Annotated in this window: 116 protein-coding genes and 1 tRNA gene (1 of these 117 running past the window's edge); 68 read left to right on the top strand and 49 right to left on the bottom strand. The window is 63.5% G+C overall.

Annotated elements, in window-relative coordinates; all coding sequences use genetic code 11:
• Positions 1 to 112: 112 nt before the first annotated feature.
• On the bottom strand, positions 113 to 1,321 hold the full coding sequence (locus tag ASD99_RS00825) for a beta-ketoacyl-[acyl-carrier-protein] synthase family protein (protein ID WP_056593042.1): 1,209 nt from the start codon (positions 1,319 to 1,321) through the stop codon (positions 113 to 115).
• 5 nt (positions 1,322 to 1,326) lie between these two features.
• On the bottom strand, positions 1,327 to 1,581 hold the full coding sequence (locus ASD99_RS00820) for an acyl carrier protein (protein ID WP_013528393.1): 255 nt from the start codon (positions 1,579 to 1,581) through the stop codon (positions 1,327 to 1,329).
• Between the two features lie 214 nt (positions 1,582 to 1,795).
• Between ASD99_RS00820 and ASD99_RS00815 the strand changes: the two genes are divergently transcribed.
• Genes ASD99_RS00815 through ASD99_RS00795 form a run of 5 tightly spaced genes read left to right on the top strand, consistent with a single transcriptional unit; the run spans position 1,796 to position 4,161 of the window.
• The gene (locus ASD99_RS00815; protein ID WP_057142435.1) at positions 1,796 to 2,629 is read left to right on the top strand and encodes an urease accessory protein UreD; all 834 of its coding nucleotides are present in this window, start codon (positions 1,796 to 1,798) and stop codon (positions 2,627 to 2,629) included.
• A gap of 28 nt (positions 2,630 to 2,657) precedes the next feature.
• Positions 2,658 to 2,960, top strand: a complete 303-nt coding sequence (locus ASD99_RS00810; protein WP_023693076.1) for an urease subunit gamma — start codon at positions 2,658 to 2,660, stop codon at positions 2,958 to 2,960.
• 10 nt (positions 2,961 to 2,970) lie between these two features.
• Positions 2,971 to 3,225, top strand: a complete 255-nt coding sequence (locus tag ASD99_RS00805) for a DUF1272 domain-containing protein (RefSeq protein ID WP_056593036.1) — start codon at positions 2,971 to 2,973, stop codon at positions 3,223 to 3,225.
• Positions 3,226 to 3,259: 34 nt separating this feature from the next.
• Positions 3,260 to 3,847 (top strand): HupE/UreJ family protein, encoded by a 588-nt coding sequence (locus ASD99_RS00800; RefSeq protein WP_057142434.1) that lies wholly within the window; start codon positions 3,260 to 3,262, stop codon positions 3,845 to 3,847.
• An 8-nt stretch (positions 3,848 to 3,855) separates the two neighbouring features.
• Positions 3,856 to 4,161, top strand: coding sequence for an urease subunit beta (locus tag ASD99_RS00795; protein ID WP_027040029.1), 306 nt, complete (start codon positions 3,856 to 3,858; stop codon positions 4,159 to 4,161).
• Between the two features lie 74 nt (positions 4,162 to 4,235).
• Here ASD99_RS00795 and ASD99_RS00790 read toward each other — a convergent pair whose 3' ends face one another.
• The gene (locus ASD99_RS00790) at positions 4,236 to 4,631 is read right to left on the bottom strand and encodes a hypothetical protein (protein ID WP_082583133.1); all 396 of its coding nucleotides are present in this window, start codon (positions 4,629 to 4,631) and stop codon (positions 4,236 to 4,238) included.
• Positions 4,632 to 4,801: 170 nt separating this feature from the next.
• On the opposite strand from ASD99_RS00790, the gene ureC reads away from it, so the two are divergent.
• The 9 genes from ureC (at position 4,802) to ASD99_RS00745 (ending at position 11,534) form a co-directional block, all read left to right on the top strand.
• The gene (gene ureC / locus ASD99_RS00785) at positions 4,802 to 6,514 is read left to right on the top strand and encodes an urease subunit alpha (protein ID WP_057142665.1); all 1,713 of its coding nucleotides are present in this window, start codon (positions 4,802 to 4,804) and stop codon (positions 6,512 to 6,514) included.
• 70 nt (positions 6,515 to 6,584) lie between these two features.
• On the top strand, positions 6,585 to 7,073 hold the full coding sequence (locus ASD99_RS00780) for a DUF29 domain-containing protein (protein ID WP_056593028.1): 489 nt from the start codon (positions 6,585 to 6,587) through the stop codon (positions 7,071 to 7,073).
• Positions 7,074 to 7,113: 40 nt separating this feature from the next.
• The gene (locus ASD99_RS00775) at positions 7,114 to 7,707 is read left to right on the top strand and encodes a hypothetical protein (RefSeq protein ID WP_057142432.1); all 594 of its coding nucleotides are present in this window, start codon (positions 7,114 to 7,116) and stop codon (positions 7,705 to 7,707) included.
• Positions 7,708 to 7,764: 57 nt separating this feature from the next.
• Positions 7,765 to 8,370, top strand: a complete 606-nt coding sequence (locus ASD99_RS00770; RefSeq protein WP_056593022.1) for a glutathione S-transferase family protein — start codon at positions 7,765 to 7,767, stop codon at positions 8,368 to 8,370.
• Positions 8,367 to 8,942, top strand: coding sequence for an urease accessory protein UreE (locus ASD99_RS00765; RefSeq protein ID WP_057142431.1), 576 nt, complete (start codon positions 8,367 to 8,369; stop codon positions 8,940 to 8,942). The genes ASD99_RS00770 and ASD99_RS00765 overlap by 4 nt, the downstream gene beginning before the upstream one ends.
• The gene (locus tag ASD99_RS00760; RefSeq protein WP_056593016.1) at positions 8,935 to 9,606 is read left to right on the top strand and encodes an urease accessory protein UreF; all 672 of its coding nucleotides are present in this window, start codon (positions 8,935 to 8,937) and stop codon (positions 9,604 to 9,606) included. The genes ASD99_RS00765 and ASD99_RS00760 overlap by 8 nt, the downstream gene beginning before the upstream one ends.
• A complete protein-coding gene (locus ASD99_RS00755; protein WP_056593014.1) occupies positions 9,603 to 10,043 on the top strand; it encodes a DUF3995 domain-containing protein in 441 nt (146 codons plus the stop codon). The genes ASD99_RS00760 and ASD99_RS00755 overlap by 4 nt, the downstream gene beginning before the upstream one ends.
• A complete protein-coding gene (gene ureG, locus ASD99_RS00750; protein ID WP_057142430.1) occupies positions 10,040 to 10,684 on the top strand; it encodes an urease accessory protein UreG in 645 nt (214 codons plus the stop codon). Before ASD99_RS00755 ends, ureG begins: the two co-directional genes overlap by 4 nt.
• An 82-nt stretch (positions 10,685 to 10,766) precedes the next feature.
• On the top strand, positions 10,767 to 11,534 hold the full coding sequence (locus ASD99_RS00745; protein WP_056593008.1) for a class II aldolase and adducin N-terminal domain-containing protein: 768 nt from the start codon (positions 10,767 to 10,769) through the stop codon (positions 11,532 to 11,534).
• 4 nt (positions 11,535 to 11,538) lie between these two features.
• Here the strand turns inward: ASD99_RS00745 and ASD99_RS00740 are convergent, their stop codons facing one another.
• Complete coding sequence (locus tag ASD99_RS00740) at positions 11,539 to 12,171, bottom strand: HAD family hydrolase (RefSeq protein ID WP_057142429.1); 633 nt, start codon at positions 12,169 to 12,171, stop codon at positions 11,539 to 11,541.
• 255 nt (positions 12,172 to 12,426) lie between these two features.
• On the opposite strand from ASD99_RS00740, the gene ASD99_RS00735 reads away from it, so the two are divergent.
• Positions 12,427 to 13,386: a sugar-binding transcriptional regulator gene (locus ASD99_RS00735; RefSeq protein WP_057142664.1), complete on the top strand. Its 960-nt coding sequence runs from the start codon at positions 12,427 to 12,429 to the stop codon at positions 13,384 to 13,386.
• A gap of 54 nt (positions 13,387 to 13,440) precedes the next feature.
• On the opposite strand, the gene ASD99_RS34480 is transcribed toward ASD99_RS00735, so the two are convergent.
• On the bottom strand, positions 13,441 to 13,626 hold the full coding sequence (locus ASD99_RS34480; protein ID WP_056592997.1) for a hypothetical protein: 186 nt from the start codon (positions 13,624 to 13,626) through the stop codon (positions 13,441 to 13,443).
• A gap of 110 nt (positions 13,627 to 13,736) precedes the next feature.
• Between ASD99_RS34480 and gcvA (ASD99_RS00725) the strand changes: the two genes are divergently transcribed.
• The 9 genes from gcvA (ASD99_RS00725) (at position 13,737) to ASD99_RS00685 (ending at position 23,753) form a co-directional block, all read left to right on the top strand.
• Entirely contained in the window at positions 13,737 to 14,642 is a 906-nt protein-coding gene (gene gcvA / locus ASD99_RS00725) for a transcriptional regulator GcvA (RefSeq protein ID WP_057142428.1), read from the top strand.
• A 227-nt stretch (positions 14,643 to 14,869) separates the two neighbouring features.
• The gene (locus ASD99_RS00720; protein ID WP_056592992.1) at positions 14,870 to 16,180 is read left to right on the top strand and encodes an ABC transporter substrate-binding protein; all 1,311 of its coding nucleotides are present in this window, start codon (positions 14,870 to 14,872) and stop codon (positions 16,178 to 16,180) included.
• A 124-nt stretch (positions 16,181 to 16,304) separates the two neighbouring features.
• The gene (locus ASD99_RS00715) at positions 16,305 to 17,177 is read left to right on the top strand and encodes a carbohydrate ABC transporter permease (protein WP_013528414.1); all 873 of its coding nucleotides are present in this window, start codon (positions 16,305 to 16,307) and stop codon (positions 17,175 to 17,177) included.
• Between the two features lie 11 nt (positions 17,178 to 17,188).
• Positions 17,189 to 18,013 carry a carbohydrate ABC transporter permease gene (locus ASD99_RS00710; protein WP_056592990.1) on the top strand — a complete coding sequence of 275 codons (825 nt, stop codon included), beginning with the start codon at positions 17,189 to 17,191 and terminating at the stop codon, positions 18,011 to 18,013.
• A gap of 50 nt (positions 18,014 to 18,063) precedes the next feature.
• On the top strand, positions 18,064 to 19,062 hold the full coding sequence (locus tag ASD99_RS00705; RefSeq protein WP_056592988.1) for an ABC transporter ATP-binding protein: 999 nt from the start codon (positions 18,064 to 18,066) through the stop codon (positions 19,060 to 19,062).
• Between the two features lie 2 nt (positions 19,063 to 19,064).
• Positions 19,065 to 19,835: an L-iditol 2-dehydrogenase gene (locus ASD99_RS00700; protein WP_056592986.1), complete on the top strand. Its 771-nt coding sequence runs from the start codon at positions 19,065 to 19,067 to the stop codon at positions 19,833 to 19,835.
• A 157-nt stretch (positions 19,836 to 19,992) separates the two neighbouring features.
• Positions 19,993 to 21,471 (top strand): mannitol dehydrogenase family protein, encoded by a 1,479-nt coding sequence (locus tag ASD99_RS00695; protein ID WP_057142427.1) that lies wholly within the window; start codon positions 19,993 to 19,995, stop codon positions 21,469 to 21,471.
• A gap of 15 nt (positions 21,472 to 21,486) precedes the next feature.
• Positions 21,487 to 22,170 (top strand): HAD family hydrolase, encoded by a 684-nt coding sequence (locus tag ASD99_RS00690; RefSeq protein ID WP_057142426.1) that lies wholly within the window; start codon positions 21,487 to 21,489, stop codon positions 22,168 to 22,170.
• A complete protein-coding gene (locus ASD99_RS00685; RefSeq protein ID WP_057142425.1) occupies positions 22,167 to 23,753 on the top strand; it encodes an FGGY-family carbohydrate kinase in 1,587 nt (528 codons plus the stop codon). Before ASD99_RS00690 ends, ASD99_RS00685 begins: the two co-directional genes overlap by 4 nt.
• Positions 23,754 to 23,755: 2 nt before the next feature.
• Here the strand turns inward: ASD99_RS00685 and ASD99_RS00680 are convergent, their stop codons facing one another.
• From ASD99_RS00680 to ASD99_RS00655, 6 genes are all read right to left on the bottom strand, one after another.
• A complete protein-coding gene (locus ASD99_RS00680) occupies positions 23,756 to 24,844 on the bottom strand; it encodes an ABC transporter ATP-binding protein (RefSeq protein ID WP_057142424.1) in 1,089 nt (362 codons plus the stop codon).
• A 6-nt stretch (positions 24,845 to 24,850) separates the two neighbouring features.
• Entirely contained in the window at positions 24,851 to 25,897 is a 1,047-nt protein-coding gene (locus ASD99_RS00675; RefSeq protein ID WP_056592972.1) for an NAD(P)-dependent alcohol dehydrogenase, read from the bottom strand.
• Between the two features lie 15 nt (positions 25,898 to 25,912).
• On the bottom strand, positions 25,913 to 26,725 hold the full coding sequence (locus ASD99_RS00670) for a carbohydrate ABC transporter permease (RefSeq protein ID WP_056592969.1): 813 nt from the start codon (positions 26,723 to 26,725) through the stop codon (positions 25,913 to 25,915).
• An 11-nt stretch (positions 26,726 to 26,736) separates the two neighbouring features.
• Positions 26,737 to 27,603: a carbohydrate ABC transporter permease gene (locus ASD99_RS00665; RefSeq protein WP_027040055.1), complete on the bottom strand. Its 867-nt coding sequence runs from the start codon at positions 27,601 to 27,603 to the stop codon at positions 26,737 to 26,739.
• Positions 27,604 to 27,761: 158 nt separating this feature from the next.
• Positions 27,762 to 29,033, bottom strand: a complete 1,272-nt coding sequence (locus ASD99_RS00660) for an ABC transporter substrate-binding protein (RefSeq protein ID WP_057142423.1) — start codon at positions 29,031 to 29,033, stop codon at positions 27,762 to 27,764.
• A 241-nt stretch (positions 29,034 to 29,274) separates the two neighbouring features.
• The gene (locus ASD99_RS00655) at positions 29,275 to 30,192 is read right to left on the bottom strand and encodes a helix-turn-helix domain-containing protein (RefSeq protein ID WP_056592963.1); all 918 of its coding nucleotides are present in this window, start codon (positions 30,190 to 30,192) and stop codon (positions 29,275 to 29,277) included.
• Between the two features lie 273 nt (positions 30,193 to 30,465).
• Here ASD99_RS00655 and ASD99_RS00650 point away from each other — a divergent pair, with 273 nt between their 5' ends.
• Positions 30,466 to 31,869 carry an MATE family efflux transporter gene (locus tag ASD99_RS00650; protein WP_057142422.1) on the top strand — a complete coding sequence of 468 codons (1,404 nt, stop codon included), beginning with the start codon at positions 30,466 to 30,468 and terminating at the stop codon, positions 31,867 to 31,869.
• Positions 31,870 to 32,057: 188 nt separating this feature from the next.
• On the top strand, positions 32,058 to 32,381 hold the full coding sequence (locus ASD99_RS34245) for a hypothetical protein (protein WP_057142421.1): 324 nt from the start codon (positions 32,058 to 32,060) through the stop codon (positions 32,379 to 32,381).
• Positions 32,382 to 32,584: 203 nt separating this feature from the next.
• On the opposite strand, the gene ASD99_RS00640 is transcribed toward ASD99_RS34245, so the two are convergent.
• From ASD99_RS00640 to speB, 4 genes are all read right to left on the bottom strand, one after another.
• The gene (locus ASD99_RS00640; protein WP_056592955.1) at positions 32,585 to 33,232 is read right to left on the bottom strand and encodes an amino acid ABC transporter permease; all 648 of its coding nucleotides are present in this window, start codon (positions 33,230 to 33,232) and stop codon (positions 32,585 to 32,587) included.
• Complete coding sequence (locus tag ASD99_RS00635; protein ID WP_057142420.1) at positions 33,229 to 33,885, bottom strand: amino acid ABC transporter permease; 657 nt, start codon at positions 33,883 to 33,885, stop codon at positions 33,229 to 33,231. Before ASD99_RS00635 ends, ASD99_RS00640 begins: the two co-directional genes overlap by 4 nt.
• Before the next feature lie 6 nt (positions 33,886 to 33,891).
• Positions 33,892 to 34,698: a transporter substrate-binding domain-containing protein gene (locus ASD99_RS00630; protein ID WP_056593437.1), complete on the bottom strand. Its 807-nt coding sequence runs from the start codon at positions 34,696 to 34,698 to the stop codon at positions 33,892 to 33,894.
• An 81-nt stretch (positions 34,699 to 34,779) separates the two neighbouring features.
• On the bottom strand, positions 34,780 to 35,841 hold the full coding sequence (speB, locus tag ASD99_RS00625) for an agmatinase (protein ID WP_056592949.1): 1,062 nt from the start codon (positions 35,839 to 35,841) through the stop codon (positions 34,780 to 34,782).
• A 263-nt stretch (positions 35,842 to 36,104) separates the two neighbouring features.
• Here speB and gcvA (ASD99_RS00620) point away from each other — a divergent pair, with 263 nt between their 5' ends.
• The 8 genes from gcvA (ASD99_RS00620) (at position 36,105) to ASD99_RS00585 (ending at position 45,068) form a co-directional block, all read left to right on the top strand.
• A complete protein-coding gene (gene gcvA / locus ASD99_RS00620) occupies positions 36,105 to 37,079 on the top strand; it encodes a transcriptional regulator GcvA (protein WP_057142663.1) in 975 nt (324 codons plus the stop codon).
• A 160-nt stretch (positions 37,080 to 37,239) separates the two neighbouring features.
• Positions 37,240 to 38,544, top strand: coding sequence for a nicotinate phosphoribosyltransferase (gene pncB, locus ASD99_RS00615; protein WP_056592946.1), 1,305 nt, complete (start codon positions 37,240 to 37,242; stop codon positions 38,542 to 38,544).
• Positions 38,545 to 38,730: 186 nt separating this feature from the next.
• Complete coding sequence (locus tag ASD99_RS00610; protein ID WP_057142419.1) at positions 38,731 to 40,170, top strand: hypothetical protein; 1,440 nt, start codon at positions 38,731 to 38,733, stop codon at positions 40,168 to 40,170.
• A 153-nt stretch (positions 40,171 to 40,323) separates the two neighbouring features.
• Positions 40,324 to 41,628: an ABC transporter substrate-binding protein gene (locus tag ASD99_RS00605; protein ID WP_057142418.1), complete on the top strand. Its 1,305-nt coding sequence runs from the start codon at positions 40,324 to 40,326 to the stop codon at positions 41,626 to 41,628.
• Between the two features lie 161 nt (positions 41,629 to 41,789).
• On the top strand, positions 41,790 to 42,671 hold the full coding sequence (locus tag ASD99_RS00600; protein WP_057142417.1) for a branched-chain amino acid ABC transporter permease: 882 nt from the start codon (positions 41,790 to 41,792) through the stop codon (positions 42,669 to 42,671).
• Positions 42,668 to 43,630, top strand: a complete 963-nt coding sequence (locus ASD99_RS00595; RefSeq protein WP_057142416.1) for a branched-chain amino acid ABC transporter permease — start codon at positions 42,668 to 42,670, stop codon at positions 43,628 to 43,630. The genes ASD99_RS00600 and ASD99_RS00595 overlap by 4 nt, the downstream gene beginning before the upstream one ends.
• Positions 43,627 to 44,352, top strand: a complete 726-nt coding sequence (locus ASD99_RS00590) for an ABC transporter ATP-binding protein (RefSeq protein WP_056593433.1) — start codon at positions 43,627 to 43,629, stop codon at positions 44,350 to 44,352. Before ASD99_RS00595 ends, ASD99_RS00590 begins: the two co-directional genes overlap by 4 nt.
• Positions 44,349 to 45,068 (top strand): ABC transporter ATP-binding protein, encoded by a 720-nt coding sequence (locus tag ASD99_RS00585; protein WP_057142415.1) that lies wholly within the window; start codon positions 44,349 to 44,351, stop codon positions 45,066 to 45,068. Before ASD99_RS00590 ends, ASD99_RS00585 begins: the two co-directional genes overlap by 4 nt.
• Here ASD99_RS00585 and ASD99_RS00580 read toward each other — a convergent pair whose 3' ends face one another.
• Positions 45,069 to 46,451 (bottom strand): sodium:proton antiporter, encoded by a 1,383-nt coding sequence (locus ASD99_RS00580; RefSeq protein WP_082525677.1) that lies wholly within the window; start codon positions 46,449 to 46,451, stop codon positions 45,069 to 45,071.
• A gap of 76 nt (positions 46,452 to 46,527) precedes the next feature.
• On the bottom strand, positions 46,528 to 47,142 hold the full coding sequence (gene pncA, locus ASD99_RS00575) for a bifunctional nicotinamidase/pyrazinamidase (RefSeq protein ID WP_057142414.1): 615 nt from the start codon (positions 47,140 to 47,142) through the stop codon (positions 46,528 to 46,530).
• Between the two features lie 264 nt (positions 47,143 to 47,406).
• Here pncA and ASD99_RS00570 point away from each other — a divergent pair, with 264 nt between their 5' ends.
• From ASD99_RS00570 to ASD99_RS00545, 6 genes are read left to right on the top strand one after another with little or no spacing between them, the layout of a single operon-like run.
• Complete coding sequence (locus ASD99_RS00570) at positions 47,407 to 48,264, top strand: FAD binding domain-containing protein (protein WP_056592926.1); 858 nt, start codon at positions 47,407 to 47,409, stop codon at positions 48,262 to 48,264.
• Positions 48,265 to 48,281: 17 nt separating this feature from the next.
• Positions 48,282 to 51,077: a molybdopterin-dependent oxidoreductase gene (locus ASD99_RS00565; protein ID WP_057142413.1), complete on the top strand. Its 2,796-nt coding sequence runs from the start codon at positions 48,282 to 48,284 to the stop codon at positions 51,075 to 51,077.
• The gene (locus tag ASD99_RS00560) at positions 51,074 to 52,615 is read left to right on the top strand and encodes a hypothetical protein (protein ID WP_057142412.1); all 1,542 of its coding nucleotides are present in this window, start codon (positions 51,074 to 51,076) and stop codon (positions 52,613 to 52,615) included. The genes ASD99_RS00565 and ASD99_RS00560 overlap by 4 nt, the downstream gene beginning before the upstream one ends.
• Positions 52,615 to 53,499 carry a UPF0280 family protein gene (locus ASD99_RS00555; protein ID WP_057142662.1) on the top strand — a complete coding sequence of 295 codons (885 nt, stop codon included), beginning with the start codon at positions 52,615 to 52,617 and terminating at the stop codon, positions 53,497 to 53,499. The genes ASD99_RS00560 and ASD99_RS00555 overlap by 1 nt, the downstream gene beginning before the upstream one ends.
• Complete coding sequence (locus tag ASD99_RS00550; protein ID WP_056592915.1) at positions 53,492 to 54,076, top strand: amino acid synthesis family protein; 585 nt, start codon at positions 53,492 to 53,494, stop codon at positions 54,074 to 54,076. Before ASD99_RS00555 ends, ASD99_RS00550 begins: the two co-directional genes overlap by 8 nt.
• Positions 54,073 to 54,534, top strand: a complete 462-nt coding sequence (locus tag ASD99_RS00545; protein ID WP_057142411.1) for a MarR family winged helix-turn-helix transcriptional regulator — start codon at positions 54,073 to 54,075, stop codon at positions 54,532 to 54,534. Before ASD99_RS00550 ends, ASD99_RS00545 begins: the two co-directional genes overlap by 4 nt.
• Positions 54,535 to 54,579: 45 nt before the next feature.
• On the opposite strand, the gene ASD99_RS00540 is transcribed toward ASD99_RS00545, so the two are convergent.
• Genes ASD99_RS00540 through ASD99_RS00530 form a run of 3 tightly spaced genes read right to left on the bottom strand, consistent with a single transcriptional unit; the run spans position 54,580 to position 58,440 of the window.
• The gene (locus ASD99_RS00540) at positions 54,580 to 55,548 is read right to left on the bottom strand and encodes a substrate-binding domain-containing protein (protein ID WP_056592910.1); all 969 of its coding nucleotides are present in this window, start codon (positions 55,546 to 55,548) and stop codon (positions 54,580 to 54,582) included.
• A complete protein-coding gene (locus ASD99_RS00535) occupies positions 55,535 to 56,860 on the bottom strand; it encodes an ABC transporter permease (RefSeq protein WP_056592906.1) in 1,326 nt (441 codons plus the stop codon). The genes ASD99_RS00540 and ASD99_RS00535 overlap by 14 nt, the downstream gene beginning before the upstream one ends.
• The gene (locus ASD99_RS00530; RefSeq protein ID WP_057142661.1) at positions 56,857 to 58,440 is read right to left on the bottom strand and encodes a sugar ABC transporter ATP-binding protein; all 1,584 of its coding nucleotides are present in this window, start codon (positions 58,438 to 58,440) and stop codon (positions 56,857 to 56,859) included. The genes ASD99_RS00535 and ASD99_RS00530 overlap by 4 nt, the downstream gene beginning before the upstream one ends.
• Before the next feature lie 220 nt (positions 58,441 to 58,660).
• Between ASD99_RS00530 and ASD99_RS00525 the strand changes: the two genes are divergently transcribed.
• Positions 58,661 to 59,680: a LacI family DNA-binding transcriptional regulator gene (locus ASD99_RS00525; protein ID WP_057142410.1), complete on the top strand. Its 1,020-nt coding sequence runs from the start codon at positions 58,661 to 58,663 to the stop codon at positions 59,678 to 59,680.
• Between the two features lie 11 nt (positions 59,681 to 59,691).
• On the opposite strand, the gene ASD99_RS00520 is transcribed toward ASD99_RS00525, so the two are convergent.
• The 4 genes from ASD99_RS00520 to ASD99_RS00505 all read right to left on the bottom strand — a co-directional run bounded on the left by ASD99_RS00520 (position 59,692) and on the right by ASD99_RS00505 (position 63,991).
• Positions 59,692 to 60,486: an inositol monophosphatase family protein gene (locus ASD99_RS00520; protein ID WP_057142409.1), complete on the bottom strand. Its 795-nt coding sequence runs from the start codon at positions 60,484 to 60,486 to the stop codon at positions 59,692 to 59,694.
• An 88-nt stretch (positions 60,487 to 60,574) separates the two neighbouring features.
• Entirely contained in the window at positions 60,575 to 61,576 is a 1,002-nt protein-coding gene (locus ASD99_RS00515; RefSeq protein ID WP_056592891.1) for an LLM class flavin-dependent oxidoreductase, read from the bottom strand.
• A 68-nt stretch (positions 61,577 to 61,644) separates the two neighbouring features.
• Complete coding sequence (locus tag ASD99_RS00510; RefSeq protein WP_057142660.1) at positions 61,645 to 62,814, bottom strand: AI-2E family transporter; 1,170 nt, start codon at positions 62,812 to 62,814, stop codon at positions 61,645 to 61,647.
• A 115-nt stretch (positions 62,815 to 62,929) separates the two neighbouring features.
• Positions 62,930 to 63,991, bottom strand: a complete 1,062-nt coding sequence (locus ASD99_RS00505; protein WP_056592888.1) for an LLM class flavin-dependent oxidoreductase — start codon at positions 63,989 to 63,991, stop codon at positions 62,930 to 62,932.
• Between the two features lie 220 nt (positions 63,992 to 64,211).
• Between ASD99_RS00505 and ASD99_RS00500 the strand changes: the two genes are divergently transcribed.
• A complete protein-coding gene (locus tag ASD99_RS00500) occupies positions 64,212 to 64,640 on the top strand; it encodes a DUF6481 family protein (protein ID WP_023761392.1) in 429 nt (142 codons plus the stop codon).
• An 80-nt stretch (positions 64,641 to 64,720) separates the two neighbouring features.
• Here ASD99_RS00500 and sugE read toward each other — a convergent pair whose 3' ends face one another.
• Positions 64,721 to 65,035 carry a quaternary ammonium compound efflux SMR transporter SugE gene (gene sugE, locus ASD99_RS00495; RefSeq protein WP_056593424.1) on the bottom strand — a complete coding sequence of 105 codons (315 nt, stop codon included), beginning with the start codon at positions 65,033 to 65,035 and terminating at the stop codon, positions 64,721 to 64,723.
• Positions 65,036 to 65,243: 208 nt separating this feature from the next.
• Positions 65,244 to 65,369 (bottom strand): hypothetical protein, encoded by a 126-nt coding sequence (locus ASD99_RS35065; RefSeq protein ID WP_082525676.1) that lies wholly within the window; start codon positions 65,367 to 65,369, stop codon positions 65,244 to 65,246.
• A 211-nt stretch (positions 65,370 to 65,580) separates the two neighbouring features.
• On the opposite strand from ASD99_RS35065, the gene ASD99_RS00490 reads away from it, so the two are divergent.
• From ASD99_RS00490 to ASD99_RS00480, 3 genes are all read left to right on the top strand, one after another.
• Positions 65,581 to 66,390 (top strand): transglutaminase-like domain-containing protein, encoded by an 810-nt coding sequence (locus ASD99_RS00490; RefSeq protein ID WP_056592885.1) that lies wholly within the window; start codon positions 65,581 to 65,583, stop codon positions 66,388 to 66,390.
• A 140-nt stretch (positions 66,391 to 66,530) separates the two neighbouring features.
• Positions 66,531 to 67,496 carry a cation diffusion facilitator family transporter gene (locus ASD99_RS00485; RefSeq protein WP_056592882.1) on the top strand — a complete coding sequence of 322 codons (966 nt, stop codon included), beginning with the start codon at positions 66,531 to 66,533 and terminating at the stop codon, positions 67,494 to 67,496.
• 66 nt (positions 67,497 to 67,562) lie between these two features.
• Complete coding sequence (locus ASD99_RS00480; protein ID WP_056592879.1) at positions 67,563 to 67,967, top strand: GFA family protein; 405 nt, start codon at positions 67,563 to 67,565, stop codon at positions 67,965 to 67,967.
• Between the two features lie 6 nt (positions 67,968 to 67,973).
• Here the strand turns inward: ASD99_RS00480 and ASD99_RS00475 are convergent, their stop codons facing one another.
• Positions 67,974 to 69,245: a DNA recombination protein RmuC gene (locus ASD99_RS00475; protein ID WP_056592875.1), complete on the bottom strand. Its 1,272-nt coding sequence runs from the start codon at positions 69,243 to 69,245 to the stop codon at positions 67,974 to 67,976.
• 103 nt (positions 69,246 to 69,348) lie between these two features.
• Here ASD99_RS00475 and def point away from each other — a divergent pair, with 103 nt between their 5' ends.
• From def to truA, 4 genes are read left to right on the top strand one after another with little or no spacing between them, the layout of a single operon-like run.
• Positions 69,349 to 69,879 (top strand): peptide deformylase, encoded by a 531-nt coding sequence (gene def / locus ASD99_RS00470; RefSeq protein WP_056592872.1) that lies wholly within the window; start codon positions 69,349 to 69,351, stop codon positions 69,877 to 69,879.
• Positions 69,880 to 69,884: 5 nt separating this feature from the next.
• A complete protein-coding gene (gene fmt, locus ASD99_RS00465; RefSeq protein WP_057142408.1) occupies positions 69,885 to 70,838 on the top strand; it encodes a methionyl-tRNA formyltransferase in 954 nt (317 codons plus the stop codon).
• Positions 70,835 to 71,341: a GNAT family N-acetyltransferase gene (locus ASD99_RS00460; protein WP_056592866.1), complete on the top strand. Its 507-nt coding sequence runs from the start codon at positions 70,835 to 70,837 to the stop codon at positions 71,339 to 71,341. Before fmt ends, ASD99_RS00460 begins: the two co-directional genes overlap by 4 nt.
• A gap of 23 nt (positions 71,342 to 71,364) precedes the next feature.
• Positions 71,365 to 72,135, top strand: a complete 771-nt coding sequence (gene truA / locus ASD99_RS00455; RefSeq protein ID WP_057142407.1) for a tRNA pseudouridine(38-40) synthase TruA — start codon at positions 71,365 to 71,367, stop codon at positions 72,133 to 72,135.
• A 48-nt stretch (positions 72,136 to 72,183) separates the two neighbouring features.
• Here truA and ASD99_RS00450 read toward each other — a convergent pair whose 3' ends face one another.
• Positions 72,184 to 72,816 carry a hypothetical protein gene (locus ASD99_RS00450; RefSeq protein WP_056592859.1) on the bottom strand — a complete coding sequence of 211 codons (633 nt, stop codon included), beginning with the start codon at positions 72,814 to 72,816 and terminating at the stop codon, positions 72,184 to 72,186.
• 5 nt (positions 72,817 to 72,821) lie between these two features.
• Positions 72,822 to 74,015 carry a succinyl-diaminopimelate desuccinylase gene (dapE, locus tag ASD99_RS00445; RefSeq protein WP_057142406.1) on the bottom strand — a complete coding sequence of 398 codons (1,194 nt, stop codon included), beginning with the start codon at positions 74,013 to 74,015 and terminating at the stop codon, positions 72,822 to 72,824.
• A gap of 128 nt (positions 74,016 to 74,143) precedes the next feature.
• Between dapE and ASD99_RS00440 the strand changes: the two genes are divergently transcribed.
• Positions 74,144 to 75,187 (top strand): 2-dehydropantoate 2-reductase, encoded by a 1,044-nt coding sequence (locus tag ASD99_RS00440; RefSeq protein ID WP_057142659.1) that lies wholly within the window; start codon positions 74,144 to 74,146, stop codon positions 75,185 to 75,187.
• Here ASD99_RS00440 and ASD99_RS00435 read toward each other — a convergent pair.
• The 4 genes from ASD99_RS00435 to dapD all read right to left on the bottom strand — a co-directional run bounded on the left by ASD99_RS00435 (position 75,087) and on the right by dapD (position 77,537).
• Positions 75,087 to 75,863, bottom strand: a complete 777-nt coding sequence (locus ASD99_RS00435) for a hypothetical protein (RefSeq protein WP_057142405.1) — start codon at positions 75,861 to 75,863, stop codon at positions 75,087 to 75,089. The two genes, ASD99_RS00440 and ASD99_RS00435, sit on opposite strands and share 101 nt — an antisense overlap.
• A 13-nt stretch (positions 75,864 to 75,876) precedes the next feature.
• Positions 75,877 to 76,254, bottom strand: coding sequence for a DUF805 domain-containing protein (locus tag ASD99_RS00430; RefSeq protein WP_056593418.1), 378 nt, complete (start codon positions 76,252 to 76,254; stop codon positions 75,877 to 75,879).
• Positions 76,247 to 76,609, bottom strand: a complete 363-nt coding sequence (locus tag ASD99_RS00425; protein ID WP_057142404.1) for a DUF805 domain-containing protein — start codon at positions 76,607 to 76,609, stop codon at positions 76,247 to 76,249. The genes ASD99_RS00430 and ASD99_RS00425 overlap by 8 nt, the downstream gene beginning before the upstream one ends.
• 73 nt (positions 76,610 to 76,682) lie before the next feature.
• On the bottom strand, positions 76,683 to 77,537 hold the full coding sequence (gene dapD, locus ASD99_RS00420) for a 2,3,4,5-tetrahydropyridine-2,6-dicarboxylate N-succinyltransferase (protein ID WP_056592846.1): 855 nt from the start codon (positions 77,535 to 77,537) through the stop codon (positions 76,683 to 76,685).
• A gap of 212 nt (positions 77,538 to 77,749) precedes the next feature.
• Between dapD and ASD99_RS00415 the strand changes: the two genes are divergently transcribed.
• Positions 77,750 to 78,595 carry an LOG family protein gene (locus ASD99_RS00415; protein WP_082525674.1) on the top strand — a complete coding sequence of 282 codons (846 nt, stop codon included), beginning with the start codon at positions 77,750 to 77,752 and terminating at the stop codon, positions 78,593 to 78,595.
• Between the two features lie 90 nt (positions 78,596 to 78,685).
• Here ASD99_RS00415 and ASD99_RS00410 read toward each other — a convergent pair whose 3' ends face one another.
• Positions 78,686 to 79,390, bottom strand: a complete 705-nt coding sequence (locus ASD99_RS00410) for a pyrimidine 5'-nucleotidase (RefSeq protein WP_056592840.1) — start codon at positions 79,388 to 79,390, stop codon at positions 78,686 to 78,688.
• Between the two features lie 161 nt (positions 79,391 to 79,551).
• Between ASD99_RS00410 and ASD99_RS00405 the strand changes: the two genes are divergently transcribed.
• The 3 genes from ASD99_RS00405 to ASD99_RS00395 all read left to right on the top strand — a co-directional run bounded on the left by ASD99_RS00405 (position 79,552) and on the right by ASD99_RS00395 (position 82,137).
• Positions 79,552 to 80,313 carry a GGDEF domain-containing protein gene (locus ASD99_RS00405; RefSeq protein ID WP_057142403.1) on the top strand — a complete coding sequence of 254 codons (762 nt, stop codon included), beginning with the start codon at positions 79,552 to 79,554 and terminating at the stop codon, positions 80,311 to 80,313.
• A gap of 193 nt (positions 80,314 to 80,506) precedes the next feature.
• Positions 80,507 to 80,701 carry a hypothetical protein gene (locus ASD99_RS00400; RefSeq protein ID WP_056592832.1) on the top strand — a complete coding sequence of 65 codons (195 nt, stop codon included), beginning with the start codon at positions 80,507 to 80,509 and terminating at the stop codon, positions 80,699 to 80,701.
• Positions 80,698 to 82,137 (top strand): GMC oxidoreductase, encoded by a 1,440-nt coding sequence (locus ASD99_RS00395; protein ID WP_057142402.1) that lies wholly within the window; start codon positions 80,698 to 80,700, stop codon positions 82,135 to 82,137. Before ASD99_RS00400 ends, ASD99_RS00395 begins: the two co-directional genes overlap by 4 nt.
• Positions 82,138 to 82,221: 84 nt before the next feature.
• Here ASD99_RS00395 and ASD99_RS34025 read toward each other — a convergent pair whose 3' ends face one another.
• Positions 82,222 to 82,389, bottom strand: coding sequence for a hypothetical protein (locus ASD99_RS34025; protein ID WP_164482266.1), 168 nt, complete (start codon positions 82,387 to 82,389; stop codon positions 82,222 to 82,224).
• Between the two features lie 30 nt (positions 82,390 to 82,419).
• On the opposite strand from ASD99_RS34025, the gene ASD99_RS00390 reads away from it, so the two are divergent.
• Positions 82,420 to 82,755: a MarR family winged helix-turn-helix transcriptional regulator gene (locus ASD99_RS00390; RefSeq protein ID WP_082583101.1), complete on the top strand. Its 336-nt coding sequence runs from the start codon at positions 82,420 to 82,422 to the stop codon at positions 82,753 to 82,755.
• Between the two features lie 58 nt (positions 82,756 to 82,813).
• On the opposite strand, the gene phhA is transcribed toward ASD99_RS00390, so the two are convergent.
• Positions 82,814 to 83,650: a phenylalanine 4-monooxygenase gene (gene phhA, locus ASD99_RS00385; RefSeq protein ID WP_057142401.1), complete on the bottom strand. Its 837-nt coding sequence runs from the start codon at positions 83,648 to 83,650 to the stop codon at positions 82,814 to 82,816.
• Between the two features lie 140 nt (positions 83,651 to 83,790).
• On the opposite strand from phhA, the gene ASD99_RS00380 reads away from it, so the two are divergent.
• Positions 83,791 to 84,267 (top strand): Lrp/AsnC family transcriptional regulator, encoded by a 477-nt coding sequence (locus ASD99_RS00380; protein WP_056592822.1) that lies wholly within the window; start codon positions 83,791 to 83,793, stop codon positions 84,265 to 84,267.
• A gap of 115 nt (positions 84,268 to 84,382) precedes the next feature.
• Positions 84,383 to 85,951 (top strand): magnesium-protoporphyrin IX monomethyl ester anaerobic oxidative cyclase, encoded by a 1,569-nt coding sequence (bchE, locus tag ASD99_RS00375; protein WP_057142400.1) that lies wholly within the window; start codon positions 84,383 to 84,385, stop codon positions 85,949 to 85,951.
• An 8-nt stretch (positions 85,952 to 85,959) separates the two neighbouring features.
• Here bchE and argB read toward each other — a convergent pair whose 3' ends face one another.
• Together argB and ASD99_RS00365 are read right to left on the bottom strand one after the other, a co-directional pair.
• On the bottom strand, positions 85,960 to 86,853 hold the full coding sequence (argB, locus tag ASD99_RS00370) for an acetylglutamate kinase (protein ID WP_013528489.1): 894 nt from the start codon (positions 86,851 to 86,853) through the stop codon (positions 85,960 to 85,962).
• Positions 86,854 to 86,959: 106 nt separating this feature from the next.
• Complete coding sequence (locus ASD99_RS00365; RefSeq protein WP_057142399.1) at positions 86,960 to 88,456, bottom strand: amidase; 1,497 nt, start codon at positions 88,454 to 88,456, stop codon at positions 86,960 to 86,962.
• A 154-nt stretch (positions 88,457 to 88,610) separates the two neighbouring features.
• On the opposite strand from ASD99_RS00365, the gene ASD99_RS00360 reads away from it, so the two are divergent.
• The 4 genes from ASD99_RS00360 to msrB all read left to right on the top strand — a co-directional run bounded on the left by ASD99_RS00360 (position 88,611) and on the right by msrB (position 91,389).
• A complete protein-coding gene (locus ASD99_RS00360; protein WP_056592812.1) occupies positions 88,611 to 89,150 on the top strand; it encodes a sigma-70 family RNA polymerase sigma factor in 540 nt (179 codons plus the stop codon).
• A complete protein-coding gene (locus tag ASD99_RS00355) occupies positions 89,147 to 89,872 on the top strand; it encodes an anti-sigma factor domain-containing protein (protein WP_082525672.1) in 726 nt (241 codons plus the stop codon). Before ASD99_RS00360 ends, ASD99_RS00355 begins: the two co-directional genes overlap by 4 nt.
• 224 nt (positions 89,873 to 90,096) lie before the next feature.
• A complete protein-coding gene (locus ASD99_RS00350; protein WP_057142398.1) occupies positions 90,097 to 90,654 on the top strand; it encodes a fasciclin domain-containing protein in 558 nt (185 codons plus the stop codon).
• 231 nt (positions 90,655 to 90,885) lie between these two features.
• Positions 90,886 to 91,389 carry a peptide-methionine (R)-S-oxide reductase MsrB gene (gene msrB, locus ASD99_RS00345; RefSeq protein ID WP_057142397.1) on the top strand — a complete coding sequence of 168 codons (504 nt, stop codon included), beginning with the start codon at positions 90,886 to 90,888 and terminating at the stop codon, positions 91,387 to 91,389.
• Between the two features lie 176 nt (positions 91,390 to 91,565).
• Here the strand turns inward: msrB and ASD99_RS00340 are convergent, their stop codons facing one another.
• Together ASD99_RS00340 and ASD99_RS00335 are read right to left on the bottom strand one after the other, a co-directional pair.
• Complete coding sequence (locus tag ASD99_RS00340; RefSeq protein WP_056592797.1) at positions 91,566 to 93,158, bottom strand: DHA2 family efflux MFS transporter permease subunit; 1,593 nt, start codon at positions 93,156 to 93,158, stop codon at positions 91,566 to 91,568.
• A gap of 22 nt (positions 93,159 to 93,180) precedes the next feature.
• On the bottom strand, positions 93,181 to 94,383 hold the full coding sequence (locus ASD99_RS00335) for an HlyD family secretion protein (RefSeq protein WP_057142396.1): 1,203 nt from the start codon (positions 94,381 to 94,383) through the stop codon (positions 93,181 to 93,183).
• A 132-nt stretch (positions 94,384 to 94,515) separates the two neighbouring features.
• Between ASD99_RS00335 and ASD99_RS00330 the strand changes: the two genes are divergently transcribed.
• On the top strand, positions 94,516 to 95,250 hold the full coding sequence (locus ASD99_RS00330; protein WP_056592791.1) for a TetR/AcrR family transcriptional regulator: 735 nt from the start codon (positions 94,516 to 94,518) through the stop codon (positions 95,248 to 95,250).
• Positions 95,251 to 95,273: 23 nt separating this feature from the next.
• Here the strand turns inward: ASD99_RS00330 and yihA are convergent, their stop codons facing one another.
• From yihA to ASD99_RS00315, 3 genes are all read right to left on the bottom strand, one after another.
• Positions 95,274 to 95,933, bottom strand: coding sequence for a ribosome biogenesis GTP-binding protein YihA/YsxC (gene yihA, locus ASD99_RS00325; protein ID WP_056592788.1), 660 nt, complete (start codon positions 95,931 to 95,933; stop codon positions 95,274 to 95,276).
• Entirely contained in the window at positions 95,930 to 96,556 is a 627-nt protein-coding gene (locus ASD99_RS00320; protein WP_057142395.1) for a CatB-related O-acetyltransferase, read from the bottom strand. The genes yihA and ASD99_RS00320 overlap by 4 nt, the downstream gene beginning before the upstream one ends.
• Before the next feature lie 142 nt (positions 96,557 to 96,698).
• Positions 96,699 to 97,013: a hypothetical protein gene (locus ASD99_RS00315; protein WP_057142657.1), complete on the bottom strand. Its 315-nt coding sequence runs from the start codon at positions 97,011 to 97,013 to the stop codon at positions 96,699 to 96,701.
• A 179-nt stretch (positions 97,014 to 97,192) separates the two neighbouring features.
• On the opposite strand from ASD99_RS00315, the gene ASD99_RS00310 reads away from it, so the two are divergent.
• The 3 genes from ASD99_RS00310 to ASD99_RS00300 are packed head-to-tail and all read left to right on the top strand — an operon-like array spanning position 97,193 to position 100,480.
• Positions 97,193 to 97,657, top strand: a complete 465-nt coding sequence (locus ASD99_RS00310) for a MarR family winged helix-turn-helix transcriptional regulator (protein WP_057142394.1) — start codon at positions 97,193 to 97,195, stop codon at positions 97,655 to 97,657.
• Positions 97,650 to 98,942 carry an HlyD family secretion protein gene (locus ASD99_RS00305; protein WP_082583099.1) on the top strand — a complete coding sequence of 431 codons (1,293 nt, stop codon included), beginning with the start codon at positions 97,650 to 97,652 and terminating at the stop codon, positions 98,940 to 98,942. Before ASD99_RS00310 ends, ASD99_RS00305 begins: the two co-directional genes overlap by 8 nt.
• Positions 98,939 to 100,480 (top strand): DHA2 family efflux MFS transporter permease subunit, encoded by a 1,542-nt coding sequence (locus tag ASD99_RS00300; protein ID WP_057142393.1) that lies wholly within the window; start codon positions 98,939 to 98,941, stop codon positions 100,478 to 100,480. Before ASD99_RS00305 ends, ASD99_RS00300 begins: the two co-directional genes overlap by 4 nt.
• Before the next feature lie 207 nt (positions 100,481 to 100,687).
• On the opposite strand, the gene ASD99_RS00295 is transcribed toward ASD99_RS00300, so the two are convergent.
• The 4 genes from ASD99_RS00295 to rpmH all read right to left on the bottom strand — a co-directional run bounded on the left by ASD99_RS00295 (position 100,688) and on the right by rpmH (position 103,762).
• Complete coding sequence (locus ASD99_RS00295) at positions 100,688 to 101,248, bottom strand: fasciclin domain-containing protein (protein WP_056592780.1); 561 nt, start codon at positions 101,246 to 101,248, stop codon at positions 100,688 to 100,690.
• A 180-nt stretch (positions 101,249 to 101,428) separates the two neighbouring features.
• The gene (gene yidC, locus ASD99_RS00290; protein ID WP_056592777.1) at positions 101,429 to 103,243 is read right to left on the bottom strand and encodes a membrane protein insertase YidC; all 1,815 of its coding nucleotides are present in this window, start codon (positions 103,241 to 103,243) and stop codon (positions 101,429 to 101,431) included.
• Positions 103,244 to 103,257: 14 nt separating this feature from the next.
• Complete coding sequence (gene rnpA / locus ASD99_RS00285) at positions 103,258 to 103,611, bottom strand: ribonuclease P protein component (RefSeq protein WP_056592775.1); 354 nt, start codon at positions 103,609 to 103,611, stop codon at positions 103,258 to 103,260.
• Between the two features lie 16 nt (positions 103,612 to 103,627).
• On the bottom strand, positions 103,628 to 103,762 hold the full coding sequence (gene rpmH, locus ASD99_RS31650; protein WP_008833937.1) for a 50S ribosomal protein L34: 135 nt from the start codon (positions 103,760 to 103,762) through the stop codon (positions 103,628 to 103,630).
• Between the two features lie 278 nt (positions 103,763 to 104,040).
• Between rpmH and ASD99_RS00280 the strand changes: the two genes are divergently transcribed.
• Both ASD99_RS00280 and ASD99_RS00275 read left to right on the top strand, forming a co-directional pair.
• On the top strand, positions 104,041 to 105,531 hold the full coding sequence (locus ASD99_RS00280; RefSeq protein WP_057142655.1) for an ATP-binding protein: 1,491 nt from the start codon (positions 104,041 to 104,043) through the stop codon (positions 105,529 to 105,531).
• Between the two features lie 278 nt (positions 105,532 to 105,809).
• Positions 105,810 to 105,886 (top strand) — tRNA-Arg (locus tag ASD99_RS00275).
• A gap of 322 nt (positions 105,887 to 106,208) precedes the next feature.
• Here the strand turns inward: ASD99_RS00275 and ASD99_RS34475 are convergent.
• Positions 106,209 to 106,919, bottom strand: a complete 711-nt coding sequence (locus tag ASD99_RS34475) for a tetratricopeptide repeat protein (RefSeq protein WP_244497566.1) — start codon at positions 106,917 to 106,919, stop codon at positions 106,209 to 106,211.
• A complete protein-coding gene (locus ASD99_RS34470) occupies positions 106,916 to 107,953 on the bottom strand; it encodes an adenylate/guanylate cyclase domain-containing protein (RefSeq protein ID WP_244497565.1) in 1,038 nt (345 codons plus the stop codon). The genes ASD99_RS34475 and ASD99_RS34470 overlap by 4 nt, the downstream gene beginning before the upstream one ends.
• Positions 107,954 to 108,573: 620 nt before the next feature.
• Here ASD99_RS34470 and ASD99_RS00265 point away from each other — a divergent pair.
• A protein-coding gene (locus tag ASD99_RS00265; RefSeq protein ID WP_244497563.1) for an SDR family NAD(P)-dependent oxidoreductase crosses the window boundary here: on the top strand, positions 108,574 to 109,240 show its 5' portion. The gene runs 98 nt beyond the window's last position; 667 of the gene's 765 nt are visible here — the first part of the coding sequence; its start codon is at positions 108,574 to 108,576; its stop codon lies beyond the right edge, outside the window.

Genomic DNA, 109,240 nt, shown 5'->3' with positions numbered 1-109,240 from the left:
CGGCCAATCCTGATCAATATGGCGGCGACGGTTTCGCCATGCACGGACAAGTCATGGCGCGGGACGATCAGGATCGCCCGGGGCAGGTGTGACCGCCCGGGCAGGTCCGGAATCAGACGGCCTTGAAAGCCAGCACCGCATTGGTGCCGCCGAACGCGAAGCCGTTGCTGATTGCGGCGCGCACCTTGCGCTCGCGCGCCACATTCGGCGTGACGTCGAGGTCGCAATCGGGATCGGCCTCGCGAAAATTGGCCGTCGGCGGCACGATGCCTTCGCGGATCGCCATCACGCAGGCGATCATCTCCAGTGCACCCGATGCGCCGAGGCAATGGGCATGCATCGACTTGGTCGACGACACGGAAAGCTTGTAGGCATGATCGCCGAAGACGCGCTTGATCGCCGCCGTCTCGATCTGGTCGTTGGCCCTGGTGCCGGTGCCGTGGGCATTGAGATAGTCGACATCCTCGGGATTGAACCCGGCGTCTGCCAGGCAGGCGCGCATGGCGGCCGTTGGTCCGTCGATGGTCGGCGCGACGATGTCGGACGCGTCGGCGGAGAGGCCGGCGCCGGCAATTTCGGCAAGTATGGTGGCGCCGCGCGCCATGGCGTGCTCGTAGCTTTCCAGAACCGCCATGCCGGCGCCCTCGCCGAGCGACAGGCCCTGGCGATCGGCCGAAAATGGCCTGCAGGTGTCGGGTGCCAGCACCCGCAAGGCTTCCCAGCCCTTCAGGATACCCCAGACCAATGGCGCATCGGTGCCGCCGGCGACCATGACATCGGCACGGCCGAGCCTGATCTGGTCGACGGCCGAGGTGAGGGCGTGGTTGGACGAGGAACATGCCGAGGTGACGCCGAAGACCGGGCCGCGCAGGCCGAGATTCATGCTGACGTGACCGGAGGCCGCGCTTGGCATCACCTTTGGCACGGTGAAGATGCCGGCGCGATTCTTGCCCTCGATGAGGATAGCCCGATAGTTTTCTTCGATCGCCTCCCAGCCGCAGACGCCGACACCGACGACAGTGCCCATCCGATAGGTGGTGGCCTCGTTCGAAACCAGGCCGGACTGCTGCATGGCTTCCCTGGCTGCGATCGTCGCCAACAGGCTGAAGCGGTCCATCGACACGGTCTGCTTACGGTCGATGCCGTGATCGGGAAGCGTCTTGATTTCGCAGCCGACCTTGATCTTCAGGTCATGCAGCTGCGGGCTTGTGATCTGGCCGATGGCCGAGCGGCCGGCGCGCATCTCGTTCCAGATCGCTGGTGCGCTGGTGCCGAGCCCGCAAATGCCGCCCATGCCGGTGATGACGACGCGCTGCCGCATTCAGGTCAGGCTTTTTTCGCGATCAGCGCGCGGACAGCTTCGACCATATCGCCGACATTCTTCAGATTGCTCCAGGCGTCGACCGTGTTCATCTCGATCTCGATGCCATACTCTTCCTCAAGATCGAAGATGATCTCCGTCAGCTCGAGCGAATGGATGCCAAGCGAGGTCAATTCGGTGGTGGTGGTGATTTCTTCGCCGCCCGGCTCGGCATGAGCCTTGATCTTCGCGATGATATCCGTTGCCAGCTGGTCGGCCATTCGGTTTCTTCCCCACTATGTCGCGTTTCCCGACGCCAACTGAGCAGCGCCCTTTTTCTCCCGGTATCAAGCCGCCGTCGTCGTCTTATACCCCCGCCAAGCGCTGCATGACCGTACCAAGGTGGTTCCCTCTATAGAAACCGAACCGTTGTCAAGCAACAAGCTATATCGAACTCTGTGTCGACAAAGCCGCCAGAGTGCTTAACGTGCAAGCATGGATACGGTCGAACATGGCGGGATTTCGACGCAGCGCGTTGCGGGCGTGGCGCGGCTTTCCTGTGCTCTCAGTGAGGGTCGCACGCGCCTGCGGCGCCTCTATCAGGACGGTGCCGCCAAGATCAGGATGCCGGCTGTCTCGGCCGATCCGCTCGAGGCGGTGCTGATCAACACCGCCGGCGGGATGACCGGTGGCGACCGTATCGCCTGGGACGTGGATGTCGGCGCGGCTGCTTCGGCGTCGATCACGACCCAGGCCTGCGAGAAGATCTACCGGGCGGCATCCGACCGTGCCGAAGTGCGGGTCAATCTGTCGGTCGGTGAAAACGGCCGCATCGCCTGGCTGCCGCAGGAAACCATCGTCTTCGATCGGGCGGCCTTTGCCCGTACACTCGACATCGAGCTTGCCGCCGGCGCCGAGGCGCTGGTGCTGGAAGCCGCCGTCTTCGGCCGCCTAGCGATGGGCGAGCGTGCCACGCAGGGGCATTTCCACGACCGCTGGCGTGTCCGCCAGGATGGCTCCCTCATTCATGCCGAGGATTTCCGCATCGGACCCGATATCGCCGCCACGCTCGACCGCCCGGCGATTGCCGGTGGCGCGATCGCGATGGCGACGCTGCTGCTGGTGTCGCCGCGGGCCGAGGCCCTGCTCGATCCGGTCCTGGGGATCGTCGGCGACCACGGCAGCGCCAGCGCCTGGAGCGTGAAGAAATCTGGCAAGCTTCTTGCGAGGCTCTACGCCGGGGACGGCTACCGGCTGCGCCAGCGGCTGGTTCCACTCGTCGAATTGCTCAACGGAAGGGCGGGGTTGCCTAAATTATGGTCACTGTAGGCCTGTCTCTACCAGCTTGGGAAAACGCATGAACCTGACGCCGAGGGAAAAGGACAAGCTGCTGATCGCCATGGCGGCGATCGTGGCGCGCAAGCGGCTCGAACGCGGCGTCAAGCTCAATCATCCGGAAGCGATCGCGCTGATCACCGACTTCGTCGTCGAGGGTGCCCGCGACGGCCGCCCGGTCGCCGAACTGATGGAGGCCGGCGCCCATGTCGTGACCCGCGCGCAAGTGATGGAAGGCATCGCCGAGATGATCCACGACGTGCAGGTCGAGGCGACATTTCCCGACGGCACCAAGCTGGTGACCGTGCACGAACCCATCCGGTGAGGAGAGAAAAATGCTTGAACTGCGCCCCAACTGCGAATGCTGCGACAAGGACCTGCCGCCGGAGGCGATGGATGCGTTGATCTGCACCTTCGAGTGCACCTTTTGCGCCAACTGCGTGGAACAGCTGTTGGGCGGCGTCTGCCCCAATTGCGGCGGCAATTTTTCAGCGCGGCCGATCCGCCCGGCGGCGATGCTGAAGAAATATCCGGCTTCGACCAGGCGCGTTCTCAAGGCCGAGGGCTGCGGCCCGCGCAAGGCTGCGTGAATACCAGGACCGAACCAAACGAAAGGCAAAAAGAATGATCCTTGCCAAACGCCTATGCCTGTCGGCGATGCTCCTGCTGGCCGCTTCCATACCGGCCTATGCCCATGTCGGCATCGGTACGACCTCCTCCTTCACGGCCGGCTTCATGCACCCGTTCTCCGGCCTCGATCACATGACGGTGATGATCGCGGTCGGGCTGTGGTCGGCGCTCAAGGGCGGCAAGGCGATTCTTGCCTGGCCGGCGGCCTTTGTCGGCGTCATGCTGGTCGGCGGTGTGCTCGGCATGCTGCATATGCCGCTGCCCTTCGTCGAACCGGGCATACTGGCATCGGTCGTTGCGCTCGGGCTGCTGGTGGCATTGGCGGTCGATCTGCCGGTCTCGGCCGGCGTCGCCATCATCGGCCTGTTCGCGCTGTTCCACGGCCATGCCCATGGCACCGAGGTGCCGGAGAATGCCGGTGGGCTTGAATACATGGCCGGCTTTGCCATCGCCACCGCGCTGCTGCATGCCACCGGCATCGCCGCCGGGCTCGGTCTTGGCATCCGGTTCCGTGGCCTGGCCCGCGCCGCGGGTGCGGCTTGCGCGGCGGTCGGTGTCGGCCTCGTCTCCGGCGTTCTGTGAGGGTGACGATGATCCCCGGTGAAATCATCACGGTGGGCGGCGACATCGAGCTGAACAAGGGCCTGCCGACTGTCACCCTGAAAGTGGCCAACAGCGGCGACCGGCCGATCCAGGTCGGCAGCCACTACCATTTCTTCGAGACCAATGAGGGGCTGAAATTCGACCGCGAGCGTGCCAGAGGCATGCGCCTCGACATTGCCGCCGGCACAGCCATGCGCTTCGAGCCTGGGCAAGAGCGCGACGTCACGCTGGTGCCGCTCGGGGGCAAGCGCGAGGTCTACGGATTTCAGCAGAAGGTGATGGGCAAGCTGTGAGATCGACGGCGTCGAGCGCTCTCAGCCCTTTGATGCGGCAGGCTGACCGGATGCCGGCCCGCCGCATTCAATTGTCAGCTCGCCTTCTTGGTGATCAGGGTCAGCGCGCCATTGGGCTCCATGCTGGCGGCGACGACTTGCGCCGAACTGAGCCCCTTGGCCTCCAGTGCCGACTTCACCTTCGGCGTGGCGTCGATCGAGCTGCGCAGTTTCTTCAAACCGTCATCGCCACGCTGGGCGATCACCTGGTTGACCTGCATCTGGGTTTCCTTTGGCAGCTCGGTGATGTCGACGATGCTGACGCTCTGGATCGTCGGCACGGCCGGCTGAGCCCCAGGGGCGGGGGCGGTTGCGCCCGGGGTAGGCGCGGCCGGCGCCGGAGCGGGCTGTTGCGCGGATTGCTGCTGGGCACTGGCGGCGCCCGCCAGCATGAGCGTGGCAGCGGCGGCAATGAATATCGTTTTGCGCATGGATTTTCCTTCCATCGATTTGGCAAACGGTCGTTTTGGGGTGACCTCCTAACCTCAACCGCCAAATCGGATCAGAAGGTGTCGCCCAGCGGGTCATTGCGTGACCATTGGATGGCGGCAGTGTGGAACCCGGTTTCTTCGACCAAGCCGCATTTCGGGAGCAATCGCTGATGGCCAGAATTACCCGCGCCGCCTATGCGCAGATGTATGGCCCGACGGTCGGGGACAGAGTGCGGCTGGCCGACACCGAGCTGTTCATCGAGGTTGAGAAGGATCTTACCATCCTTGGCGAAGAGGTGAAATTCGGCGGCGGCAAGGTGATCCGCGACGGCATGGGCCAGAGCCAGGTTTCCCGGGCGCAAGGCGCCGTCGACACCGTCATCACCAACGCGCTGGTGGTCGACGCCAGCGCAGGCATCTTCAAGGCCGATATAGGCCTCAGGGACGGCCGCATCGCGGCAATAGGCAAGGCCGGCAATCCGGACACGCAGGACGGCGTCACCATCATCATCGGCCCCGGCACCGAGATCATCGCCGGCGAAGGCAAGATCCTGACCGCCGGCGGCTTCGACGCGCATATCCATTTCATCTGCCCGCAGCAGATCGAGGAAGCGCTGATGAGCGGCATCACCACCATGCTCGGCGGCGGGACCGGCCCGGCGCATGGCACGCTGGCGACCACCTGCACGCCCGGGCCGTGGCACATGGCGCGCATGATCCAGTCCTTCGACGCGTTCCCGATGAACATCGGCCTGTCGGGCAAGGGCAATGCGTCGCTGCCCGCGGCGCTCGAGGAAATGGTGCTGGGCGGCGCCTGTTCGCTGAAGCTGCACGAGGACTGGGGCACGACGCCGGCGGCGATCGACTGCTGCCTGTCGGTCGCCGACGACTACGACGTGCAGGTGATGATCCACACCGACACGCTGAATGAATCCGGCTTCGTCGAGAACACGGTGACGGCGATCAAGGGCCGCACCATCCACGCCTTCCACACCGAAGGCGCCGGCGGCGGCCACGCGCCCGACATCATCAAGGTCTGCGGCCTGCCCAACGTCATACCGTCCTCGACCAATCCGACAAGGCCCTACACGGTCAACACGCTGGCCGAGCATCTCGACATGCTAATGGTCTGCCATCATTTGTCGCCGTCGATCCCCGAGGACATCGCCTTTGCCGAAAGCCGCATCCGCAAGGAGACCATCGCGGCGGAAGACATCCTGCACGATATCGGGGCCTTCTCGATCATCTCGTCGGACAGCCAGGCCATGGGCCGTGTCGGCGAAGTCGCGATCCGCACTTGGCAGACCGCCGACAAGATGAAACGCCAGCGCGGCTCGCTGCCGCAGGAAACCGGCAACAACGACAATTTCCGCGTCCGCCGCTACATCGCCAAATACACGATCAACCCGGCCATTGCGCATGGCCTGTCGAAGGATATCGGCTCGATCGCGGTCGGCAAACGCGCCGACCTGGTGTTGTGGAATCCGGGATTCTTCGGCGTCAAGCCGGACATGGTGCTGATCGGCGGCATGATTGCCGCCGCCCCGATGGGCGACCCCAACGCCTCGATCCCGACGCCGCAGCCAATGCACTACCGGCCGATGTTCGGCGCCTATGGCAAGGCCAGGACCAACTCATCGGTGACCTTTGTTTCGAAAGCCGCGCTCGAATCCGGCCTGCACGGCAGGCTTGGTGTCGACAAGCAGTTCGTCGCCGTCGAAAACACCCGCGGCGGCATCGGCAAGCACTCGATGGTGCTCAACGACGCCACACCGCATGTCGAGGTCGATCCCGAGACCTACGAGGTGCGCGCCGATGGAGAACTTTTGACCTGCGAGCCGGCGACGGTGCTGCCGATGGCGCAGCGGTATTTTCTGTTTTGACCTTTGCAATCCTAAAGCGCATCGCACGAAGCCGTTTGAACGCGACGCGGTTTGGGGCAATATACATCTCATGAACAGGATCGATCGCCTCAGGGCTCTTACGCCCTATGAAACGGACTTTGCGCAGTGGAGCGCCGAACAGGCAGCGCTGTTGCGCGACGGGCGCCTTTCCGAGCTTGATCGGGAGAACGTAGCCGAGGAGATCGAAAGCTTGGGGAGGAGCGACAGGCGGGAGATCCGCAGCCGGATGGAGGTGTTGATTGCACATCTCCTGAAATGGGAATTCCAGCCGGGCCACAGATGCCACAGCTGGCAGGCGTCAATCTCCGAACAGCGCGTTTGGATCGGAAATATCATCAAGGACAGCCCGAGCCTCCGCCGTTACCCCGCGCAGATTTTCGACGAGGCATACGGACACGCTTTGCCGACAGCGGTAAGGGAAACGGGCTTGAGGAAAGCCCATTTCCCGGACGAACCTCCCTTCACAGTCAAGCAGGTGCTGGATGGTCGATTTTGGCCAGGCGGTCCGCTCTCAATGGATGACTTCTTGCGGGATTAGCCACTTATTCGTTTATAGCGTTCCGAGTTAAAGCCGAGATATGGCCACCGAAATCGCCTCCGCCCACGACATCTTCCCGCATATCCGCATCGTCATGGGCATGGTGATCGGGCTTGGTGTCGCCCGCCCGCTGTCGGGGGTGGCGCGCATCGTCCAGCATCCCGGCCAGTACAAGATCTATACCGTGCATCTGGCCTGGGTTGTCTCGGTGCTCCTGATGCTGGTGCATTTCTGGTGGTGGGAGTTCGGCCTCTACGCCATCGAGACCTGGACCTTCGGCAAGTACCTGTTCATCATCTTCTACGCGATCACATTGTTCCTGCTTTGCGCGCTTTTGTTTCCCGATTCGATGCTGGACTACACCAGCTACGAGGATTTCTTCTATTCGCGTCGCGCCTGGTTCTTCGGCCTGCTGGCGGCGACCTACCTGCTCGATGTGCTCGACACGCTGTTGAAAGGGCCGGAGCATTTCGCCCGCTTCGGCAACGAGTATCTGTTCCGCACGCCGGTCTTCGTCGCGCTCTGTATCGTCGCGATCCTGGTGCGCGACCGCCGCTTCCACATCGCCTTTGTGGCGGCTGCGCTCATCTATCAGATATCGTTCATCCTGCGGCTCTTCGACACGATCGTCTGAGCGGCATTGGGTGGACCGCTGGCATGGTCTAGGTTTCTGAGAAAGCAGGGTTCAACAATGTACAAGGCCGTCGGATCGCGTGGGTCCCGGGTCAGCCGCGTTCTCTGGATGCTCGAGGAACTTGGGCAGCCCTATGAATTCGTCGAGGTCAAATTGCGTTCGCCCGAAGCCTACGCGTTGAACCCGTCGGGCAAGGTGCCGATCCTGATCGACGGCGACCTCACGGTAACGGATTCGGCGGCGATCTGCGTCTATCTGGCCGACAAGCACGCGGACAAGGGAATGGGTGCAAATCCGGGCCTTGCCGGCCGTGCCGAGATGGATTCCTGGATGCATTTTGCGCAGAGCGAGTTTGAGGCGCCGCTGTGGAACAAGCTGCGCCACCGCTTCCTGCTGCCGAAGGACGTGCGGGTCGATGTCGGTCCTGCGGCGACCTATGACTTCGTCTCTGAGCTTAAGGCGCTGGACAGCCGGCTTGGCGACAAGCCGTTTGCGCTGGGCGAGCGATTTTCGGCAGTCGACGTGCTGTTGGGCGACATGGGCAACTGGGCCCGCGCCGGAAAATTCCCGATCGAGTCCGAGCGCGTCAACGCCTATTTCGACCGTGTGCTGGCGCGGCCCGCCCGTGCACGGGCGCAGGCTAACGGAGGATCCATGAAATGAAGCTCAACCTCAACACCGACTTCACCAAATTCCCGCGCGCCATCTCGGTGCTGACCGCTGGCAATGCCGGATCCACCCTGCCATCCGGTCGTGCCATTCTCGCCCATGACGAGCGGCATCTGCGCCGCCGGGCCATCGAACTTGCCGACGGCAGCAAGGTGCTGGTCGACCTGCCCGAGCCCGTCGCCTTGAACGACGGCGACCGGCTGGTGCTGGAGGATGGCGGCCATATCGAGATCATCGCGGCGCCCGAAGATGTCTATGACATCCGCGCCCGCGACGGTGTGCATCTGGCCGAACTCGCTTGGCACATCGGCAACCGTCATCTCGCCGCAAGCATCGAAGCCGGGCGCATCCTCATCCTGCGCGACCATGTCATCAAGGCGATGCTGCAGGGGCTCGGCGCCACGGTGACCGACGTTTCCGAGCCATTCAAGCCGGTGCGCGGCGCTTATTCCGGCGGACACGATCATGGCCATGCGCATGCCCATGGCCACGCCGAGGCGCACTCGCACGCGCATAGCGAATCGCATTCGCACAGTCATGCTGGCCACCACCACGACCATGACTGACCAGCCCTCGAACATCGCTCTGCTGCGGCTGATGGCGTGGTTGTCGCCGGCCTTTCCGGTCGGCGGCTTTTCCTACAGCCACGGTCTCGAGCGCGCGGTGCATGACGGGCTGATTGCCGATGCCGAGAGCCTCGCCGGCTGGCTGGAAACGCTGGTCGAGATGGGCTCGGGCTGGAACGATGCCGTGCTGTTCGCAGAAAGCTGGCGCCGGGCCCGCGGCACCGGTGATCTCGATGACATAGCCGCACTCGCCGAGGCGCTGGCCGGCTCGCGCGAACGCCACACCGAGACCATGCTGCAAGGTGCTGCCTTCCTGAAGGCGGCGGCGGCCTGGCCCAACCCTGCGCTGGAGCGCTTGCCGGCCGAATGCCCCTATTGCGTCGCCGTCGGCGCTATTGCCGGTGGCAATGCAATTGCACTTCAGGATGCGCTGTCCGCCTTCCTGCAAACCTTTTTCTCCAACCTCGTCCAGGCGGCGATCCGGCTTGGCATTGTCGGTCAGAGCAAAGCCATAGCTCTGTTAGCCGGCTTCGAGCCGTTGGCCCTGGCGACCGCAACCCGTGCCGCGCGTTCGACATTGGATGATCTCGGCGGCTGCGCCTTCGTTTCCGATGTCATGGCGATGAAGCACGAAACCCAGTATTCGCGATTGTTCCGCTCATGATCCTTCTCGCCTTCTCGCTTTCGACCGTTCTGCTGCTGATCACCGCGCTGCATGTCTATTGGGGCCTTGGCGGCATCTGGCCGGGCAAGGATGCGGCCTCCTGTGCACACGCCGTCGTCGGCTTTCGCGGCGTCGACGAGATGCCGACGCCGTTCGCCAGTTTCGCCGTTGCCGCGTGCCTGTGCCTGGCGACGCTGTGGCCGCTGGCGCTCATAGGCGTCTTTGCCTCGCCCTTCCCAAAGGAAGGCCTCGCCGCTACCTCGCTGCTCATCGGGCTGGTGTTCCTTGGACGCGGCATAGCCGGTTTCACGCCATGGTGGCGGCGGTTGGCGCCGGAACAGCCTTTCGCGCGGCTCGACCTGCGCTACTATTCGCCGCTGTGCCTGTTGATCGGGCTCGGCTTTGCCATCCTCGCCATCACGGAGTTTCCGACATGACACAGACAAATGGCCCGCTGCGCGTCGGCGTTGGCGGCCCGGTCGGCTCCGGCAAGACGACGCTGACCGAAAAGCTGTGCAAGGCGCTGCGCGACGAATTCTCGATCGCCGTCGTCACCAACGACATCTACACCAAGGAAGACGCCATGATGCTGGCCCGGCTGCAGGCGCTGCCGGAGGATCGCATCATGGGTGTCGAGACTGGCGGTTGCCCGCACACCGCCATTCGCGAGGATGCGTCGATCAATTTGCAGGCGATCGCCGAGATGAACCGGAAATTCCCGGATCTCGACATCGTCTTTATCGAATCTGGTGGCGACAACCTCGCCGCCACCTTCTCGCCCGATCTCGCCGACCTGACGCTCTATGTCATCTCGGTTTGCCAGGGCGAAGAAATCCCGCGCAAGGGCGGGCCGGCGATCACCCGCTCCGATTTCCTGGTGATCAACAAGAGCGATCTCGCTCCTTACGTGAACGTCAACCTCGACGTCATGGAGAGCGACGCCGGCCGCATGCGCGGCAAGCGGCCGTTCGGCTTCACCGACCTATCGCGCGGCAAGGGGCTGCAGGAGGTGATCGATTTCATTATCGAGCATGGTGGGCTCAGGGCCGGCGCTGCTGCCGCCAGCACGGCAGCGTGAGATAGCCATCCCTGCACCAACCAAAACTGGTTGCGGGCATGGGCTGGTCACGGCATTCTTGCCGAAACCGGAGGATTTTAGGATGAGCGTCGCCCGCCTGCAAAAGGAAACGCTGACCAACCTGCCCTTCTATGAGGAGCGCGTCGATCTCGCTTGTGCCTTTCGCTGGACGGCGCGGCTCAACATGCACGAGGCGGTGGCCAATCATTTCTCGCTGGCCGTCAACGACGACGGCACGCAGTTCCTGATGAATCCCAACCAGGTGCATTTCTCGCGCATCAAGGCGAGCGACCTCTTGATGATCGATGCCAATGATCCGGATACGCTCTCCGGTCCGGACGCGCCCGATCCGACGGCGTGGGGGCTGCACGGCGCCATCCATCGCAATGTCCGCCACGCGCGCTGCGTCATGCATGTCCATTCGATCCACGCCACGGTGCTGGCGTCGCTCGCCGACTCTCGCCTGCCGCCGATCGACCAGAATTCGGCGATGTTCTTCAACCGCCATGTCGTCGACGCGCATTATGGCGGGCTGGCCTTCGAGGAGGAGGGGGAGCGCTGCTCGCAGCTTCTCGTCGATCCCAAGGTCAAGGTGATGGTGATGGGCAATCACGGCGTGCTGGTCATCGGCGATACGGTCGCCGACGCCTTCAACCGCATGTTCTATTTCGAGCGTGCCGCCGAAACCTACATCAAGGCGCTGTGGACCGGCCGCCCGCTGCGCACGCTCTCCGACGTGATCGCCGAGAAGGCGGCAAGCGAGATGGACGACTATCCCGGCCAGGCCGAACGCCATCTCAGCGAATTGAAGGCGATCCTCGACGAGCAGGAACCGGTCTATCGGAATTGATTGCCTACAGGTCCAGTTCTGCCCGAAGCTCATCGGCACTGTTGATGACGACAGCGCCGGGCGGTCCTTCCATCGGCCTTTCCGGCCAGAAGATCGTCTTCATTCCCGCCGCCAGCCCAGCCATGGCGCCGGGCCAACTGTCGTCGACGGCAACGGCGTGCGCGGGCTCGACGTCGGCCAGATAGGCGGCACGCAGGAACGGTTCGGGATGCGGCTTGCCTTCGCGCACGTCGTTACGGCTGATCGTCTTCATGCCGGGATAGGTCAGCCCGACCATGCGCAGGTTGGCGTCGACGATCATCCGGTCCGAATTCGAGACCACGGCCTGCGCCACGCCCCTTTCGCGTAGCTCGTTGAAGACCTCGATCGCGCCGGGGCGCGGCTTCAAACTCTCGACCAGCGGCAGATAGTGCTCGTATTTGCGCACGATCCAGTCGTCGAACGGCAGATCCAGGCCGAACTCGTCGCGCATCATCTCGTAGACCGGCCAGGCGGCAACGCCCAGCACGCGCTCATGCAGATCATCAGGCGGTACGAGGCCGACATTGCGCATCGCGGCCACCAGGGCTGCCTCGTGCAGCGGTTCGCTGTCGACCAGCGTGCCGTCCATATCCCAGAAAACCGCTTTCGGTGTCATGCAGCGCTCCTTTTTGCGATCCCTTAAAGGGTTTGCGCCGGCAGATAAACCTTCGGGACCGAAGAACCTGCCGCCTGTCGGGACTGCAACCGCGCTTCTTTACCTGACACCGACATCGTGGAAGAAGGAAATTTGGCCCGCTTGCGTCGGCGGATGCAAGCAATTGCCCTGGAGATTGACAATTGCGCAGCGGGCCGTTCCCTGCGAAAGTGGGCGTGGGCCGCTCTCATGACCGGCGGTCTCGGGAGGCAAGACGTGAGTACCCGGCAGGATGGTGGCAGCAACAGGCTGGACGACGCGGCGCGCGCCGGCTGGCTTTATTATGTTGCCGGCAACACACAGGACCAGATTGCCGCCACGCTCGGCATCTCGCGGCAGACGGCGCAGCGGCTGGTGTCGCTGGCCGTGTCCGAGGGTCTGATCAAGGTTCGCGTCGACCATCCGATCGCCAATTGCCTTGATCTGGCGGCGCGGCTGAGATCGCGCTTCGCGCTCGACCTGGTCGAGGTGGTGCCGAGCGATCCGAATTCGTCTTCCACGACTATCGGCATCGCCGAGGCGGCTGCCACCGAGATCGAGCGGCGGCTGCGGTCACCGACCCCTATCGTCATGGCGATCGGCACCGGGCGCACGCTGAAGGCGGCGATCGAGCAATTGCCGCCGATGGAATGTCCGCAACACAAGGTGGTGTCGTTGACCGGCAACATCTCGCCGGACGGCTCGGCCGCCTTCTACAACGTCATCTTCACCATGGCCGACAGGGTGAAGGCGCGGTCCTTCCCGATGCCGCTGCCGGTCATCGCCTCTTCGCCGGAGGAGCGCGAGATGCTGCTCAGCCAACCGATGATCCAGCCGACGCTGGCGCTTGCCGCGGAGGCCGACGTCACCTTCATCGGCATCGGCGATCTCGGCCCCAAGGCGCCGCTCTACGAGGACGGCTTCATTTCGGAAAGCGAGTTGAAGGCGCTGCAGAAGGCCGGCGGCATCGCCGAGATCGTCGGCTGGGTGTTCGACCGCGAAGGCCGCATGATCGAGGGCATCACCAACGACCGGGTGTCGTCGGCTTCGCTGCCGTCGCGCGAAAAATCGCTGGTCATCGCATTGGCGATGGGCGAACGAAAACTGCCGGGCATCCTGGCGGCGGCCAACCGGCGGCTGATCAACGGCCTCATCACCGATGAGCGGACCGCCGCCGCCCTGCTGGCCAGCATTTGATCTGGAACTCGTGGATTTGCGATAAGCTCAACCAGGCTGATAAAACCAGCCGGGCTATCTGTGCCGCCCGAAAGGGTCGTTGCCATCGAGGAAACCGAGGTCGCGCTGCAAATGTGGCGACAGGTCCCTGATGTCGAGAGGTGCCTTCTTTTTTATCGCGAACCAGCCAAATCCGTCCGTGAGCCACGAAATCCAGCGATGATCCGGGGTTGGAGTGCATTTTTGGTGCGCCATGGTCATGATCGTCAACCTCCGCTATCCTGAACCCGAATGACGGGTTGATCGGGAATGTCGGTGTTGCCGGCCGCCTTTGCCAATCGAACCTCGATCATGACCCATAAGGAGGCCTTATGCCGGACCTCAGCTCGCGACAGGTTTCGCAACTCCCGCCGCTGCAGGCGATCAGGGTGTTCGACGCGGTGGCGCGGCACCTTTCCTTCACCAAGGCCGCCAGCGAACTCGCCATGACGCAGGCGGCGGTCAGCTATCAGATCAAGGTGCTGGAGGAACGCGTCGGCGCGCCGCTGTTCCTGCGCCGACCGCGGCAGATCGTGTTGACCGAGGCCGGGCAGCGCCTGGCGCCCGCTGTCGGCGAGGCCTTTGCCATTCTCGGCCAGGCCTATGCCGCGGCGCGTGGCGGGGCCGACGGGTTGCTGTGCGTCACCACCGTGCTGACCTTTGCGTCGAACTGGCTGGCGCACCGGCTGGGATCGTTCCAGATCGCGCATCCCGCACTTGCCGTCCGGCTCGAGACGTCAAGCCGCCTGACGGACTTTGCCCGCGAGGATACCGATATCGCCATCCGCTCGGGCGGCGGCAAATGGCCGGGCCTGGAAGCGCACAAGCTGCTCGATGCCGATTTCACGCCGATGCTGAGCCCAAAGCTCGCGGCAAGCATCGGCGGCGTCAACGAGCCGGCCGACCTCTTGCGGCTGCCGATCCTCGATCCTGGCGACATCTGGTGGACGGAATGGTTCTCGGCTGCCGGAGTGCATTCGCACGATCTTGCCAAACGACCCGGCAGCAGCATGGGCGCCCAGGCCTATGAGGCCAATGCGGCAATCGCCGGTCACGGCGTCGCGATCCTGACCAGGGCCCTGTTCAAGGCGGAACTCGCCGACGGCCGTCTGATCCAACCTTTCGATCTGGTCGGCGATGACGGCCACGCCTATTGGCTGGTCTATCCCCAGGCGCGCCGCAACGTGCCGAAGATCCGCGCCTTCCGCGACTGGCTGCTGGCCGAGATCGCCTGCTGACGGCAAGCCGTCCGGCACCGCACCAAGTCCCGCAAACCCTTCCGCTATCGTCACCCGATGTCCCGGCGACGGGCGAGGCTCACGCTGGCAATTTCCACACGTTCCCGGTCCGAGGCGTCACCGAGTGCTGCGCTGCAGCATCGAATCCGGCTTGACATAATTCACGCCAAGTGAGTAATTGCCCAAAGCCAAGGCAAATGCTCATCTTGGTTCAAGGGAGGAATTTGATGAAACTTCGCACGCTCACCCTGGGTCTGTTGTCGGCCAGCGCTCTTGCGTTCGCCGCACACGCCGAATCCATCACCATCGCCACCGTCAACAATGGCGACATGGTCCGCATGCAAAAGCTGACGGAAGACTTCACCAAGGCGAACCCCGACATCCAGCTCAACTGGGTTACGCTTGAAGAGAACGTGCTGCGCGAACGCGTCACCACCGACATCGCCACCAAGGGTGGCCAGTATGACGTGATGACCATCGGCACCTATGAAGTTCCGATCTGGGCCAAACAGAGCTGGCTCCTGCCGCTCGACAAGCTCGGCGACGACTACGATGCCAAGGACATCATCCCGGCCATCGCCGGCGGCCTTTCGGTCGATGGCAAGCTCTATGCCGCGCCCTTCTACGGCGAAAGCTCGTTCGTCATGTACCGCAAGGACCTGATGGACAAGGCCGGGCTGAAGATGCCCGATGCGCCGACCTGGGACTTCATCAAGCAGGCCGCCGACAAGATGACCGACCGCGCCAATGGCGTGAACGGTGTGTGCCTGCGCGGCAAGGCCGGCTGGGGCGAGAACATGGCCTTCCTGACCGCCATGTCGAACTCCTTCGGCGCTCGCTGGTTCGACGAGAACTGGAAGCCGCAGTTCGATCAGCCGGAATGGAAGAACACGCTGCAGTTCTATGTCGACCTGATGAAGGCCGACGGCCCCGAGGGCGCGTCCTCCAACGGTTTCAACGAAAACCTGGCGCTGTTCCAGCAGGGGAAATGCGGCATGTGGATCGACGCCACCGTCGCCGCGTCCTTCGTTTCGGATCCGAAGAACTCGACCGTCGCCGACAAGGTCGGCTATGCCTTGGCGCCCGACAATGGCCTTGGCAAGCGCGGCAACTGGCTGTGGGCATGGTCACTGGCCATTCCCGCCGGCACGCTGAAGGCTGATGCCGCCGAGAAGTTCGTCGCCTGGGCGACCAGCAAGCACTATGCCGAACTCGTCGCATCGAAGGAAGGCTGGGCCAACGTTCCTCCGGGCACGCGCACTTCGCTCTATGCCAATCCCGAGTACCAGAAGGCGGCTCCGTTCGCCAAGATGACGCTGGACTCCATCAATGCAGCCGACCCGACGCATCCGACCGTCAAGCCGGTGCCCTATGTCGGCGTCCAGTTTGTCGCCATCCCTGAGTTCCAGGGCCTTGGCACCACCGTCGGCCAGCTCTTCTCGGCGGCACTTGCCGGCCAGTCGAGCGTCGACGATGCCCTGAAGCAGGCCCAGGACGCTGCCACCGCGGCAATGACCGAAGGCGGATACATCAAGTAAGGCTCCTCCCGGCGCCGAATGCCGGTCGCCTCCTTGACCGGCAACGGCCGCCCGAGTTCCCAGTTCGGGCGGCCGCCTTTAACGCCTTTTGAAAATTCAGTCTGACCAGTGAAGGGTGACCGTCATGGCTACTCAGCAGACCCGTTCGCTTGCCCGTTTCATGATGGCGCCATCCGTGGTGCTGCTGTTCGTCTGGATGATTGTACCGCTGGTCATCACCATCTGGTTCTCCTTCCAGCAGTACAATCCGCTCAATCCGATCCGCGACGGCTTCGTCGGCTTCTCGAACTACGCGCTGTTCTATTCCAACCCGGCCTTCCTGCAATCGATCCTCAACACGCTCACCCTGGTGGTCAGCGTGCTTCTGATCACGGTGATCGGCGGCATCCTTCTGGCGCTTCTGATCGACCAGCCGATGTGGGGACAAGGCATAGTCCGCATCCTCGTCATTTCGCCGTTCTTCGTCATGCCGCCGGTGGCCGCATTGGTCTGGAAGAACATGATCATGCACCCGCAATATGGAGTGTTCGCCGATATAGCGCGCTTCTTCGGGGCCCAGCCGATCGACTGGTTCGGGCAGCATCCGATGCTGGCGATCATCATCATCGTCGCCTGGCAATGGCTGCCCTTCGCCACACTGATCCTGTTGACCGCGCTGCAGTCGCTCGACGGCGAGCAGAAGGAAGCCGCCGAAATGGACGGCGCCGGCTTCATCAGCCGCTTCATCTATCTGACGCTGCCGCACATGTCGCGCGCCATCACGGTCGTCATCCTGATCCAGACGATCTTCCTTTTGTCGGTCTATGCCGAGATCCTCGTCACCACCAATGGCGGCCCGGGATACGCCTCCACCAACCTGCCCTTCCTCGTCTACCAGAAGGCGTTGCTGGAGTTCAAAATCGGCCAGGCATCCGCTGGCGGTGTGATCGCCGTCATTCTCGCCAACATCGTTGCCTTCTTCGCCATGCGCGCCGTCGGCAAGAACCTGGACAAGTAAGGGAGGATACGATGGCACGCTCAGTCACCACCCGGCACAAGACGATCGCGACAGTTGCCGCCTGGATCGTCGCCCTGCTGATCTTCTTCCCGATCCTCTATACGATCATCACCTCGTTCAAGTCGGAGCAGGAAGCCATCCAGGGTTTCAGCATCATCCCGTCGGGGACGTTTGAGAGCTATTCCGAGGTCCAGGCGCAGAGCGGCTACTTCAAGTTCTTCTTCAACTCGGTGCTGCTCTCGGTCGGCTCGACCATCCTGGCCCTGCTCGTCGCCATACCGGCGGCATGGTCGATGGCCTTCTCGCCGACCAAGCGAACCAAGGACATATTGATGTGGATGCTGTCCACCAAGATGATGCCGGCGGTCGCCGTGCTGTTCCCCATCTACCTGATCTTCCGCGACACAGGACTGCTCGACAGCCGCATCGGCCTGATGATCATGCTGATGCTGATCAACCTGCCGATCGTGGTGTGGATGCTCTACACCTACTTCCGCGAAATCCCGGGCGAGATCCTGGAAGCGGCGCGCATGGACGGCGCATCGCTGTGGAACGAGATCGTCTATGTGCTGACGCCGATGGCGGTGCCGGGCATCGCCTCGACGATGCTGCTCAACATCATCCTGGCCTGGAACGAGGCGTTCTGGACGATCCGGCTGACGACCACGGAAGCAGCACCCTTGACCGCCTTCATCAGCTCGTTCTCCAGCCCGCAAGGCCTGTTCTGGGCCAAGCTTTCGGCTGCCTCGACACTGGCCATCGCGCCGATCCTGATCATGGGCTGGTTCAGCCAGAAGCAGCTGGTGCGTGGCCTGACATTCGGTGCGGTGAAGTAACGGAATTTGCCCGAAGCAATCGGCGAAAAGAACCCCTCGGGGAGGAAACCATGGGAAACATCACGCTCAAGAACGTCTCCAAATCCTTCGGAGCGACGTCCATCATCCCCGGTCTCGACCTGGTGATCGAGAATGGCGAGTTCGTCGTCTTCGTCGGGCCGTCGGGTTGCGGCAAGTCAACGCTGCTGCGGCTGATCGCCGGCCTCGAGGACACCAGCGGCGGTTCCATCAACATCGACGGCCGCGACGTCACCGGCGAGGCACCGGCCAAGCGCAAGCTGGCCATGGTGTTCCAGTCCTACGCGCTCTATCCGCATATGACGGTGGCCAAGAACATCGGCTTCCCGCTGAAGATGGCCGGCGAAGACAAGGCGACCATCGACAGGAAGGTGGGAGACGCAGCGCGCGTGCTCAACCTGACCAACTATCTCGAACGCCGGCCCGGCCAGCTTTCCGGCGGCCAGCGCCAGCGCGTTGCCATCGGCCGTGCCATTGTGCGCCAGCCGACCGCCTTCCTGTTCGATGAACCGCTATCCAACCTCGACGCAGCACTTCGCGGCACGATGAGGCTGGAGATCAGCGAGCTGCATCATCAGCTCAAGACGACCATGATCTATGTCACCCACGATCAGGTCGAAGCCATGACCATGGCCGACAAGATCGTCGTGCTGAACGCCGGCAACATCGAGCAGGTCGGCTCGCCGATGGAACTCTACAAGACGCCGAAGAACCTGTTCGTCGCCGGCTTCATCGGCTCGCCGAAGATGAACCTGATCGAAGGCGCGCCGGCTGCCAAATACAGCGCCAAGACGATCGGCATCCGCCCCGAGCATCTCGAAATCTCGACCACGGCGGGCGAATGGAAAGCCACCGTCGGCGTCGCCGAACACCTCGGCTCCGACACCTTCCTGCATGTCCAGGCCGATGGCGTCGGTCCGTTGACGGTGCGCGCTGACGGCGAACTCGCGGTCCATCATGGCGACACCATCTATCTGACGCCCGACAAGGCCAAGCTGCATCGCTTCGGTGCCGACGGAAAGGCAATCTGAGCATGCGACTGGCTGGCAAATCCGCGCTGATCACGGGTTCGGCCCGAGGCATCGGCAGAGCTTTCGCCGAGGCTTATGCCGGAGAAGGCGCCACCGTCGCCATCGCCGACATCAATCTCGAGGCGGCGCAGAAGACGGCCGCCGAGATCGGTGGCAAGGCCTATGCGGTCAAGCTCGACGTCACCGACCTCGCCTCGATCGAGGCAGCGGTGAAAGCGGTGGAGACGAAGACCGGTGGCCTCGATATCCTGATCAACAACGCCGCTCTGTTCGATCTGGCACCGATCGTCGAGATCACCAAGGCAAGCTACGACAAATTGTTTTCCGTCAATGTCGCCGGCACGCTGTTCATGCTGCAGGCGGCGGCCCGCTCAATGATCGCGCGCGGCAAGGGCGGCAGGATCATCAACATGGCGAGCCAGGCCGGTCGGCGCGGCGAGCCACTGGTTGGTGTCTATTGCGCCACCAAGGCCGCCGTCATCTCGCTGACCCAGTCGGCGGGGCTCGATCTGATCAAGCATCGCATCAACGTCAACGGTATCGCGCCCGGAGTCGTCGACAGCGACATGTGGGATCAAGTCGACGCGCTGTTCGCCAAATATGAGAACCGACCGAAGGGCGAGAAGAAGCGACTGGTTGGCGAGGCGGTGCCCTATGGCCGTATGGGCAAGCCGGAGGATCTCGCCGGCATGGCGGTTTTTCTCGCCAGCAGCGACGCCGAATACATCGTCGCCCAGACCTACAATGTCGATGGCGGCCAGTGGATGAGTTGAGGGCGGGGAACGGCCTCTGCTCCTCGTCCCTCCGCGGGGAGCAGAGGTCGACATCAGAGGCCTTATCGACCTCAAGAAGTGCCACCCCTTAGCCTCTCCGCGCAAAGACGGGGAGAGGGCGTAACGAAGGCCGAAGCCCGGCCAAAGGGTAAAACAGATGACCGTGAAACTCTCGTCCTCAAACCTCTCCAGGCTACCCACTGAGGTCGCAGGTCCGAAGTATGACCGCTCGACGCTCAAGGCCGGGATCGTGCATTTCGGAGTCGGCAATTTCCATCGCTCGCACCAGGCCGTCTATCTCGACGATTTGTTCAATGCGGGCATCGGCCACGACTGGGCGCTGGTGGGCGCCGGCGTGTTCGAGGGTGAGACGATCGGCCGCGCCAAGCTGGAAGAGCAGGACTGGCTGACCACCGTGGTCGAGCAGGACAGCGGCCATATGAGCGCCCGCGTGACCGGCGCCATGATTGACTTCCTGATGCCGGGCGACGCGGCCGGCATCATCGAACGGCTTGCCGACCCGGCGATCAAGATCGTTTCGTTGACCATCACCGAAGGCGGTTATTTCATCGACCCGGCCTCCGGCGTGTTCAATCCGACCCATCCCGACATCGTCGCCGACGCCCAACCGGGCGCCACACCGAAGACCGTGTTCGGCATCATCCTTGCCGGGCTCGTGCGCCGTCGTGACGAGGGCACCGTGCCGTTCACGGTGATGTCGTGCGACAACATCCCTCACAATGGCCATGTCACCTCCGACGGCGTCATTGGGCTGGCGCGTCTGATCGACGAGGATCTGGCAAACTGGGTCAGCGAGCATGTCGCCTTTCCGAACGGCATGGTCGACCGCATCACGCCGGCCACCACCGACCGCGAACGCGGCATCCTGGCCAAGGATTTTGGCCTCGAGGACAATTGGCCGGTGTTCTGCGAGCCGTTCCGGCAATGGGTGCTGGAAGACCATTTCACCGATGGCCGTCCGCCACTGGAAAAGGTCGGGGTGCAGTTCGTCAAGGACGTTGCCCCCTACGAACTGATGAAGATCCGTATCCTCAATGGCGGCCATGCAGCAATCGCCTATCCGGCCGGCCTGATGGACATCCATTTCGTCCACGAGGCGATGCAGGAGCCGTTGGTGAGCGGCTTTCTGGCCAAGCTCGAACAAGACGAGATCATTCCGACTGTGCCGCCGGTGCCGGACACGGTTCTGGAAGACTATTACCAGCTCATCGAGAGCCGCTTTTCCAACCCTAAGATCGGCGACACGGTGCGCCGGCTCTGCCTCGACGGTTCCAACCGCCAGCCGAAGTTCATCATTCCGACCATCGCCGATCGCCTGAAAGCCGGAAAGGGCGTCGCCGGCCTGGCGCTGGAATCGGCGCTCTGGTGCCGCTACTGCTTCGGCACGACGGACAGCGGCGCCGTCATCGAGCCCAACGACCCGAGCTGGGACCGGTTGCAGGTAACGGCAGAAGCGGCAAAGGATGCGCCGGCCGCCTGGCTTGCCATGGAGGACATCTATGGCGATGTCGGCCGAGCGACGGCGTTCGTCGAGGCCTTCGCCCATACGCTCGACGTGCTGTGGACGAACGGCACGCGCGCCACGCTGACGCGCTACCTCGCCGGCAAGCTCTGAGAGCCATTCTCCGCCATGACGCCTGAACTGGTCATCTTCGACTGCGATGGCGTGCTGGTCGACAGCGAGGCAATCTCCGTCTCGGCGCTGCTCGGCATGATCATGCTGGCCGGCGGCAGCGTCAGTGAGGACGCCGCCTACGAGCATTTCCTCGGCAAGAGCATGAAAAGCGTGCGCGAGATCCTCGGCCGCGACTTCGGGCTTGATATCACCGACAGCCATCTGACCGACATGCGGGTCGAGCTGATGCGCAGGTTTCGCGAAGAGCTGAAGCCAATCCCAGGCGTCAAGGAGATGCTGCCAAGGCTTGGGCTGCCGTTCTGCGTCGCGTCCTCGGGCACGCTCGACCGCATCCGTTATGCGCTCGAGGTCACCGGATTGCTTGGGCTAATGGAGCCGCATCTGTTCAGCGCCGCCATGGTGCCGCGCGGCAAGCCGGCGCCCGATCTGTTCCTGCATGCCGCCGCCAGCATGCGAGCCCATCCGCGCAAATGCCTCGTCGTCGAGGACAGCCCGGCCGGCATCACGGCTGCGCGAGCCGCGGGCATGCGCGTGCTAGCCTTCACCGGCGGCTCGCATGCCGGCAACCCGACCTTGAAAGCGCGGCTTGCGTCGAGTGAACCGGACTTTATATTCGCCGACATGCTGCAATTGCCTGATCTGATTGCAAGCCTGGGAGCGAGAGTTAGAGCATCTTGACGAAACAGTTCGTTTGCGCGGTCGATGTCGGCACCGGGAGCGCTCGCGCGGGCATTCTCGACACCAGTGGCACCTTGCTCGGTCGCGCCGAGCGGCCGATCGTCATGAACCAGCCGAAGCCCGATCACGCCGAGCATGATTCGCGCGATATCTGGTCGGCTGTCTGCGCCGCCGTGCGCACTGCCCGCGAAAAGGCCGGCGTCGCAGCCGAGGATGTCGTCGGCATCTCCTTCGACGCCACCTGTTCGCTGGTGGTGCGCGACCGGCAAGGCGGCCAGCTCAGTATCTCGGTCACCGGCGACAGGCGCTGGGACACCATCGTCTGGCTCGACCATCGCGCCATTACCGAGGCTGATGAATGCACGGCAAGCGGCCACGCCGTGCTGAATTACATCGGCGGCGTCATGTCACCGGAAATGGTCACGCCGAAGCTCATGTGGTTGAAGCGCAACCTGCCCAAGATCTGGAATGAAGCCGGCTATCTATTTGACCTTACCGATTTCCTGACCTGGCAAGCGACAGGCTCGCTGGCTCGTTCGCAATGCACGCTGACCGCCAAATGGACCTATCTGGCGCATGAAGAGACCGGCTGGCGGCGTGACTTCTTCGATCTCGTCGGCCTCGACGATCTTTTCGCGCATGGCAATCTCCCCGAGAGGGCCAGCCCGGTTGGCGCCGATATCGGCCGCCTGACAGCGCAAGCGGCGATCGAGCTTGGGCTGAGCGAAAAATGCCGCGTCGGCGCCGGCGTTATCGATGCCTATGCCGGCGCGCTTGGCGTTCTCGGCGGCTTTGCCGGCGACGAGAAGGATATCGGCCGCCACCTGGCGCTGATCGCCGGCACGTCGAGCTGCGTCATGGCGATGTCGCCCGATCCGCAGCCTTTCGCGGGCGTCTGGGGCCCTTATTACGGCGCGGCGCTGCCGAAGCTATGGCTGTCGGAAGGCGGCCAGTCGGCAACCGGCGCCCTGCTCGACCACATCATCCGCTGGCACGGCGCCGGAGGCGAGCCGGATGCCGCCATGCATGCGAGGATCGCCAGGCGTGTCGCCGAACTGCGCGCTATCGAGGGTGAGAATCTTGCCGCAAGGCTGCATGTGCTGCCGGATTTCCACGGCAACCGTTCGCCGCTCGCCGATCCGCATGCCGTCGGCGTCGTCAGCGGGCTGACGCTGGACTCCTCCTTCGACAGCCTGTGCAAGCTCTATTGGCGCACCGCCGTCGGCATCGCCCTCGGCGTGCGCCATGTGCTGGAGGCGCTGAACGAGAATGGCTACCTGATCGACACGCTGCATGTCACCGGCGGCCACACCAAGAACCCGCTGTTGATGGAGCTCTACGCCGACGCCACCGGCTGCACGGTGATCGAGCCGCTGGCCGACGAGGCGGTGCTGCTCGGCACCGGCATGATTGCCGCCACCGCGGCCGGGCTGTTTCCCGACCTCAATGCAGCCTGCCTTGCCATGCAGCAAGGCGGCAGGACGCGCGCGTCGAACCCGAAGTCGACAGGGCGTTTCGACCGCGATTACAAGATCTTCCTCGAGATGCACCGCCAGCGACAGATGCTGGACGCGATAAAGTAGAGCTACTGCCTCAGCAAGGATACGCCCGACTTGGCATCGAACAGATGAAGGCTTTGTTCGTCGACCGCATAGCGGACATGGCTGTTGACGGCGGGGCATTCGCGCGTTGGCACCAGCGCGCTGATCTCCTTGCCGCCGGAACCGAAGATCACCAGCGCATCGTTGCCATGAAACTCGATGAGATCGGCCGTGCCCTCCAGAACGCTCTGGCCAGCATCGGTGCCAGCGGTCTTCAGATCCGGAGGCCTGATGCCAAGCACCGCCCGATCGACGTGTTGAAGATTGAAGCGCGAGCCGTCGATCGAAAAGACCGCGCCGGCGCTCGTCAGGGTCCAGCGGCTTTCCTTGCGCCCGACGGCCACGTCGATGAAATTCATGTTCGGCGTCCCGATGAACCCGGCGACGAACAGATTGCCCGGCCGCTCGTAGATTTCCGCCGGTGAGCCGATCTGCTCGATCCTGCCGTCGCGCAGCAGCACTATGCGATCGGCAAGCGTCATCGCCTCCAACTGGTCGTGAGTGACATAGACGGTGGTGGTCTTCAACGACTGGTGCAGCCGGGCGATCTCGATACGCATGTGATTGCGCAGCTTGGCATCCAGATTGGACAGCGGCTCGTCGAACAGGAACACCTTCGGCGTCTTGATCATGGCGCGGGCAATAGCCACGCGCTGCTGCTGGCCGCCGGACAGTTCCGCCGGCTTGCGGCCGAGATAGGGATCGAGCCCCAGCGTCTTCGAAACCGCCTCGACGCGTTTTTGTATCTCGGCCTTCGCCACCTTCTGCCGCTTCAGGCCGAAGGCAATGTTGTCGAAGATCGTCATATGCGGGTAGAGCGCGTAGTTCTGGAACACCATGGCAATGCCGCGGTCGCCCGGATCGAGGTCATTCACGACCTTGCCACCGATCGAGACCTCACCGCCGCTGATGTCTTCCAGCCCCGCCAGCATGCGCAACAAGGTCGACTTGCCGCACCCGGAAGGACCGAGAAAGACGACGAATTCATGTTCCTCGATGGCGAGGTTCAGGTCGCGGATGACGGTCGTGGCGCCATACGATTTTTCGACATTGGAGCAGGTAATCGCGGACATGATCAGTCAGCCCTTCTCGCTCGAAATCAGGATCTGCAGCTTGACATCTTCCGGCTTGCCCGAGGCCGCCCGCTCAAACGCCTTGATGCTGTCGTTGAAGGGATAGGTGCCGGTGATCAGCGGATTGAGGTCAACCTTGCCTGACGCGATCAGTTGCAGTGCGCGGTCGAAGATGTTGGCGTAGCGGAACACCGTCTCGATGCGCACTTCCTTCGATATGGCCGCCGGCACGTTGAGCGCCACCGGTTCGACCGGCAAGCCAACGAGGACCACCGCACCGCCGGGGCGTACGACATCGAACAGGTTGGCGAATGCCTTCGGGCTGCCGCTGGCCTCGAAGACGATATCGGCCCCCCAATTGTCGGTCGCCTCCGCCACCGCATCGACCAGCGACTGCTCGCCGATGTTGACCGGGACGATGCCCGGATAGCGCGCCGCAATTTCGAGCTTCGGCGCGGAGAAATCGGAGATCAGCACCTTCGAACAGCCGCCGGCAAGGGCTGCCAGCGCGATCATGATGCCGATCGGGCCGCAGCCGACGACGACCGCCACGTCGCCCGGAACGATGCGTGCGCGGGCCGCCGCCTGCATGCCGATGGCAAACGGTTCGACCATCGCCCCTTCGGCAAAGGAGACGTTGTCCGGCAGCCGGTAGGTGAACGCCGCCGGATGCACGGCTTGCGGCGCAAGAATGCCATGAACCGGCGGCGTCGCCCAGAAGCTCACGTCGGGGTCGACATTGTAGATGCCGAGTTTTGTTGCCCGCGACGACAGGTTCGGCACGCCCGGCTCCATGCAGACGCGATCCCCGACCTTCAGCGTCCTGACATTGGCGCCAATTTCGACGATCGTTCCGGACGCTTCGTGGCCAAGCACCATCGGCGCGCGCACGACGTAACTGCCGATGGCGCCATGGGTGTAATAGTGCACGTCGCTGCCGCAGACACCGACCGTGTGGATGGCGATCCTGACGTCGTCCGGCCCGACGTCGAGCGGCAACGCAATCTCGCGCAGGGCCAGCTCGCCCTTTTTCTCAAGAACCAAAGCCCGCATCGTGTCGTCCTCACCTCAAGTCTTTTTCTGCCGGAAAACGGAATTCAGGAAACCGCTGAGCACGCCGAGAAACAAAAGGGGTGGCAGCGACAAAAGCACGACCGAGGCGTTCAGGATGCCCCACGGCACGTTCATGCCTTGCTGGGACAGTTCCGAGGCGACGATCGGCAAGGTCTTGGCGTTGGAGCTGGACAGCATCAGCGCGATCAGGAACTCGTTCCAGACCAGCACGAAACTGAAGGCGACCGCACCGATCAGCGAGCGAGCGGCGACCGGCAGTGCGATCCGCCAGAACACCGAATAGGCGCCATAGCCATCGACGAAGGCGGCTTCCTCGACCTCCTTCGGCACGGCCTGGAAGGCGGGTATGGCCAGCCACATGATCACCGAGATGGTGAGCAGCGAATAGGTGACGATCAGCGCGGTGAGCGTGTCATAGAGCCCGAGCTGCAGCCAGATCACCATCAGCGGGATGGCCACCGCCACCGGCGGCAGGAAGCGCAGCGAGAGCACGAAGAACTGGATGTCGCCGGCCCAGCGGTTGGGATAGCGCGCCACCGCATAAGCGGCAGGCAGGCCAAGAACCACGCCGATCAGCACCGCGACGCCACAGGCGATCACCGAGTTGTAGAGGCCGGTCATGACGCTGTCACGGCCGATGATGTAGCTGATGTTGGCCAGCGTCGGCGTGAACACCACACGCGGAACGCGGGTGATGATGTCGACATTGTTCTTCAGCGAATTGAGCGCCGTCCACAGCAGCGGAAACACGGCCATGAAGCCGGCAAATGCCAGCACGGTCTTGCCGATCAGGCGGCCCAGTCTCATGCGATATGGTCTCATGCCTGCACCCGCTTCCACAGCATGGTGAAGGTGATGACGGTGGCGATCATCATCAGCACGGCCATCGCCGAGGCATAGGACACCTTGCCGGACTCGATGAAGCCTTGCGAGAACGCGTACATGTCGAGCGTTTCGGTCGCCACGCCCGGTCCGCCGCGGGTCATCACATAGATCAGGTCAAAGGAGCGCAGCGACTCGATCATCTTGACGAACATCAGGCTGATGAGCGGCGCCTTCAGCATCGGCAAGGTGACGTAGGCATGGATCTGCCAGCGCCTGGCGTGATCGAGCCGCGCTGCCTCGATCGGCTGCGGCGGCAAGGTCTCCAGCAGCTTCAACACGATGACGGCGAAGAACAGCCCCCATTGCCAGACATCGACAGACGCGACAGCAAACAATGCCGTCGCCGGCTTGGACAGCGGGTCGAAGATCAGCCCGCCGGTCAGCAGCCGATAGGGGTAGGTGGCGATGCCGTAGAGCGGATGGTAGGCGAACTTCCAGACAAAGGCCGCCGAGACGCGCGGCAGCAGAACCGGGATGATGAACAGCAGGCAGTAGATGTTGCGCAGGCGCGGCGACGCGACTTCGAACATCAACACGCCCAGTCCGATCGCCACGGCCATCGTCGCGACGACGGTGACGACCTCCCACTTCACCGACACCCAGACGGCATTGAGAAAGCGACGGTCGAAGAACAGGTCGACGAAATTCGAGAACCAGACATAGGAATAGGCAGTCGAGGAGAGCTCGCGGTTCTGCAGGGCGATGACGATCGCATAGAGCGTCGGCACCATCGACAGGATCAAGAGAATGACAAGCGTCGGCACGACGAAGGTGACCGGCAAGGATGAGCGTCGGGGCATCTGTCTATCCCTGGCTGCGTCTCGAGCGATTGAACATGGCTGGGCCTTTTGCGCGATGTCTGGCTCAAACAGCGGTGGTGAGAAAGGGAGGCCTGCGGCGTACAAGCCCCGGCATTCGCCCGAATGCCGCGGACCGCGCGCCGCAGGCGGAGGATGGCTTATTTCTTCATCAGCTCGTTGGCATACGCTTCAAGCTCGGTGAGGCCGCCCTTGATGTCGGTGCGGGTGCCGGTGACCAGTTCCTCGAGGATGATCCCCCAGCGGTCGCCAAGATCCGGCCAGCGCGGATCCTGCCAGAAATTGACCGCCGTGACCTTGCCTGTCTCGGCCAGCGCCTGACCGAGATCGGCGCCGTAGATGTCGGCAAATTCCTTGCTGGACAGGATGCTGGTGCGGTTCAGCTCGCCGAACTGGTGGGCGTCGAGCCGGCGCTTCTCGTTTTCCTTCGATGTCGCCCAGGCGATGAACAGGCCGGCGCATTTCTTCGAGGCATCGTCGGCATTGGCCTTTGCCGCGATGGCGAGGCCATGGCCGTAGCCACCACCGGTGAGCGGCGCCGGCGGCGGCAGGAAGCCGATCTTGCCGACCACCTGCGAGGTCTTCGGATCGACCGCCATGCCCGACAGCGGCGTCGATTCAACGAGGATGGCGACCTGGCCCGACAGGAACGCACCGGTCGATTCATCCCAGCTGCCGGTCTGCGTGCCAGGTGCCGAATCCTTGAACAGCTTCAGATAGGTTTCGGTCGCCTTGACTGCGGCGTCCGAGTTGAAGGCTGGCTTGTCGCCATCGAACCATTGGCCGCCATAGGCCTTGAAGAACGGCATCCAGCGCCAGACATTGGCGCCAGAACCGCGTGCGCCGCGCAGCGCGATGCCATATATGCCCTTGTCCGGATTGGTCAGCTTCGGCACGTCGGCGATCAGTTCGTCCAGTGTCTTCGGCGGCTGGATACCGGCCGCCTCCAGAATATCCTTGCGGTAGACCATCAGGTCGCCGCCGCCGGTCAGCGGCGCGAACCAGACCTTGCCGTCATAGGTGGCGACCTTCTGGCGGCCCGGGTCGAAATCGGCGTAGTCGTAGTCCGCCGGATAGTAGTCGGTGAGCGGCACGATCCATTTCGACGATGCAAACAGCGCCACGTTGGCTTCGTCGACATAGTAGACGTTGTAGTTGCCGACGGTGGACGCATCGGCGCGCGATTTCGCCCGGCGGTCATTCTCATTGAGATAATCGATCTGAAAGCTGGCGCCGCTCAACTTCTGGAACTCGTCCTTGGAGTCCTCCAGAAGCGTCAGGCCGTCGCGTGGCTGCGCCAGCACCTTGACCGGCGCCGAGCAGACCGGCGCCTGCGCCAAAGCGATGGTGGAAACGGTAGTGGAAAGCATAAAAGATGCGCCAAGGCAGGCAGCAAGCCGAACTGGTTTCATGATCTTTTCTCCTCCAGGAACATTTCGCAGAAAGCGGAAGTCCTCGGGTTGCGCGATCCTCACCATCGCCCGAGTGACATGCCACCCATCGCCAAGATGCGGTGTTGCAGCGGGTCACGCTAGAAGCCCCGTTGCAGCAGACCTGTACTTTTATGCATTGTGCAGCGCAAAAGCCGGCACTCGAATACAGCGCCTGTCACGTGAGTATCGATCACGCTTGAAACGGTGGTTTAGGACACGCTTATGCGCGCAATGTCAGCCGCTGCCGCGACAGCCGTCGATAGGACGATGGCGTCATCCGATGCTTGCGCATGAACGCTCGGTTGAAGTTCGAGATGTTCATGTAGCCGACCTGGAAACAGATGTCGGTGATCGGAATATCGGTGTCCGCCAGCAGCTTGCAGGCCTGCCAGAGCCTGAGCTTGGCAAGGTGGTCGCTGAAGCTGTTGCCGGTGTTCTTCTGGAAGAACCGCGAAAACGTGCTCTCCGTCATTCCGGCCAGTTCCGCCACTTCCGGCAGCTTCAGGTCCTCGGCGAAATGCTGGAACAGATAGGTCAGCGTGCGCTGGATGATGTCCAGCGAGGCGGCATCGAGAACCGGCGAGAAATCCGGGGACGACAACAATTCATATTCGTCGGTCCTGGCGAGAAGATCGACGAGGTTCAGGAACAGACAGAACCTGCTTAGCCCGCTAACCTCGCCCATCCGCTCCATCAGCTCGGCGCCTTCCCGTGCGGTCTGGCCGTGAAAGACCATCCCGCGCAGCGAGCGTTCGAGGAACGGTTCCAGTTCGCGCAATTCCGGCAACAGGCCCGCCGACCCCCGCAGCCGCTGCGCATCGAACTGCAGGACAATGTCGCGGCCTTCGATCAGCTCTCCCGGCTGCACCGCGGTCACCCAATCATGCGGCAGCCCGCCACCGACGATGGTCAGGTAGCCCGGTCCGAACTCGCCGATGTGATCGCCGACCAGAACCACGCCGGAGGATTTCCGCAGCAAATGGATCTCGTATTCCGGATGGAAGTTCCAGACATTGCGTTCCCAGGGGTAGTCGTCGAGCCGCCACAGGAAACTGTCGCTCGCTTCCGTGACGATGTGCTCGAAGGACGGCGCTGTCCGTGGGATCGCGGCTGGATTCTTCCTGCGCTTGAACTGCATCCTGCCTCCTGGAGAATCCGGGATCTGTCGTCGCACCTCGTCGTCCATGCAATCCGTAGCAGCCCATCGCCCGCATGTGAAATGGACCTCAGCGACGAGTATTGGTGGTCCGAGTGTTCCGGCTGGCTCAATCCGTTCCCGCCCGTCCTCTCTTGCCTTCATGTCGCGTTTCGTACAAAAGCTGGCGCAAACGCCGCGAAGCTGAAGGTTTTGCCGTTTGACATGCGGCTTCCGGCTCTTTGCCGACGTGCCGTACCTGGAAAGAGCGGAACAATGTCTGCGATCGAAGCCGGCGCTCGCGCGCCGGAAAATCTTTGGCGTCAGGAAATCAGGGCGACACTGGCGCTCGCCTGGCCGATGGTGCTGACCAACCTCGGCCAGACCGCGATGACAGCCACCGACGTCATGATGATGGGCCGTCTGGGGTCCGATACGCTGGCCAGCGGCGCGCTTGGCGCCAACCTCTATTTCATGCCGTTGATCTTCGGCCTCGGCCTGATGCTGGCGACATCGCCGATGATCGCCACCGAGCTCGGCCGCCGCCGCTATTCGGTGCGCGACCTGCGCCGCACCGTTCGCCAGGGCCTGTGGCTGTCGATCCTGATCTCGATCCCGATCTGGCTCGTGCTTTGGCACGGTGAGGCCATTCTGCTGGCCATGGGTCAGGATCCGGTGCTGGCCCATCAGGCCGGCATCTATCTGCGCTGGCTCGAATGGGCGGTGCTGCCCTTCTACGGCTATATCGTGCTGCGCTCGTTCATCTCGGCGCTGGAACGGCCGGGCTGGGCGCTGGTCATCGTCTTCGTCGCCGTCGCCTGCAACGTCTTCTTCAACTGGGTGTTCATGTTCGGCAATCTCGGCGTCGCCCCGATGGGCATTGCCGGGTCGGGCCTTGCCACCTCGCTGTCCAGCACACTGATGTTCGTCGGCATGGCCGTCGTGGTGATGCTGGAGAAGAAGTTCCGTCGCTACCGTCTGTTCGGGCGCTTCTGGCGCGCCGACTGGCCGCGCTTCAGGGGCCTGTTGCGGCTCGGCCTGCCGATTGCCGGCCTCCTCGCCTTCGAGGTCACGATCTTCAATGCGGCGGCCCTCCTGATGGGCCTGATCGACGCGGATTCGCTGGCCGCGCACGCGATCGCCATCCAGATCGCCTCGATCAGTTTCATGGTGCCGCTCGGCCTCAACCAGTCGGTGACGGTACGCGTCGGCCTTGCGCATGGTGCAGGCAATCCGCAAGGCGTTTCGCGCGCCGGCTGGACCGCCTTTGTCATCGGCGTCTCGTTCATGGGGCTGATGGGACTGGTGATGATCCTGTGGCCGCATCCGCTGATCAGCGCCTTCATCGACATGAGCAATCCGGCCAATGCCAGGGTGATCGCGCTTGCCGTGTCGTTCCTGGCCTTCGCCGCGCTGTTCCAGGTGTTCGACGGCGCGCAGGCGGTGGCCGCCGGCATGCTGCGCGGCCTGCACGACACCAAGGTGCCGATGATCTACGCCGCGATCGGCTATTGGGGCGTCGGCCTGCCGCTCGGCGTGCTGCTCGCCTTCCATTTCGGCCTGCATGGCGTCGGCATCTGGATCGGCCTGTCGTCGGGGCTGGCCGTGGTGGCGGCCTTGCTTCTGGCGCGCTGGCTGCGGCGGGATCGGTTGGCGCCGCCGTATGTGTTTGGGCATTGAAGGCAAAGCGGCCGCCGAAATCGGCGGCCGTTATGTCCCAACATTGTGACTGATTAGGCGGCGCCTGCAGACACGTTGGCTAAGCGCCGTAGGCCGACGCTTAGCACAGAGGCAATGAACGTCTCACAATAGGGCCGAGAGCGGAACTATGTTCCCTTCACGATTCTCGGTTTAGCCGGCCGGCGGGATTGGGCCTCGCTCTCGAGCGCCAAGGCCAACCGCTTCTCGTCTTCGATGGCGCGATCGACTGCCTCAATTTCCTCTTGGAGTGCCTTCAGCTCGGCTCCGTAGCTGGAGCCATCGCTTTCCCCGATCTGAAAGCCACTTGCCCGCATTGCGTCGCGAGTATGATGCACGTTCCGGACTCCTTCGCGTCGAGTCGCGACCAGGATTTCCCTAAACTCTCCAAGACGTTCAACGTGATTGCGAGTCATTGCGTGTTCTCCTATTTCGTCGTCATCGTCGCCGACGGCGATCCAGAACGGCTAAAACTTACGGCGCAGACTGCTTAAGTGATTACAGGAGATACTCTCGACAAAGCGTGAGTGCGGAAGCTCAAATTTGAACGTTTTGCAATAACGTCGAGCGCTCGGCAGGCGGAAATTGGCTTGGGAGCCGACCGATCACCGACGTCATCAAACCACCAAAGGGAGCGCTAACCGCAGGGACGGCTTGCCGTCACCGTCGATGTTCGGCAACACACCATGCCTTCGCCTCAGCGCACCGCCGCCCGCTTCTCCAGCCTCCGCGCATATTGCGTCAGCGGAAAACACATGACGAAGAAGATCAGCGCCACCAGCCCATAGACCTTGAACGGTTCGAAGGTCGCGTTGTTGATGGCGTTGGAGGTCCGCACCAGCTCTTCGAAGCCGATGATCGAGGTCAGCGCGGTCGACTTGATCAGTTGCACCAGGAAGCCGACGGTCGGCGCGCGGGTGATCGAAAAGGCCTGCGGCAGGATGATCAGCCGCAGTTCCTGCAGATAGTGCAGGCCGAGGCTGGCGCCGGCGTCCCATTGGCCCAATGGCAGCGCCGCGACGCCGGAGCGCCAGATTTCGGCGAGATAGGCGCTGGCGAAGAAGGTGAGGCCGAGCGCCGCCGCCGTCCACGGCTCGATGCGCAGGCCGAGCATCGGCAGGCCGAAGAACATCAGGAACAGCTGCATCAACAGCGGCGTCCCCTGGAACAGGGCGATATAGCCGGAGGCGACGCGCCGGCTCCATTTGTTTTTGGCGATCCTGAAGAACAACACGATCAGGCCGACGATGCCGCCGCCGATGAAGGCGGCCAGCGACAAAAGCACCGTCCAGCGGGCGGCGAGCAGAAGGTTGCGTACGATGTCCCAGAAGGTGAATTCGATCATGACACGCCAGCCCCCAGGACGCGGCGTCCGCCTGACACCAGCAGCCGGCGCAGCGCCATCGACAGGACGAGATAGACCATCGTCACGACAAAATAGGTCTCGAAGGAGCGGAAGGTGCGCGCCTGCAGCATGTCGGCCTCGTAAGTCAGCTCACGCACCGCGATCTGCGACACCACGGCGGACTCCAGCATCATGATGACGATCTGGCTGGTCAGCGCCGGAAAGATCACCTTGAGCGCCTGCGGCAGCACGATCTTGACGAACACCTGGCGTGGCCTCAGGCCCAGCGCCAGCGCTGCTTCCGTCTGTCCGCCGGGCACGGCGTCAAGCCCGGCGCCGACGATCTCGATGGTGTAGGCCGCCATGTTGAGCGTCATCGCCAGCATGGCGGCCAGCACCGGATCGAGCCTGATGCCGAGGCTGGGCAGCCCGAAGAAGATGAAGAACAGCTGCACCAGGAACGGCGTATTGCGGATGATTTCGACATACCAGGCGATTGCCCGCTTGAGGAGCACCGGGCCGTTTCGGCGTCCGGCGGCACCCAGGATGCTAAGGAACGTTCCCGCGAGCGTGGTCACGGCGATCAACAGGATCGTCGTGAGTGCTCCGCGCGCGATGTCGCCCAAGGCACCTGGAAGCCAGGCAAAGGCCACGGAAACTCAATCCTTGAGGTTGTCGGGGTTGAGCGGGGTCTTCAGCCAGGCCTTGGAGCTTTCGTCGAGCTTGCCGTCGGCCAGCATCTTGGCGACGGCATCGTTGACCGCCTTCTTGAGGGCGTCCTCATTCTTGTTGAGGCCGATATGCGAGGGCGAGGTCAGCAGCTGGAATTTCTGCTCCGGCTTCAGCGCGTCCTGCTTGGCCAACACCTGGGCGCCGACATCGTTGCCGACGACCATCAGCTGGGTCTGGCCGGAGATAAAGGCCTGGATCACCGAATTGTAGTTGTCGAAGCGCTTGATGTCGGCCGACGCGGGTGCCGCCTCGGTAAGCGAGGTGTCTTCGAGCGTGCCGCGGTTAACGGCGATCGACTTGTCGGCAAGGTCTTCCTTGCCCTTGACCGCCATCGCGGCCGGACCGATCACGGCGATGTAGTAAGGCGCGTAGGCGGCAGCGAAGTCGATGACCTGCTCACGTTCCTTCGAATAGCCGACGCTCATCAGGATATCGACGCGGTGGTCGTTGAGGTACGGGATGCGGTTCTGGCCGGTGACGGCGACGGGATTGAGCTTTACCTTGAGCGTGTCGGCAATGTATTGCGCGACGTCCATGTCGTAGCCCTTGAGGCTCATGTCGGCGCTGGCCGAGGAGAAGGGCGGGAAATCGGCGAAGACGCCGACATTGATGGCGCCGGCCTTGGTGATGTCCGCCAGCGCATCAGCGCTGGCGGCCTGGATCGCGAGGCCGAAACCGGCAGTGCCAAGCATCAGCACGGCAGCCATGGATGTAAATGTCTTGCGGATTGTCATTGTCATTCCCCTGTCTGGAAGCATTGTTTGTTTGATACGGCCGCCGGCTCCAGCGCGGCGGCCGCCTTCGCTTTCTGAACGTCAGGCTCCCTTGCCTGTTATCGCCGGGCTGAACACCATCAGGCTCAGTATCTCGAACAGCACCTGTGCGGCGGCATGCGCCGTGTTGGTGGTGGCGTCATATTGCGGCGCCACCTCGACGACGTCGCCGCCGACGATGTTGAGGCCCTTCAGGCCACGCAGCAGTTCGAGCACTTCGCGCGTCGTCAGCCCGCCGACTTCCGGCGTGCCGGTGCCGGGCGCGAAGGCCGGATCGACGCTGTCGATGTCGAAAGAGACATAGGTCGGGCCGTCGCCGACAATCTTGCGCGCCTTCTCGATGATGGCAGGAATGCCGAGGCCGGTGACCTCTTCGGCATGCACCACGGTCATGCCGGACTCGTAGGTGAATTCCCACAGATATTCGGCCGAGCCGCGGATGCCGATCTGGATCGTACGCGTCGGATCGAGCACGCCGTCGAGCACCGCGTTGCGGAATGGTCCGCCATGGTGGAACTTGGTCATGTCGAACAGGCCACTGGTGTCGCAATGGGCGTCGATGTGGATCAGCCCGACCGGCGCCTTCTTGCCGACGGCCTTCAGGATCGGATGGCTGATCGAATGGTCGCCGCCGATCGAAAGCGGGATGACGCCGGCATCGACGATCTGGTTGGTGCGGCGCTCGATGTCCTCATGGCTGATCTCCAGCCGGTAGCGGCTGCGGAACGGCGTGTCACCGATGTCGGCGACCCTGAGTTCATGCGTCGGCGCGCATTCCAGCACGTGATTGTAGGGACCGATGCGCTCGATGGCGCGCAGTGCCCTTGGCCCGAAGCGCGAGCCCGGCCGGTTGGTGACGCCTAGATCCATCGGTACGCCGATCATCGCCACCTGCAAATCGCCGAAATCCGGATTGTCGGCCGATATTTCGCGGTAGGGTGCGGCGAGGAAGGTCGGGATGCCGGAATAGGGCGCGAGCCGCGTGCCGGTCTTGGAGAAAATCTTGTCGGCGACCTTGCGGAACTTCGGGTCGAACATTTCGCCGCCATGGCTTTCACCATATTTGCGACGCAACGCATCGAGCTTGCCGCGATCGTAACCCATGCCGGTTCTCCCTGCTTGACTGGAGCAGTCCGGTCTTCGGCGACGCTTGGCTCGATCGTTTCGAACCCTGCCGTGGTTGCAACGGCTGCCTGTTGACCTGACGTCTTGATGCTGTTCCCGGGGCAAAGTGTCTGGCAGCGGCATTGAAAAATCAATTGATATTGTTAGGGTGTTTTCTGTGAGAAAATCTCACAATCAACTCTAGCACGATCTCATCCGAAAACCGGCCTCCACTTTTCGGGATCGTGCTTCAATGGATGCTCATGACCAACCGCCTGCCGCCCCTCAATCCGCTGCGCGCCTTCGAGGCAACGGCCCGCCATGGCTCGCTGACCAAAGCGGCGAGTGAACTGAATGTCACGCACGGCGCCATCAGCCACCAGATCAAGGCGCTCGAGCAGTCGCTCGGCGTCAAGCTGTTCGAGCGGGTCGGCCAGCGGGTCAAACTGACACCGCACGGCGCCGAGCTGCTGCCGGCGGTATCGACCGCCTTCGACGGCATCGCCGCCGCCACACAGCGCATGACAAGGCCGGCGAGCAGCGGCACACTTTCAGTCTCCTGCGTGCCGGCACTACTGTTGCTGTGGATGACACCACGGCTCGGCAGTTTCATGGCGCAATATCCGGATATCAGGCTGACGCTTGTCCCCTCCAACGATCCCAAGGATCTGCGGGCGCCGCATATCGACGTCTGCGTGCATTATGGCGACGGCAGCTGGGCCGATTGCTGGATGCGCAAATGGTCGGGCCTCGAACTGTTTCCCGTGGTCAGCCCGACATTGATCAACAACCGCCCGATCCGCAGCGTCAGGGACCTTGCCGACCATGTCTTCCTGCATGGCGACGACGGCCGCGAATGGCACACCTGGCTGGCGGCCGCCGATGCGCTGGACCTTGAGCGGGGCCGCCGCCATCACCTTGGCGATGCGCGCATGGCGACCGAGGCCGCGGTGCATGGCCATGGCGTGGCGCTGGGCGACTCGGTGACGGCAAGCGCGCTGCTGGCCAGGGGCATGCTGGTCGCGCCGTTCAGCCTGTCGGTGCCGGCGGTCGACGATTTCTATGTCGTCTGCCGCAACGAGATGAGAGCGACGCCGATCGTGCAGGTGTTCGTCGACTGGCTGTTTGCCGAGAAGGCCGGGGATGACGGCCGCGCCGACGCCCCGGTGGCGGGCCGCATCGTCAGCCGCCGCAAGCGTCCGGCGCTCAGGGTCATCGGCGCCAAAACCGGGAGCTGACACCAGCCTGCGGCTCGCGGCGACCGTCAGTGGTCTTTCGGCCCCATGCACGGTTTTCTTTTTGTCGGGCCAGCCTCAAACCAGGCAGCGCTTTGGCCAATTCGATGCTATGAGGCCTGTCGCGGTTGTGGATCGTAGGCAGCGAAGGCGGTGTTGAGACATGGCTAAGACCGATATTGCGCGGCGGGTCTACAACCACACCTGGAAGCTCGATCCGATCGTGCGCAGCCTGCTCGATACGGATTTCTACAAGCTTTTGATGCTGCAGATGATCTGGGGCATGTATCCCAAGGTCGACACCACCTTCTCGCTCATCAACCGTACAACTTCGGTGCGCCTTGCCAACGAGATCGATGAGGGCGAACTGCGCGAGCAGCTCGACCATGCTCGTACCCTGCGCTTCTCCAAGAAGGAGATGATCTGGCTCGGCGGTAACAATTTCTACGGCCGCAAGCAGATCTTCGAGCCGGAGTTCCTCGCCTGGCTGGAGAATTTCAGGCTGCCCGAATACGAGCTGTCGAAGCGCGACGGCCAGTACGAGCTGACCTTCAGCGGGCCGTGGATGTACACCACGCTGTGGGAGATCCCGGCGCTGGCGATCATCAATGAGCTGCGTTCACGCGCGGCCATGCGGGCGTTCGGGCCTTTCGCGCTCGATGTGCTCTATGCCCGCGCCAAGGCCAAGATGTGGGCCAAGACCGAGCGGCTGAAGGCTCTGCCCGGCATCCGCATCTCGGACTTCGGCACGCGCCGGCGCCATTCCTTCCTGTGGCAGCGCTGGTGCGTCGAGGCGCTGAAGGAAGGTATCGGCGAGGCGTTCACCGGCACCTCCAACGTGCTTCTGGCTATGGACAACGACCTCGAAGCGCTCGGCACCAATGCACACGAATTGCCGATGGTGTTCGCCGCGCTTGCCAATTCGGAAAAAGAGCTGAAACAGTCGCCCTACAAGGTGCTGCAGGACTGGCAGCGCTACTATGGCGGCAATCTGCTTATCGTGCTGCCCGACGCCTTCGGCACCGCCTCGTTCCTGCGCGACGCGCCGGACTGGGTGGCCGACTGGACGGGCTTTCGTCCCGACAGCGCGCCGCCAATCGAAGGCGGCGAAAAAATCCTGTCCTGGTGGCGCGACAAGGGCAAGGATCCCAAGCAGAAATTGCTGATCTTCTCGGACGGGCTCGAGGTCGAAACGATCGAAGAGACCTATCGCCACTTCAAGGGCAAGGTGCGCATGTCGTTCGGCTGGGGCACCAATCTGACCAATGATTTCGAAGGCTGCGCGCCGACGGAAACCAACAGCCTCGACGCCATATCGTTGGTCTGCAAGGTCACCGAAGCCAATGGAAGGCCGGCCGTGAAGCTCTCCGACAATCCGGCCAAGGCAACCGGCGACGAGAACGAGATCGAGCGGTATATCAGGATTTTCGGGGAGAAGGATCGCGTGGAGCAACTGGTCAAGGTGTGAGGGATGGCCACGCCAGCCAAGATGGCAATCTTGGATAGGATGAGTTCCTTCGCGCCCCCCTCTGTCCTGCCGGACATCTCCCCCACTTGGGAGGAGATTGGATGTCATCTCCGCTTTCGCCAATTTTCGACATCGCAAGAAAAGCGCCGATCTAGCGAACTGCCAATCTCCCCACCTGTGGGGGAGATGTCTGGCAGGACAGAGGGGGGCGCGGTCGAGTGCCGTCATCTATCGTCAGCTTTGTTGCTTACGGCCGCATCGCTCATATTGCCCACTCCCGCCTTCGCCCACGCCTCCGATCGCGGCCACGTCCTGCTCCTGCCGACCGGCTACTATCTGGTCGGCGGCGCCTTTGCCGTTGCCGTCAGCTTCCTCGTCCTGGCGCTGCTGCCGGCGGAGTCTCTCGATCGTTTCTGGCGCAAGCGCCTGCCGCTCTTCGCTTTTGGCGACGTATTCCGCACCATCCTCAGCCTGACATCCTTTGCCGGCTTTGCATTCCTCATCATCGCCGGCTTGTTCGGCAGCCGCGACCCACTTTCCAACCCACTGCCTTTGGTGATCTGGACCCTGCTATGGGCCGGCGTCACGCTGCTGCAAGGTGTCTTCGGCGATCTCTGGTCATGGCTGAACCCCTGGATTGGCCCTTGGCGTCTCGTCTCGCGCCTGTGGGGCGCAAACAACGAAGGGGCATGGCGTCTGCCTCGATGGCTCGGCTGCTGGCCGGCTGTCATCTTGTTCTTCGCCTTCGCCTGGTTCGAACTCATCGATCCGGCGCCCGACGATCCGGCGCGGCTGGCCTTGGCCGCCGGCCTCTACTGGCTGTTCAGCTTTCTTGCCATGCTGGCGTTCGGTTATCGAAACTGGAGCCGCAGCGGCGAATTCCTGACGGTCTTCTTCTCGATGGTGGCGCGTTTCGCAATCGTGGAACGGAACGAACATGACCGGCTTGCGCTTTGCTGGCCGGGCGCCAAACTGCTGGCCGCAGAGCCGCTGCCCACCAGCGGCATCGCCTTCCTGCTGCTGGCCCTCTCGTCGGTCTCGTTCGACGGTCTGTCGAAAACCTTCTTCTGGCTCGGCCTGTTCGGCATCAATCCGCTCGAATTTCCCGGTCGCACCGCGGTGGTCGGCAGCGGCACTTTCGGGCTCGTGCTGACATTCGTGCTGCTGGCGGCGGTGTTCCTGCTTGCCGTCTGGCTCGGCCAGTGTCTCGCAAGGAGCGATCACACCCTCGGCCAGGCCGCAGGCCTGCTGGTGTGGTCGATCGTGCCGATCGCGCTCGCCTATCATGTCGCGCATTATCTGACGGCGCTGCTCGTCGACGGCCAGTATGCACTTGCGGCACTTTCCGATCCGTTCGCGCTGGGCTGGAACCTGTTCGGCACCGCCGACATGCAGATCGAGGCCGGCATCGTTGCCGGGGCGGACTCGGCGTGGTGGCTGTGGAATGTCCAGGCTGGCGCCATCATCCTTGGCCATGTGCTCGCCGTCCTCGTCGCCCACGGCTTCGCCTGGCGCCTGCACCCGCAGCCCTCTCGCGCGGCACTCAGCCAGTTCCCGCTTACCCTGCTGATGATCGCCTACACCGTCTTCGGCCTCTGGTTGCTTGCCACGCCGACCGCCGGATGAGAAAACGGCGGCCGCGATATCGTGGGGGAAGCTCGCTTGCCATACCAAGGCTTTGGTGATTTAGTTTGTACACATGCAATTTTTGCATCCCTCTGAGCGAGGATGCCGAAGCCGCCTTATCGTTGGTCAAGACTGAAAAACAGGGGAACGAACATGGCTGACAAGAACGGATTTTTTGACCTCTCCAAGACTACCCTCACCCGCCGCACGACGCTGAAGGGTCTGGCCGCGGGCGCCGGGCTCGCCGTTGCCCCCGGCTTCGTCCGCTATTCCCAGGCGCAGAGTTCGGCGCCGATCAAGATCGGCTTCCAGTCGCACCGCACCGGCATCGGCGCCGCCTATGGCCGCTGGTACGAGAAGACCACCGCTGCCGCGGTCAAGGCGATCAACGCCGCCGGCGGCATCAATGGCCGCCAGGTCGAGGTGATCATCGAGGATGACGGCACCGATCCCGGCCGCGGCGCCGAGGTGGTCGGCAAGTTCGCCACCCAGCACAAGACCGACATTGTCTTCGGCACGCTGTTCTCGCATGTCGTCATCGGCTCGGCGCCCGCCGCCGGCGAAAACAAGATGCCCTATTTCGTCGTCAGCGAAGGCCACCACGTCGCCTCGACCAAACTGAACCGTTATGTCTTCCAGCCCGGCATCACCGACGTGAAGAGCCAGATCCAGTCGATGGCGCCTTGGATCGCGGCCAATGCCGGCAAGAAGGTGACGCAGATCTTCCCGGATTTCGCCTTCGGCTACGACCATCGCGACTACCTGCCGCCGGCATTGAAGGCGCAAGGCGCCGAGGTCATCGCGCAGATCGCCATCCCGCCGACGGAATCGTCCTTCACCAAGTATTTCCCGCAGATCCCGGCCGAGACCGAGGTGATCTACCACGTCATGGTCGGCCCGGCCGTGCTGACCTTCGTCAAGGAGCTCGGCGAGTTCTACGGCTCCAACCGGCCGCAACTGTTCGGCTTCATCGATTCGCTCGAGGCCACCGACATCAACAGCCCCGGCCTCGAATTCCTCGACGGCAGCCATTTCTGGGAAGGCTCGCCGCGTTATGCGCAGGCCGATGATTCCGAGGCGCAGAAAGCCTATCGCGCCGCCGTTGGCATCGACGACAATGGCGCCGCCGTCGGCGACCCCAAGGACGTCTCCACCGCCGCCCACATGTTCGGCTGCTGGGAGACGCTTTATGTCGTCAAGAAGGCGATGGAGGATGCCGGCTACAAGGGACCGGAAGACCGCGCCAAGCTGGTCGAGGCGACCGAGGCGCTGACCGAATTCGCCGAAGGTCCGGAGCATCCGCAGGGACCGAAAACCTTCAACGGCAAGATCCACCAGTGTTTTGGCATCCAGAACATCTCCAAGGTCGAAGGCGGCAAGCTGAAGGTCGTGCACAAGACCAAGATCGAGGACGGGCTTTACGAGGCCGAAGGAGATTATACGACGCAAGCGCTGTGAGGCGCCTTACCCTCCCCCTTGTGGGGAGGGTCGGCGAATAGGCTTCGCATTTTTGCGAAGCCTATGAGACGGGGTGGGGGTCGCGACGGCCCATGCCCCACCCCCCACCCGACCGCTTCGCGGTCACCCTCCCCACGAGGGGGAGGGTAAGGGCGCCCTGAATGCACTTCGGACCCCACCTCCTCCTCGCTGCCCTCGAAGGCCTCGTCACCTCGGCGGTGCTGGCGCTGACGGCGCTTGGGCTGTCGCTGGTGTTCGGCGTCATGCGGGTGGTCAATGTCGCTCATGGCGAGTTCTTCATGCTGGGCGCCGTGCTCGCCTGGGCGATCACAACAGCCATCGGCGGCCATCCGGCGCTCGGCTTCCTGGCGGCGCTGGTGATTGCGCCGCTGATCGTCGGCGCCATTGCGCTGGTCGCCGAAAGGCTGGTGCTGCGCCGGCTCAACTACAATCCGGAAGCCACCATCGTCGCCACCATCGGCATGCTCTACATCATCCAGCAGCTGGCGCTGACCTTTTACGGTCCGGAGGCACGGCCCGTCGAGCCGCCGTTCAGCTACCGCATCCTTTTGCCGTGGTTCGGTTACTCCGGCTACAAATTGTCTGTTATCGCCGCTTCGGCGCTGCTGCTGCTTGCGACATGGCTGGTGCTGACGCGCACCAGGATCGGCCTCACCATGCGTGCCACGCAGTATGACAGCGAGACGGCACAAGCCTTCGGCATCCCCGTCGGCCGAGTCTATGGCGGCGTCTTCGCGCTTGGCGCCATGCTGGCGGCCATTGCCGCGGTGCTGATCGTGCCGATCAGCCAGGCGCATTATTTGATGGGGCAGGATCCGCTGCTGCTCTCCTTCATCGTCGTCATCATCGGCGGCCTCGGCTCGCTGCGCGGCACGGTCGTCGCCGCCGTGCTGATCGGCCTCTCCGATGGCATCATCTCGATGTTCTTCTCGCCGACTTTGGCCAAGATCATCGCCACGCTGCTCGTCGCCATGGTGCTGGTGTTTCGGCCGCAAGGCCTGTTCGGGACGGCATCGCGATGAGCGAAGCTTCGCCGGCAAAGGCCTATGCACTGCATCTCGGCGTCATCGCCCTGCTCTTCGTGCTGAGCTTCCTGCTGCCGGAGTATTATCATGGCCTGCTCGCCCGCATCATGGTGCTGGCGGTGTTCGCCATGGGCTACAACATGCTGTTCGGCTATGTCGGCCTGCTCAGCCTCGGCCATGCGATGTTCTTTGCCGCCGGACTCTACGGCGCCGGCCTTGCCGTCATCCAGTTCGACTGGAGCGTGCCGCTGGCCTTCCTCGGCGGAATTGCCTGCGGCGCTGTGCTGGCGATGGTGATCGGCCTGCTGGCGCTGCGCACCACGGGCGTCGCTTTCATGATTGTCACCATGATGTTCGCCCAGGTATTCTACCTCCTCATCCTCTATTTCGCGACATGGACCGGCGGCGACCAGGGCATGGTCGTGCCGCAGCCGGCGCGGGTGCTCAGCCTCGGCGCGACGTCGCTTGAGCTCACCAATCCGACCGTGCGCTACATGACAGCGCTGGGGCTATTTTCGATCGTGTTGCTCGTCACGCTGGCTATCGTGCGCTCCAGATATGGCCGCGTGCTGGTCGCCATCCGCGAGAACGAGGAGCGGACGAAAATGCTCGGCTACGACACCTTCTCCAACAAACTCGCCGCCGTCGTGATCTCCGGCACCATCTGCGCTGCTTCGGGCGCTGCCTATGCGCTGCTGTTCGGCTATGTCGGATCGAGCTTCGCTTCGGTACAGTATTCGATCCTGCCGCTGCTGTGGGTGCTGCTCGGGGGTGCCGCCACAACGCTTGGGCCGCTGATCGGCACGCTGTTCATGTACTATGTCATCGACGTCACCAGCGGCTACACCTCCGCCTATCTGCTGATTGTCGGCATCGCGCTGATCCTTCTGGTGCTGTTTTTCCCCAAGGGCATTCTGGGCAGCATCAGGCAGCGCTGGCTCGAGTGGCTGCCGTGATGCCGCTTTTGACCACCAAGGGCCTGTCGCGCAGCTTTGGCGGTCTGCGCGCCGTCGACGACGTCAATTTCGCGCTGATGCCGGGCGAGATTCGCGCCGTCATCGGACCCAACGGGGCCGGGAAGACTACCTTCGTCAGCCTGGTCAGCGGCCGCATCGCACCATCTTCCGGCATGATCGTCTTCGACGGCACCGACATCACCGGCCAGCCGGCCTATATCCGGGTTCGCCAGGGCATCGCCTACACGTTCCAGATCACCAGCGTCTTTGCCAATCTCTCCGCCTACGACAATGTCGCGCTGCCGGTGCAGCGGACTTTGAGCGATGGCCGTTCGAAGGGCGCGGTGCGGGCCGGGGTGATGGCGACGCTCGAACGCACGGGCCTGGCCGATCGCGCCCACATGCCGGCCGGGCAATTGTCCTACGGCCATCAGCGCCTGCTGGAAGTGGCGATGGGCCTGGCGCTGAAGCCGCGCCTGCTGATCCTCGACGAACCGACGCAAGGGCTGGCCGACTCTGAGATCGACAATTTCATCACCCTGGTGCGCGAGATCGCCAAAAACGCCACCGTGCTTTTGATCGAGCACAACATGCCTGTTGTCATGCATCTGGCCGACCGCATCACCGTTTTCAATGCCGGCAAGATTCTCGCCGAAGGCACGCCCGAAGCGATCCGCGAGAACGCGGCGGTGCAGGAAGCCTATCTGGGGACCGCCCCATGACGAAGACGAAGTCCGAAGCGCTGGCAATCTCGGGGCTCGACTGCTTCTATGGCGAGGTCCAGGTGCTCTATGGCCTCGATCTGGTGCTGAACAAGGGCGAGGTGCTGTGCTTTTTCGGCCGCAATGGCGCCGGCAAGACGACGACGCTGAAGGCCATCATGGGGCTGGTTCCCTCAAGCGCCGGCTCGATCAGGCTCGATGGCAAGGAATTGACAGGACTGCCGGCGCATGAGGTGCCCAAGGCCGGCGTCGCCTATGTGCCGCAAGGCAGGCGGCTGTTCGCCGAGATGACGGTGGCCGAAAACATCGAGATCGGCCTGATGGCGCGCGGCAAGGGCAAGGCGACGCGCGAAAGCGTGCTCGACCTCTTTCCGCTGCTGCGCCAGCGGCTAAGGCAACGCTCCGGCACGCTGTCCGGCGGCGAACAGCAGATGCTGGCGATGGCGCGCGCGCTGTGCCTCGAGCCGCAGGTGCTGCTGCTCGACGAGCCGACCGAAGGGCTGATGCCGTCGATGATCGCCAAGATTCGCGAGACGGTGTCGAAGCTGCGAGACATGGGCGTTTCGACCATCCTGGTCGAGCAGCGTGTCGATGCGGTGCTTTCGGTCGCCGACCGCGTTGCCTTCATCGAAAACGGCCGCAATCGCGAGACGGTCGATGTCGAGGAATTGCGCGCCGACCCGTCGGCGGTTCGCCGTTATGTCGGCGTGGGCTGATCAGCCGAAGAACAGAAAGCCCGCGATCAGGAATGTCGGGACCAGCACCAGGCCCGACCATGCCATATAGCCGAAAAAGCCCGGCATCTTCACGCCGCGATGTCGGGCGATGGCGTAGACCATGAAGTTCGGCGCATTGCCGATATAGGTGTTGGCGCCCATGAACACCGCGCCGGCCGAGATCGCCGCCAGCGTCGAGGCAAATTCCGTCATCAGATGCCGTGGGTCGCCGCCGGCAAGTTCGAAGAACACCAGATAGGTCGGCGCATTGTCGAGGAAGGATGACAGCGCCCCTGTCAGCCAGAAATAGGCGAGATCGTTGGGCGCGCCCGAGGGCGAACTGACAAGCGACACCAGTGGCGCCAGTGCCCCCTCATGGCTTGCCCTTAGGATGGCGATGACCGGCACGATGCAGATGAAGATGCCGGCAAACAATTTCGCCACCTCCGATATCGGACCCCAGTTGAAGCCGTTGGCTTCCCGGTGGCTCTTGTAGGAGAGCGGAAGCGACAGCAGGGCCAGCGCCAGGATGATGGCATCGCGCACCAGATTCTGCAGTTCGAGACTGACGCCGAACACGGAAAAGCTCACGCCCGGCCTCCAGGCCGCCGACAGCAGGATGGCGCCGATCACGCCCACTAGCAGCGGAAGGTTGGCCAGGCCGCGCAAGCGCACCTTCGTATCCGGTGTCGGATCCTTGATTTTCGGCGCTCCGGCCTCGCGCTGGTGCAGGGCGATGTCGATGCCTAGGAAGACGGCCAGCACGACGACGCCGACGAACAGCGTCTCGCGCCAGAGGTTGGCGAAGGTCCAGAAGAAGTCGACGCCGCGCAGGAAGCCGACGAACAGTGGCGGGTCGCCGAGCGGCGTCAGCGAGCCCCCGATGTTGGAAACCAGGAAGATGAAGAAGATGACGACATGGGCATTGAACGGCCTGTTATCGTTGGCGCGCAGGATCGGCCGGATCAGGATCATCGAGGCGCCGGTCGTGCCGATCACCGAGGCCAGCAGCGCGCCGACCAGCAACAGCCCGGCATTGACCAGCGGCGTACCGTGGATGTTGCCGGCAATGAGAATGCCGCCCGAAATGGTGAACAGCGCAAACAGCAGAATGATGAAGGACATGTATTCGGTGAGCAGCGCATGCAGCACCGCCTCGGTCGCCGAGGGGACACCGAAGGCTAATGCCAGCGGCACGATCACCAGCGCCGCCCAAAGGGCCGTGATCTTGCCGTAGTGGTGCTCCCAGACATGATGGAAGAGCAGGGGACCGGTAGCGATCGACAAAAGCAACCCGGCAAAGGGCAGCGCCCACCACAGCGACATCGAAGCGCCGGGCAGGCCGTGTTCCTCCGCAGCCAGTGCCAGTGTTGGAAACAGCATCGCAACGGCGATTGCAGAGCCCGCGATTACACCCGCTGCAGTCGGCAAAAAGCCCCTCTTGCGCCCCACTGTCCGGTCAGTCCGACAAATGGTCTTCGAGCGTCACGCCGGCGTCGCGCATGCGCTGCAGCATGGCCCCGAGCGAACCGTTGAGATCGATGCCGCGGCATGCATCGAGCCGTACGGTGGTTTTGAAACCCTGGCTGACGGCATCCAGCGCCGAAAAGCCAACGCAGAAATCGGTCGCCAGGCCGACCAGGGTCAGCGTGTCGATGCCGCGCTCCCGGAGATAGCCGGCAAGGCCGGTCTGCGTCGTGCGGTCGTTCTCGAAGAAGGCCGAGTAGCTGTCGATATCAGGCCTAAATCCCTTGCGGATAACGAGCTCGGCCTTGGTCCAGGCGAGGCCGGAGTGGAAATCCGAGCCCAGGCTGCCCTGGATGCAATGGTCCGGCCACAGCGTCTGCTGGCCATAGGGCATCTCGATCATCGTATAAGGCTGCGCACCCGGATGGCTGGAGGCAAAGCTGGAATGACCGGCCGGATGCCAGTCCTGCGTCAGCACGACATGGTCGGTTCGCCGGATCAGATCGTTGACCAGCGGCACGATCTCGTCGCCGCCGGCAACCGCCAGCGCGCCGCCCGGACAAAAGTCGTTCTGCAGGTCGATGACAACAAGCGCTTCGTCGGCCATGGGGCTTCCTTGTGGGTTGTCTTGGGAGCTTGCTCCAGTGAAAAAATGCCGCTGTCGCGACCGGAGGCAGAAACTTGACCAGATGGCCGGCTGCGTCAACCTCTGGGACATAACAAATGCGTGCCGATCAAGCCGTCGCAAACTCCGGCTTTGACAATTCCTGCTGGCTTGATATCATTTGCATACGAATGAATTTTCCCGGCTGCCCGGCAGAGTCTTTCGAAACACCGGTTTCTGGAAGACCTCATTTCTGGAAGGCAAAGCGTGATCCGTTACGCGAAACCCACCTCGGTCGACGAAGCGCTCGCTTTGCTTGGCGAGGGCGCTTGGCGCATCCTTGCCGGCGGCACCGATTTCTATCCGGCGCAAGGCAGCAAACCCTTCCGAGACAATGTTCTCGACATCAACGGCCTGGCGGCGCTGCGCGGCATTGCGGAGACGGACGACCACTTCGTCATCGGTGCGCGCACGACTTGGACCGACATTATCCGCCATCCCTTGCCGCCAGCCTTCGACGCACTGAAACAGGCGGCGCGTGAGGTTGGCTCGGCGCAGATCCAGAACGTCGCCTCGGTCGCCGGCAATCTCTGCAACGCGTCGCCTGCCGCCGACGGCGTGCCGGGCCTGCTCATCCTCGATGCCGAGGTCGAGCTGCGTTCAGCGAGGGCGACCCGGCATCTGCCCTTGCAGGACTTCATTCTCGGCAACCGCCGCACGGCTCTGCTGCCCGGTGAGATGGTCACGGCCATCCGCGTGCCGAGAGCCATCGGCACGTCGGCTTTCGTCAAGCTTGGCGCGCGGCGCTATCTCGTCATTTCCATTGCCATGGTGGCGGCACGTCTGGTCGTGAAGAACGACATCGTTGTGGAGGCAGCGGTCGCCGCCGGATCCTGCTCGGTTGTGGCCAAGCGGCTTGTTGGCGTCGAGACTGCTCTGCGTGGGTTGGCTGCGGACGGCGGACTCGCCGGTGCGGCCCTGGCGGCGCCGATGGAAGAGCTATCGCCGATCGCCGATGTGCGCGGCAGCGCCGAGTATAGGCTCGATGCGGTGCGCGAGATCGTTGCCCGTGCCGTGCTTGCGGCTGGGTGGCGGACGACTGGCGGCGAGGTGGCGGCGGCATGAGCCAAGTTCAGCCTGATATGCGTAAAGCCCTGCCCGATCTCGGCAACGTCCAGCCTGGCTTCGGCGCTGCGCGCGCCCACATCGCCTTTGAGGTCAATGGCACCGCCATTTCGGTCAATGTGCCTCCGCTGCGCCGGCTCTCCCTGGTGCTGCGCGACGAATTGGGGCTGACCGGCACCAAGGTCGGCTGCGATGCCGGTGACTGCGGCGCCTGCACGGTGCTGGTCGACGGCGATCCCGTTTGCGCCTGCCTGATGTCGGCGGCTTCCGCCGCTGGTACCTCGGTGACGACAGTCGAAGGCCTCGCCAATGGTCGGCTGTCGGCGCTGCAGGCCTCGTTCCTCGACCATGGCGCGGCGCAATGCGGCATCTGCACGCCGGCGCTGCTGGTCGCCGCAACCGCGCTACTCGACAAGCAGCCCAGTCCGACCGAGACCGAAGTGCAGGATGCGCTGGGCGGCATTCTGTGCCGCTGCACCGGCTACCGGAAGATCATCGCGGCGGTGATGGATGCCTCCCTGCAGGCGGCAAGCCTCGATTTCCGCTTGCCTCAGTCCGGCCATGCGATCGGCTCCTCACCCGTCAGGCTCGACGGCGTGCCGAAGGTCACCGGCGGTGAAAAATTCGGTGGCGATTCCTTCCCGGCCGATGCGCTGGCCGTGCTGGTGGTCCGCTCGCCGCACTATCACGCCAGCTTCGCCTTCGGCGACCTCGACGGATGGGCGAAGGCGCATCCCGGTATCGCCGGTGTCTTCACGGCCGCCGACATTCCAGGGAAAAACTGTTTCGGCGTCATCGGCCCGTTCGCCGACCAGCCGGCGCTGGCCGAAGGGTTTGCGCGCCTACGCGGCGAGGCGGTGGCGCTGGTCGCCGGCGAGCGTGAGGCGATCCTCGATCTCGATCTGTCGGACTTTCCGGTTCTCTGGACCGAATTGCCGCATGTGCTCCAGCCTTGCGAAGCGCAAGCCGATGGTGTGGCGCTGATCCATCAGAACCGCCTCTCGAACTTGCTGACTTCCGGCTTCGTCGAACACGGAGACCCGGAAGCGGCTCTTGCCAGTGCCGCGTTTACCGTCTCCGGCGCCATCGACACCTCCTATGTCGAGCACGCCTATATCGAACCGGAAGCCGGCTATGCTTATCTGGACGGCGACACGCTGGTGGTCGTCGCCTGCACCCAGGCGCCCTACATGGACCGCGACGAGACGGCGAAGGTGCTCGGCCTTGCCGTCGAGAAGGTGCGCATCGTGCCGACCGCGACCGGCGGCGGCTTTGGCTCGAAACTCGACGTTTCGCTGCAGCCGCTGATCGGCCTTGTGGCGCTGAAGACGGGGCGGCCGGCGGCACTCGCCTACACCCGCACCGAATCGATGACTTCGACCACCAAGCGCCATCCAGCCGTGATGCGAGCGACCATCTGCGCCGATGCCGATGGCCTTGTCACCGGCATGATCTTCTCAGGCGATTTCAACACCGGCGCCTATGCCAGCTGGGGGCCGACGGTCGCCAACCGCGTGCCGGTGCATGCCTCCGGCCCCTATGCGACGCCGAACTACCGTGCCGAGGGCCGCGCCATCCACACAAATGGGCCGATCTCAGGCGCTTTCCGCGGCTTCGGCGTGCCGCAGGCGACGATCATGCAGGAGACGCTCTATGACGAGCTGGCCGGCAAGCTCGGCATGGACCGGCTCGATTTTCGCTTGAAGAACTGCCTTCGTAACGGTTCCGAAACGGTTACCGGGCAGCTTCTGGACTCCGGCGTCGGCATAGCCGAGTGCCTCGAATCGCTGCGGCCGTACTGGGCGCGCGCGACGGCTGATACGGAGTGTTTCAACAGTGCCAATCGGGATAGAAAGCGCGGCGTTGGCGTCGCGTCGTGCTGGTATGGCTGCGGCAACACCTCGCTTCCCAACCCGTCGACAATCCGGCTCGGCATCGCGGCTGACGGCACGGTCATCCTGCACCAGGGCGCCGTCGATATCGGCCAGGGTTCGAACACGGTCATCACCCAGATCTGCGCCGACGCGCTCGGCCTGCCGCTAGAAAGATTCCGGCTGAAGAGCGCCGATACGGCCATCACTCCTGACGCCGGCAAGACATCAGCCTCGCGCCAGACCTTCGTCACCGGCAAGGCGGCCGAGAAGGCCGGCCGCGCCTTGCGCGAAAAGATCCTGCGCTTTGCCAATGTTTCCGAAAACGCAACCCTGCAACTCGACGGCCCGGCTATCGTCATCCGCGAAGGCGAAGCCACCCGCCGCATCGACCTCGCGACATTGGACGTGGATGCCGAAGGCTTCGTCTTCCGCGCCGAGGAGACCTACGATCCGCCGACGCTGCCGCTCGATGCCAAGGGACAGGGCAAACCCTACGCCGTCTACGGCTATGGCGCGCAGATCGCCGAACTGGAGGTCGACCTCAAGCTCGGCACCGTGAAGCTGATCAAGATCACTGCGGCGCACGATGTCGGCAAGGCGATCAACCCGCTACTGGTCGAAGGCCAGATCGAAGGCGGCATCGCGCAAGGCATCGGCATGGCGCTGATGGAGGAGTACATCCCCGGCCGCACCGAGAATTTGCACGACTATCTCATCCCGACCATTGGCGACGTGCCGCCGATCGAAACCATCCTGATAGAGGTTTCGGACCCGGAAGGACCCTTTGGTGCCAAGGGTTTGGGAGAGCATGTGCTGATCCCGACGGCGCCGGCGATCCTCAATGCCATCCGCCATGCCACCGGCGTCCTGGTCACCAAGGTTCCGGCGACGCCGACGCGTATCCGCGCCGCCATTCGCGAAAAGGAGGCACGCCGATGAGCGAGCTTGCCGAGCGCTTCGAGACGCATGATCCCGGCGAGAAGCAGGTGGCGGAGAAGATCCGCTGCGATGCCTGTCCGGTGATGTGCTACATCGCCGATGGCCGCACCGGTGCCTGCGACCGCTACGGCAATGTCGGCGGCAGGATCGTGCGGATGGACCCGCTGACCATCCTCGACCATGCGGCGGAGACCGGCGCGGCTATCGTGCCGTTCATCGCCGAGGGCGAGGCGTGGGACGGCGAACTGGTCAACACCGGCCGCCGTTTTGTCACCGCCATCGGCGCCGGCACCACCTATCCCGACTACAAACCGGCCCCCTTCATCGTCAGCCAGGAAGTCGAAGGCGTCGATCTCGTCACTGTCGTCACCGAGGGCATCTTCTCCTACTGTGGCGTCAAGGTGAAGATCGACACCGACCGGCATCTCGGTCCCGAGACGGCAATAGTCCGCGCAGCGGGCGAAGCGATCGGCCATGTCACGACGGGCGAATATGGCTCGCAGATGCTGTCGCTGGGCGGTGTGCATCATCTGACCGGCGGCTCCAAGGCCGAAGGCCGCGCGACCTGCGACGCGCTGCTCAATCTGTGCAACCGCAAGCCGGTGGAACTGGCTATCGACGGCGGCGCCACCCTAATAGTCGAAGCCGGCAAACCGCCTGTCATCGACGGCAAGCAGGAACACCGCATGCGTGTCGGCTGCGGTTCGGCCACCATCGGCATGTTCGCCACGCAATGGCGCGGCTTGGTCGACGAGGTGGTGGTGGTCGACGACCACATCACCGGTGTCGTCTCCGAGCATCAGGCTGGGAAGGTACTCGGCTGGCAGGATACCGGGATAAAAATCATCGGCCGCCGCTCGACGCCGGGCCGCTATTTCAAGGTCTCTGAACCCGGGCTGGGCTGGGGCGGCACCAGCATTTCCGACCCGCTGTCGATCCTCGGCGAATGGAACGCCAAGAAGGGCGCGCGGCCGGGCCTGTCGTTGCTGATGGTTTCGACCACCGGCGAGCAGTTCGCCTATTACGAGCTCGACGACGAGTTGAAGCCGGTCCAAAAACCGTTTCCCGAGCGGCTGCAAAAGTCGGTCGGGCTGATCGAGGACAATTGCGAGCCGGCGCTCTGCACCGTGCTGTTCATCGGCGGTGCCGGCGGTTCACTGCGCGCCGGCGTCACCGAAAACCCGGTCAACCTCACGCGATCGGTGCAGGGCCTGACCACCTATGTCACGGTCGGCGGCGCGCCGGTCTATGTCTGGCCGGGCGGCGGCATCACGCTGATGGTCGATGTCACCAGGGTGCCGGAGGGCGCCTTCGGCTATGTGCCGACCCCCGCACTGGTGGCGCCGATCGAATTCACGCTCCGCCGCGACGACTATATCAGGCTCGGGGGCTACGAGGCAGAGATCCGCAGCGTCGAGGATATCGTTGCCAAGGGTGGCGAATATTTCAATCCGCGCCGCGGCACCGGTGCCGCAGCCAGCAATCCATGGCCACCACTGGCGCAACTGCGCCGCGCTGCGTCGAACGAGACCGGATGATGGACGGCCCGCAAACGCATTGGCTGCAGGACGGCAAGCGGCTGCATCTCAACCACGGGCCGATCGACCTGATCGTCGAGGCCTTTGGCGAGGCGGATGAGTGTCGTGCTGCCTACACTCAAGCCGTCGCGCGCTTTCAGACGATCCTGATCGAGTTGGTCGAGGAGCTCCCCGAATTGCGACTCCCGGCGTTTTTCCTGGCGCCGCGCACCTTTGACGGCCCGACGGCGCGCCGCATGGAAGCAGCCGTCATGCCCCTGGCGGAATGTTTCATAACACCGATGGCCGCAGTCGCGGGATCGGTAGCCGACGAAATGCTCGCCGCGTTGCTTGCCGGTCGCAAGCTCGAGCGCGCCTATGTCAACAATGGCGGCGACTGCGCAATTCATATCGGAAAGGGCCGGTCGATGGGCTTGGCGATTGCCGGCACCGGCAACCACATGGCGGACCGGATCACGATCCGCGCGGAAGATGGCGTTCGCGGCGTCGCCACCAGCGGTTGGCGCGGCCGCTCCTTTTCACTTGGCATTGCCGACGCCGTCACCGTGCTCGCGCGGACTGGCGCCGAGGCCGATGCGGCGGCGACGCTCATTGCCAACGCGGTAGACCTGCCCGGCAATCCGGCCATCAAGCGCATTCCCGCACACGAACTGTCGCCCGACAGCGATCTCGGCGCGCGCTTGGTGACACATGGCGTCGGCACGCTTGCACTTGGCGAAGTGGCGCGGGCGCTGGACAATGGTCTTGCCGTCGCCGAAGATTTTCGCCGGCGCGGCCTGATTGCCGGATCGGCGCTGTTTCTTGGCGGTGAGATCCGCATCAGTGGCTCGGTTGCGCTTGCTGCGCCCAACAAAAGTCCCGGGAAGGAAGTTGCCCATGCCTGAGTTTCCAATCCGCAAGATCGCGGTGCTGACCGAAGAGATCTTTCACGAAGGCGGGCCGCTGGCCAAGATGCCGCGCCGCCGCGCCGCCGCCATGGCGCTGGTCAAGAACCCGTTCGCCGGGCGTTATGTCGAGGACTTGCAGAGCGCCATGGACGATCTGAAGCCGCTGGGCCTGTTGCTCGCCGACCGGCTGATTGCGGCCCTCGGCGGCGACGTCAAGCAGATCGACGGCTACGGCAAGGGCGCCATCGTCGGCACAGCGGGTGAGCTGGAGCACGGTGCGCTCTGGCATGTGCCCGGCGGCTACGCCATGCGCGAACGGCTCGGCGACGCCAAGGCGATCGTGCCGTCGGCGAAGAAGGTCGGCGCTTTCGGTTCAAAACTCGACGTGCCGCTCGGCCACATCAACGCCGCCTATGTGCGCAGCCATTTCGACGCCATGGAAGTCGGCATCAGCGATGGCCCACGCCCCGACGAAATCCTGTTCTGCCTCGCCATGACCTGCGGTCCGCGCGTGCACGACCGCATGGGCGGCCTGGCCGCTGGGGATATCAAGGCCTGGGACGGGCTGCGGTGAGCGCCGAGGACAATCTGCTGAAGCTGGTCGAGGCCGAAGAGCCTGACGACCAGGATTACCTCTTGCAGGAGCAGGTCGGCTTCATCCTGCGCAAGGCGCATCAGCGCCATGTCTCGATCTTTGCCGCGCGTATCGGTGATCTGACGCCGCCGCAATTCGCGGCGCTGGCCAAGCTGCGCGATGTCGGCGAGACCTCGCAGAACCAGCTCGGCACGCTGATCGCCATGGACGCGGCGACGGTGAAGGGCGTCATCGACCGGCTGAAGGCGCGCGGCCTAGTCGAGCTTTCCAAGCACGAGGTCGACAAAAGGCGGCTGCTGGTCAATCTGACCGCGGCAGGCCGCGACGCCATCGAGCGCCTGATCCCGCTGGCGCGCGAGATCACCCAGGAAACGCTGGCGCCGCTCTCGGCCAAGGAGATCGCCACCTTCATGAAATTGCTGGCGAAGCTGGCGTAGGTCGATCTGCCGGGCGCTAAAAAGCACCCGGCAGGACGTTTTGGCTCAGAGGCCGTTGTCCTTCAGCACCTGGGCGGCGTTTTCCTTGGTGATCTTCTCGGTCGGCAGAGTGATGGTCTTTTCGACCTTCTCACCGTTGAGGAACTTGATCGCCTGGCGCAAGCCTTCGGCGCCGGGGGTAACATAGGTGAAGGTCGCCGTCAGCTCGCCCTTGTTGACCATCTGCACGCCTTCATTGGGCAGGCCGTCGATGCCGATGAACTTGATGTCCTTCTCGCGGCCGACGTCCTTGGCGGCAAGATAGGCGCCATAGGCCATCGGGTCGTTGTGGCCGTAGACGAGATCGATCTTCTCGTTGCTCTTGAGCGCGTTGGCCATCAGATTATAGGCCTGATCCTGCTTCCAGTCGCCTGACTGCTGATCGAGCAGATATTTGATGCCCGGCTCCTTGTCGGTGAACTCGTGGAAACCGTCATGACGGTCATGCGCCGGCTGGGTGCCCATGCCTCCCCAGATCTCGACGACGTTGCCCGCCGCCTTGCCCTTGCCGCCCAGCAGCTCGACGGCATATTCGCCGGCCGCGCGGCCGATCAGCGCGTTGTCGCCGCCGACGAACTGCGTGTAGTCCTTGGTGTCGACATTGCGGTCGAGCACGAAGACCGGGATCTTGGCATCGATCGCCTGCTGCACGACGCCGGTCAGGCCGGCGGATTCCTTCGGCGACACCAGCAGCGCGTCGACCTCCTGACGGATCAGGTTCTCGACATCGGCGACCTGCTTTTCGGTCTTGTCCTCACCGTCGGTGATGATCAGCTCGACCTCGGGATGCTTGGCGGCTTCGGCCAGGATGTCCTTGTTGAACTGCGCGCGCCAGGGCTCGATGGTCGTCACCTGCGAGAAGCCGATCTTCCACTTCTTGTCCTGGGCGAAGGCATTGCCGGTGGTCGTGAGCGCGGTGGTGGTCAGCAGGGCCGCGGTCATGGCGGCAAGCTTCAGCATGTCACGTCGTTTCATTTTTGTTTCCTCCGAGATTGAGAGACGGGGTCTCTTGCGACGGCCGCTTTGCCGCGGCCGTTTCCTTGTGCGCCGCTTGCCCGCCGGGCAGGCGCAGATAGGCCAGGAGATCACCGGCATTGCGCTCCTGCACGAGCACGGTGCCGATGATGATCATCCCCTTCAGCACCAGCTGAAGGTTCGAATTGATGTTGTGGAGCTGCAGGATGTTGGAGAGCAGGCCGAAGATCAGCACGCCGCAGAACGTGCCGGTGAGGCTGCCGCGCCCGCCCATCAGGCTGGTGCCGCCGATGACGACGGCGGCAATGGCGTCGAGCTCCAAGCCGGCGCCGGCATCCGGCTTGCCTTGCCGGTACTGCGCGACATAGAGCACAGCGGCGATGCCGGCGAGCAACCCGGAGATGGCATAGGTGGCGATCTTGACGCGGCCGGCGGCGATACCCGAAAGCCGCGCCGCCTCCTCATTGCCGCCGATGGCGTAGACATAGCGGCCGAACGGCGTGAAGCGCAGCACCGCGCCGTAGATCACAATCGCACCGAGGAAGAACAGCCCCGGCATCGGGATGACGCCGAACACCAGCGAGCGCAGGATCTCGAAATCGGCGGTGGCGTTCGAGCCGGTATAGACCGGCAGCACCGCATTGTTCTGGCCGGCGGTCAGCCGGGCGATGCCGAGCGCCGTCACCATCATCGCCAGGGTGACGATGAAGGGCTGCAACCGCCCGGCAACGATGATGAAGCCGTTGAGCGCACCAAACAGCAAGCCGACGCACGGCGCCACCAAAAGCACGCCGAGCACGCCGAATTTCGACCCGATCTGCGGCAGCAGGTACCACAGGGACAGACAGCACAGGACCACGCCGACGACGGCGGGCGTAACCAGGCCGCGAATGCCGTCAAGCCTGATCTCGCGGACGAGATCGGCGCCGGCACGGGATTTTGCGAGGTTCTGGAAGATGAAGCGGGTGACGACGAAGCCGAGGCAAAGCGCCACCAGTGCGACGGTCGGCACGCCCAGCACGACGCCCGGCGTCACGCCGGGAACCGTCAGCAGCATGGCGCAGACCACCGAGCAGATGGCCATCAGCGAGCCGACGGAGAGATCGATGCCCCCGGTGATGATCACCGCCGTCATGCCGGTGGCGATCAGCCCGGTGGTCGACACCTGGCGCAGCACGTCGAGCAGATTGCCGTAGGAGAGGAAGATGTTGTTGCCCTTCGAACTCATCGGCGAGCCCAGCACGCCGATGAGGAAGATGGCGATCAGGCCCCAATAAAGCTTGGTCCGGGACAGGAGCTTCAGGGCAGTCATGCGGCTGGTCTCGATATGGTCCGGCGCGGGGCGGCGAGACGCATGATGGCCTCCTCGCTGGCCGCGTCGCGGGAAAGAATGCCTGTCTGGCGGCCATCGGCCATCACCAGGATGCGGTCGGAGAGATGCAGCAGCTCCGGCAGTTCCGAGCTGATGACGGCAATAGCGAGACCATCTCGCGCCAGCTTGAAGATCAGGTCGTAGATCTCGCGCTTGGCGCCGACATCGATGCCGCGTGTCGGCTCGTCCAGCAACAGAACCCTCGGCCTGGTCGCCAGCCACTTGCCGATGACGACCTTCTGCTGGTTGCCGCCCGACAGCGTGCCCGCGGGCTGGTCGATGTCCTGGCAGCGGATGCCGAGCGCCTTGACCGCCTGCCGCGCCAATCCCTGCTCGCCGGCCAGCGAACGGAACCCGAAGCGCGCCAGCGATCCGACCAGCGGCAGCGCGACATTGTCCGTGATCGACGCCTGCAGATGCAGGCCTTGCGTCTTGCGATCCTCGGTGACCAGCGCAATGCCGAGCCGCCTTGCATCGCGAGGCGAACGGATATCCACCGGCCGGCCGTCGACCTGGATTTCGCCACCGGTGCGGCCATCGCTCGAGCCGAAGATCGCTTCCAGGATCTCGGTGCGGCCCGAACCCAGAAGCCCGCCAATACCGAGGATTTCTCCGGCGGCAAGATCGAAGCCGACGCCGTCGATCACCATGCGCCAGCCATGGGCATCGGGCTTCGACAGGGACAGGTTTTCGACCGAAAGCGCGATCTTGCCGCCGGAGTGGCGATCTTCCTGGGAGGAAGCGAGCAGGTTTCGTCCGACCATCGCCGAAATGATCGCGTCTTCGTCGAGCCTGGCCATCGGCTCGGTCAGCACATGGCGCCCGTCGCGAAACACGGTGACGCGGCCGGCCAGATGCATGACCTCGTCGATGCGGTGCGAGATGTAGACGATGGCGACGCCGCTCTCGGCAAGCTGGCGGATGATGCGGAACAGCCGCTGGCATTCGGCCGGCGATAGCGCCGAGGTCGGCTCATCCATGATCAGGATGCGTGCCGACATCGACAGCGCCTTGGCGATCTCGACCAGTTGCTGTTCGCCGACACGGAGGGCGCCGACGCGGGCTTGCGGATCGAGTTCGATGCCGAGCCGCTGCAACAAGGCAGCCGCCGCGCGGCTGCTCGCCTTGCGGTCGACGATCAGCCCGGCGATGAGCTTCTCGCGGCCGAGGAAGATGTTGTCGGCAACGCTGAGTTCGGGCACCAGGTTGAGCTCCTGGTGGATGATGGCGATGCCGGCATCCTCGGCGTCGCGCACGCCGGCGAAGCTGACGGGGCGGCCATCGACACAGACCGTACCTTCATAGCCGGTGTAGACGCCGGAGAGGATCTTCATCAGCGTCGACTTGCCGGCGCCGTTCTCGCCCATCAAGGCATGAACCTCGCCGCGTCGCAGCTTGAAGCCGACATCGACCAGGGCGGCGATGCCGCCGAAGCTCTTGGAGATACGCTGGGCGCTCAGAACGGTGTCCGACCGATCCGCCGCATCGTGCTCCGGGGAAAGGGAACTCGCGTGTTCCATGACAATGGCGGCCTCCCTTCCGTCGTCGTCAATTTCCCGCAAACGCTAATCTAAACGTTTCGATCGTGTCAAGCCGATATCCAGTGACGGAAGTTTGACGCATTTCGATTCTTGCTAAAAAAGGCGGCATTCCGTAGGTATTGGCAGCAATGGGTGACGAAACGTTTCGAAAATGACAGCGTCAGGGCGAAAAAAACAGCGCAGATCCACCGCACCCACAATGCTTCACGTGGCTGAGGCGGCGCGTGTCTCGGTCGCCACCGTGTCGGCGTTGATCAACGGCACGGCGACGGTCAGCCCGGAACTCAGCCAGCGCATCGAACAGGCGATCCGCGATATCGGCTACAAGCGCAATGCGATCGCCCGCAGCCTTAAGATGGGCACGACCCGCACCATCGGGCTGACCGTGCCGCACATCACCAACCCGTTCTTCACCGACGTCGTCTCGGTCATCCAGCAGGCCTTCGACCGGGCCGGCTATGCCGTCATGCTGTGCTGCACGGACGAGGACCTGAACACCCAGGACGACCAGATCAGGCTGCTGCTCGACCGTATGGTCGACGGACTGATCGTGGCGCGCGTCGGCGACGGCGCGATCCTCAAGGGGATCGTCGACGACGCCAATGTGCCGGTCGTGCTGCTCGACCGCATCTGCGAGGGCGTCGACACAGATGCCGTGGTCCTCGACAACCAGCGCGCGGTGTTCGACGCCATCACCTATCTAATCAACCTTGGCCATCGACGCATCGGTTACATCACCGGCACGTCGGACATTTCGCCGATGCATGACCGCATGGCGGGATACCGCGAGGCGCTTCACGTTGCCGGCCTGCCGATCGCGGAGGAGCTGATCCGCTTCGGAAATTTCCACGAGATCGACGGCTATACCGCCACCATGCAGATGCTTTCCTCGCACGATCGGCCGAGCGCGATATTTTCCGCCAACAACCCTATGGTGATCGGCACCATGAAGGCGATCCGCGATATCGGCCTGTCCTGCCCGGAAGACATTTCGGTTGCCTGCTTCGACGACTTTCCATGGTCCGATGTGTTCCAGCCGCAACTGACCACGGTGGCCCAGCCTGTGCAGGCGATCGGCGAACAGGCGGCCAATCTGCTTCTCGACCGTCTCGCCGGCAACAGGGACGCGCCGCCGCGCAAACTGGTGCTCAAGGGCCGGCTGATGATCCGCAATTCATGCCGCCCGCTCGGGGCGATGGCGCAGAGCGTGAGCGCCTGACGCGTCGTATCTCAGAGCTTGAACGCTTCCGAACAAAGCGCGTGCAGTTTCGGGAAGATGCCCTTGCCGCCCGTGATGACCAGGGTTCCGTCCTGCAGCACCGACTTCGGATCTGGTTTCACCACCGTGCCGCCGGCTTCCTCGACCAGAAGCATGCCAGCCAGGCAATCCCAGGCGTTCATGTGCTCTTCGACATAGCCAAGCAGCCGGCCGGCGGCGACATAGGCGAGCATCAGCGCGCCGGACGCATTGCGGAAGAAGACGCCGCCATCGGCCAACAGCTTGCGGATCAGCACGGCGACATTCTCGGTGTCGGCGCGGTTCGAAAATCCGGTCCCGATAGAACCTTCCTCGATGCTGGTGGCCGCACTGGTCCTGATCGGCCGGCCGTTGACGAAGGCGCCGCCGCCTAGCCTGCCGTGAAACGTCTCGCCGGTCGACGGCTCATGGATGACGCCAACCACGGCCTCCCCGTCCCAGGCGCAGGCGATCACCACGCACCAGGCCGGAATGCCCCGCACGAAATTGGCGGTGCCGTCGATAGGGTCGATGACCCAGACATAGCCTGTCGAGCCGACAACAGACGCGTGTTCCTCGCCGACGATGCCGTCTTGCGGATAGTCAGCGGCGATTGCCGCGCGTATGAACAGCTCGACCTCGCGGTCACCGTCCGAGACCAGGTCCTGATGACCCTTACTCTCGATGGTCAGGTTTTCCAGATCGCGAAAATATCTCAGGCCGAGGTCGCCTGCCCGACGCGCCAGATCGATGGCAAATTGCATGCGGGCGTCATGGTCATTGTTCACGGCGGTACTCGATCTAGCGGAAGGGTGGCCTGCCTTTAGCAGAGGCGGACCCCACCTTCCAAGCCAGGAGTATTTCGCACCGGGACTGTCAGGCCGCTTGCGACAATGATTTATGGGCCTCGGCGAGGATCTCGAACGACCGCACCCGCGCCGCATGATCGAACATCTGCGCGGTGACCATCAGCTCGTCGGCACCGGTACGGCGCACGAAGGCATCGATGCCTTGCCGGACCGTTTCCGGGGAGCCGACGACGGCGCAGGACAATGCCTGGCCGAGCATGGTCTTGGCCATCGGATCGAGATCGCGGTCATAGTTCTCGACAGGCGGCGGCAGCCGGCCGGCCCGGCCGGTGCGCAGATTGACGAAAGCCTGCTGCAACGAGGTGAACAACAAACGTGCCTCGGCATCGGTTGGCGCGGCAAAGACGTTGAGGCCGAGCATGACATGCGGCTTGTCGAGCTGTTCCGACGGCTGGAAGCGCGAGCGGTAGACGTCCAGCGCGTGATCCAGCTCCGCCGGCGCGAAATGCGAGGCGAAGGCGTAGGGCAGGCCGAGCATGGCGGCGAGCTGCGCGCCGTAGAGGCTGGAGCCGAGGATCCAGACTGGCACGTTCTGGCCTTCGCCGGGTACGGCGCGAATGCGCTGGCCTTCCTCGGCCGGCTGGAAATAGCCCATCAGCTCGACGACATCCTGCGGGAAATTGTCGACGCCTGCCTCAAGGTTGCGACGCAAGGCGCGGGCCGTGCCCATGTCGGTGCCGGGCGCCCGGCCGATGCCGAGATCGATGCGGCCCGGATGCAAGGCGGCCAGCGTGCCGAACTGCTCGGCAATGACCAGCGGCGCATGGTTGGGCAGCATGATGCCGCCGGCACCGACACGAATGGTCTTCGTGCCGCCGGCAACATGGGCAATGACGACCGCGGTTGCCGCACTGGCGATCCCCGGCATGTTGTGATGCTCGGCCAGCCAGAAGCGCTTGTAGCCCAGCCGCTCGGCATGGCGGGCAAGATCGAGTGAGTTGGCCAGCGACTGCGAGGCATTGCTGCCTTCGATGATCGGCGACAGGTCGAGAACGGAAAGTTCGGTCATGAGGGGTATCCTGTGTCAGGATCGCATGTAGGACGCGCCCGGCGACGCCGCAAATTCAAAAATATTGATCAGCCTTTCGCGGGTTCGGTGTCGGCGCTGTCGTCCTCCTCGACGACGGTCGTCTGCTGCGCGGCGAGAAAATTGCCGACGTGGCTCAGCCCATCGAAGTGATCGCAGAACACCTTGATGACAACCAGCAGAGGCACCGCCATCAGCGCGCCGACGAAGCCCCACAGCCATGACCAGAAGGCGATGGCGATGAAGATCGCCACGGCGTTGATCTCGAGGCGCCTACCGACCACCATCGGTGTGACGAACTGGCCTTCGACGATGTCGCACAACAGCACGAAGGCCGGCGCCAAGAGCGCGTAGGAGATTGTGTCGAAGCTGATCAGCGCCATGACCGCGACAAGCACGATGGTCAACAGCGCCCCGACATAGGGCAGGAAATTGAGCAGGGCGGCAGCGACGCCCCAGACCATCGGGTTGGGCATGCCGAGTGCCCACAGGCCGAGGCCAATGACGGCGCCGAGACCGGCATTGATGATGGTGACGGTGAGCAGATAGTGCGAGATTTCGCGTTCCACGTCATAGACGACGCGCAGCGCCCGCTTCTTATCGCTGAGACGGGCGAAGGACTGGATGATCTTTTCATAGAACATCGTGCCGGACGCGAGCAGGAATAGCGACAACACGAAGATGATGGTGAGGCTTGTTCCCCCCGACAGGATGTTGCTGGCCGCCGCCGACATCATGCCGGACTGCGCCACCGCCACCTTCTGGATGCCCGGCTCCTGCGACGTCTGGGTCAGCTGCTCGACCTGGTGCGAGATCTGCATGATCTTCTCGAAAGGTCGCCGCAATTGCGCCAGCCGTTCAGTGAGCTGCTGGCCGATCGACGAGGTGTTGTTGATGAGCTCGATGATCGGGCCGCTGAGCAGGTAGCCGGCGCTGGCAAGGATGCAGATCGACAACAGCACGAGAAGGGTCGCCGAAATCACTTCGGGGATGCCGTGCTTGCGCAGCAGCCGAACGATGGGCGTCAGCGTCAGAGCCAGCAGGAAAGCCAGGATGACCGGCATGAAGAAAGCGCGGGCAAAGTAGAGCGCGTAGATGGCCATGAACAGGAAGATGCCGATGAGCAGTGAACGCATCAGATGCGTGTCGGCGCGAGCCGCGACGCGCGCGTCTTCAACCTCGGCAACGTCTGCGCCCAAAGCGGCGGGGTCGGCCTTCATCATGGTCCCTCAACGGCGCACCGCAATTGGTGCAATCCGTCGACCGAAAACGCTGGCGTGGCTTCAAGGTTCCGTTAGCTGGCAAGGCCCCGCGCCCGCAGGCCTTGCCGTTGGCTCAGGCGACGGACGCTGCCAGCGCCGGCGCGGCCTTGGCCGTTTCCTTGCGCACGATCGGCGCCACCCTGGTGCCGTAGAGTTCGATCGCCTTCATGATCTTGGCATGCGGCATGATGCCGATCGCCATCTGCAGCAGGAAGCGGTCATTGCCGAAGATCTTGTGCTGGGCGACGATCTTCTCGGCCACCAGCTCGGGACTGCCGACGAACAAGGCGCCATTGGAGCCACACGATTGATCGAAATGCGCCCGCGATGTCGGACCCCAGCCGCGCTCGCGGCCGATGCGGTTCATCACTTCCGCCTGCGGGCCGTAGAAATCGTCGGCCGCCTGCTCGGTCGTCTCGGCGACGAAGCCGTGCACGTTGATGCTGGTGGCGAGATCAGCCGGATCGTTGCCGGCGCGCTGGGCGGCCTCACGATAGAGATCGAACAGCGGCGCGAAGCGCGCCGGCTCGCCGCCGATGATGGCGAGCGCCAGCGGCAGGCCGAGCGCGCCCGCGCGGGCGGCGGATTGCGGCGTACCACCTATGGCGATCCAGACCGGTAGCCTGTCCTGGAAGGGCCGGGGATACACGCCGCGATCGTTGATCGGCGCACGCAGATTGCCGGACCAGGTGACCTTCACGCTATCGCGGATGGCAAGCAGCAGATCGAGCTTTTCGGCGAACAGCTCGTCATAGTCCTCGAGGTTGTAGCCGAACAGCGGAAAGGATTCGATGAACGAGCCACGCCCGGCCATGATCTCGGCACGGCCGCCCGACAGAAGGTCGAGCGTGGCAAATTGCTGGAACACACGCACCGGGTCGTCGGAGGACAGAACGGTGACCGCGCTGGTCAGCTTGATGCGCTTCGAGCGCTCGGCGGCCGCAGCCAGGGCCACGACCGGTGCCGAGGCGGCATAATCGGGCCGGTGGTGCTCGCCAAGGCCGAAGACGTCAAGGCCGACCTGGTCGGCCAGTTCGATCTCCTCGATCAGGTTGCGCAGCCGCTCATGCGGGCCGATGGCGCCGGGGCCCGGCTGCGGGCTGACGTCGGCGAAGGTGTAGAGACCGAGTTCCATTTGATGTCATCCTGGTGTTGGGTTTTGCGGCTAGAGGTAGCCATCCGCCAGCCGCGCCGCCAGAGGGGCGGACGGTGAACAGTGCATGTCGGTTTTCGCCGAAAAGGCGTCTCCCGGCTGCAACAGCCAACAATTTCATGGCTGCCATGCCGTTTTGGCGCTTGAACTCTCGATTTTCGCGCGTATGTAAGCGTCGCGAATTGACTTCAGGGAAGTGGACTTGGCTATCTATAGGGAAAAAGACGTTTTCGAGCGGCGCAACGCCGCAAACGAGGCAAAGAAGGCGCTCCTCGAGCGCTTCAAGGCAAAGCCGGCGGCGGATGATCCCGCAGTGCTGGCGCGGCAGGCCGAACGCAAGGCGATCCTCGCGGCTCGCGAAATCCGCGAGGCCGAAAAGGCCCGGCTGAAGCAGGAAAAGCTGGCACGCGAAGCGGTTGAGAAGGCCGAGCGCGAGGCGGCAGCCGAGGCGGCACGTATCGCCGCCGAGGAAGCTGCACAGGCTGAGGCCAAGATTCGGGAATCCGAAGAGAACGAGCGCATCGCCCGTTTTCTGGCCGACGAAGCCGAACGCAAGGCCAAGCGCGATGCGCGTTATGCAGCGCGCAAGCAGCGCACCGGCAGGACGCCTCCGGGCTTCTCCGCCCGCTAGCCTCCAGGCTACGAAGCAATCTGCTTCGAGAATCAGGGTCGCCTCACAGCGGCCCTGAACGTGTTTGCCCGCCGCTATGCTCAGGCGGCGAACTTCAGCCCCATGATGCCGCAGACGATGAGCGCGATGCAGGCCAGCCTGATCGCGGTGGCTGGCTCGCCGAGCAGCCAGATGCCGAGCAGTGCCGTCCCGACGGTACCGATGCCGGTCCACACCGCATAGGCGGTGCCGACCGGCAGCGCCTTCAGCGCCAGGCCAAGCAGAGCAAGGCTGACGACCATCGAGGCAACGGTCAGCACGGTCGGCACCAGCTTCGAGAAGCCATCGGTGTATTTGAGGCCGATTGCCCAGCCGATCTCGAACAGGCCGGCAAAAAAGAGAAGAATCCACGACATCGACAACGCTCCATCAGAGCACCGGACCGAAAAGTGATTTTCGGAGTCCGACGATCAATCAAACAATGGCGGGTCGTCCCGTCCGGATTTTTGGGGAGGCGCGAGATCGTCCCCGCCACGCCAACATAGGAATTTCGGGCGCTCGATCAACAGCGACCGGCAACACCGTTGCCGGTCGCTGTTCTATTCCGAAGCGGATGGACCGGACTTACTTGTCCTTGAGCTTCATCGCCTTGACCGGCGGGGCCTTCAGGGCCGGAGCCGGGACCGGCTTCTTGGCATCCTTCTTCGGCTTGCGGGCTTCCTTGCCTGCCTTCATCGCACCTTTAGCCATGATTCGTTCCTCCTAATGTGGGAAGCGAAGTGAAACAAGAGAACCGCCCGACTGCAAGGGGTTAGCGACTGCTGCCGCCGTCAGCGGCTCGCTTTCAACCGGTTTCTAATTTGCTCGTAAACCATGGCGGTCCGTGCCATGGTTGTCTTCGCACTGCGGCATCAACCCGTGCCTTCGCCGGGTGATCGTCAGGCAGGCCGTCAGGACGACAATGCGAATCCACATCGGCTGCGAGATGAGCTTCGACTTTCCTCAGGAAACGCCGCTCATCGCGATGCTGAATGTGCACTATTCGCGTGCCTCCGATCTCGAGCGGCCGGATTTCCTGACCTCCAACCCGCCGGTGCCGATCGAAAGCTATCGCGACAGTTTCGGCAACTGGTGCAACCGGTTCGTCGCGCCGCCCGGGCGTTTCACCTTCGGCACTGATGCAGTGATCCGCGATCCCGGCACCTTCGAGATGGGCGACCTGATGGCCTGGCAGCACGAGGTGCGTGACCTGCCGGCGGACACGCTGCTGTTCCTGCTGCCCAGTCGTTTCTGCGAGAGCGATCTTCTGGCCAGCGAAGCGTGGCGGCTATTTGGGCATACGCCGCTCGGAATTCCACGCGTGCAGGCGGTCTGCGACTTCGTCCACAACCATATCGTCTTCAATTACGGCAATGCGCGGCCGACGCGCACTGCGGCGGAAGCCTATCGCGAACAGAGCGGTGTTTGCCGCGACTACGCGCATCTCGCAGTCACCTTCTGCCGGGCACTCAACATCCCGACGCGCTACTGCACCGGCTACATCAGCGACATCGGCATGCCGAAGCCGTGGGCGAGCATGGATTTCTGCGCCTGGATGGAGGTCTATCTCGGCGGCCGCTGGCATGTCTTCGACCCGCGCAACAACGCGCCGCGCATCGGCCGCATCCTGATCGCCTCCGGCCGCGACGCCGCCGACGTGCCGCTGACCCATATTTTCGGGCCGGGCACGCTCGCCGGCTTCAAGGTGTGGACTGAAGAGATCGTCGAATAGTCGCCGTCTCCTGCCCGCCGGTCTTTGGCCGGCGACCTCTTTGGCAGCCGCCGTCTTGAACGATCGGGCTACTCGCGCGTTGTTTGTGGAGCTTCGGCGGTCTGGTCGTTAGACTGGGTGCCTCGAACGGGGACTATACGATGGCCGGGCATGGCGGCTCAAAGAAAGTCATCTACGCCGCACTCGCCGGCAATCTCGCCATCGCGCTGACCAAGTTCGGCGCCGCCTTCTTCACCGGCAGTTCGGCAATGCTGTCGGAAGGCGTGCACTCGCTGGTCGATACCGGCAATGGCGGCCTTCTGCTCTACGGCATGCACCGCGCCGCCCGCCCGGCAGACCGCACGCATCCGCTCGGGCACGCCCGCGAGCTGTATTTCTGGAGTTTCATCGTCGCACTCCTCGTCTTCGCGCTTGGGGCGGGCGTGTCGTTCTACGAAGGCGTGGTCCATATCATGGCGCCGGAGCCGGTCGCCAACGCTGAGGTGACCTACATCGTTCTGGGTCTTTCCTTCCTGTTCGAAGGCAGTTCGTGGTGGGTGGCGCTGAAGGCGTTTCGCCAGCAGAAGGGCAAGGAGGGCTGGCTGCAAGCCGTGCAATCGAGCAAGGATCCGAGCGTCTACACCGTACTGTTCGAGGACAGTGCGGCCCTGCTCGGCCTGATCGTCGCTTTCGCCGGCATACTGGCGGCGGAGCTGCTGGAGATACCCGAGCTCGACGGCGCCGCCTCGATCGGCATTGGGCTGATCCTTGGCGCAACGGCGATCTTCCTGGCACGCGAAAGCAAGGGCCTGCTGATCGGCGAGCCGGCATCGCTCGAGGTGCAGAGACAGGTCCTGGCGATCGCCCAGCAGGATCCGGCGGTGCAGCGGGCGAACGGCGTCCTGACCGTCCATATGGGGCCGACAGAGATCGTCGCCGGCCTGAGCATCGAGTTCGAGGATCGTCTGACGGCGCCCGAGATCGAAGCCTGCGTCGAGCGCCTGGAGGCTAAGTTGAAAAAGGAGATGCCGCAGATCACGCGGCTGTTCGTCAAGCCGCAGACATCAGGCACCTGGGAGAAGCGGCGCAAGCTGATCGACACCGCATCCGATCCGGCTCTGGACTAGCGCTGCGCCATTGTCTCACAGTCTTGCCCCGCTAAGATTGATTAAAGAGCCTTTGGAGGAGCGAAGATGAAAATCGACGGCGGCTGCCATTGTGGCGCCATCACCTACGAGGCGGAGGTCGATCCCGAAAAGACGAATGTCTGCCACTGCACGGATTGCCAGCAACTGACCGGTACGGCTTTTCGCGTGACGGTTCCGGCGCCCGAGGATCATTACCGGATCACCAAGGGCACGCCGAAGGTCTATATCAAGACAGGATCCACTGGCGCCAAGCGCGCCCAGGCCTTTTGCGCCGAGTGCGGTTCGCACCTTTACGCCACGTCGGTCGGAGATGGTCCCAAGGTCTATGGAATTCGAGCGGGTACCGCGCGGCAACGCGAGGATTTGATCCCGACACAACAGAAATGGCACCGCTCGGCGCTGCACTGGCTGCCTGAATTTCAGGGCATGACCACCGTAGAGGAGCAGTAGCGCGGCTCAATCATCGCCTTCGACGACCCTCAGCCTGAGCTGTCCGGTTTTCGAATCGGCAACGCGCGGGCCGGGCTCGACCTGCGCCGCCGGAGCCCGCGACGCTGCGTCCGCGGCGGCGTCGCCGTCGGGCTGCGCGCCGAACTCCAGTGCCTCGATCTTCTGGCCGCGCTTGGTGACCTTCGAGGTCGAGACCAGGATGTCATCGATGTCCTTGGCCGACTGGCCGAAATGGACCTGCAGTTTGCGCACCCGCTCGTCGACACGCGCAACGTCCTCCATCAGCCGGATGACCTCGCCCTGGATCAGATGCGCCTGTTCGCGCATGCGGGCGTCCTTGAGGATCGCCTGGATGACCTGGATCGACAGCATCAGCAGCGATGGCGAGACGATGACGACGCGGGCGCGATGCGCCTTGTGGACGATCGCCTCGAAATTCTCGTGGATCTCGGCGAACACTGATTCCGACGGCACGAACATGAAGGCGGTGTCCTGCGTCTCGCCCTGGATCAGGTATTTTTCCGAGATATCGCGGACATGGATCTCGATGTCGCGGCGGAAGGCCTGCGAGGCGACCTTCTGCAGATCGGCGCCATCGGCGGCGCGAATGGCGTTCCAGGCTTCCAGCGGGAATTTTGCGTCGATAGCAAGTGACGGCGCTCCGTTCGGCATCTTCACCAGGCAATCGGGCCGGCTGCCGTTCGACAACGTCGCCTGAAATTCATAGGCGCCGTGCGGCAGGCCGTCGGCAACAATCGCCTCCATGCGCGACTGGCCGAAGGCGCCGCGCGTCTGCTTGTTGGAGAGGATCGCCTGCAGCTGCACGACTTGGCCGGCGAGCGACTGGATGTTGCCCTGTGCGACATCGATGATCGCCAGCCGCTCCTGCAATTTGGCCAGGCTCTCATGCGTCGATTTCGTCTGCTCGGTCATGGTCTGGCCGAGACGACCGGTCATGGCGTCGAGGCGCTGGCCGATCGACTGCGTCAGCTCGGCCTGCCGCGCCCCGAACACCTCGGCGATGGCACCCATGCGGCCCTGCATCTCGGCCTGCGATTGCAAAATGCCGGCCATCCGTGCCTCGGCGTCGCGGGCATGATCGGCGGCTTCCGCGGCCGCCACAGCGCGCGCCTTGGCCGACCGCCACAGCGCGATCACGAGCGCCACGAACAGGCCAAGAAACAGCAAAGCGCCGAAGGCCAGCGCATGGCCGAGCGTGATCGTGGTGGCGCCAAGCCGGGCGACGGGCTCCGAAAGGATAGTGCTCAGATCATTCATGTGGACAGCATAGACGATTCGCCCTGATAGCACAGATCAAAACGTGAACGAGCCTCAAGCCCAACGGTTGACGCTTTTCGCTGGAGGTCTTAGGTGGAACGCCATGCCGATCAAGCCGCTCATCATCCTTCCCGACCCCATCCTGCGCCAGGTTTCCAATCCGGTGGAGCGTGTCGACGCGCCCCTGCGCAAATTAGCCGACGACATGCTGGCGACGATGTATGACGCACCAGGCATCGGGCTGGCGGCAATCCAGGTCGGCGAGCCGCTGCGCATGCTGGTGATCGATCTGGCCAAGGAAGACGAGACGCCGGCGCCGCAGGTCTTCATCAACCCGGAAATCCTGGAGAGCGCCGATGCGCGCTCCGTCTATGAGGAAGGCTGCCTGTCGATCCCGGACTATTACGCCGAGGTCGAACGCCCGGCCTCCGTGCGGGTCAAGTATCTCGACCGCGACGGCAAGTTGCTGGAACTGGAGGCCGAGGGCCTGATGGCGACCTGCCTGCAGCATGAGATCGACCACCTCAATGGTGTCTTGTTCATCGACCACATCTCGAAACTGAAGCGCGACATGGTGGTGAAGAAATTCAAGAAGCTCGCCAGGGACAAGGCGCCGGGCAAGCTGGCGGGATAGGGGACATGCCCCTTCGCGTCATCTTCATGGGCACGCCGAAGTTTTCGGTGCCGACGTTGCGCGCGATTGCCGAGGCCGGACACGACATCGCCGCCGTCTATACGCAGCCGCCGCGCGCCGCCGGACGGCGCGGGCTGGAGCTGACACCGTCACCGGTGCAGCTCGAGGCGGAGCGGTTGGGCATCGAAACGCGGACCCCGGTATCGCTCAAAGGCAAGGCGGAGCAGGCCGCGTTCCGTGGCCTGCAGGCTGATGTCGCCGTGGTCGTCGCCTATGGCCTGCTGCTGCCGAAGGCGGTTCTGGAGGCAACCCGGCTTGGCTGCATCAACGGCCATGCATCGCTTCTGCCGCGCTGGCGTGGTGCCGCGCCCATCCAGCGCGCCATCATGGCCGGTGACCTGGAAAGCGGCATGATGGTGATGCGCATGGAAGAGGGTCTGGACACCGGTCCGGTCGGACTGGTTGAAAAATGCGCCATCGAACCCGATATGACAGCCGGCGATCTGCATGATCGGTTGATGAGTGTCGGTGCGACCCTGATGGTGGAAGCGCTGGCGGGACTGGAAAGGAACACCCTGACATTTGCCGACCAGGCGGTGGAAGGGGTGACCTACGCCAAAAAAATCGATAAATCCGAGACGCGCGTGGACTGGACTCGCTCGGCGAGCGAGGTTCACAATACCATTCGTGGCCTGTCGCCCTTTCCCGGCGCTTGGTCCGAGATAGGAATTGGCGGCCGCCCGGAGCGGCTGAAACTGCTTCGCTCGACGCTATCGCAAGGCCTGTCGCCTTCGGAAGATTTGGGCGAGTCGGGAGGAATTCTCGATGACCGGCTGACGGTCGCTTGTGGAGTAGGCGCGATCAGACTGGTCGAAGTTCAACGGGCGGGCGGAAGGCCCGCTGCCGCGTCGGAATTCCTGCGCGGGGCCAAGATCGAAAAAGGAATGAAATTCTCATGAGCATGATGTCGATACGCGCGGCGACGCCGCGGGATCGCGAGGCCATTCGCCTCGTCGAGGAACACGCTTTCGGCCAGCAGGCGGAGGCCGGGCTGGTCGACGCGCTGGTGACCGGTGGCGACGCCGTTGCCGAACTGGTGGCGGAAGAAGACGGCCAGGTGGTCGGCCACATCCTGTTTTCGCGGCTGTTCGTCCAGAATGGCGGCAAGAATTTTGCGGCCGTGGCGCTCGCGCCGCTGGCGGTGGAGCCTTCGTTCCATGGCAGCGGCATTGGCGGGGCGCTGATCCGCGAGGCGCATATCCGCCTCAGGGATGGTGGCGAAACGCTGGCCGTGGTGCTGGGCGACCCCACCTATTACGGGCGTTTCGGCTATAGCCACGCGCGTGCCGAGAACTTCGAAAGCGAGTACCAGGGCGAGGCGCTACAGGCGCTGGCCTGGGGCGACGCACCTGAGGCAGGCAGGCTGGTCTACGCCTCCGCCTTCACCGCTCTCGCCGCCTAGGCGAGAGCGTATAGCCGCCCGGCATGCCGCGTTTTCGCCTCGACATCGAATATGACGGCAGCCTGTTTGCCGGCTGGCAGCACCAGGCGGATCAGCCTTCGGTGCAGCAGGCGATCGAGCAAGCGATCAAAAAATTCTGCGGCGAAGAGGTCAGGTTGCGAGCCGCCGGCCGCACCGATGCCGGCGTGCATGCAACCGCCCAGGTGGCGCATGTCGACCTCGCCAAGGCGTGGCCAGGCGACAAGGTGCGCGATGCCATCAATGCCCATCTGCAGGCGGCCGGCGCACGCATCGCCATCCTGAAAGCGACGGTCGTCTCGGACGGTTTCGACGCTCGCTTCTCGGCCACCGGCCGCCACTATCTCTACCGCATCCTCAACCGCCGCGCGCCGGCCGCGCTCGACAAGGGAAAGGTGTGGTGGGTGCCGAAGCGGCTCGACACCGGCGCCATGCATGAAGCGGCGAAGGTCCTGCTCGGACGACATGACTTCACCACCTTCCGCTCGACCCAGTGCCAGGCCAACAGCCCGATCAGGACGCTGGAGCGGCTCGATGTGATGAGGCAAGGTGACCTGATCGAGGTAAGGGCCTCTGCGCGCTCCTTCCTGCACAATCAGGTGCGTTCGATGGTCGGCTCGCTCAAGCGCGTCGGCGACGGCGGCTGGACCGAAGCCGACCTGAAAGCGGCGCTCGAGGCGCACGACCGCGCCGCCTGCGGCCAGGTGGCGCCGCCAGACGGGCTGTTTCTCGTTGGCGTCGACTATTCGAGCGTCGATTATCCTGAGGTCGACTAACCTGGATAGAGGCCCGAAGGCTCTATCCAGGATAGAGGCCGGAAGGCTCTACCCGGAGACGAACCCGGAAAGGCTCTGAGCCCCGACATCATCCGGCACGGTAATGCCGAGCAGCGTCTGCAGGCCGAACAGCACCAACAGCGACGCGATGAACATGCCGACGAAAACGGCGGTGCCGACGGCTGCGCCCTTGCCGATGGTGGCGTTGGTCATGCGCCAGGTCAGCACCATCGACAGGGCAAACAACAACAGCGACACAAGGCTTGAAACCTGGCTCGCGGACGACAGGAAAAGCCGGATCAGCGCCGAAGGCAGCATCAGCCAGGCAGTGATGGCCGAAGCCCAGTTGCTGGCGACGACGTAGTGGACGAAGCGGCCGCCGATGCCGGCGCGCGGCGCGATCAAAGCGAGCGCAATCAGCGGCAGCACCCAGGAGCCGATATCGACCGTCGCCAGGCGCACCAGCATGCTGAAGCGACCCACGAAGGCATCGGGATCGCCGATCTCGTTGGCGATGCCGACCCATCCGACGATCAGCGCCGGTGCTGCAACGACAATGGCGAAAAAGGAATTCCAGAAGCCGTCGGCCGACAGGTCGAGCAGGCGCAATCCATCGGCCTTGCCGAGCATCAATCGCCAGGCGCCCGTCAGCGAAGCTTGGGTTTCGTCCGCCGAAAGCATGCTGCTCAGCCCTGTCCGAACCAGTCTTCGATGAAGCGCTGGTAGATTTGCGTCAGCGTTTCGAGATCGGCAATGGCGACGCGCTCGTCGACCATGTGCATCGTCTTGCCGACCAGCCCGAACTCGACCACCGGGCAATAGTCCTTGATGAAACGCGCGTCGGAGGTGCCTCCGGAGGTCGACAGGGTCGGCTCCTTGCCGACCGCCGACTTGATCGAGCCGCGGAGCGTTTCGATCAGTCTGTCGTCGCGAGTCAGGAAGACATGGCTTGGCCGGTCGCGCCAGATGAGTTCATAGTCGACCGGCGTCTTCTTGCCCTGCCGGTACTTCTTGCGCCTGGCCGCCTGGTCGAGCCGGTTGTGGATCTCGGCCTGCAGGGTCTCATCAGTCCAGGTGTCGTTGAAGCGGATGTTGAAGGTCGCGGTCGCCTTGGCCGGAATGACATTGGTGGCCGGGTTGCCGACATCGATGGAGGTGATCTCCAGGTTGGTCGGCTGGAAATCCCTGGTTCCCTTGTCGAAGACGGGATGCAGCAAGGCGTCGACCAGGCTCATCAGCCCGCGCACCGGATTGTCGGCAAGCTGCGGGTAGGCGACGTGGCCCTGACGGCCATTGACGGTGACGACGCCGGACATCGAGCCGCGGCGGCCGATCTTGATCATATCGCCGAGCGCGTCCGGGTTGGTCGGCTCGCCGACGATAGAGGCATCCCATTTCTCGCCCCTGGAAGCCGCCCATTCGAGCAGCTTGACCGTGCCGTTGACGGCCGGACCTTCCTCGTCGCCGGTGATCAGCAGCGAGACCGACCCTTTCGGACCACCATTCTGCTCGACATGGCGCGCCACGGCGGCGATGAAACAGGCGATGCCGCCCTTCATGTCGACCGCGCCACGGCCAAACATCTCGCCATTGGCGATCTCGGCGGCGAAGGGCGGATGCGTCCAGGCGGCTTCGTCGCCGACCGGCACCACGTCGGTGTGACCGGCGAACATCAGATGCGGGCCGTTGCCGGAACGCCTTGCATAGAGGTTTTCGATGTCGGGCGTGCCGTCTTCGGAAAACACCGGCCGATCGACCAGGAAGCCGAGCGGTTTCAGCATCGTCTCCAGTACGCTCAGCGCACCGCCCTCGGTGGGCGTCACCGAAGCACAACGGATAAGGGCGGCAAGGTTTTCGGCGGGATCGGTCGGCAGCGTCATGGAAAAAGCGATAGTCGAAAGCGCAGGGCCTGTCACGGCCAGACATAGGGACCAGCCCCATGGCTGGCGATACCGCCGACATTATGGTTTTCATGTCGTATAGTTGCGGGCCGGATGCGGGCGACAGGATGGCAAACGAGGACAGAAGGATCGTCATTGCCGGCGCCGGCAGCATCGGCTGCTATGCCGGCGGCTGCTTGGCGCTCGCCGGGCGCGAGGTGATTCTCCTGGCCCGGCCGCGTATCGAGGCGGCGTTGCGGCAGGGTGGGTTGCGGGTCGGAGACCTCGAAGGCCGCGATCGCCCGATCAAGCCGGAGTCGCTTGTCGTCACCACCGATCCGGCCGCCGCCCTGCCGCAGGCGGATGTGATCCTGGTCACGGTCAAGAGCGGCGCGACGCAGGACATGGCAGCCCTCATCAAGGCCCATGCCCGCCCCGATGCTGTGGTGGTCAGCCTGCAGAACGGCGTCGACAATGCCGACAGGCTGCGCGCCGGACTTGCTGGGCGCACGGTGCTGGCCGGCATGGTGCCGTTCAACGTAGTGCAGTCGCCGGATGGCGAACTGCCGCTGCGCGTGCACCGCGCCAGCGACGGCACGGTGATGGTCGAGGATGGCGACGCCGGCCTGGTCAACCTGCTCGGCGTCGAAGGGTTTGCGGTCGAAGCCCATGGCGAGATGATGGCCGTGCTGTGGGGCAAGCTGCTGATGAATTTGAACAACGCGCTGGTGGCGCTGTCGGACCTGCCGCTGGCGACCGAATTGGCCAACCGTGGCTGGCGGCTGATCCTGGCCGGTCAGATCGACGAGGCGCTCCAGGCGATGAAGGCTTCCGGCATCGTGCCGGCGCGGATCGCCGGCCTTCGCCCGGCGCTGCTGCCGAGAGTGCTCAGGCTGCCGGACTGGCTGTTCAAACTGCTGGCGCGGCGCATGCTGGCGATCGACCCGCAGGCACGCTCATCGATGTGGGACGATTTGCAGCGCGGCCGGCCGACGGAGATCGATGACTTGCAAGGCGCCATCCTGCGGCTGGCGGAAAAGGCCGGCACGCCGGCGCCGATGGTCCAGCGGATCACCGCCTTGGTGCGCGCGGCGGAGGCGGAGCGGCTTGGCTCGCCGGGCCTGGCGCCGGAGCAGATTGCCGCGCCGCCGGCCGGCCGTCGATCAACGTGATCTTCTGCCAGATTTTCCGCGACAGGTTGGACGCCAGGTTTTCGATGTCGTTGACGCCGTCGATGACCACGTCGTCATTGACCGACTGCGCGAACAGCGCCGCGATCTTGCCGGTGATCGACAGCATTTCGGAGCAATAGTCGAGGTAGCGCGCTAGGTCGGCGGCATTGGTGATGCGGGCCGGCGAGTGCGCCGTCGGTTTGAAGCTCGCCGAAAGGGCCGCCGGATCCTTGGTCAGCTGGTGCATGTCGATGACATGGATCAGCGAGCGCAGGCCGTGCAACTGGCGAAACACCCTTTTGCGCTTGATGCGCTCCTCGGTGCGGATCAGAGCAAGTAAGCCCAACACAGCGAGTATGACGGTGTTGATCGAAGCTTCTATGCCTTGCACCGACTGCAGGGCATCGTGGGTTCCCGAAATGCGGTCGATCGGCAAGATGGTACCGACGAACAGGAACACCAACACACCAGCGACGAAGGCGGCGACAATGAGCCCCCGCAGCCACCAGATCGGTGCTTCGAGCGTCTTGGCCGCCTTGGCCAGATCGCGCGACAGCGAGACCAGTTCGGCGGCGACTCCACGCAATCCCGCTTCGGGGAAACGATCGGCGATCCGCTCTTCCAGCCGCTCGGCGGTTTCGACGATCAGTTTCGGATCAAGCGTGCGGTAGCGCATGTCCGATCAGCCCTCAGGATTGTGCCGGCTCATTGGTACGCCGGCCATAGCGGTTGGGTCCAGGCTGCCCTGGAAACAGGCACAACACAAGGAAGGCGACGATCGAGACCACCGGCACGAACAGGATCAGCGCGGCAATGCCCGGTTTGTCCAAGTCGTGCAGCCGCTTCACCGCCAGTGCGATATTCGACCACAGCGAGGCGATGAAGGCGACAAAGAAGATGAACGACCACATGTTGCTCTCGGCCGAGCCTTCCGGTACCAGCGTGAAGCGGTAGAGCGGAAAAGCCTGGATAATGGCGACGAGCAACCCGCCAAGAAAATAGGCCGCGCGACTGACGCGGCCCGAGGTTTTGAAGAAAAGCCAGGTGAGATCTGATCTGTCAGGCAAGCGGGTCCGGTCCATATTGATTGGCGCCCCTGGCGCCTTCGAGAATGCCGCATTCCACCAGAAACCAGATCGGGCCGATGAAAGGCACCAGCATGATCAGGCTCCACCAGCCCGACTTGCCGCGATCATGCCAGCGCTTGGCATAGACTGCGAGTGCGAAATAGATCGAGGCGAGAGCGACGAGAATGCCGATGATGCCGATCTGGGCGCCGCTGGCAGTGGTGATGCGTGTGCCGAGGATCGCATCGAGAATAAAGCCAACGATGCCAATGACGACGAAAACTCCGATCGCGGCCCAGAACTTGCCACGGTTGATGCGACCATCAAAGCTTGTGAGTAGATATTTCCAGTCCATGTCACCCCCTCCATATTGAACCAGCGCGACCGATTGTCGCGCCGGCGGAAGGTGCGCTCGCTTTGCGGAAAGATCAATCGCGCAGCAATTCGTTGATCGAGGTCTTGGACCGGGTCCTGGCGTCGACGCGCTTGACGATGACGGCGCAGTAGAGGCTCGGGCCAGGCTCGTTGTTCGGAAAAGGCTTGCCCGGCAGCGAACCGGCGACGACGACGGAGTTCGGCGGCACTTCGCCATAAAAGATTTCGCCGGTGGCGCGGTCGACGATCTTGGTCGACTGGCCGATGAAGACGCCCATGCCAAGCACCGAGCCTTCGCGCACGATGCAGCCCTCGACGACCTCCGAGCGCGCGCCGATGAAGCAATTGTCCTCAATGATGGTGGGACCGGCCTGCATCGGCTCCAGCACACCGCCGATGCCGACGCCGCCGGACAGATGGACGTTCTTGCCGATCTGGGCGCAGGAGCCGACCGAGGCCCAGGTGTCGACCATGGTGCCACTATCGACATAGGCGCCGACATTGACGAAGGACGGCATCAGCACGGCGCCCGGCGCGACATAGGCCGACCGGCGCACGATCGACGACGGCACGGCGCGGAAGCCCGCCTTCTCGAAGTCGACGGCGCTCCAGCCGTCGAACTTCGACGGCACCTTGTCCCACCACACGGCCTGGCCGGGGCCGCCCTTGATGATCTCCATCGGATTGAGACGGAAGGATAGCAGCACGGCCTTCTTGAGCCACTGGTTGACATGCCACTTGCCGTCGGCCTGCCGCTCGGCGACACGGGCGGCGCCGCGATCGAGCAGGTCGAGCGCCGACTGGATGGCGTCACGCGTTTCGCCACGCGTTGCCGTCGAAATCGCGTCGCGTTCCTCGAAGGCCTTCTCAATGGTCTTTTCGAGGCTCGCCAGATCGGGCTTCGACATGAATTCGCTCCATTACCAAGCTGTTAAGGGGCTGCGCCTTAACCTGTTTTGAAAGTCGCGCGGACCCCTGGCGGGCTTTGCATGTAGCAGGTTCTTGTCGCAAAACCGCCGGACACTTTTGCGGAACCTGCTTATGTTAAGGCTCAATGGGGGTCAATCGCGGCTGCGCCATGGGACGGCGCAAGTGAAGAATTTGGACGGGTAAGGCAATTATGACTCCTATGGAAAAGGCGGGGTGGACCCCGCTGCCGCATTCGGACGAGGATCTGGAGCGGTCGAAGAGCGTGCCGGACACGCCGCAGACGCGTGCCGAAACATACCGGCTCGCCTGGAACGATCCCGACTTCATGACGCGGCGCGAATTGCGCGCGGTCAGGTTGCAGCTCGAACTCTTGAAGCCCGAGATGATCCTGGCCGAACGCGGCATCCGTTCGACGGTGATCCTGTTCGGCGGCGCACGCCTGCCGGAACCCGGCGGCGAGGCCTGGGCGGCCAAGAACGAGACGCAGAAGAAGAACCTCGAGGAAAACAGCAAATACTATGAGGAGGCGCGCAAATTCGCCCGCCTCTGCTCGCGGCAGTCGGCGGCTTCATACTACCGCGAATATGTCGTGGTGACCGGCGGTGGACCCGGTGTGATGGAAGCGGGAAACCGCGGCGCCGACGATGTCGGCGCGCCGTCGATCGGCCTCAACATCGTCCTGCCGCATGAGCAGGCGCCGAACATCTATGTGACGCCGGAGCTGTGCTTCAACTTCCATTATTTCGCCATCCGCAAGATGCATTTCGTCATGCGCGCCAAGGCCGTGGCGGTGTTTCCAGGCGGCTTCGGCACGATGGACGAGTTCTTCGAGACGCTGACCCTGATCCAGACCGGACGCATGGAGCGCGTGCCGGTGATCCTGTTCGGCAAATCCTTCTGGAAACGGGCGATCGATCTCGACTTCCTTGCCGAACAAGGCACGATCAGCCCCGGCGACCAGAACATCATCGACTTCGTCGACACCGCCGACGAGGCCTGGGGGATCATCAGCCGGTTTTACAAGTTGGGGGAGTAGGGAATAGGCAGTAAGGAACGATCTGGAAGGCGGAGACCGCAGGCGCCTTATTCTCCTACTGCCTACTGCCTACTGCCTACTGCCCATTCCCTACTGCCTTGCGACTATCGCCGTCAGAAAGCCGGCCAGATCGTCGGTGACGAAATCGACGTCATCCTCGTTGGCCGGGTCGCGCTCCCATATCTCGGAAAAGGTCGGCTCGAAATTGCGTGGCACGACAAGCACCGTGGTCATGCCGAGCGACTTCGGCACCGAAAGATTGCGGGCAAGGTCTTCGAACATCACCGCATTGTGGCCGGTGACGGCGTGGAGCTCGGCGAACTTCTCGTAGGTCTGGCGCGCCGGTTTGGGATTGAGCCCGGCCGCGACGATATCGAAGATGTCGTCGAAATGGTCGAGAATGCCGAGCTGCCGCGCAGTGCGTTCGGCGTGCCTGCGGTCGCCGTTGGTGAAGATGAACTTGCGGCCCGGAAGCTGGCGGATGGCGGAGCCGAGAACGGGATCGGGCACCAGCCATGAATAATCGATGTCATGCACCTTCTCGAGGAAATCGTCGGGGTCGATGCCGTGGCGCGTCATCAGCCCGTTGAGCGTCGTGCCATATTCGCGGTAGAGTTCCTTCTGCAGCTTGCGCGCTTCGTCGCGCGGCAGCGCCAGCAGTTCGCCGACATAGGCGGTCATCTTGACGTCGATCTGCGAGAACAGATTCGTATGGTGCGGATAGAGCGTGTTGTCGAGATCGAACACCCAGTCTGTGACATGGGCGAAGCGCGCGGGATCGGGGAGCGTGGTCATGCGCTCCTTATGGCATGAAACAAGCGTCCTGAAAGGGACTTTATCCACAACTTCTGCTCGTTGAGGTTGCACAAATCGCCTCACGATTCAAATTTTACGCATCCGGGAAAGGTGGCCTTCAGGGCTTGCTGGCACAGAGACAAATCCTGTGGGAGCAAGCGATGAACAGCATAATCTTGAAATCCGCCGCCATTGCTTTCGCCTCCGTCGCAGCTTCTCTCCTGCTGACGCTGATCATCGTTCCGGCGATGGGATTTCCGGTCAACCGTACGATCTGGCTGACCTCCACGCTCTGTCCGCTGGTGCTGGCATGGGTCGCCAGCGCAAGCACGTTCTGGCAAAGCGACAGGCTGAAAAATGCGCATCGCGAGCTTGCCCGGGCCCATGCCCAGCTCGCCGCCGCGCATCGCCGCCTGGCGGAAAAGGCGAGCCGCGACGACATGACCGGCATGCTCAACCGGGAAAGCTTCTTTGCCGCGCTCGACGGTTCGCGCCGCAAGTCCGATCGTGGCGCGCTGCTGATCATCGACGCCGACCATTTCAAGAAGATCAACGATAATTTTGGCCACCTGACCGGTGATGACGCGCTGCTTTTGATCGCCAGCGCGATCCAGCGCGGCGTGCGCGGCGGCGATGTGCTGGGCCGCATCGGCGGCGAGGAGTTCGGCGCCTTCCTGATCGGCGCCACCGAGCAGGAGGCCAAGCGGGTCGCCGAGCGCATTCGCCGCGAAGTCGAGCTGATCCGCTTCCGGCCCGTCGACGAGCGGACCATTCCGCTCACGGTCAGCATCGGCGGCACGGTCTGTGGCGACGATGTCAGCGTATCGGACCTGATGCGCGCCGCCGACCGGCGCCTCTACCAGGCCAAGCATCAGGGCAGAAACCTGACGATCCTCGATACGGACATCTCCGCGGCGGCGTGATCCGATCGCCACAACCAGCTCGTTAAGGAAATTCTAACGCTGTTTGCACTCGGTTGCACCGTTTAGCCGGGTATTCACCGCTTTGCGGCCAGACTTGGCACGATACTGGCTTCTGCGGCGATGCATGTGTCGTTCCGGGAACTGCCGTTCCAGGAATGCCACGCATTGTCGAAGCCCTCAACTGAGAGACCTCATGAGTTTCTTCATAAAAAAAATGTCACGCCGCGCGATCGTGCAGGCGCTGATCGCACTGCCTGCTTTGTCGCTGTTCCGCAAGCTGCCTGATGCCGATGCTTCCTATGCCTCCCATCCCGATCAATCCCGGGCCGACCCGAACGAGATCGTCGAGGTCAATGGCTGGATTCTGAAGCGGAGTGACCTGGCATGATCTTCGACAGCTACGAGGCGTATCGCGCAGCGAGCTTCACCCCAAAGGTCTGCATCCTCGGCTCCGGCCCGGCCGGCACCACCATTGCCCGCAAGCTTGGCGCCGCCGGCATTCCGGTCGTGGTGCTGGAGGCCGGCTCGCGTGAGTTCAGCGACGAGTCGCAGGATTTCTACCGTGGCACCACGGTCGGCGATTTCTATTTCGACCTCGACATCACCCGGCTGCGGTTCATGGGCGGCAGTTCCAACCACTGGGCCGGCTGGTGCCGCGTGCTCGACAAAGAGGATTTCGAGCCGAAGGCCTGGGTGCCCGATACGGGCTGGCCGATCCGCCGCACCGACATCGAGCCCTATCTGCCGGAAGTGCGCGATATTCTCGACCTTCCGGCCTTCCGGCCGGACATGCCGATCTCGGACGACATTCGCTGGGTGCAGCTGATCAAGAGCCCGGCTGTGCGCTTCGCCGAGAAATTCGGCGACGAACTCGACAAAGCCAGAAACATCGCGGTCGTGCTCAACACATGCGTCACTGAACTCGCCGGCGACGGCAAACGCGTGACGGGCGCCAGACTGTGGTCGAACGGGCAGGATGCCGGCTCCATCAGCGCGGACTATTTCATCGTCTGCACCGGCGGGCTGGAGAATTCGCGGCTGCTTCTGTGGTCGAACCAGCGCTCGAACGGCGGCGTCGTGCCGAATGCGACCGCGCTTGGCCGCTACTGGATGGAGCATCCGACCTTCGAGGGCGGCAATGCCATCCTAGCCGACTACAACGCGTTCGAGGTCGACGCCGTCAACGAGGCCTTCTTCTCGCCGACGCTTGCCGCGATGGAGCGACTGCGGATCATGAATTTCGGCATCCGGCTGATCGAGACGCCGTATCCCGGTGTCAAGAGCCTCATCGCCGATCTCGCCTGCACGGCGCCCGACATAGCCGAATGGATGTCCTCCAAGCTCAGTCAGAGACTGCGCTGCGCCGCCCAGCTCTACGTCGCCTGGGAACAGGCGCCGCTGGCCTCCAACCAGATCGAGCTGTCGAAGACCGATGTCGACCATACCGGCGTGCCGCGCATCGAGCTGCACTGGAAGAAGTCGGAGCGGGAACGCCGCACCCTGCTCGAAGGGCTCAGACTGTTCGGCACGACGCTGATCGAGAAGAATCTCGGCCGGGTTCGCATTGCCGACTGGATCAGCAATGGTCAGGACTATCCGACCAACGACGAGACGGCGGGCCACCACCATATGGGCGGCACGCGCATGGGTACCGACATCGGCAAGAGCGTGGTCGACGCCAACTGCAAGGTGCACGGCATGGACAATCTCTATGTCGGCGGCTCCTCGGTGTTCTGCACATCGGGCCAATGCAACCCGACGACGACGATCACCGCACTGTCCTGCCGGCTGGGCGATCATTTGAGCAAGGTGATCACCGTCTGACGGTCACACGGCAACGTCCTGAATTTCGAGGGCATGCCGACAATGCCGGCGCCTGTGACGGCGCCGGCAGATACGCGGCATGGCCTAAAAGCCGTAGACCGCGATGCGTACGAAGACGGCGGCTGCGGCCAGCCACACGAGTTGAATGCCGAGGCCGATGGGGGAGCCCCAGCCATACCATTCCATTGCCAGCTTGGCGTATTTGAACTCCTCTTCGTGCGAGAGGGGCGCGCGCTGTTGAATCAAACTCATTTTTCACTTCTTGTCGGCGGCCGGCTCTCCATGGCGGCCCGCAATCGGCCGGTCGCCGCCGCGACCGGGCTGACACCGGCCGCGGTGACCGCGCTGATCGATCGGCTGGAGGCGCGCGGCCTGCTGACGCGCACGCGCAGTCTCGAGGACAGGCGCAAGGTGGTCATAGAGGCGACCGAGGCCACGCGGGAGCTGTCGGCGCGCTACTACGGCGCCATCGCGCGAGAAGGTGAAACAGTGATCGCCAGCTTCGGCGATGCGGAGCTCGCCACCATATCGCGCTTCGTCAACGCCGCACTCGGCCTGCAGCGCGACCAGCTGGCGCGGCTGAAGGCCGAGGGGTCCGACACTCCAAACGGGCGATAGGAGTGCCGATGGCTCCCGCCCCATCGAGGCGGGAGTTCGCGACACGCTTTGCGGAAGGCTAGACCGTCGCCGGGTCGAGCGCCGGCTGGCCCTTGCGGCGGGCGACGATCGCTTCGAAGTCGGCGGTCTGGAAGGCATCGCGCAAGACGTCGAACGACGGCAGCACGAAATAGGCGCGCTGGAACTTGTCGATCTCGTAGCCGGTCCGCATCACCGTTTCCAGGTCGAAAGGCACGTGGTGGGCGTCCTTGCTGTCGATCGCGAACTGCAGTTCGGTAAACGACGACATCAGGCCGGCGCCAAAGGCCTTCAGCGGCTGGCCGGCCTCCTGCATCAGGCCATATTCGGCCGTGTACCAGTAGAGCCGGGTGATCATCTCGTCGCCGCCCAGCGCAATGATGTCGCCGGCTTTGCGGCCATACATCTGCATGAAATCGGCGAACACCGGCTGCGACAGCACCGGCACATGACCAAAGAAATCGTGGAACATGTCGGGCTCGACGATGTAGTCGAGCTCCTGCCGGGTCCGCAGCCAGTTGGTGACCGGGAAGCGGCGGTTGGCGAGATGGTCGAAGAACGGGGCAGCGGGAATGAGACCCGGCACGGCGACGATCTCCCAGCCGGTCAGTTTGCGCAGCTTGGCGCTGACCTCCTCGAAATCGGGGATGCGGTCGAGCAGGCCAAGTTTTTCGACACCGTCGAGATAGGAGTGGTGGGCGAGCTTGCGCGTCAGCTTGGTCTGGCGGTCGCACAGCGTGCGCCACACTGCCTGCTCCTCGGCGCTGTAATCGTCACCCTGCGCCACGGTGAAATCGGAACGGCAGACCGAGTAGTCGCCGCGGAACCCTTGCGCCGCGCAGTCGCGGGCATATTCGGCAACGCTCATCGTCGTCATGGTTTTTCTCCTCGCAAATCATGAATGGCGAATGGTGCCGGAAGGCTAACCGGATTTGCCGAGGCAAATTGGCTTTGATGATGGCTCGGATGCAGGAATCGGGATAATATTCACTCAGAAAGTATCTCCAAGGAGTGAAAATGCCTCAATTCGATGATTTCGAGATCAAGATGCTCGATGTCCTGCAGCGCGACGGGCGTAAGCCGGTGTCCGAACTGGCGCAAGAGATCGGCCTGTCGACGACGCCGTGCGCGCGGCGCTTCGAAGCGCTGCAGGAGGCCGGCATCATCAAGGGTTTTGCCGCTGTGATCAGCCGCCGCGCGGTCGGGCTGATGGTCGAGGTGTTCATTCAGGTCCGCCTTGTCAGCCACAGCGACGGTTCGCCCGAAAGCTTCATCGCCGCAGTGCAGCGCATGGACGAGGTGTCCTCGTGCTGGACGATGACCGGCGACCATGATTTCCTGCTGCATGTCATGGTGCCGTCGGTCGACGAACTCAACAACTTCGTCATGCACCGGCTGATGCGGCTCGACGGCGTGCGCGACGTCCACACCCAGCTCGTGCTGCAGAACATCAAGGGACCGGGCCACGTGCCGCTCGCTCACCTCAGGCGGTGACGATGCCTGCCTTCGCACTCCTTGGCGAAAAGCTGCACGCAAACTGCTGAAACGGGCCAAGCGCGTGTCCACATCGCCGGCCAGCTTGCGCGGACCAACTGCCCAGAGGTCCGCCATGAAAATCGTCCTGATCAATCCGCCGCATACGGCCATCGGTAGCCGCGTGCCCGACGATCACCTGCCGCCGCTTGGCCTGCTGGCGCTGGGCGGCCCGCTGATCGATGCCGGCCATGAGGTCCGGCTTGTCGACGCCGAATTCGGGCCGATGTCGCTCGACAAGGTGGCGTGCAACGCGCTCGCCGATCGCCCCGACTTCATCCTGATCGGCCATTCCGGCTCGACCTCGGCGCATCCGACCGCCTTGCTGATCGCCAAGATGATCAAGGAGCGCGAGCCGGCAACCATCATCATCTATGGCGGCGTCTTTCCGACCTATCACTGGCGCGACATCCTGGCCGCTACCGATGCCTTCGACTTCATCGTGCGTGGCGAGGGCGAAGCGACCGTCGTGGCGCTGGTAGAGGCGCTGGAGATGCACCAGCCGCCGACGAGCGTGGCCGGCATTGCCTATCGCGACGATCTGCGCCGGCCCTTCGCCACGCAGCCGGCGATGACCATAGCCGATCTCGACGTCTACCGCGTCGGCTGGGAGCTGATCGACCATGATAGGTACAGCTACTGGGGCGGCAAGCGGGCCGTGGTCATGCAGTTTTCGCGCGGCTGCCCGCATCTGTGCAACTATTGCGGCCAGCGCGGCTTCTGGACCCGCTGGCGGCATCGCGATCCCGTGAAATTCGCGCAAGAAATCGCCTGGCTGCACCGCGAACACGGCGTCGAGCTGATCAATCTAGCCGACGAGAATCCGACGGTTTCGAAGAAAGCCTGGCGCGCCTTTCTCGACACCCTGATCGCCGAGAATGTGGCGGTGCTGATCGTCGGCTCGACCCGCGCCGACGACATCGTGCGCGATGCCGACATCCTGCATCTCTACCGCAAGGCCGGTGTCATCCGCTGGCTGCTCGGCATGGAAAACACCGACGAGCAGACGCTTCATTTGATCCGCAAGGGCGGCAGCACCTCATCCGACCGCGAGGCGATAAGGCTGCTGCGCCTGCACGGCATCCTATCGATGGCGACCTGGGTGGCCGGCTTCGAGGACGAAGGCTTTCGCGACCTCTGGCGCGGCTTTCGACAGCTGATCGCTTACGATCCGGACCAGATCCAGGCGCTCTACGTGACACCGCATCGCTGGACGCCGTTCTTCCGCATCGCGCGGGATCGCAAGGTGATCCAGCGGGATGCCCGCCTTTGGGACTACAAGCACCAGGTGCTGCAGATGACGCGGCTGAAGCCGTGGATGCTGTTCTTCGGCGTCAAGCTGATCGAACTGGCGGTGCAAACGCGGCCGAAGGCGCTGGCCCGTATCCTGTTCCACAAGGATCCCGAGCAACGCCATTCGATGCGTTGGTACACGCAGATGGGCCGCCGCGTCTGGTTCCGCGAGGTATGGGGATTTCTGGCCCGCGACATCAGGGCGAAAGACGGCCCGACGCTTGCCGAATTCTGGGGGACGCCGCAGGACGCCGAGGAGGAATCGATGACGGTTTCACGCCCGGCCAGAAAGCCGGCCATCCCCACCATCGGCAATCCTGCAGATCCCGGAGCGAAAAAGTTAGCCGGCTGACAAGCCGCTCAGGGCACGATCAGCGTGCCGGCGCCGTGTTCGGTGAACAGTTCCAGCAGCACCGCATGCGGCGTCTTGCCGTTGAGGATGACGACGCCTTCGACGCCGCGCTCGATCGCTTCGATGCAGGTCTCGACCTTGGGGATCATGCCGCCCGAGACTGTCCCGTCCTTGATCAGCGCCTTGGCCTCGGCCACCGTCAGTTCGTCGATCAGCTTCTTGTTCTTGTCAAGGACGCCCGGCACATCGGTGAGGAACAGCAGGCGTGTCGCCTGGCAAGCGCCGGCAATGGCGCCGGCGAAGGTGTCGGCGTTGATGTTGTAGGTGTGGCCGTCGCGGCCGGGCGCCACCGGCGCCAGCACCGGGATCATTTCGGAGCGTGCCAGAAGGTCGAGCAAGGTGCGGTCGACCTCGACCGGCTCGCCGACGAAGCCGAGATCGAGCACGCGTTCGATGTTGGAGTCCGGATCGATCATGGTCTTGCGGGCCTTTTCGGCGAACACCATGTTGCCGTCCTTGCCGCACAGGCCGATCGCCCATTCGCCCTCGGCGTTGATCAGCGCCACGATCTCCTTGTTGATCGAACCGGCCAGCACCATTTCGACGATCTCGACCGTTTTCTGGTCGGTGACGCGCAGGCCGCCCTCGAACTTGGATTCGATGCCCATCTTGGCCAGCATGGCGCCGATCTGCGGACCGCCGCCATGGACGACGATCGGGTTGACGCCGGATTGCTTCAGGAGCGCGATATCGCGCGCGAACGCCTTGCCGAGCTCGATATCGCCCATGGCGTGGCCGCCATATTTCACCACGACCGTCTTGTGTTCGTAGCGCTGCATGTAGGGCAGCGCCCGCGACAGCAGGGCGGCCTGCATTTCGGCGGTGGCGGTTATTTCCGTCATCGGCTTGTTTCCCTGAAGATCGGTAAGGACGGCGGCGTCTTAGCGGGAATTGGCGCCGCCCGCAAATGGCTTTGCTGTCATATTCGAGCGCCACACGACCTCGTCATCATGACGGCACCATCAGTGGCGCCCTGCGGACCAGCCAACCCGAGATCTTCTCCAACTGCGCGGCAAGCGACAGCAGCGTCTCCTCGTCGCCCGGACGGCCCGCTGCCTGGATGCCGATCGGCAGGCCGGCGTCGGTGACATGAACCGGCAGCGCGATCGACGGCTGGCCGCTGACATTCTGGATCGCCGGCCAATGGGTAAACCAGAGGCTCTTGTCCATCAACTGGCCGAAGAATGGCTTCAGCTTCAGCAAGGGCGTCAGATGAAGCTTGTCGAGCAGGTTCTCGATGAGCTCGTCGGCGCCTTTCGGATCCATGCCGCCGCAGGCGAGCGGCGGGTGGGCAATGATTGGCATCAGCACGGCGTCATACTGCGCGGTCTCCGCGATCAGCTGCCGCGAGGCGGCATGCAGCCGCTGCAGGTCGGCATAGGTCTCGCCGGCCGACACAATTTCGCCGAAGCGGGCGAGCACGCGCGTCGCCCGCTCGATGTCGCCCGTAACGGAACGGCCGACACGCAGCGCTTGCGCACGCATCGTGCCGGCGACGGCAGAGGCGACCGTCCTGCAGAAGTCGGCGAAGAAATCGCGCCCGATAAAGGGCAGATCGATCTCCTCGACGGTATGGCCGCCTTCGCGGGCAAGCGCCACCGCCGTGTCGAGCGCTTTGAGCGTCTCATCCGAGATCGGCAGGCCGAGCGGCGATTTGTGATACACGGCCAGCCTGAGCTTGCCGGGATCACGCGCGGCGGCAGCCGCGAACGTGCCTTTCGGCGGTGGCGCGCCATAGGGCGACAAAAGGTCGGGACCGTGGGTGAGGTCGAGCAGCAGCGCACAATCGCGCACCGAACGGGTGAGCGCATGGTCGACCACCATGCCGTACCAGCTTTCGCTCACCAGGGGCGTCAGCGGTGTGCGGCCGCGCGACGTCTTCAGGCCGACAAGGCCTGTGCAGGCGGCGGGCACGCGGATCGAGCCGCCGCCATCCGAGGCATGCGCCACCGGCACGACGCCGGCGGCGACCAGTGCCGCCGCACCACCCGACGAGCCGCCGCTGGTGTGGCCGGTGTTCCAGGGATTGCGGGTGATGCCGAAGGCCCTGGATTCGGTCATCAGCCGCAGCCCGTGTTCCGGCGACGTCGAGGTGACGATCGGAATGAGCCCGGCGGCGAGAAAGCGGTCGGTGAGTACAGAATTGACATCGGCCAGCCATGCCGGAATGCGGCTGCCGCCATGCGTCGGCACGCCCTTGATGGCGATGCCGAGATCCTTGATGGCGAAGGGAACGCCGGCCAGCGGCAGCGAGCGGTCGACGGTCTTCGCCCGGGCTCGGGCGGCATCATAGAGCGGCTCGGCCGTGGCGTTGATGTCGGGACGGGTGGCATCGGCACGCGCGATCGCGGCTTCGGTCAGCTCGACGGCTGAAATGTCGCCCTTGCGGAGCAGGTCGGCGAGGCCGGTTGCGTCTTCTTCCCAAAGGATTCGTTCAACCGACATGCGTTCCCCCGTCACTGTAGGTAAGCAAGCTAGCCAGTGGCGATTTCATTGGCAATCGACGGACCGATCCGGGGCTGGCGGCACGCAAAACCTGGGCGTGCACAAGACTATTTCCGTCGTTGCAAATACATTGCAATCGCCTAATTTGCCTGAGATGACGCCGCAGGACATCACCAAGCTGATCGTCCGGACTTCGATGAAGGATCGGGCTGCGTTCGATCTGCTCTACCGGCAGACCAGCGCGAAACTTTTTGGCGTCTGTCTTCGTGTATTGAACGACCGGGGAGATGCTGAAGAAGCGCTACAGGAAGTCTTCGTCAAGATATGGATGAAGGCGGATCGTTTTGCCGTCTCCGATCTGAGCCCGATCTCCTGGCTGGTGGCGATAGCGCGCAATCATGCGATCGATCGCATACGAGCGCGACGCAAGCCTGCCGCCGATATCGATGCCGCGCTCGACGTGGCCGATCCAGCGCCGGGACCTGAAGCGATGGTGGTGGCGGGCGACGAGTCCGAACGCATCCATCATTGTCTCGATGAGTTGGAAAAGGACCGGGCGGCGGCCGTTCGGGGCGCCTATCTCAAGGGTGAAAGCTATGCCGAACTGGCGGAGCGCCACGGCGTGCCGTTGAACACGATGCGTACCTGGCTGCGCCGCAGCCTGTTGAAACTCAGAGAATGTCTGGAAAGATGACGCTGGCAGAAGACACAGGCCCGGAACGTGGAGGCGACGACCTGCTCGCCGCCGAATACGTTCTCGGCGTGCTGGATGCCGACGAACGCCAGATCGCCTCCCGCCGCATCGACGGCGAGACGGATTTCGCCCGCTTGGTGGACGGCTGGGAGGTCAATTTTTCGGCGCTGGCCGCCGCCTATCCGGAAATCGAGCCGCCGGCTTCGGTCAAGCCTGCGATCGATCGCCGCCTGTTCGCGTCCGCCGCTTCCGTGGCGACTCCCGCTGAATCGCGCGGCCTATGGTCCAGCCTGGCCTTCTGGCGTGGCCTTGCCGCGGCGGCGGTTGCAGCACTGGCGATCTACATCGCCGTGCCCATTCTCAACCCACCGGTCGAGCAGCCGCAGCCGCGCCTCGTCGCTTCGCTGGCCGCCGAGGGCAGCGATGTCAAATATCTCGCCGTCTATGATGCCTCGCATCACGAGGTCGGCCTGTCGCATGTCTCCGGCGAGCGTGCCGCCGGCAAGGACTTCGAACTGTGGATGATCGAGGGCAAGAACCCGCCGGTCTCGATGGGCGTCATTCCGGCAGGTGCTACGGTGCATATCGTAGTCTCGCCCGCGGCCCAGCAGAAGCTTGCCCAAGGCGCGGTGCTTGCTGTCAGCCTCGAGCCCTCGGGCGGTTCGCCGACCGGCCAGCCGACCGGACCGGTGGTCGCAGCGGGCGATCTGAAAAGCATCTGAGCGGCTTCGCGCGCCTGCAACTTCAAAATAGCCTATCCCAAGTCTATCCTTCGCTGAGCATGCCAATAGACAGCATGTTAGCCGGCAAGCGGTTGCGCTGGAAAATCTCTGCGGCACGCCTGATAAAATAAAAAATCAAAATATTTCTGAAACTTCCGGATTTTTGTTCCGTATCTCCTCGCGTCCCCGAAGATGGGAAGAGAAAAACCCGAGGAGTTTGCATCATGCGTAGATATGTCACCCTTTTGCTCGCCGGCACGATCGCCGTTTCCGCCCTTGCCACCGCCGCCTATGCCGAAAACCCGATGGTTGGCGGCGCCGCCATGTACGCCAACAAGAACATCGTCGAAAACGCCGTGAACTCGAAGGACCACACGACGCTGGTCGCCGCCGTGAAGGCTGCCGGCCTCGTCGAAACGCTGCAGGGCGCCGGCCCGTTCACCGTGTTCGCACCGACCAATGACGCCTTCGCGGCACTTCCGGCCGGCACGGTCGAGACGCTGCTCAAGCCCGAGAACAAGGACAAGCTCACCAAGATCCTGACCTGCCATGTCATCGGCGCCAAGGCGATGGGGGCGGACGTGGCCGCGATGGCCAAGGCTGATGGCGGCACCCACAAGGTCAAGACCGTTGGCGGCTGCGAGCTGTCGCTCAAGGCCGACGGCGGCAAGGTCACCGTCACCGACGAGAACGGCAATGTCGCCAATGTGACGATTGCCGATGTCGAGCAGTCCAACGGCGTCATCCACGTCATCGACAAGGTTCTTTTGCCCAAGATGTAACTTCTTTTGCCCAAGATGTAACAGGGGGCTTGCTGCCGGCGAACTTGCAGCAAGGACCCTCCGTCGATTGCATGGTCTCGCTCCCGTGATCCGCAATTGACCCGCGCACTCCGCATCGTCCACGTTCAGATGTGGGACGGCGCGGAGTGTTCGTTCGAGGACCACCGTCACCGGCTTTTGATTTCCGTGCGGCGGTATAGTTGGGCTAAGAGACAACAGGAGGAATTGGTCATGAATCGTCGCGACTTTCTTTTGAGCGGCGTCGCCGCCATCGGCGTTGTCGGCGCCGCGGCAACAGTGCTGCGCATGAGCAACCCGCAGGCCGCGCAGGCCGCCGAGAAATTCGAGGTCACCAAGACCGACGCCGAGTGGAAAGCCATCCTGTCGCCGGCTGCCTTCGACGTGCTGCGCAAGGAAGGCACCGAATATCCCGGCACCAGCGCGCTGCTCAACGAACACCGCAAGGGCATCTTTGCCTGTGCCGGCTGCGAGCTGCCGGTCTACCCGTCGGAGACGAAGTTCGAGTCCGGCACCGGCTGGCCGAGCTTCTGGCAGGAGATCGCCAATGGCATCGGCAAGACCGTGGACCGGTCGCTCGGCATGACCCGCACCGAGGTGCATTGCCGCCGTTGCGGCGGCCATCTCGGCCATGTCTTCGACGACGGCCCGGCGCCGACCGGCCTGCGCCACTGCATCAACGGCGTCGCGCTGACCTTCAAGCCCGCCACGGCCTGACAAACTCCAAACCGGATACAAGAAACTCCGGGCTTGCGGCCCGGAGTTTTTTGCGCGGTCAGAGCTTTTCGGGCGTGGACTGGAGGAGCTTCCCGAAACCGCTGCCCACGTATCTTTGTTTTGTCGCAATTCCTGACGGAAAACCGCTTCACACTTTTCCTGGAATTGCTCTGGTGTCAGTGCCCGCCACCGCCACCACCGGCCGCGGCCGGCTTGCGGATCAGCATGGTGAACAGGCCAAGCGTCGCAAACAGTACCGTCAGCATGAAGAACACGTCCATGAAGGACAGCAACGCCGCCTGCTGCTGGACCATGCCCGACAGCTTGGAGATCGCCGCACTTGTCGCGTCCAGGCCGGGGGTCTGCTCGAAATTGAGCGTCATGTTCCGCAGCTTGGTCTGCGCGGCTTCACTGCCCCATTGCACATGCTCGGAGAGCCTTGCGTAGTGGAAGGCATTGCGGTCGATCAGCACCGTGTTGATCAGGGCAAGGCCGACGGCACCGCCAAGGTTGCGGGTGAGGTTGAACAGGCCCGACGCATTCTTGAGCCGCTCGGGTGGCAAGGTGCCGAGCGCGATGTTGTTGATCGGCACCATGCACAGCATCATCGAACAGCCACGCAGGATCTGCGGGATGAGCAGCTCATAAAAATCCCAGTCGGCGGTCAGATGCGTCATCCACCACGTTCCGGTGGCGAAGCCGAAGAAGCCGACCATCATCATCAGGCGCGGGTCCATCTTGTTCGACAGGACGCCCGAGATCGGGGCAGTGAAGAACATCGCCAGGCCGCTGACGAACAGCGCCTCGCCGATCATCATCGAATCGTAGCCGCGGATGCGCCCGAGGAACACCGGGTAGAGATAGGTCAGGCCGTAGAGGCCGATGCCTATGACGAAGGAAAACAGCGAACCGAAGGCGAAGTTGATGTTGGTGAACGCCTTCAGGTCGACGATCGGCTCCTCGGCGGTGAACACACGCCAGAAGAACAGCACCCCGCCGATGGTCATGACAATGGCGCAGATGAACACGCCCTGGTCCTGCAGCCAGTCATTGTTAGGGCCTTCCTCGAGCACATATTCCATGCAGCCAAGGAAGGCTGCCATGCCGGCGAGGCCCCACCAGTCGAACTTGCTGAACAGCTTGAGGTTGGGCTTGTCGAAGTCGATCAGCGTCCAGGCCGCCGTCGTCACCAGGATGCCGGGCACGACATTGACCAGGAACAGCCAATGCCAGGACATGGCATGGCTGATATAGCCGCCGACGGTCGGGCCGATGGTCGGCGCCAGAGTCGCCACCAGGCCGATCATCGGCGACACGACGGCGCGGCGCGACGGTGGGAAGATGGTGAAGGCGGCAGCAAAGACGCTCGGGATCATGCCGCCGCCGATGAAGCCCTGGACGGCGCGGTAGACGATCATCTGGTCGATGTTGGTGGCGGTCGCCGCCAGCGCACTGGCCGCGGTGAAGCCTGCCGCCGAGATCGTGAACAGCACGCGTGTCGACAGCATCCGGCTGAGGAAACCCGACAGCGGGATCATCACCACTTCGGCGATCAGATAGGCGGTCTGAACCCACGGGATCTCGTCGGAGCTGGCGCTCAGGCCGGCCTGGATCTCGGCCAGCGAGGCGGAGACGATCTGGATGTCCAGGATGGCCATGAACATGCCGAACACCATCGCCAGGAAGGCGATGACGCGCCGCGTCGAAATGGTGTCAGGCACAGCCGGCCTGGCCGGCGGCGCTCCTGCTGTCAGGGTTGCGGTTGCCATAGCATTGCTCCCCGGCGGCCGCTCAGTTCGACGCGGCCGCTGATGCCGACCCGGATGGGGCGGTGCGGCTGTCGACGGCGACGACGACGCTCAGGCCGGCGCGCAGCTTGCCGCTCTTCAGCACATCGGCGGGAACGTCGATGCGGACCGGAACGCGCTGCACCACCTTGGTGAAGTTGCCGGTGGCGTTTTCGGGCGGCAGCAGCGAGAACACGGCACCGGAAGCCGGCGCCAGCGACGAGACGGTTCCCTCGAAGTCCCGGCCGTCGGTCGCATCGACCGAGATCTTGACCTTCTCGCCGGGAACCAGCCGGGCCAGCTGCGTCTCCTTGAAGTTGGCGACGATGTAGAGCTTGTCCATCGGCACGATGACGGCGAGCTTCTGGCCGGGGCTGACGAGATCGCCCTGCTCGACGGAACGGTTGCCGACGACGCCGTCATAAGGCGCCTTGAGCACGGTGAAGGAAAGATCCCGCAGGGCCTTGTCCCGGCTAAGCTGCAAGGACGCCAGCGTGCTTGCCGATTCGGCGCGCTGCGCCTGCAGCACGCCGATATTGGCCTGCGCCGCGGCGATCTGCGCATCGGCACCGACAAGCGCGGCGTTGGCCTGCTGCACCGCCGTCTGGGCGTCGTCCAGCTGGGCCTGCGTGCCAACATGCGTCTTGAGCAGCTGCGAGGCGCGCGCCGCGACCTTGCCCGCATTGTCGGCCGCGGCCTGGTCGGCGACCTTCTGCGCCTGTGCCTGCTGCAGCGCGGCGCGTGCCGCTTCGGTCTGGGCGTCGATACGGTCGAGCGTCTTGCTCAAGGTGGCGATCTGCGCCTCGGCCTGGGCGACGGCTATTCTGTAGTCGCCGTCATCGACGACGAGCAGCGGGTCACCAGCCTTGACCGACTGGTTCTCGCTCACCTTGACCTGATCCACATAGCCGGAAATCTTGGGCGAGATGAACGCCATGTCGGCCTGGACATAGGCGTCGTCCGTCGAGATCATGAAGCGGCCCGTGGTCCAGTAATCGTAACCGTACCAGGCGCCGGCACTCAGCAAGGCAACGCCGATGATCGGCAGCAGAAAGAAGCGCACCGAGCGCTTCTTCTTGACCGGAGCCTCTGTCGGCGGCGATGATACGGCGGGCTGGACAGGCACTCCCGGTGCTTCCGTCGCTGGCGCAACCTTGGCGTTGGGAAAAGGACGGACTTCGGCTGTGGTCGGCGCGTTCGAGGACATGACATCTCTCTAAAATTATAATATGATACTGAACCGTTCGGTTCGATCCGGGCGTTGACATAGCGCGTGAAGAGGACCATATCAAGGGCAATCGAACCGGTTGGTTCGAATTATTTTCGAGGTGTGACTTTCATGACCGAGACACCGCCCAGCGTCGAAACAGACCCGTGTGGCGACTTGCTGGACAGCTTGCGCCGTGGCCGCCCGGCGGCCGGGCAGGATCCGGTCAAGCGCAGCCAGATCATCGATGGCGCCCGTCGTGTCTTTATCGACAAGGGGTTCGAAGCCGCCTCGATGAATGACATCACCCGTGAGGCCGGTGTCTCCAAGGGCACGATCTATGTCTATTTCGCCAACAAGGAAGAGCTGTTCGAAGCGCTGATCGAGGAAGAGCGCGGCACGATCTTCAAGAACATGTATGACGTGCTGGACAACGCCGACGACCTGCGCGAGACGCTGGTGAAGTTCGGCAAGGTGCTGGCCCTCAAGATCACGTCGGCCAGGGTGATCCAGGCGCAGCGCACGGTGATCGGCGCGTCCGACCGGATACCCGACATGGGCGCAAGGTTTTACGAACGCGGTCCCAAGCGTGGTCACGACAAGGTCGCGGCGTTTCTCGATGCCGCCATCAAGCGCGACCTGCTGCGGATCGACGATGTCGATCTCGCCGCCTATCAGCTCACCGAGCTGTGCCTGGCAGGCCTGTTCCGCCAGTGCATCTTCGCCTACCGCACCAAAGCCCCGACCCAGGACGAGATCGACCACATCGTCAGGTCAGGCGTCTCGATGTTCATGAAAGCCTACGGCACCGAAAGGCTTGCGGAGGAAGAAGGCCATCAGACGATTGCTATCGAAGCCAAGCCCTAGGCCACGCCCTAAGGTGGAGATGCTTAGCCGCCATTGGCGGCAAGCACGATCGCAGCCTGCAATTCCTGGAGGCCCTCGGCCTTTTCCGAAGACGTCGCCAGAACGAATGGGAAAGCCGCCGGCCGCTTCTTGATCTTTGCCAGGGTCTCCTCGATCAGCCGCGGCACGCCGGCAGCCTTGATCTTGTCGGTCTTGGTCAGCACGATCTGGTAGGACACCGCCGCCTTGTCGAGCAGCGACAGCACTTCTTCGTCCTTGGCCTTGATGCCATGGCGGGCGTCAATCAGCACATAAACCCGCTTCAGTGTGACGCGGCCCTTGAGATAGTCGAAGACCAGCTTGGTCCACTCGTCGACCTTCTCCTTCGGCGCGGTGGCGTAGCCGTAGCCAGGCATGTCGACCAGCGCCAAGGGCGGCAGGTCGGCGCCCTCACCCGAAAATCCGTCCGGCACGAAATAGTTGAGCTCTTGCGTGCGCCCCGGCGTGTTGGAGGTGCGCGCCAGCCCCTTCTGGTTGACCAGCGCGTTGATCAGCGACGACTTGCCGACATTCGAGCGGCCGGCAAAGGCGATTTCCGGCGGTCCTTCCGGCGGCAGGAACTTCATGGCCGGCACGCCGCGGATGAAGATCCACCCGCGCGTAAACAGTTCGGTGCCGATTATGCTGCTGTTCAGAGCGTTCAAGCTGCTGCCTCCAGAAGAGAAATATTGGCACCCCGGATAGCATCGAGGTTGCGGCTGACCTTGTCCACGGGCCAGTTCCACCACGCCACCGCCAGCAGCCGCCTGACCGTCCGGTCGTCGAAACGCATCCTTACCACCTTGGCCGCGTTGCCGGCGACGATCGCATAGGGCGGCACGTCGTGCGTCACCAGTGATTTCGCACCGACGATGGCGCCATGGCCGATCGTCACGCCGGGCATGATCACCGCCTCCATGCCGATCCAGACGTCGTTGCCGACGATTGTGTCGCCTCGAACCTCCTTCGACCACGTCGCCGGGTCAAAACCCTTTTCCCAGCCATGACCGAAAATATTGAACGGATAGGTCGAAAAGCCGGACATTGCGTGGTTGGCACCGTTCATGATGAAGCGCGCGCCCTCGGCGATGGCGCAGAACCTGCCGATGATGAGCTTGTCGCCATGGTGCAGGACGCATTTTTCGGCGAATTTGTCCGGCCCGTCGGGATCGTCATAGTAGGTGAAGTCGCCGATCTCGATGTTCGGCGCGCTCACCAGTCCCTTGAGGAAGCCGACGCGGGTGTGCATCGGGATCGGGTGCTTGATGCTGGGGTTGGGTCCGTCCATATCGAGGTCCGTTAAAGAATTGGGGTCCGTCAAGGAAATGGCCGCCAGGCGCATCCGAAACCCGCATGCGCCTGTTCAAAATAGCGTGATCCGCCCTATAGCACCAATCGGCAGACGAGCGAGCTTTCCTTGGCGGCTTTAATCATTTACCGCCGCGGCAGATCACGATCGGGTCTGACAGCGCACGGTCGAAACCGCTGCCCTGATAGACCGTGACATTCGAGGCGCCGGGCGGCAACATGAAGGTGCCTTCGACGATTTTCTGGTCGCCGGCGGGCGTGTGCAGAGCCCAGCTATAGGTGCAAAACTGAGGCGGTGCCTGGGGTTCGACGTGGCTGCAGTTCAACTGCGCGCCACTCAGCATGGCGGCGCCGCCGCAGCTGACGGCCTCCTTTGCGAGCGCAATGCCAGGCCATCCCGCGAGGGCCGCCACGGTCGCGATCTTCAGCCTATTCATCGTCATATCCTCGCCCGGCAACGCCTGTTACAGGGCCTTTCTTTGTTGCGTCGCAGTCCATGCGGCATTTTTTCCAGGCGGGCTTAGTCCGTCTTGCGTACCGCGTCCAGCGGGATTATGTGCATGATGATAATAAGCATGCTCACTAAAAGTCGCGCCGAAAAACCCCAGTACCTCCCATGCCGTCGTCACCCAACATCAGCTTCGTGCTGCACGATGTCGCGCGCCTGCTTCGAAAGCGGTTCGAGCAGCGGTCGCGGGCGTCGGGGCTGACCCGCGCCCAGTGGCAGGCGCTGGCCTATCTGTCCCTGCATGAAGGCATCCACCAGAACAAGCTCGCCGATCTGATCGAGATCATGCCGATCACGCTCGCCCGGCTGCTCGACAAGATGGAAGCCCGCGGTTTCATCGAGCGCCGGCCCAATCCTGCCGATCGCAGAGCATGGCTGCTTTACCTGACGCCGGAAGCCCATCCGCTGCTCGAAATCATGCGCAGCAATGGCCAGAAGACGCGTGGCGAGGCCTTTGCCGGACTTTCCGCGGATGCCCAACTGCATCTGCTGCAAACCCTGTCCCTCATCAAATCCAATCTGCTCGAGGCTTGCACCCAGCCTGCCGTCGACCGGGAGAGAATGCATGGCTGAATCAAACTCACCCAAGAAGCCTGTCGAAGAAGACGGGCCTTCCGCCAACCGGACGAGCGACCAGATCATCCGGCTGGACAGCGAACGCGAACAAAGGCGAGCCAACACCGTCATCGGCGATGACGAGCTGGATGCACTGGTCGCCCTGGAGCCGGCGGCACTCGAGGCTCCGTCCAAAGAGCCGCGGCAAGCCACGGTCGCTGTAGCGCCGCCGGCGCCGGCAAAGCCGAAGCGCAGCCTGACGCGGCCGATCCTGTTTGCCCTGCTTCCGGTCGCGCTGGTCGTCGGCGGCTATTACTACGTCATCGGCGGCCAGGTCATGACGACAGACAATGCATACATCCAGGCGCAGTCGCTCGGCGTCTCCACCGATGTCTCCGGCACAGTGTCTGAGATCGACGTGCACGAGAACGAGGCGGTGAAGAAGGATCAGGTGCTTTTCCGGTTGCGGCCGGCCTCTTTCGAAACCGCTCTCGCCGCCGCCCAGGCCCAACTCGGGACGGTGCGCAACCAGGTGCTGACCTTGCTGGCGAGCTACCGGCAGTCGCAAGCGCTGATCGAGCAGGCGCAGGCCGATATTCCCTATTACGAGGCCGCTTTCCAGCGCCAGCAGGATCTGCTCAAGACCTCGACCTCCTCCAAGGCGACCTTCGACAGCGCCCAGCACGATCTCGTTGCCGCCCGCCAGAAAGTGTCCGTTGCCGAGGCGCAGGCGCAGGCGACGCTTGCCCAGCTTGGCGGCGACGCCAGCCAGCCCGTGGAGAAGAACCCGTTCTACCTTCAGGCCCAGTCGGCGGTCGACGACGCCCAGCGCAATCTTGCCGATTCCGTCGTCAAGGCGCCGTTCGACGGCATCGTCACCAATGTCGACGCGCTTCAGGTCGGCAAGTACCTGCCGGCTTCGCAGCCGGCGTTCAGCCTGGTCTCGGCGACCGACCTGTGGATCGCGGCGGAGCCGAAGGAAACGGAACTGACCTATGTGCGGCCGGGACAGACGGCGACGATCAGCGTCGACGCCTACCCGGGTGCCGTCTGGCACGGGACGGTCGCCTCGATCAGCCCGGCGTCGTCGTCGAGCTTCTCGCTGCTTCCCGCGCAGAACACCACCGGCAACTGGGTCAAGGTTGTCCAGCGCATTCCGCTGCGTGTGACGGTCGATGATCTCCAGGGCAAGCCGCCACTGCGCGGCGGAATGAGCGCCGTGGTCGGCATCGATACCGGCCATGCGCGCGGCCTGCCCGACTTCGTCACCGATCTCATCAACCGGTTCGGGCAAGAGTCATGACCGGCGCGTCCGCGACAGGTGGCGTGGTCGCCAATCGCGGCGCCATCACCGCCTGCGTGATCCTGGCGGTGATCATGCAGGCGCTGGACACGACCATCGCCAATGTGGCGCTTCCTTATATCCAGGGCAGCGTTTCGGCGAGCGCCGACCAGATCAACTGGGTGCTGACGTCCTATATCGTCGCGGCGGCCGTCATGACGCCGCCTTCGGGCTATCTTGCCAATCGTTTCGGCCGCAAGCGCATCCTGCTGATCTCCATCACCGGCTTCGTTGTCGCGTCGGTGCTGTGCGGCTTCGCTCAGTCGCTGCCGCAGATCGTCGGCTTCCGCCTGCTGCAAGGCCTGTTCGGCGCCGCCCTGGTGCCGCTGGCGCAGAGCATCCTGCTCGACATCTACAGCGTCGAAGAGCGCGGCTCGGCGATGGCGCTGTTCGGCGTTTCGGTGATGGTCGGGCCGGTGCTCGGGCCGGTCATCGGCGGCTGGCTGACCGAGAATGTCAGCTGGCGCTGGGTGTTCTACATCAACGTCCCGATCGGCGCGCTGGCTTTCGCCGGCGTGTCGATGTTCGTCCAGGAAACCAGGACGGACCTCAAGGCGAGGCTGGACTGGCTGGGCTTTGGCATGCTCAGCGTCACCATCGCATCGCTGCAGATGTTCCTCGATCGTGGCGAGCAGCTCAACTGGTTCTCGTCGTCCGAGATCATCGTCGAGGCGCTGATCTGCGCGTCGGCCTTCTACATCTTCCTCGTCCACACCTTCACCGCCCGCAACACGTTCGTGAATCCGAGGCTCTTCCTCGACCTAAACTTCGCCGTCGGGATGATCTTCATCTTCATCATCGGCATCACCTATCTGGCTTCGCTGGCCCTGATGACGCCCTATCTGCAAACGCTGATGGGCTATCCGGTGGTGACGGCCGGCATCGTCATGGGGCCGCGCGGTCTCGGCACCATGGCGTGCATGTTCCTGGTCGGCAGGCTGATCGGCAAGGTGGACACGCGTTGGCTGCTGTTGACCGGCCTGCTGGTCACGGCCTGGGCGATGTACGACATGACCGGCTGGACCCCTGATGTCTCGCAATGGACGATCATCAGCACCGGCTTCATCCAGGGCGCGGGGCTCGGCTTCCTGTTCGTTCCGCTGACCACCATCACCTTCGCCACGCTCGCGCCGGAGCGGCGCGCGGAAGGCACCGGCCTGTACAACCTGTCACGAAATATCGGCTCAAGCGTCGGCATCTCGGTGGTCACCGCGCTGTTGACGCAGAACGTGCAGATCAACCACGCCAACATCGCCACCTATGTGACGCCCTACAACCAGGCATTCGGCAATCCGGCGATCTTCCAGGCGATGAACCCCTACAGCGCCGCCGGCCGCGCCGCGCTCGACGGCGTGGTGACGCTGCAGGCCACGATCATCAGCTATATGAACGACTTCAAGCTGATGATGATCCTGTCGCTTGCCGCCATTCCGCTGGTCCTCTTGCTGCGCAAGCCGGCGACACCGGCCAAGATCGACCACAGCGCCGTCATGGAATGACGCGGCGCAAACCGGCCGGCCGATACGCCAGGGTAAGACACAGCCTGCCTGGTCAAGCGTAAATCAAAAAGAACCGGGGTCCTGTGAGGGACTACAGGACCCCGGCCGGTACGGCTTCCCCAGAAACATGGCACCTCGTCATGGGGCGGGGAGGCAGGTCCGAGAAAGCCCCAGCGGACCTGCCTTGATCCCCTTCGCCGGAAGCCGTTACTTCGGCAACAGCACCTTGTTGACGACATGGATGACGCCGTTCGACTGGTTGACGTCGGCGATCGTCACTTTGGCTTCGCCGCCTGACTCGTCCATGATGTAGAGCTTGCCGTTCTTGACTTCGGCGGTCAGCGTGTCGCCGGAAACGGTCTTCATCTCATATTTGCCGCCCATCGCCTTGGCCTTTTTCATCATATCGGCGCCGGAGATCTTGCCGGCCACGACATGCGCGGTCAGCACCTTGGTGAGCTGGCCCTTGTTCTCCGGCTTCAGCAGCGTGTCGACAGTGCCCTTGGGCAGGGCCGCAAACGCCTTGTTCGTCGGCGCAAAGACCGTAAATGGGCCCGCGCCCTGCAGCGTATCGACCAGGCCGGCGGCCTTGACCGCGGCGACCAGCGTGGTGTGGTCCTTCGAGTTGACGGCGTTCTCGACGATGTTCTTGGTGGTGTACATCGGCGCGCCGCCGACATTCGGGTTCTTGGCATAGGCGGGAGCGGCAATCGCCACGCTGGCGACAAGAGCGGAAATGGCGATGGTCCTGAATGACGGCAAGCGCATGTGTTCGTCCTCCGGGTGAGGGCTGATCGGAATTGATAGCCTTTGGAAACGCACACGCAGTCACGCCGCTCGCGGGGCGTTAGTTTCGCTGGTCACGGGAACGTGATGTCGGCTCCATTCAAGAAAAAAGCCCCGCGCGAAGCGGGGCTCTTTTGAATGCTGGAGAAAGCTCGGCGTCTTCTATTCCGCCGGTGACGGTTTCTTTCGGAACAGTGCGACCAGATTGTCCCACAGCTCGATCTTGGCGCCCTGGCGCTTCATGATCACGCCTTGCTGGAGGATCGACAGCGTGTTGTTCCAGGCCCAGTAGATAACCAAGCCGGCCGGGAAACCCGCCATCATGAAGGTGAAGATGACAGGCATCCAGGTGAAGATCGCGGCCTGCGTCGGATCCGGCGGCGTCGGGTTCATGCGCATCTGCAGGAACATGGTGACGCCCATGATCAGCGGCCAGACACCGATCATCAGCATGTGCGGCAAGGTGACCGGAACGAGGCCGAACAGATTGAAGATCGACGTCGGATCGGGTGCCGCCAGATCCTGGATCCAGCCGAAGAACGGCGCATGCCGCATCTCGATGGTGATGTAGAGCACCTTGTAGAGCGAGAAGAAGACCGGGATCTGCAGCGCCACCGGCCAGCAGCCGGCAAGCGGATTGATCTTCTCGGTCTTGTACAGCTCCATCATCGCCTGCTGCTGCTTCATCTTGTCGTCCGCGTATTTCTCGCGAATCTCGAGCATTTTCGGCTGCACCTTCTTCATGTTCGCCATCGACGCGTAGGACTTGTTGGCGAGCGGGAAGAAGATGGCCTTGACGATGACGGTGGTGGCGAGGATCGCCAGGCCGAAATTGCCGAAGAATTTGTAGAGCGTGTCGATCAGCCAGAACATCGGCTTGGTGATGAAGTGGAACCAGCCCCAGTCGATCAACAGGTCGAAGCGCTTGATGTGGCGGTCTTCCGCATAGGCGTTGATCTTGCCGACCTCCTTGGCGCCGGCGAAGATTTCGCTCTCCACCGTCGCCGACTGACCGGCAGCGACGGTGATCGGGTCGGTCAGGAAGTCGGACTGGTAGCGAGGGCGGCCGTCCTCGAAATAAGCGTAGCGCGGCTGGAACGGCTGCTTCTCGGTCGGCACCAGCGTCACCGCCCAGTATTTGTCGGTGATGCCAAGCCAGCCGTCGGTCGACTTGCCCGGCGTGAACTGCTTGTCCTTCTCGATGGACGCGTATTTGTGTTCCTGCAGGCCTTCGGTGCCGGTGAAGCCGATCAGGCCCTCATGCAGCACATAGGTGCTGGCAACGGCCGGCTTGTCGAAACGGGTGACGCGGCCGTAATTGGACAGCGAGACGGCAGTGGTGCCCGAATTCTGGACCGTGTCGGAGACCGTGAACATGTAGTTGGTGTCGACGGAAAAGGTGCGCTTGAAGGTCAGGCCCTTGTCGTTCGAATAGGTCAGCGTGACCGGGGTTGTCGGCGTCAGCGTCGCATTGCCGTCGACGGCCCACACGGTCTCCGGACCGGGCACCGCGCCGGTCTTGTCGTTGCCGACGAAGCCGATCTCGGCATAGTAGCCATTGGGCAGTGCCGCCGGGTTGAGCAGGCTGATCTCGGGCGAATTCTTGTCGACCGTCTCGGTGTAGTGCTTGAGCTTGAGGTCGTCGAGACGGGCGCCGGTCAGGTTGATCGAACCCTCGAGGCTTGGCGTATCGATCTTGACGCGCTTCGTCGCCGCCAGCGCCTGGTTGCGGTCGACCGCCGCAATCGCGTTGCTGCCGGGTGCATTCGGAATCGCGCCAGGTGCGGCGGGCGTTGCGGTATCGGCGCCGGGATTGGCGGCGTCGGCGGCCTTCTTCTGCTCCTCGACGCGCTGCTGTTCGACGCGGGCCGCCTCGCGCTGCTGCTCACTGCGCGGCAACACATAAAAATATTGCCATACCGCCAGGATCAGCACCGACAGCGCGATGGTGATGAAGAAGTTCCGGTTGTTTTCCATCGAAAGCCCTTGGCCTATCGTGTTCCGCGCATTCGGCGGGAGAGTTCGGCCTTCAACTGGCCGAACGGAATGGTAAGCACGTCTTCACGCCCGACGATGACATAGTCATTGCCAGGCGCCATGTCACTTGCCGCATGCGTACGGACAGCCTCCCGCAGCCGCCGCCGGACGCGGTTGCGGACAACCGCATTGCCGACCTTCTTGGTGACGGTGTAGCCGACGCGCGGCGACAGGCCGTCGCCGCGGTCGAGAACTTCAACGAGAAAAAGCCGCCCGCGTCGCTTTTCACCACGACGGACGGCCAGGAATTCCGCGCGCTTCAGGAGCCGCTTGGGATTTGGTCCCACTGGCTTGCCGGATGCGGGCAACGATCTCGTCTTCCGTTCAGGCGCTGAGCCGCTTGCGACCGCGGTTGCGGCGAGCTGCGACGACGCCGCGACCACCCTTGGTGGCCATGCGGGCACGAAAGCCGTGCCGACGTTTGCGGACGAGTTTAGACGGTTGGTAGGTACGCTTCATTTGTTTTAATACCGCGGGGTGCGGCCCTTCTTGATTCTGTCACTTTGTAACAGGAGCTTTGCCGGGCCGGCTTTGGCGCGATCGAAACCGCGCCGGGACGAATGGCCCGAGCGTGTGCGGGCTTATAGAAAGAAGGCTTTTGGAAGTCAATCCGGAGTCGTCGGGCGCAAGCCCGGCGCCGTTCAGGCCGTTTATGTTTCCGACCAAGGACGAAATTGGCAAAAAAGCCGTAATCGCCTAATCTGCGTTGATCAAGTGATTGTGAAGACATGGACCGTATGAGCGAAACCATACAAGCGCAGGAAGGGATCGGCACGGCAGCGCCAGCCATCGTGCGCACGGTGCCGCTGTCGCGCGGCCTGTCGACCAAGCTGCTGCTGCTCACCATTGTTTTCGTGCTGCTGGCCGAAGTGCTCATCTTCCTGCCCTGGATCGCCAGCTACCGGCTGAACTGGCTGAAGGAGCGGCTGAGCACGGCAGCGGCGGTGTCGATCGTGCTGGTGCAGGGTGAATCCACGTCGCTGTCACGTACGGCCCAGAACGACGTGCTGATGGCAATCGGCGCCAAGGCAATCGCGGTGCGCGACGGCGGCGTCTCGCGGCTGCTGGTGGTGGCCGAAATGCCGCCGAAGGTCGACGAACACATCGATATCGCCTCGATCGGCATGATCAAGGGCATGACCGGCGCGCTTGACACGCTGTTTTTCGGCGGCGACCGAATGCTGCGCGTTTTCGGCCCGGTCGGCGACTCGGACAAGGAGTTCGAGCTGATCATGCCCGACAACAGCCTGCGCAACGCGATGCTGCGATATTCCCGCAATGTCGCCTTTGTTTCACTGCTGATCTCGCTGTTCACCGCCATGCTGGTCTATGCCGCGATCGACCTGATCATGATCGGGCCGATCCGGACGATGACGCGCTCGATGCTGTCCTTCTCTGAAGCGCCCGACGATCCCGGGCGCATCATCCATCCGGCCGCCCGCGCCGACGAGATCGGCGTCGCCGAGCGCGAGCTGTCGCAGATGCAGGAGCGGCTGCAGAAGATGCTGTCCGAGCAGAAGCACCTTGCCGATCTCGGCCTTGCGGTCTCCAAGATCAACCATGACATGCGCAACATCCTGGCCTCGGCGCAGCTGATGTCGGACCGCTTGCGCCAGGTGAAGGACCCGACCGTGCAAGCCTTCGCGCCGAAACTGCTGCGCGCGCTCGACCGTGCCGTGTCCTATTCCGAAGGCGTGCTGGCCTATGGCCGCACCCAGGAGCCGCCACCGGCGCGCCGACGCTTGAGGCTGCGCCAGCTGGTCGAGGACGTGCACGGCCTGCTCGACATCGAGCAGGGCATCGAGTTCGTCAATTCCGTCGAGCCGGCCTTCGAGGTGGACGCCGATTCCGACCAGTTGTTCCGCGTGCTGACCAATCTGTGCCGCAACTCGGTGCAGGCGATGGCGGCCGACAGTGAAAGCGCCTTGGTGCGCCGCCTGGCGGTGTCGGCCGTGCGCCTGGGCAGCGTCAGCCGCATTGCCGTCAGCGACACCGGTCCCGGCCTGCCGCCGAAAGCGCGCGAAAACCTGTTCGCGGCCTTTCGCGGCTCGGCCCGCAGCGGCGGCACCGGCCTTGGGCTGGCGATCGCGCACGAATTGATCCGCGCGCATGGCGGCACGGTCGAACTGGTCGAGAGCATTGGCGGGCGCACCACATTCGCCGTTACCATCCCCGACCAGCCGGTCCGGCTCGACCAAGCCCGCAACGGCCTGCGCCGCCCGGCATGATGGTTCGGGCGCTGTTTTGCCCGACGCTCTTGCCTCCAAGGTTCCGTATTCTTCCGCTGCGTTCCAGGCCCGGCGCTTTCCCTCCCCCCGAACAGGGTCGACTTCCTGGTCGTCTCGAAGCACCGGAATCCGGCCCGCAGTCGCCGGCCTGGGCACTTGTGACAAAACTTTTGCCGGATCGGCTTGCTTTTCGGAAATTCAGTCGCTAGGGAACACGTCTCGTCGCGGCCGGTCGTTCATGATCGGATCGCGGGGTCATGGAAAGCATGGCCTGTTGCGCGCCCGTAGCTCAGCTGGATAGAGCACCAGACTACGAATCTGGGGGTCAGGAGTTCGAATCTCTTCGGGCGCGCCAAATTTCCGCCATTCCAGAACAAAACCGGGTACTGGGGTCGGCGTTCCGATTCCAAGCAGAAACTCGCCCGTCCTCGGCTGAACTTGTGACAATGACCCGAAGGCGACATTTGTCTGCACCGTCGGTAGGTCTCGTCAGGGTGGAAACCGGAAGTCGACGCAAACCCAACAGAGAGCTCGCCGGCTGTTCACAGCTGCTCTACGCGCTCAGTCCTCGGACAAAGCCGGCCAGAGAACTATCCTTCCAGAAGCGACGCGGGATCAAGGGGCGTCGCCTGGCCGGACGTGATGCGCAGGAGAGGGCGTCTTTGCAAGCGCGATGATCACGCCGGCACGCCGGCAATACCCAGCGCCTCGACGTAGCGCTCGGCGAACACCTTGTCCCGCCACGGGTTGATCTGCGTCTGCAGGCCGAGCGTGTAGGTCGGGAACGCCTCCATCAGCCGCCGCGCCGCCGCCTGCGCTTCGTCCGGCCGATTGAGTTTGACCAGCGCCATGATCACCACCCGGTGCGAGGAGCCGTAATTCGGCATCTCGCGCAGCGCTCGTTCTCCCCAAGCCAGCGCTTCCTCGTAGCGTTCGAGCATCAGGTAGCTCATCCCGATGCCGGAGAGCGCGATGCCCTTCTCGGGGTCGACCGGGCTCAGCCGCATTGCCCTGTGGAAGTGCTCGATCGCGACGAGGGAGCGGCCGGAATGGGCGTTCACCCAGCCGCTGCCCGTATAGCCCTGCGCCGAATTGGGGTTGAGGAGCAGGGACCGTTCGATCGTGTGCAGCGCCGTCTCGTAATCCTTGGCGCTGTAGGCGATCACCTGCGCGGCAAAACGCAAGCTTGTCGGGTCGTCTCGCGCGTCCGCCAATACCTCGCGGGCCATGCGCACGGCGACGCGGATATCGTCGGGCTCGTGCCAGCACTGACTCACGGACAGGCTGCGGATATAGGCACCAAGTGCCTTCGCCAAGGTGAAGCCTGGGTCGATGCTGAGCGCCTCGTTGGTGAGCCGGCGCACGTCGGCGAAGCCTTCGCGCGTCATGCTATAGAAGCGCGCAGCGCACGAAGGTAGAGGTCGTAGGCACCGATGTAGTCGGTAGGCTTCATGCGCGCCTGCTTGATCTCCTCCAGCCGGATGCTCGGCTCGACCGCACCGACGACGCTCTCGGTCACCTTGTCCTGCAGGTCGAAGATGTCGCTCACGTCGCCCTCGAAGCGGTCGGTCCAGACATGGTGCCCACTGATCGCGTCCACCAGCTGCCCGCTGATACGCACCCGCGATCCTGCTCTGCGGATGCTACCTTCGAGCACGTAGCGGACGCCCAGCTCGCGCCCGACCTGGCGCAGGTCCACCGCTCGGCCCTTGTAGGTGAAGGACGAGTTGCGGGCGATCACGAAGAAGGAGTTCACCCGGCTCAATCCCGTGATGATGTCCTCCACCAGTCCGTCGGCGAAGTATTCCTGGTCGGGGTCGCCGCTCATGTTGGTGAAAGGCAGAACCGCGATCGAGGGTTTCGCGGGCAGGGGAGGCGGTGCAGCCACCGAGGCTGTGGCGTCGGTCTCGACGCGATAGGCGCGCACAGGCCGCTCGATGTTCTTGAGGCGCAGTTCGCCGAGCGGCGTGAAGCCGCAGTCGAGCTTGCCCTGAAGGTGGTCGTAGGCGGTGCCCGAGACGACCACGGCCCCTGGATCGGCGATGTTTTCGAGGCGGGCGGCGATGTTGACACCGTCGCCGTAGATGTCGCCGTCCTCCTCGCAGACCACGTCGCCGAGATTGACGCCGATGCGGAAGCGAATCCGCTCCTCCTCGGGCGTCTCCGCCTCGTGTTCTGCCAAAGCCTGCTGGATCGCCATCGCCGAGGTCACCGCGTTGACGACGCTCGCGAACTCGCACAGCATGCCGTCGCCGGTGAGCTTGACGATCCGGCCCTGATGCTCGGAGACCAGCGGTTCGAGGAGGTCCTTGCGGTATGTCTTGAGCCGCTCGAGCGTGCCGCGCTCGTCGCGCTCCATCAGGCGCGAATAGCCGACCACGTCGCAAGCCAGGATCGCTGCGAGGCGGCGCTGCGCGGTCATTGCACCGCCCTGCCAGGCGCGTGCACGCGGACTGCCTCGCGCCCATGCCCCGCCAACTTCCAGACGCCCAACATGCATGGCATCCATCTCTCCCAGCTGCCGCCCGTCGCCGATTCAGAACGGAGAACGCAGCTTGACCTTGTCTTCACGAGATTTCGCTATCCCGCTTGCGACGCGTGGAGCGATCCAGTCGTCGCGCTAACAGCCAACCGGCGACACGCCCACGCAGCCTCTGGGAACGCTGACACGCCAGTCCCAGAAGGCCGGAGATATTTGCTGCCGTTGGTAACCGGTTGACGCCACCGTGGCGGTGCTTTTGTCGCCGCGATGTAACAGCGAGATACACTACGAACGCGCGCATCGGGCATCACACCAGACGTTCACGCTTGGAGGTGCTGAGGCCGGAAACTGGAGCTCCTTGCCCCTTGATATTGACGAAGGAAATGGCAAGTTTCCATCCAAAGCGGACCGCGGCTACAGAAATTAGATAGCGTAAACGATGACATACGAGTGCCCAGTTCATCCTGTCGGGCGCGCCAGAACCATCCATAGGCTATGGTTCGTTGATTGCGGCCGCTGCTGTCCACTCGCCGGACAGGCGGAAACCAGCGGAGCCTAGTTTGACCATATCCCCTACCAGCATCCGCCGCGCACTCATCACCGGGGCCGGTGCGGCCGACGGCATCGGCTTTGCCATTGCCCGGCAGCTTGGCCACGCCGGCCATGCCGTCTTCCTCACCGGTGCCAGCGCGCGTGTACTCGATCGCGCCGTTGAGCTTTGTGCCGAAGGCATCGATGCCAAAGCCGTGGTCGCCAATCTCACCATCGCAGCCGATGTCGCGCGGCTGCGGGCGGATGTCGGCGCGGTCGATATACTGGTCAACAATGCCGGCATGGGCTCGCTGGCATCGCCATCGGTCGACAAGGCGTTCCTCGCCATGACCGAGGCCGACTGGGATCGGGGGATCGACGTCAGCCTGAAGACGGCATTCCTCGTTACGAAGGCGTTTCTGCCGGCGATGATCGAAGCGGGCTACGGGCGCATCGTCAATGTGGCGTCGGTCACCGGACCGCTGGTGTCCTTCGAAGGCACATCAGCCTATTCCGCCGCCAAGGCCGGCATGGTCGGCCTGACGCGCACGCTGGCGCTCGAAGTGGCGAAAAGCGGCATCACGGCCAACGCCGTGGCCCCCGGCTGGATCGAAACGGGGGCGACGAGCGAGATGGAGCGGCAGGCCGCCCTGCATACGCCGCCGGCGCGGGCCGGGCGGCCGGACGAGGTGGCCG

Origin of the sequence: Mesorhizobium sp. Root695 (assembly GCF_001428185.1) — a bacterium.
Classification (GTDB): Bacteria; Pseudomonadota; Alphaproteobacteria; order Rhizobiales; family Rhizobiaceae; genus Mesorhizobium.
The sequence above is the reverse complement of the archived record's forward strand: the minus strand, read 5'-3'. Positions and strand labels throughout refer to the sequence as shown.

What these genes read in the sequence shown, in the direction of transcription:
- ASD99_RS00745 (WP_056593008.1), top strand. Translation starts at nt 10,767, where the DNA reads ATGAGCGTCGCCCGCCTGCAAAAGGAAACGCTGACCAACCTGCCCTTC.
- ASD99_RS00305 (WP_082583099.1), top strand. Translation starts at nt 97,650, where the DNA reads ATGGCTGAATCAAACTCACCCAAGAAGCCTGTCGAAGAAGACGGGCCT.
- dapE (WP_057142406.1), bottom strand. Translation starts at nt 74,015, where the DNA reads ATGACGCTGCCGACCGATCCCGCCGAAAACCTTGCCGCCCTTATCCGT.
- ASD99_RS00515 (WP_056592891.1), bottom strand. Translation starts at nt 61,576, where the DNA reads ATGACCGAACTTTCCGTTCTCGACCTGTCGCCGATCATCGAAGGCAGC.
- ASD99_RS00360 (WP_056592812.1), top strand. Translation starts at nt 88,611, where the DNA reads ATGACGCCGCAGGACATCACCAAGCTGATCGTCCGGACTTCGATGAAG.
- yidC (WP_056592777.1), bottom strand. Translation starts at nt 103,243, where the DNA reads ATGGAAAACAACCGGAACTTCTTCATCACCATCGCGCTGTCGGTGCTG.
- sugE (WP_056593424.1), bottom strand. Translation starts at nt 65,035, where the DNA reads ATGTCGTGGATTCTTCTCTTTTTTGCCGGCCTGTTCGAGATCGGCTGG.
- ASD99_RS00560 (WP_057142412.1), top strand. Translation starts at nt 51,074, where the DNA reads ATGAGCGAGCTTGCCGAGCGCTTCGAGACGCATGATCCCGGCGAGAAG.
- ASD99_RS00565 (WP_057142413.1), top strand. Translation starts at nt 48,282, where the DNA reads ATGCGTAAAGCCCTGCCCGATCTCGGCAACGTCCAGCCTGGCTTCGGC.
- ASD99_RS00390 (WP_082583101.1), top strand. Translation starts at nt 82,420, where the DNA reads ATGGCGGCCCGCAATCGGCCGGTCGCCGCCGCGACCGGGCTGACACCG.
- ASD99_RS00710 (WP_056592990.1), top strand. Translation starts at nt 17,189, where the DNA reads ATGGCACGCTCAGTCACCACCCGGCACAAGACGATCGCGACAGTTGCC.
- ASD99_RS00740 (WP_057142429.1), bottom strand. Translation starts at nt 12,171, where the DNA reads ATGACACCGAAAGCGGTTTTCTGGGATATGGACGGCACGCTGGTCGAC.
- ASD99_RS00605 (WP_057142418.1), top strand. Translation starts at nt 40,324, where the DNA reads ATGGCTGACAAGAACGGATTTTTTGACCTCTCCAAGACTACCCTCACC.
- ASD99_RS00825 (WP_056593042.1), bottom strand. Translation starts at nt 1,321, where the DNA reads ATGCGGCAGCGCGTCGTCATCACCGGCATGGGCGGCATTTGCGGGCTC.
- truA (WP_057142407.1), top strand. Translation starts at nt 71,365, where the DNA reads ATGCCGCGTTTTCGCCTCGACATCGAATATGACGGCAGCCTGTTTGCC.
- def (WP_056592872.1), top strand. Translation starts at nt 69,349, where the DNA reads ATGCCGATCAAGCCGCTCATCATCCTTCCCGACCCCATCCTGCGCCAG.
- ASD99_RS00510 (WP_057142660.1), bottom strand. Translation starts at nt 62,814, where the DNA reads ATGAAGGCCGACCCCGCCGCTTTGGGCGCAGACGTTGCCGAGGTTGAA.
- ASD99_RS00755 (WP_056593014.1), top strand. Translation starts at nt 9,603, where the DNA reads ATGATCCTTCTCGCCTTCTCGCTTTCGACCGTTCTGCTGCTGATCACC.
- ASD99_RS00715 (WP_013528414.1), top strand. Translation starts at nt 16,305, where the DNA reads ATGGCTACTCAGCAGACCCGTTCGCTTGCCCGTTTCATGATGGCGCCA.
- ASD99_RS00295 (WP_056592780.1), bottom strand. Translation starts at nt 101,248, where the DNA reads ATGCGCTTGCCGTCATTCAGGACCATCGCCATTTCCGCTCTTGTCGCC.
- ASD99_RS00595 (WP_057142416.1), top strand. Translation starts at nt 42,668, where the DNA reads ATGAGCGAAGCTTCGCCGGCAAAGGCCTATGCACTGCATCTCGGCGTC.
- ASD99_RS34470 (WP_244497565.1), bottom strand. Translation starts at nt 107,953, where the DNA reads ATGACCGCGCAGCGCCGCCTCGCAGCGATCCTGGCTTGCGACGTGGTC.
- gcvA (WP_057142428.1), top strand. Translation starts at nt 13,737, where the DNA reads ATGCCGGACCTCAGCTCGCGACAGGTTTCGCAACTCCCGCCGCTGCAG.
- ASD99_RS00435 (WP_057142405.1), bottom strand. Translation starts at nt 75,863, where the DNA reads ATGCGCTACCGCACGCTTGATCCGAAACTGATCGTCGAAACCGCCGAG.
- ASD99_RS00550 (WP_056592915.1), top strand. Translation starts at nt 53,492, where the DNA reads ATGCCTGAGTTTCCAATCCGCAAGATCGCGGTGCTGACCGAAGAGATC.
- dapD (WP_056592846.1), bottom strand. Translation starts at nt 77,537, where the DNA reads ATGTCGAAGCCCGATCTGGCGAGCCTCGAAAAGACCATTGAGAAGGCC.
- ASD99_RS00640 (WP_056592955.1), bottom strand. Translation starts at nt 33,232, where the DNA reads ATGATCGAATTCACCTTCTGGGACATCGTACGCAACCTTCTGCTCGCC.
- ASD99_RS00815 (WP_057142435.1), top strand. Translation starts at nt 1,796, where the DNA reads ATGGATACGGTCGAACATGGCGGGATTTCGACGCAGCGCGTTGCGGGC.
- bchE (WP_057142400.1), top strand. Translation starts at nt 84,383, where the DNA reads ATGAAAATCGTCCTGATCAATCCGCCGCATACGGCCATCGGTAGCCGC.
- ASD99_RS00805 (WP_056593036.1), top strand. Translation starts at nt 2,971, where the DNA reads ATGCTTGAACTGCGCCCCAACTGCGAATGCTGCGACAAGGACCTGCCG.
- ASD99_RS00665 (WP_027040055.1), bottom strand. Translation starts at nt 27,603, where the DNA reads ATGCCCCGACGCTCATCCTTGCCGGTCACCTTCGTCGTGCCGACGCTT.
- ASD99_RS00315 (WP_057142657.1), bottom strand. Translation starts at nt 97,013, where the DNA reads ATGAATAGGCTGAAGATCGCGACCGTGGCGGCCCTCGCGGGATGGCCT.
- ASD99_RS00440 (WP_057142659.1), top strand. Translation starts at nt 74,144, where the DNA reads ATGGCAAACGAGGACAGAAGGATCGTCATTGCCGGCGCCGGCAGCATC.
- ASD99_RS35065 (WP_082525676.1), bottom strand. Translation starts at nt 65,369, where the DNA reads ATGGCTAAAGGTGCGATGAAGGCAGGCAAGGAAGCCCGCAAGCCGAAG.
- ASD99_RS00820 (WP_013528393.1), bottom strand. Translation starts at nt 1,581, where the DNA reads ATGGCCGACCAGCTGGCAACGGATATCATCGCGAAGATCAAGGCTCAT.
- ASD99_RS00300 (WP_057142393.1), top strand. Translation starts at nt 98,939, where the DNA reads ATGACCGGCGCGTCCGCGACAGGTGGCGTGGTCGCCAATCGCGGCGCC.
- pncB (WP_056592946.1), top strand. Translation starts at nt 37,240, where the DNA reads ATGGCTAAGACCGATATTGCGCGGCGGGTCTACAACCACACCTGGAAG.
- gcvA (WP_057142663.1), top strand. Translation starts at nt 36,105, where the DNA reads ATGACCAACCGCCTGCCGCCCCTCAATCCGCTGCGCGCCTTCGAGGCA.
- ASD99_RS00610 (WP_057142419.1), top strand. Translation starts at nt 38,731, where the DNA reads ATGTCTGGCAGGACAGAGGGGGGCGCGGTCGAGTGCCGTCATCTATCG.
- ASD99_RS00720 (WP_056592992.1), top strand. Translation starts at nt 14,870, where the DNA reads ATGAAACTTCGCACGCTCACCCTGGGTCTGTTGTCGGCCAGCGCTCTT.
- ASD99_RS00405 (WP_057142403.1), top strand. Translation starts at nt 79,552, where the DNA reads ATGAACAGCATAATCTTGAAATCCGCCGCCATTGCTTTCGCCTCCGTC.
- ASD99_RS00540 (WP_056592910.1), bottom strand. Translation starts at nt 55,548, where the DNA reads ATGAAACGACGTGACATGCTGAAGCTTGCCGCCATGACCGCGGCCCTG.
- ASD99_RS00355 (WP_082525672.1), top strand. Translation starts at nt 89,147, where the DNA reads ATGACGCTGGCAGAAGACACAGGCCCGGAACGTGGAGGCGACGACCTG.
- pncA (WP_057142414.1), bottom strand. Translation starts at nt 47,142, where the DNA reads ATGGCCGACGAAGCGCTTGTTGTCATCGACCTGCAGAACGACTTTTGT.
- ASD99_RS00690 (WP_057142426.1), top strand. Translation starts at nt 21,487, where the DNA reads ATGACGCCTGAACTGGTCATCTTCGACTGCGATGGCGTGCTGGTCGAC.
- ASD99_RS00410 (WP_056592840.1), bottom strand. Translation starts at nt 79,390, where the DNA reads ATGACCACGCTCCCCGATCCCGCGCGCTTCGCCCATGTCACAGACTGG.
- ASD99_RS00655 (WP_056592963.1), bottom strand. Translation starts at nt 30,192, where the DNA reads ATGCAGTTCAAGCGCAGGAAGAATCCAGCCGCGATCCCACGGACAGCG.
- ASD99_RS34025 (WP_164482266.1), bottom strand. Translation starts at nt 82,389, where the DNA reads ATGAGTTTGATTCAACAGCGCGCGCCCCTCTCGCACGAAGAGGAGTTC.
- ASD99_RS00450 (WP_056592859.1), bottom strand. Translation starts at nt 72,816, where the DNA reads ATGCTTTCGGCGGACGAAACCCAAGCTTCGCTGACGGGCGCCTGGCGA.
- ASD99_RS00775 (WP_057142432.1), top strand. Translation starts at nt 7,114, where the DNA reads ATGGCCACCGAAATCGCCTCCGCCCACGACATCTTCCCGCATATCCGC.
- ASD99_RS00810 (WP_023693076.1), top strand. Translation starts at nt 2,658, where the DNA reads ATGAACCTGACGCCGAGGGAAAAGGACAAGCTGCTGATCGCCATGGCG.
- ASD99_RS00535 (WP_056592906.1), bottom strand. Translation starts at nt 56,860, where the DNA reads ATGACTGCCCTGAAGCTCCTGTCCCGGACCAAGCTTTATTGGGGCCTG.
- ASD99_RS00695 (WP_057142427.1), top strand. Translation starts at nt 19,993, where the DNA reads ATGACCGTGAAACTCTCGTCCTCAAACCTCTCCAGGCTACCCACTGAG.
- ASD99_RS00395 (WP_057142402.1), top strand. Translation starts at nt 80,698, where the DNA reads ATGATCTTCGACAGCTACGAGGCGTATCGCGCAGCGAGCTTCACCCCA.
- ASD99_RS00490 (WP_056592885.1), top strand. Translation starts at nt 65,581, where the DNA reads ATGCGAATCCACATCGGCTGCGAGATGAGCTTCGACTTTCCTCAGGAA.
- ASD99_RS00585 (WP_057142415.1), top strand. Translation starts at nt 44,349, where the DNA reads ATGACGAAGACGAAGTCCGAAGCGCTGGCAATCTCGGGGCTCGACTGC.
- ASD99_RS00700 (WP_056592986.1), top strand. Translation starts at nt 19,065, where the DNA reads ATGCGACTGGCTGGCAAATCCGCGCTGATCACGGGTTCGGCCCGAGGC.
- ureC (WP_057142665.1), top strand. Translation starts at nt 4,802, where the DNA reads ATGGCCAGAATTACCCGCGCCGCCTATGCGCAGATGTATGGCCCGACG.
- ASD99_RS00330 (WP_056592791.1), top strand. Translation starts at nt 94,516, where the DNA reads ATGACCGAGACACCGCCCAGCGTCGAAACAGACCCGTGTGGCGACTTG.
- ASD99_RS00400 (WP_056592832.1), top strand. Translation starts at nt 80,507, where the DNA reads ATGAGTTTCTTCATAAAAAAAATGTCACGCCGCGCGATCGTGCAGGCG.
- ASD99_RS00505 (WP_056592888.1), bottom strand. Translation starts at nt 63,991, where the DNA reads ATGGAACTCGGTCTCTACACCTTCGCCGACGTCAGCCCGCAGCCGGGC.
- ureG (WP_057142430.1), top strand. Translation starts at nt 10,040, where the DNA reads ATGACACAGACAAATGGCCCGCTGCGCGTCGGCGTTGGCGGCCCGGTC.
- ASD99_RS00480 (WP_056592879.1), top strand. Translation starts at nt 67,563, where the DNA reads ATGAAAATCGACGGCGGCTGCCATTGTGGCGCCATCACCTACGAGGCG.
- ASD99_RS34480 (WP_056592997.1), bottom strand. Translation starts at nt 13,626, where the DNA reads ATGACCATGGCGCACCAAAAATGCACTCCAACCCCGGATCATCGCTGG.
- ASD99_RS00485 (WP_056592882.1), top strand. Translation starts at nt 66,531, where the DNA reads ATGGCCGGGCATGGCGGCTCAAAGAAAGTCATCTACGCCGCACTCGCC.
- ASD99_RS00675 (WP_056592972.1), bottom strand. Translation starts at nt 25,897, where the DNA reads ATGCGGGCTTTGGTTCTTGAGAAAAAGGGCGAGCTGGCCCTGCGCGAG.
- rpmH (WP_008833937.1), bottom strand. Translation starts at nt 103,762, where the DNA reads ATGAAGCGTACCTACCAACCGTCTAAACTCGTCCGCAAACGTCGGCAC.
- fmt (WP_057142408.1), top strand. Translation starts at nt 69,885, where the DNA reads ATGCCCCTTCGCGTCATCTTCATGGGCACGCCGAAGTTTTCGGTGCCG.
- ASD99_RS00670 (WP_056592969.1), bottom strand. Translation starts at nt 26,725, where the DNA reads ATGAGACTGGGCCGCCTGATCGGCAAGACCGTGCTGGCATTTGCCGGC.
- ASD99_RS00680 (WP_057142424.1), bottom strand. Translation starts at nt 24,844, where the DNA reads ATGTCCGCGATTACCTGCTCCAATGTCGAAAAATCGTATGGCGCCACG.
- ASD99_RS00425 (WP_057142404.1), bottom strand. Translation starts at nt 76,609, where the DNA reads ATGGACTGGAAATATCTACTCACAAGCTTTGATGGTCGCATCAACCGT.
- ASD99_RS00780 (WP_056593028.1), top strand. Translation starts at nt 6,585, where the DNA reads ATGAACAGGATCGATCGCCTCAGGGCTCTTACGCCCTATGAAACGGAC.
- phhA (WP_057142401.1), bottom strand. Translation starts at nt 83,650, where the DNA reads ATGACGACGATGAGCGTTGCCGAATATGCCCGCGACTGCGCGGCGCAA.
- ASD99_RS00530 (WP_057142661.1), bottom strand. Translation starts at nt 58,440, where the DNA reads ATGGAACACGCGAGTTCCCTTTCCCCGGAGCACGATGCGGCGGATCGG.
- ASD99_RS00380 (WP_056592822.1), top strand. Translation starts at nt 83,791, where the DNA reads ATGCCTCAATTCGATGATTTCGAGATCAAGATGCTCGATGTCCTGCAG.
- ASD99_RS00335 (WP_057142396.1), bottom strand. Translation starts at nt 94,383, where the DNA reads ATGTCCTCGAACGCGCCGACCACAGCCGAAGTCCGTCCTTTTCCCAAC.
- ASD99_RS00765 (WP_057142431.1), top strand. Translation starts at nt 8,367, where the DNA reads ATGAAGCTCAACCTCAACACCGACTTCACCAAATTCCCGCGCGCCATC.
- ASD99_RS00660 (WP_057142423.1), bottom strand. Translation starts at nt 29,033, where the DNA reads ATGAAACCAGTTCGGCTTGCTGCCTGCCTTGGCGCATCTTTTATGCTT.
- speB (WP_056592949.1), bottom strand. Translation starts at nt 35,841, where the DNA reads ATGGGTTACGATCGCGGCAAGCTCGATGCGTTGCGTCGCAAATATGGT.
- ASD99_RS00770 (WP_056593022.1), top strand. Translation starts at nt 7,765, where the DNA reads ATGTACAAGGCCGTCGGATCGCGTGGGTCCCGGGTCAGCCGCGTTCTC.
- ASD99_RS00650 (WP_057142422.1), top strand. Translation starts at nt 30,466, where the DNA reads ATGTCTGCGATCGAAGCCGGCGCTCGCGCGCCGGAAAATCTTTGGCGT.
- msrB (WP_057142397.1), top strand. Translation starts at nt 90,886, where the DNA reads ATGAATCGTCGCGACTTTCTTTTGAGCGGCGTCGCCGCCATCGGCGTT.
- ASD99_RS00415 (WP_082525674.1), top strand. Translation starts at nt 77,750, where the DNA reads ATGACTCCTATGGAAAAGGCGGGGTGGACCCCGCTGCCGCATTCGGAC.
- ASD99_RS00630 (WP_056593437.1), bottom strand. Translation starts at nt 34,698, where the DNA reads ATGACAATCCGCAAGACATTTACATCCATGGCTGCCGTGCTGATGCTT.
- ASD99_RS34475 (WP_244497566.1), bottom strand. Translation starts at nt 106,919, where the DNA reads ATGACGCGCGAAGGCTTCGCCGACGTGCGCCGGCTCACCAACGAGGCG.
- ASD99_RS00320 (WP_057142395.1), bottom strand. Translation starts at nt 96,556, where the DNA reads ATGGACGGACCCAACCCCAGCATCAAGCACCCGATCCCGATGCACACC.
- ASD99_RS00365 (WP_057142399.1), bottom strand. Translation starts at nt 88,456, where the DNA reads ATGTCGGTTGAACGAATCCTTTGGGAAGAAGACGCAACCGGCCTCGCC.
- argB (WP_013528489.1), bottom strand. Translation starts at nt 86,853, where the DNA reads ATGACGGAAATAACCGCCACCGCCGAAATGCAGGCCGCCCTGCTGTCG.
- ASD99_RS00475 (WP_056592875.1), bottom strand. Translation starts at nt 69,245, where the DNA reads ATGAATGATCTGAGCACTATCCTTTCGGAGCCCGTCGCCCGGCTTGGC.
- ASD99_RS00460 (WP_056592866.1), top strand. Translation starts at nt 70,835, where the DNA reads ATGAGCATGATGTCGATACGCGCGGCGACGCCGCGGGATCGCGAGGCC.
- ASD99_RS00795 (WP_027040029.1), top strand. Translation starts at nt 3,856, where the DNA reads ATGATCCCCGGTGAAATCATCACGGTGGGCGGCGACATCGAGCTGAAC.
- ASD99_RS00310 (WP_057142394.1), top strand. Translation starts at nt 97,193, where the DNA reads ATGCCGTCGTCACCCAACATCAGCTTCGTGCTGCACGATGTCGCGCGC.
- ASD99_RS00555 (WP_057142662.1), top strand. Translation starts at nt 52,615, where the DNA reads ATGGACGGCCCGCAAACGCATTGGCTGCAGGACGGCAAGCGGCTGCAT.
- ASD99_RS00280 (WP_057142655.1), top strand. Translation starts at nt 104,041, where the DNA reads ATGAGCGAAACCATACAAGCGCAGGAAGGGATCGGCACGGCAGCGCCA.
- ASD99_RS00600 (WP_057142417.1), top strand. Translation starts at nt 41,790, where the DNA reads ATGCACTTCGGACCCCACCTCCTCCTCGCTGCCCTCGAAGGCCTCGTC.
- ASD99_RS00760 (WP_056593016.1), top strand. Translation starts at nt 8,935, where the DNA reads ATGACTGACCAGCCCTCGAACATCGCTCTGCTGCGGCTGATGGCGTGG.
- ASD99_RS00350 (WP_057142398.1), top strand. Translation starts at nt 90,097, where the DNA reads ATGCGTAGATATGTCACCCTTTTGCTCGCCGGCACGATCGCCGTTTCC.
- ASD99_RS00525 (WP_057142410.1), top strand. Translation starts at nt 58,661, where the DNA reads ATGCTTCACGTGGCTGAGGCGGCGCGTGTCTCGGTCGCCACCGTGTCG.
- ASD99_RS00790 (WP_082583133.1), bottom strand. Translation starts at nt 4,631, where the DNA reads ATGCGCAAAACGATATTCATTGCCGCCGCTGCCACGCTCATGCTGGCG.
- ASD99_RS00705 (WP_056592988.1), top strand. Translation starts at nt 18,064, where the DNA reads ATGGGAAACATCACGCTCAAGAACGTCTCCAAATCCTTCGGAGCGACG.
- ASD99_RS00800 (WP_057142434.1), top strand. Translation starts at nt 3,260, where the DNA reads ATGATCCTTGCCAAACGCCTATGCCTGTCGGCGATGCTCCTGCTGGCC.
- ASD99_RS00340 (WP_056592797.1), bottom strand. Translation starts at nt 93,158, where the DNA reads ATGGCAACCGCAACCCTGACAGCAGGAGCGCCGCCGGCCAGGCCGGCT.
- ASD99_RS00580 (WP_082525677.1), bottom strand. Translation starts at nt 46,451, where the DNA reads ATGCTGTTTCCAACACTGGCACTGGCTGCGGAGGAACACGGCCTGCCC.